Annotated in this window: 95 protein-coding genes, 2 tRNA genes, 3 pseudogenes, 1 CRISPR repeat array and 1 riboswitch; of the genes and pseudogenes, 43 read left to right on the top strand and 57 right to left on the bottom strand. The window is 63.8% G+C overall.

Annotated elements, in window-relative coordinates; translation table 11 throughout:
- Positions 1 to 579: 579 nt before the first annotated feature.
- Positions 580 to 1,227: a hypothetical protein gene (locus tag HMPREF9153_RS04105; protein ID WP_004809675.1), complete on the top strand. Its 648-nt coding sequence runs from the start codon at positions 580 to 582 to the stop codon at positions 1,225 to 1,227.
- Between the two features lie 115 nt (positions 1,228 to 1,342).
- Here HMPREF9153_RS04105 and HMPREF9153_RS04100 read toward each other — a convergent pair.
- A pseudogene (locus HMPREF9153_RS04100) lies at positions 1,343 to 1,587 on the bottom strand (hypothetical protein).
- Positions 1,588 to 1,757: 170 nt separating this feature from the next.
- Between HMPREF9153_RS04100 and HMPREF9153_RS04095 the strand changes: the two are divergent.
- Positions 1,758 to 2,159 carry a hypothetical protein gene (locus tag HMPREF9153_RS04095; RefSeq protein ID WP_004809673.1) on the top strand — a complete coding sequence of 134 codons (402 nt, stop codon included), beginning with the start codon at positions 1,758 to 1,760 and terminating at the stop codon, positions 2,157 to 2,159.
- A gap of 42 nt (positions 2,160 to 2,201) precedes the next feature.
- On the opposite strand, the gene HMPREF9153_RS04090 is transcribed toward HMPREF9153_RS04095, so the two are convergent.
- From HMPREF9153_RS04090 to rpmB, 19 genes are all read right to left on the bottom strand, one after another.
- Entirely contained in the window at positions 2,202 to 2,549 is a 348-nt protein-coding gene (locus HMPREF9153_RS04090; RefSeq protein ID WP_004809672.1) for a hypothetical protein, read from the bottom strand.
- A gap of 281 nt (positions 2,550 to 2,830) precedes the next feature.
- Positions 2,831 to 4,445: direct repeats of the CRISPR family, unit length 28 nt; unit sequence GGCTCACCCCCGCGTAGGCGGGGAAGAC.
- 54 nt (positions 4,446 to 4,499) lie between these two features.
- Positions 4,500 to 4,844, bottom strand: coding sequence for a type I-E CRISPR-associated endoribonuclease Cas2e (cas2e, locus tag HMPREF9153_RS04085; RefSeq protein WP_036902094.1), 345 nt, complete (start codon positions 4,842 to 4,844; stop codon positions 4,500 to 4,502).
- A gap of 2 nt (positions 4,845 to 4,846) precedes the next feature.
- A complete protein-coding gene (gene cas1e, locus HMPREF9153_RS04080; RefSeq protein WP_231097139.1) occupies positions 4,847 to 5,704 on the bottom strand; it encodes a type I-E CRISPR-associated endonuclease Cas1e in 858 nt (285 codons plus the stop codon).
- Positions 5,705 to 5,788: 84 nt separating this feature from the next.
- Positions 5,789 to 6,454, bottom strand: coding sequence for a type I-E CRISPR-associated protein Cas6/Cse3/CasE (cas6e, locus tag HMPREF9153_RS04075; protein WP_004809669.1), 666 nt, complete (start codon positions 6,452 to 6,454; stop codon positions 5,789 to 5,791).
- Entirely contained in the window at positions 6,454 to 7,161 is a 708-nt protein-coding gene (gene cas5e, locus HMPREF9153_RS04070; RefSeq protein WP_004809668.1) for a type I-E CRISPR-associated protein Cas5/CasD, read from the bottom strand. The genes cas6e and cas5e overlap by 1 nt, the downstream gene beginning before the upstream one ends.
- Positions 7,158 to 8,282 carry a type I-E CRISPR-associated protein Cas7/Cse4/CasC gene (cas7e, locus tag HMPREF9153_RS04065; RefSeq protein WP_004809667.1) on the bottom strand — a complete coding sequence of 375 codons (1,125 nt, stop codon included), beginning with the start codon at positions 8,280 to 8,282 and terminating at the stop codon, positions 7,158 to 7,160. The genes cas5e and cas7e overlap by 4 nt, the downstream gene beginning before the upstream one ends.
- Positions 8,279 to 8,908 carry a type I-E CRISPR-associated protein Cse2/CasB gene (casB, locus tag HMPREF9153_RS04060; RefSeq protein WP_004809666.1) on the bottom strand — a complete coding sequence of 210 codons (630 nt, stop codon included), beginning with the start codon at positions 8,906 to 8,908 and terminating at the stop codon, positions 8,279 to 8,281. Before casB ends, cas7e begins: the two co-directional genes overlap by 4 nt.
- Positions 8,908 to 10,566: a type I-E CRISPR-associated protein Cse1/CasA gene (gene casA, locus HMPREF9153_RS04055; RefSeq protein WP_004809665.1), complete on the bottom strand. Its 1,659-nt coding sequence runs from the start codon at positions 10,564 to 10,566 to the stop codon at positions 8,908 to 8,910. Before casA ends, casB begins: the two co-directional genes overlap by 1 nt.
- Positions 10,563 to 13,385 (bottom strand): CRISPR-associated helicase Cas3', encoded by a 2,823-nt coding sequence (gene cas3 / locus HMPREF9153_RS04050; protein WP_238993143.1) that lies wholly within the window; start codon positions 13,383 to 13,385, stop codon positions 10,563 to 10,565. Before cas3 ends, casA begins: the two co-directional genes overlap by 4 nt.
- 194 nt (positions 13,386 to 13,579) lie before the next feature.
- On the bottom strand, positions 13,580 to 15,115 hold the full coding sequence (gene hutH / locus HMPREF9153_RS04045) for a histidine ammonia-lyase (protein ID WP_004809663.1): 1,536 nt from the start codon (positions 15,113 to 15,115) through the stop codon (positions 13,580 to 13,582).
- Between the two features lie 134 nt (positions 15,116 to 15,249).
- Positions 15,250 to 16,440: an imidazolonepropionase gene (hutI, locus tag HMPREF9153_RS04040; RefSeq protein ID WP_004809662.1), complete on the bottom strand. Its 1,191-nt coding sequence runs from the start codon at positions 16,438 to 16,440 to the stop codon at positions 15,250 to 15,252.
- Complete coding sequence (locus HMPREF9153_RS04035; RefSeq protein WP_004809661.1) at positions 16,437 to 17,777, bottom strand: formimidoylglutamate deiminase; 1,341 nt, start codon at positions 17,775 to 17,777, stop codon at positions 16,437 to 16,439. The genes hutI and HMPREF9153_RS04035 overlap by 4 nt, the downstream gene beginning before the upstream one ends.
- Positions 17,774 to 18,976, bottom strand: coding sequence for an allantoate amidohydrolase (locus HMPREF9153_RS04030; protein WP_004809660.1), 1,203 nt, complete (start codon positions 18,974 to 18,976; stop codon positions 17,774 to 17,776). Before HMPREF9153_RS04030 ends, HMPREF9153_RS04035 begins: the two co-directional genes overlap by 4 nt.
- Entirely contained in the window at positions 18,976 to 20,982 is a 2,007-nt protein-coding gene (hutU, locus tag HMPREF9153_RS04025) for a urocanate hydratase (RefSeq protein ID WP_004809659.1), read from the bottom strand. The genes HMPREF9153_RS04030 and hutU overlap by 1 nt, the downstream gene beginning before the upstream one ends.
- Before the next feature lie 187 nt (positions 20,983 to 21,169).
- The gene (locus tag HMPREF9153_RS04020) at positions 21,170 to 21,784 is read right to left on the bottom strand and encodes a nucleoside/nucleotide kinase family protein (protein WP_023032040.1); all 615 of its coding nucleotides are present in this window, start codon (positions 21,782 to 21,784) and stop codon (positions 21,170 to 21,172) included.
- A 27-nt stretch (positions 21,785 to 21,811) separates the two neighbouring features.
- The gene (locus HMPREF9153_RS04015) at positions 21,812 to 22,177 is read right to left on the bottom strand and encodes an FKBP-type peptidyl-prolyl cis-trans isomerase (protein WP_004809657.1); all 366 of its coding nucleotides are present in this window, start codon (positions 22,175 to 22,177) and stop codon (positions 21,812 to 21,814) included.
- 82 nt (positions 22,178 to 22,259) lie between these two features.
- Complete coding sequence (gene rpmF / locus HMPREF9153_RS04010; RefSeq protein WP_004809656.1) at positions 22,260 to 22,430, bottom strand: 50S ribosomal protein L32; 171 nt, start codon at positions 22,428 to 22,430, stop codon at positions 22,260 to 22,262.
- A gap of 4 nt (positions 22,431 to 22,434) precedes the next feature.
- Positions 22,435 to 22,740 (bottom strand): 30S ribosomal protein S14, encoded by a 306-nt coding sequence (gene rpsN / locus HMPREF9153_RS04005; RefSeq protein ID WP_004809655.1) that lies wholly within the window; start codon positions 22,738 to 22,740, stop codon positions 22,435 to 22,437.
- Positions 22,740 to 22,976 (bottom strand): 50S ribosomal protein L28, encoded by a 237-nt coding sequence (rpmB, locus tag HMPREF9153_RS04000; protein WP_004809654.1) that lies wholly within the window; start codon positions 22,974 to 22,976, stop codon positions 22,740 to 22,742. The genes rpsN and rpmB overlap by 1 nt, the downstream gene beginning before the upstream one ends.
- Positions 22,977 to 23,085: 109 nt before the next feature.
- Between rpmB and HMPREF9153_RS03995 the strand changes: the two genes are divergently transcribed.
- Complete coding sequence (locus HMPREF9153_RS03995; protein WP_004809653.1) at positions 23,086 to 23,331, top strand: type B 50S ribosomal protein L31; 246 nt, start codon at positions 23,086 to 23,088, stop codon at positions 23,329 to 23,331.
- A gap of 266 nt (positions 23,332 to 23,597) precedes the next feature.
- Here the strand turns inward: HMPREF9153_RS03995 and HMPREF9153_RS03990 are convergent, their stop codons facing one another.
- The 10 genes from HMPREF9153_RS03990 to HMPREF9153_RS03945 all read right to left on the bottom strand — a co-directional run bounded on the left by HMPREF9153_RS03990 (position 23,598) and on the right by HMPREF9153_RS03945 (position 35,235).
- Positions 23,598 to 24,362: a YaaA family protein gene (locus HMPREF9153_RS03990; RefSeq protein ID WP_004809652.1), complete on the bottom strand. Its 765-nt coding sequence runs from the start codon at positions 24,360 to 24,362 to the stop codon at positions 23,598 to 23,600.
- A gap of 384 nt (positions 24,363 to 24,746) precedes the next feature.
- Positions 24,747 to 25,826, bottom strand: a complete 1,080-nt coding sequence (locus HMPREF9153_RS03985) for an ABC transporter ATP-binding protein (RefSeq protein WP_004809650.1) — start codon at positions 25,824 to 25,826, stop codon at positions 24,747 to 24,749.
- The gene (locus tag HMPREF9153_RS03980) at positions 25,816 to 26,817 is read right to left on the bottom strand and encodes an ABC transporter ATP-binding protein (protein ID WP_050796911.1); all 1,002 of its coding nucleotides are present in this window, start codon (positions 26,815 to 26,817) and stop codon (positions 25,816 to 25,818) included. The genes HMPREF9153_RS03985 and HMPREF9153_RS03980 overlap by 11 nt, the downstream gene beginning before the upstream one ends.
- 45 nt (positions 26,818 to 26,862) lie before the next feature.
- Positions 26,863 to 27,846 carry an ABC transporter permease gene (locus tag HMPREF9153_RS03975; RefSeq protein WP_004809648.1) on the bottom strand — a complete coding sequence of 328 codons (984 nt, stop codon included), beginning with the start codon at positions 27,844 to 27,846 and terminating at the stop codon, positions 26,863 to 26,865.
- Positions 27,839 to 28,762 carry an ABC transporter permease gene (locus HMPREF9153_RS03970; RefSeq protein WP_004809647.1) on the bottom strand — a complete coding sequence of 308 codons (924 nt, stop codon included), beginning with the start codon at positions 28,760 to 28,762 and terminating at the stop codon, positions 27,839 to 27,841. Before HMPREF9153_RS03970 ends, HMPREF9153_RS03975 begins: the two co-directional genes overlap by 8 nt.
- Before the next feature lie 71 nt (positions 28,763 to 28,833).
- Complete coding sequence (locus HMPREF9153_RS03965) at positions 28,834 to 30,501, bottom strand: peptide ABC transporter substrate-binding protein (RefSeq protein WP_004809646.1); 1,668 nt, start codon at positions 30,499 to 30,501, stop codon at positions 28,834 to 28,836.
- 297 nt (positions 30,502 to 30,798) lie between these two features.
- Positions 30,799 to 31,338: a type 1 glutamine amidotransferase domain-containing protein gene (locus HMPREF9153_RS03960; protein WP_004809645.1), complete on the bottom strand. Its 540-nt coding sequence runs from the start codon at positions 31,336 to 31,338 to the stop codon at positions 30,799 to 30,801.
- A gap of 325 nt (positions 31,339 to 31,663) precedes the next feature.
- A tRNA-Pro gene (locus tag HMPREF9153_RS03955) sits at positions 31,664 to 31,740 on the bottom strand.
- A gap of 80 nt (positions 31,741 to 31,820) precedes the next feature.
- Complete coding sequence (locus HMPREF9153_RS03950) at positions 31,821 to 32,771, bottom strand: metallophosphoesterase (protein WP_036980004.1); 951 nt, start codon at positions 32,769 to 32,771, stop codon at positions 31,821 to 31,823.
- On the bottom strand, positions 32,725 to 35,235 hold the full coding sequence (locus tag HMPREF9153_RS03945; RefSeq protein WP_171023545.1) for a transglycosylase domain-containing protein: 2,511 nt from the start codon (positions 35,233 to 35,235) through the stop codon (positions 32,725 to 32,727). The genes HMPREF9153_RS03950 and HMPREF9153_RS03945 overlap by 47 nt, the downstream gene beginning before the upstream one ends.
- A 295-nt stretch (positions 35,236 to 35,530) precedes the next feature.
- On the opposite strand from HMPREF9153_RS03945, the gene HMPREF9153_RS03940 reads away from it, so the two are divergent.
- Together HMPREF9153_RS03940 and murJ are read left to right on the top strand one after the other, a co-directional pair.
- Entirely contained in the window at positions 35,531 to 36,805 is a 1,275-nt protein-coding gene (locus HMPREF9153_RS03940) for an aspartate kinase (RefSeq protein WP_004809642.1), read from the top strand.
- 7 nt (positions 36,806 to 36,812) lie between these two features.
- Positions 36,813 to 38,633 (top strand): murein biosynthesis integral membrane protein MurJ, encoded by a 1,821-nt coding sequence (murJ, locus tag HMPREF9153_RS03935; RefSeq protein WP_171023546.1) that lies wholly within the window; start codon positions 36,813 to 36,815, stop codon positions 38,631 to 38,633.
- 85 nt (positions 38,634 to 38,718) lie between these two features.
- Here murJ and HMPREF9153_RS03930 read toward each other — a convergent pair whose 3' ends face one another.
- The 8 genes from HMPREF9153_RS03930 to arsD all read right to left on the bottom strand — a co-directional run bounded on the left by HMPREF9153_RS03930 (position 38,719) and on the right by arsD (position 48,303).
- Positions 38,719 to 40,278, bottom strand: coding sequence for a polysaccharide deacetylase family protein (locus HMPREF9153_RS03930; protein WP_370882824.1), 1,560 nt, complete (start codon positions 40,276 to 40,278; stop codon positions 38,719 to 38,721).
- Between the two features lie 155 nt (positions 40,279 to 40,433).
- Positions 40,434 to 41,366, bottom strand: a complete 933-nt coding sequence (locus tag HMPREF9153_RS03920) for a permease (protein ID WP_004809638.1) — start codon at positions 41,364 to 41,366, stop codon at positions 40,434 to 40,436.
- The gene (locus HMPREF9153_RS03915; protein ID WP_004809637.1) at positions 41,363 to 42,229 is read right to left on the bottom strand and encodes a TIGR03943 family putative permease subunit; all 867 of its coding nucleotides are present in this window, start codon (positions 42,227 to 42,229) and stop codon (positions 41,363 to 41,365) included. Before HMPREF9153_RS03915 ends, HMPREF9153_RS03920 begins: the two co-directional genes overlap by 4 nt.
- Entirely contained in the window at positions 42,226 to 43,719 is a 1,494-nt protein-coding gene (locus HMPREF9153_RS03910) for a polysaccharide deacetylase family protein (RefSeq protein WP_004809636.1), read from the bottom strand. Before HMPREF9153_RS03910 ends, HMPREF9153_RS03915 begins: the two co-directional genes overlap by 4 nt.
- Before the next feature lie 189 nt (positions 43,720 to 43,908).
- The gene (locus HMPREF9153_RS03905) at positions 43,909 to 45,033 is read right to left on the bottom strand and encodes an alpha/beta hydrolase (protein ID WP_004809635.1); all 1,125 of its coding nucleotides are present in this window, start codon (positions 45,031 to 45,033) and stop codon (positions 43,909 to 43,911) included.
- 327 nt (positions 45,034 to 45,360) lie between these two features.
- Complete coding sequence (locus HMPREF9153_RS03900) at positions 45,361 to 45,915, bottom strand: hypothetical protein (RefSeq protein ID WP_004809634.1); 555 nt, start codon at positions 45,913 to 45,915, stop codon at positions 45,361 to 45,363.
- Between the two features lie 181 nt (positions 45,916 to 46,096).
- Complete coding sequence (gene arsA / locus HMPREF9153_RS03895) at positions 46,097 to 47,866, bottom strand: arsenical pump-driving ATPase (RefSeq protein ID WP_004809633.1); 1,770 nt, start codon at positions 47,864 to 47,866, stop codon at positions 46,097 to 46,099.
- A 26-nt stretch (positions 47,867 to 47,892) separates the two neighbouring features.
- On the bottom strand, positions 47,893 to 48,303 hold the full coding sequence (gene arsD, locus HMPREF9153_RS03890; protein WP_004809632.1) for an arsenite efflux transporter metallochaperone ArsD: 411 nt from the start codon (positions 48,301 to 48,303) through the stop codon (positions 47,893 to 47,895).
- Positions 48,304 to 48,398: 95 nt separating this feature from the next.
- Here arsD and HMPREF9153_RS03885 point away from each other — a divergent pair, with 95 nt between their 5' ends.
- The 8 genes and pseudogenes from HMPREF9153_RS03885 to HMPREF9153_RS03860 all read left to right on the top strand — a co-directional run bounded on the left by HMPREF9153_RS03885 (position 48,399) and on the right by HMPREF9153_RS03860 (position 53,110).
- Positions 48,399 to 48,743, top strand: coding sequence for an ArsR/SmtB family transcription factor (locus HMPREF9153_RS03885; protein WP_023032027.1), 345 nt, complete (start codon positions 48,399 to 48,401; stop codon positions 48,741 to 48,743).
- A gap of 965 nt (positions 48,744 to 49,708) precedes the next feature.
- Positions 49,709 to 50,328 (top strand): annotated as a pseudogene (locus HMPREF9153_RS12880) (ABC transporter ATP-binding protein).
- On the top strand, positions 50,325 to 50,609 hold the full coding sequence (locus tag HMPREF9153_RS03880; protein WP_004809628.1) for a hypothetical protein: 285 nt from the start codon (positions 50,325 to 50,327) through the stop codon (positions 50,607 to 50,609). The pseudogene HMPREF9153_RS12880 and the gene HMPREF9153_RS03880 overlap by 4 nt, the downstream one beginning before the upstream one ends.
- The gene (locus tag HMPREF9153_RS03875; RefSeq protein ID WP_080564857.1) at positions 50,587 to 51,534 is read left to right on the top strand and encodes an IS3 family transposase; all 948 of its coding nucleotides are present in this window, start codon (positions 50,587 to 50,589) and stop codon (positions 51,532 to 51,534) included. Before HMPREF9153_RS03880 ends, HMPREF9153_RS03875 begins: the two co-directional genes overlap by 23 nt.
- A 234-nt stretch (positions 51,535 to 51,768) precedes the next feature.
- Positions 51,769 to 51,921 (top strand): hypothetical protein, encoded by a 153-nt coding sequence (locus HMPREF9153_RS03870; protein WP_154647469.1) that lies wholly within the window; start codon positions 51,769 to 51,771, stop codon positions 51,919 to 51,921.
- Between the two features lie 55 nt (positions 51,922 to 51,976).
- Entirely contained in the window at positions 51,977 to 52,228 is a 252-nt protein-coding gene (locus HMPREF9153_RS03865; RefSeq protein ID WP_004809625.1) for a hypothetical protein, read from the top strand.
- A gap of 263 nt (positions 52,229 to 52,491) precedes the next feature.
- Positions 52,492 to 52,575, top strand: a complete 84-nt coding sequence (locus HMPREF9153_RS12635; RefSeq protein ID WP_237726254.1) for a ribbon-helix-helix protein, CopG family — start codon at positions 52,492 to 52,494, stop codon at positions 52,573 to 52,575.
- A 220-nt stretch (positions 52,576 to 52,795) separates the two neighbouring features.
- On the top strand, positions 52,796 to 53,110 hold the full coding sequence (locus tag HMPREF9153_RS03860; RefSeq protein ID WP_004809623.1) for a hypothetical protein: 315 nt from the start codon (positions 52,796 to 52,798) through the stop codon (positions 53,108 to 53,110).
- A gap of 119 nt (positions 53,111 to 53,229) precedes the next feature.
- Here HMPREF9153_RS03860 and HMPREF9153_RS03855 read toward each other — a convergent pair whose 3' ends face one another.
- Positions 53,230 to 54,579: an ISL3 family transposase gene (locus tag HMPREF9153_RS03855; protein WP_203335085.1), complete on the bottom strand. Its 1,350-nt coding sequence runs from the start codon at positions 54,577 to 54,579 to the stop codon at positions 53,230 to 53,232.
- A 1,061-nt stretch (positions 54,580 to 55,640) separates the two neighbouring features.
- Between HMPREF9153_RS03855 and HMPREF9153_RS03850 the strand changes: the two genes are divergently transcribed.
- From HMPREF9153_RS03850 to HMPREF9153_RS03820, 8 genes are all read left to right on the top strand, one after another.
- A complete protein-coding gene (locus HMPREF9153_RS03850) occupies positions 55,641 to 56,006 on the top strand; it encodes a hypothetical protein (RefSeq protein WP_144295886.1) in 366 nt (121 codons plus the stop codon).
- A 546-nt stretch (positions 56,007 to 56,552) separates the two neighbouring features.
- Complete coding sequence (locus tag HMPREF9153_RS03845; protein WP_004809617.1) at positions 56,553 to 56,933, top strand: hypothetical protein; 381 nt, start codon at positions 56,553 to 56,555, stop codon at positions 56,931 to 56,933.
- 136 nt (positions 56,934 to 57,069) lie between these two features.
- Positions 57,070 to 57,384, top strand: a complete 315-nt coding sequence (locus HMPREF9153_RS03840; RefSeq protein ID WP_004809616.1) for a hypothetical protein — start codon at positions 57,070 to 57,072, stop codon at positions 57,382 to 57,384.
- A 120-nt stretch (positions 57,385 to 57,504) separates the two neighbouring features.
- Complete coding sequence (locus HMPREF9153_RS03835; protein WP_004809615.1) at positions 57,505 to 58,026, top strand: ImmA/IrrE family metallo-endopeptidase; 522 nt, start codon at positions 57,505 to 57,507, stop codon at positions 58,024 to 58,026.
- Between the two features lie 75 nt (positions 58,027 to 58,101).
- Entirely contained in the window at positions 58,102 to 58,647 is a 546-nt protein-coding gene (locus HMPREF9153_RS03830) for a Panacea domain-containing protein (protein WP_004809614.1), read from the top strand.
- Positions 58,648 to 58,669: 22 nt separating this feature from the next.
- Complete coding sequence (locus HMPREF9153_RS03825) at positions 58,670 to 59,023, top strand: type II toxin-antitoxin system death-on-curing family toxin (RefSeq protein WP_306425501.1); 354 nt, start codon at positions 58,670 to 58,672, stop codon at positions 59,021 to 59,023.
- Positions 59,024 to 59,571: 548 nt separating this feature from the next.
- Positions 59,572 to 60,243 (top strand): hypothetical protein, encoded by a 672-nt coding sequence (locus HMPREF9153_RS12185; RefSeq protein ID WP_154647468.1) that lies wholly within the window; start codon positions 59,572 to 59,574, stop codon positions 60,241 to 60,243.
- Positions 60,240 to 60,842, top strand: a complete 603-nt coding sequence (locus HMPREF9153_RS03820; protein WP_004809612.1) for a hypothetical protein — start codon at positions 60,240 to 60,242, stop codon at positions 60,840 to 60,842. The genes HMPREF9153_RS12185 and HMPREF9153_RS03820 overlap by 4 nt, the downstream gene beginning before the upstream one ends.
- Before the next feature lie 109 nt (positions 60,843 to 60,951).
- Here HMPREF9153_RS03820 and HMPREF9153_RS03815 read toward each other — a convergent pair whose 3' ends face one another.
- A complete protein-coding gene (locus tag HMPREF9153_RS03815; protein ID WP_004809611.1) occupies positions 60,952 to 61,218 on the bottom strand; it encodes a hypothetical protein in 267 nt (88 codons plus the stop codon).
- 424 nt (positions 61,219 to 61,642) lie between these two features.
- Here HMPREF9153_RS03815 and HMPREF9153_RS03810 point away from each other — a divergent pair, with 424 nt between their 5' ends.
- The 4 genes from HMPREF9153_RS03810 to HMPREF9153_RS03795 all read left to right on the top strand — a co-directional run bounded on the left by HMPREF9153_RS03810 (position 61,643) and on the right by HMPREF9153_RS03795 (position 65,543).
- Positions 61,643 to 62,977, top strand: a complete 1,335-nt coding sequence (locus HMPREF9153_RS03810) for a hypothetical protein (protein ID WP_004809607.1) — start codon at positions 61,643 to 61,645, stop codon at positions 62,975 to 62,977.
- 169 nt (positions 62,978 to 63,146) lie between these two features.
- On the top strand, positions 63,147 to 63,416 hold the full coding sequence (locus HMPREF9153_RS03805; protein WP_004809605.1) for a hypothetical protein: 270 nt from the start codon (positions 63,147 to 63,149) through the stop codon (positions 63,414 to 63,416).
- Positions 63,386 to 63,856 carry a DNA-processing protein DprA gene (locus tag HMPREF9153_RS03800; RefSeq protein ID WP_080564855.1) on the top strand — a complete coding sequence of 157 codons (471 nt, stop codon included), beginning with the start codon at positions 63,386 to 63,388 and terminating at the stop codon, positions 63,854 to 63,856. The genes HMPREF9153_RS03805 and HMPREF9153_RS03800 overlap by 31 nt, the downstream gene beginning before the upstream one ends.
- 64 nt (positions 63,857 to 63,920) lie before the next feature.
- A complete protein-coding gene (locus tag HMPREF9153_RS03795) occupies positions 63,921 to 65,543 on the top strand; it encodes a xylulokinase (RefSeq protein ID WP_004809601.1) in 1,623 nt (540 codons plus the stop codon).
- A gap of 89 nt (positions 65,544 to 65,632) precedes the next feature.
- On the opposite strand, the gene arfA is transcribed toward HMPREF9153_RS03795, so the two are convergent.
- Positions 65,633 to 67,171: an arabinosylfuranosidase ArfA gene (gene arfA, locus HMPREF9153_RS03790; protein ID WP_036979589.1), complete on the bottom strand. Its 1,539-nt coding sequence runs from the start codon at positions 67,169 to 67,171 to the stop codon at positions 65,633 to 65,635.
- Positions 67,172 to 67,493: 322 nt separating this feature from the next.
- Between arfA and HMPREF9153_RS03785 the strand changes: the two genes are divergently transcribed.
- The 3 genes from HMPREF9153_RS03785 to HMPREF9153_RS03775 are packed head-to-tail and all read left to right on the top strand — an operon-like array spanning position 67,494 to position 70,725.
- Positions 67,494 to 68,831 (top strand): extracellular solute-binding protein, encoded by a 1,338-nt coding sequence (locus HMPREF9153_RS03785; protein ID WP_050796887.1) that lies wholly within the window; start codon positions 67,494 to 67,496, stop codon positions 68,829 to 68,831.
- A gap of 24 nt (positions 68,832 to 68,855) precedes the next feature.
- Complete coding sequence (locus HMPREF9153_RS03780; RefSeq protein WP_004809594.1) at positions 68,856 to 69,821, top strand: carbohydrate ABC transporter permease; 966 nt, start codon at positions 68,856 to 68,858, stop codon at positions 69,819 to 69,821.
- 1 nt (position 69,822) lies between these two features.
- A complete protein-coding gene (locus tag HMPREF9153_RS03775; RefSeq protein ID WP_004809592.1) occupies positions 69,823 to 70,725 on the top strand; it encodes a carbohydrate ABC transporter permease in 903 nt (300 codons plus the stop codon).
- A 13-nt stretch (positions 70,726 to 70,738) separates the two neighbouring features.
- Here HMPREF9153_RS03775 and HMPREF9153_RS03770 read toward each other — a convergent pair whose 3' ends face one another.
- Positions 70,739 to 71,794: a LacI family DNA-binding transcriptional regulator gene (locus HMPREF9153_RS03770; protein WP_015581982.1), complete on the bottom strand. Its 1,056-nt coding sequence runs from the start codon at positions 71,792 to 71,794 to the stop codon at positions 70,739 to 70,741.
- A gap of 21 nt (positions 71,795 to 71,815) precedes the next feature.
- On the opposite strand from HMPREF9153_RS03770, the pseudogene HMPREF9153_RS12935 reads away from it, so the two are divergent.
- Positions 71,816 to 72,204 (top strand): annotated as a pseudogene (locus HMPREF9153_RS12935) (substrate-binding domain-containing protein).
- A gap of 105 nt (positions 72,205 to 72,309) precedes the next feature.
- Here HMPREF9153_RS12935 and HMPREF9153_RS03760 read toward each other — a convergent pair.
- Complete coding sequence (locus HMPREF9153_RS03760) at positions 72,310 to 73,707, bottom strand: sugar porter family MFS transporter (protein WP_015581983.1); 1,398 nt, start codon at positions 73,705 to 73,707, stop codon at positions 72,310 to 72,312.
- A gap of 341 nt (positions 73,708 to 74,048) precedes the next feature.
- On the opposite strand from HMPREF9153_RS03760, the gene HMPREF9153_RS03755 reads away from it, so the two are divergent.
- The 3 genes from HMPREF9153_RS03755 to HMPREF9153_RS03745 all read left to right on the top strand — a co-directional run bounded on the left by HMPREF9153_RS03755 (position 74,049) and on the right by HMPREF9153_RS03745 (position 77,475).
- Positions 74,049 to 74,765 carry an L-ribulose-5-phosphate 4-epimerase gene (locus tag HMPREF9153_RS03755; protein WP_004809581.1) on the top strand — a complete coding sequence of 239 codons (717 nt, stop codon included), beginning with the start codon at positions 74,049 to 74,051 and terminating at the stop codon, positions 74,763 to 74,765.
- Between the two features lie 59 nt (positions 74,766 to 74,824).
- Positions 74,825 to 76,336: an L-arabinose isomerase gene (gene araA / locus HMPREF9153_RS03750; RefSeq protein ID WP_004809579.1), complete on the top strand. Its 1,512-nt coding sequence runs from the start codon at positions 74,825 to 74,827 to the stop codon at positions 76,334 to 76,336.
- 125 nt (positions 76,337 to 76,461) lie between these two features.
- On the top strand, positions 76,462 to 77,475 hold the full coding sequence (locus tag HMPREF9153_RS03745) for a LacI family DNA-binding transcriptional regulator (RefSeq protein ID WP_004809576.1): 1,014 nt from the start codon (positions 76,462 to 76,464) through the stop codon (positions 77,473 to 77,475).
- Here the strand turns inward: HMPREF9153_RS03745 and HMPREF9153_RS12400 are convergent.
- From HMPREF9153_RS12400 to HMPREF9153_RS03720, 5 genes are all read right to left on the bottom strand, one after another.
- Positions 77,418 to 77,861 (bottom strand): hypothetical protein, encoded by a 444-nt coding sequence (locus tag HMPREF9153_RS12400; RefSeq protein WP_174266632.1) that lies wholly within the window; start codon positions 77,859 to 77,861, stop codon positions 77,418 to 77,420. The genes HMPREF9153_RS03745 and HMPREF9153_RS12400 overlap by 58 nt on opposite strands.
- A 280-nt stretch (positions 77,862 to 78,141) precedes the next feature.
- The gene (locus HMPREF9153_RS03735) at positions 78,142 to 78,624 is read right to left on the bottom strand and encodes a DUF4928 family protein (RefSeq protein WP_004809573.1); all 483 of its coding nucleotides are present in this window, start codon (positions 78,622 to 78,624) and stop codon (positions 78,142 to 78,144) included.
- A 12-nt stretch (positions 78,625 to 78,636) separates the two neighbouring features.
- Positions 78,637 to 79,880, bottom strand: a protein-coding gene (locus HMPREF9153_RS03730) for an IS3 family transposase (protein ID WP_138237727.1) whose coding sequence is annotated in 2 segments (ribosomal slippage) — positions 78,637 to 79,556 and positions 79,556 to 79,880 — 1,245 coding nt in all. Because the reading frame shifts where the segments join, the coding sequence is not laid out codon by codon here.
- A gap of 60 nt (positions 79,881 to 79,940) precedes the next feature.
- Positions 79,941 to 80,039, bottom strand: coding sequence for a hypothetical protein (locus HMPREF9153_RS13020; RefSeq protein WP_465249495.1), 99 nt, complete (start codon positions 80,037 to 80,039; stop codon positions 79,941 to 79,943).
- Positions 80,040 to 80,198: 159 nt separating this feature from the next.
- Positions 80,199 to 80,281 (bottom strand) — tRNA-Leu (locus HMPREF9153_RS03720).
- 131 nt (positions 80,282 to 80,412) lie between these two features.
- On the opposite strand from HMPREF9153_RS03720, the gene HMPREF9153_RS03715 reads away from it, so the two are divergent.
- Entirely contained in the window at positions 80,413 to 81,111 is a 699-nt protein-coding gene (locus HMPREF9153_RS03715; RefSeq protein ID WP_004809566.1) for a hypothetical protein, read from the top strand.
- A gap of 4 nt (positions 81,112 to 81,115) precedes the next feature.
- Here the strand turns inward: HMPREF9153_RS03715 and HMPREF9153_RS03710 are convergent, their stop codons facing one another.
- Both HMPREF9153_RS03710 and HMPREF9153_RS03705 read right to left on the bottom strand, forming a co-directional pair.
- Complete coding sequence (locus HMPREF9153_RS03710; RefSeq protein ID WP_036902085.1) at positions 81,116 to 82,180, bottom strand: cutinase family protein; 1,065 nt, start codon at positions 82,178 to 82,180, stop codon at positions 81,116 to 81,118.
- A 226-nt stretch (positions 82,181 to 82,406) separates the two neighbouring features.
- On the bottom strand, positions 82,407 to 82,868 hold the full coding sequence (locus tag HMPREF9153_RS03705) for a YbhB/YbcL family Raf kinase inhibitor-like protein (protein ID WP_004809562.1): 462 nt from the start codon (positions 82,866 to 82,868) through the stop codon (positions 82,407 to 82,409).
- Between the two features lie 174 nt (positions 82,869 to 83,042).
- A riboswitch (cobalamin riboswitch) is annotated at positions 83,043 to 83,253 on the top strand.
- 75 nt (positions 83,254 to 83,328) lie between these two features.
- On the opposite strand from HMPREF9153_RS03705, the gene HMPREF9153_RS03700 reads away from it, so the two are divergent.
- Together HMPREF9153_RS03700 and nrdG are read left to right on the top strand one after the other, a co-directional pair.
- Positions 83,329 to 85,683 (top strand): anaerobic ribonucleoside triphosphate reductase, encoded by a 2,355-nt coding sequence (locus tag HMPREF9153_RS03700; protein ID WP_004809560.1) that lies wholly within the window; start codon positions 83,329 to 83,331, stop codon positions 85,681 to 85,683.
- A 13-nt stretch (positions 85,684 to 85,696) separates the two neighbouring features.
- Complete coding sequence (gene nrdG / locus HMPREF9153_RS03695; protein WP_004809558.1) at positions 85,697 to 86,209, top strand: anaerobic ribonucleoside-triphosphate reductase activating protein; 513 nt, start codon at positions 85,697 to 85,699, stop codon at positions 86,207 to 86,209.
- Here the strand turns inward: nrdG and HMPREF9153_RS03690 are convergent.
- Positions 86,193 to 88,784 (bottom strand): DEAD/DEAH box helicase, encoded by a 2,592-nt coding sequence (locus tag HMPREF9153_RS03690; RefSeq protein WP_036979585.1) that lies wholly within the window; start codon positions 88,782 to 88,784, stop codon positions 86,193 to 86,195. The two genes, nrdG and HMPREF9153_RS03690, sit on opposite strands and share 17 nt — an antisense overlap.
- Before the next feature lie 257 nt (positions 88,785 to 89,041).
- Positions 89,042 to 89,572 carry a Dps family protein gene (locus HMPREF9153_RS03685; protein WP_004809555.1) on the bottom strand — a complete coding sequence of 177 codons (531 nt, stop codon included), beginning with the start codon at positions 89,570 to 89,572 and terminating at the stop codon, positions 89,042 to 89,044.
- Positions 89,573 to 89,749: 177 nt separating this feature from the next.
- On the opposite strand from HMPREF9153_RS03685, the gene HMPREF9153_RS03680 reads away from it, so the two are divergent.
- Positions 89,750 to 90,427, top strand: coding sequence for a bifunctional 4-hydroxy-2-oxoglutarate aldolase/2-dehydro-3-deoxy-phosphogluconate aldolase (locus HMPREF9153_RS03680; protein ID WP_004809552.1), 678 nt, complete (start codon positions 89,750 to 89,752; stop codon positions 90,425 to 90,427).
- Between the two features lie 34 nt (positions 90,428 to 90,461).
- On the opposite strand, the gene HMPREF9153_RS03675 is transcribed toward HMPREF9153_RS03680, so the two are convergent.
- A complete protein-coding gene (locus HMPREF9153_RS03675; protein WP_004809551.1) occupies positions 90,462 to 91,547 on the bottom strand; it encodes a hypothetical protein in 1,086 nt (361 codons plus the stop codon).
- Positions 91,548 to 91,643: 96 nt separating this feature from the next.
- On the opposite strand from HMPREF9153_RS03675, the gene pgi reads away from it, so the two are divergent.
- A complete protein-coding gene (pgi, locus tag HMPREF9153_RS03670) occupies positions 91,644 to 93,326 on the top strand; it encodes a glucose-6-phosphate isomerase (protein ID WP_004809549.1) in 1,683 nt (560 codons plus the stop codon).
- Between the two features lie 488 nt (positions 93,327 to 93,814).
- Entirely contained in the window at positions 93,815 to 94,444 is a 630-nt protein-coding gene (locus tag HMPREF9153_RS03665) for a SanA/YdcF family protein (RefSeq protein WP_004809548.1), read from the top strand.
- 103 nt (positions 94,445 to 94,547) lie between these two features.
- Here the strand turns inward: HMPREF9153_RS03665 and HMPREF9153_RS03660 are convergent, their stop codons facing one another.
- Positions 94,548 to 95,369, bottom strand: a complete 822-nt coding sequence (locus HMPREF9153_RS03660; RefSeq protein WP_004809545.1) for an aldo/keto reductase — start codon at positions 95,367 to 95,369, stop codon at positions 94,548 to 94,550.
- A 156-nt stretch (positions 95,370 to 95,525) separates the two neighbouring features.
- On the opposite strand from HMPREF9153_RS03660, the gene argS reads away from it, so the two are divergent.
- Entirely contained in the window at positions 95,526 to 97,196 is a 1,671-nt protein-coding gene (argS, locus tag HMPREF9153_RS03655) for an arginine--tRNA ligase (protein WP_004809543.1), read from the top strand.
- Between the two features lie 147 nt (positions 97,197 to 97,343).
- On the opposite strand, the gene HMPREF9153_RS03650 is transcribed toward argS, so the two are convergent.
- The 3 genes from HMPREF9153_RS03650 to HMPREF9153_RS03640 form a co-directional block, all read right to left on the bottom strand.
- The gene (locus tag HMPREF9153_RS03650) at positions 97,344 to 97,868 is read right to left on the bottom strand and encodes a hypothetical protein (protein WP_004809541.1); all 525 of its coding nucleotides are present in this window, start codon (positions 97,866 to 97,868) and stop codon (positions 97,344 to 97,346) included.
- A gap of 480 nt (positions 97,869 to 98,348) precedes the next feature.
- Entirely contained in the window at positions 98,349 to 98,630 is a 282-nt protein-coding gene (locus HMPREF9153_RS03645) for a hypothetical protein (RefSeq protein ID WP_004809539.1), read from the bottom strand.
- A gap of 151 nt (positions 98,631 to 98,781) precedes the next feature.
- Positions 98,782 to 100,743: a serine/threonine-protein kinase gene (locus HMPREF9153_RS03640; protein WP_023032016.1), complete on the bottom strand. Its 1,962-nt coding sequence runs from the start codon at positions 100,741 to 100,743 to the stop codon at positions 98,782 to 98,784.
- Between the two features lie 275 nt (positions 100,744 to 101,018).
- Between HMPREF9153_RS03640 and HMPREF9153_RS03635 the strand changes: the two genes are divergently transcribed.
- From HMPREF9153_RS03635 to HMPREF9153_RS12315, 4 genes are all read left to right on the top strand, one after another.
- On the top strand, positions 101,019 to 103,781 hold the full coding sequence (locus HMPREF9153_RS03635; protein WP_036979581.1) for a hypothetical protein: 2,763 nt from the start codon (positions 101,019 to 101,021) through the stop codon (positions 103,779 to 103,781).
- Positions 103,778 to 105,052 (top strand): hypothetical protein, encoded by a 1,275-nt coding sequence (locus HMPREF9153_RS03630; protein ID WP_004809534.1) that lies wholly within the window; start codon positions 103,778 to 103,780, stop codon positions 105,050 to 105,052. The genes HMPREF9153_RS03635 and HMPREF9153_RS03630 overlap by 4 nt, the downstream gene beginning before the upstream one ends.
- Positions 105,053 to 105,116: 64 nt before the next feature.
- Entirely contained in the window at positions 105,117 to 109,418 is a 4,302-nt protein-coding gene (locus tag HMPREF9153_RS03625) for a type VII secretion EssC family protein (RefSeq protein WP_004809532.1), read from the top strand.
- Between the two features lie 104 nt (positions 109,419 to 109,522).
- A partial coding sequence (locus HMPREF9153_RS12315) for a polymorphic toxin-type HINT domain-containing protein (RefSeq protein ID WP_004809529.1) occupies positions 109,523 to 115,343 on the top strand: 5,821 nt, incomplete at its 3' end.

Genomic DNA, 115,343 nt, shown 5'->3' with positions numbered 1-115,343 from the left:
GACCGCCGATCGTGGCCCTCGAAGCAGTTCCTCACGTCGGTCATGCTCGAGTGGAAGGACGAACCATCAATGGAACCAGGCATAACCACCGCCTTCCTTCCCTGCGTTGTCCGGTGGCATCGGGGGCGGCGCGGCGTCGGCAGGGTACTCGAACCACCCCGGCCGGTACTTTCGGGGTGGTTTCGGCTTTTGGTGTGGGTAATCCGGGTACCAAGTTGAGCTACCGCACGATTGGCTCGTGTTCGTGGTGGATTGAGGATCCTAGCCAGCGTGATTACAACCGGTGGCGTGAGGATTGTTCGCACTTGTCGACGTCTGACAATGAGCGTCTGGCTGATTATGCTGGTTCGTTGTATCGACAGGCTGCGGTGCTGTCGTACAACTATGCTTCTCCGACTCGTCATGGCGCGGGTTCGGGTGCGGGTATCTTCATGCATTACGCGACTCGTTACACCGGTGGTTGTGTGGCGGTCAATTCCCATATCTGGGCATCGACATCAACGCCGACTACCATGACGCGGCCGCGCCCATTCTCGCAGCTTATCTGCCCCCGTGCGAGCGTCATTAGGAGACCATCTCATGCTGGACAAAGTTCTTCCTTGGCTTCGTGACGGAGTCTTTGATCGTCTCTACTCGCTTTTGGGCTCTTTCGTCGGGGTGCTCTCTGTGTTCGCCATCGTCGACCACGTTCGGCCACTTGACATTCTGCGGGGTTGGTTGGGGGCTCTCGTGGTCCCTGTTGGTTGGTTGGGTCGGGTGGATGCTGTTCTTGCTGGCGGTACTCCGTGGGGTCGGGTTGGTGTTGTCGTCGCGGTCGTTGGTGTGTTGGGCGTGGCGACTCATGATGTGTGTCGGGGTCGTTCCGGGCCGACCTTTTGGTGTGGTGCGGGTCTCATGGTTACGGCTGGTATGAGCTGGTTGTGGCTGATCTTGCTCCTCGCTGTCGGATTCGTCGTCTCTATGACGGACTTGATTACGGCCTCCTGGAAGGAGGAGTTCTCCTTCGGGGATTCCTTGATCAGGGAGGCCTTGGGGGAGGCTCTGTGGCGGCTCTGGGGGACTCTTTTTGTGACGCTGTTCTACAGTCCGCTTGAGGTCGTAGAATGGCTCACCGGTGAGCCGTCTGGTGGCACCAGGCGGCAGATCATCAACCCGGCTGGTCGTCCGCTCAAGGTCGAACTTGTCGAGCCCAAGCCGGAAGCAACCAAGGCCCACCGCAATATCTAGCCCGAAAAGTCCCCCGGCTTTACGTTGAAGAGACGAACAGATACGGCTGAGAGCCGCCCGTCGAGTGGCCCAGCGTGAGCGACTTCCTCGCCCCCTGGTCCCGCCTCGTGAATCCTTAGCTGGCTTTGAGGGTCTGGGCGACCTCGCGGGTGAGCGCTTGACGGGTCCACGCGGATACGGTCATGCCTTGCCGGGCCGCGTCTCGTTCGATCGGCCTCCACACGCTGGGCTGGCACTCACCCGGATCGTGCGAGGCTCCAGGGGCTCAGTCTCCGCTTCCTCCCAAGCTCGACCCTCGAACGGCTCGACCTGCAACCCCTCAAAACCCGACTCAGCCTCACTCGCCCACTGGCGAACCATCTCGTCGGTCACTCGGACACCATTGTCGGCAACAAACTCACTCATCTCGCCCTCCTCATCTGAGTGAGAAACCCCGGCTTACCCCCGCGTAGGCGGGGAAGACCGGCTGGCGGGGTTGCCTCCACAGAATGTGTCAGGTTGATTATCCTGGCTGGTAGGATCGGAAGGGGATGGCGATGTCGGCGCTAATACTCACTCTTTTACTCACTCTTTTCAACTTTATTGGCTTTGTTCTACAGCAGGTATGGAACTTTATCGCTGGGTTCTTCCATGCCCTCTTCCTCTTGGTCGTGTCGCCGCGTGAGGGGGCGATGCACCTGGGAATGTGGTTCTGCCGCTACGGGGGGTTGGTCTGCATCGGCTATGGGGTCTGGGTGATTGGCCGTCACGCGCACCTGTCCGAGATTGCTACACGAGAGTGGGTCTTGGCCGGTGTGCTGGTCGGCGGTGGCTTGCTGCTGTGGTTCATTGCAGCTGGTATTGACGGTGAGCTGGAGAACCGGGCCGAAGAAGAGGCTTTGGAGAGGCAAGCGCGCAAGCTGAAAGAAGTCATGCTCAGAGATGATCTGTGAAGTGCTGTGGCGGCGGGCTTTGTTAGCGCGCCGCCGCAGTGCTTATGCAGATTTGAGCCCGTAGAGGTTCAGGTGCCCTTGGTCGTCGTCGCTGATGACGATCAGGTGGTTTTGGGCGAGGCCGAGGGGGCGTGCCGGGGTTGCGGTGACGGGGCTGGTGGTGGTGGTTCCGGTGCCAAGGTCGATCATGGTGGATGTGTGGGCTTGGGGGTCGTGAGTCCATGCCCAGTGGTCGATGACGGCATCAAGGTTTCCGTCGATGGGGACCAGTGATCGGTTTTGCCAGTCGATGATGACGCTTCCGGCTGCGGTCCATCGGCCGCGCTGGGGGTCTGTGAGGCGGTGATGCCGGCTCACCCCCGCGTAGGCGGGGAAGACGACCTCAATCAACGGCCCTTGTGGTGAGACCTAAGCGCTTCATCGGCGTACCGGCGACCCCTTCTCCTGGCCCGCGCAGACAGGTATACTTCGTGGAAGGAGGGGACCCGGCCCCTCTGTGGAACCGGGTCCCCGTTGTTTACCGGCGTTTGCCACCTCGCCGCCTCCGAGTTGCACCTCGGGGGCGGCTTTCTTTGCGGAGCTTGCGCACCGCAATCACGGCGGCTGCGAGGTTGACGACCGCTGTCGCCAACTGCAACGCCTGGATAACAAGGTCAGCCATGCTGACCTCCGGCTCACCCCCGCGTAGGCGGGGAAGACTGACCCAGCATTACCGCAGCCTTTTCACGGGTAGGCTCACCCCCGCGTAGGCGGGGAAGACGTTGGTGGGCTTGCTGGTGCTGGTATGGCGGCCGGCTCACCCCCGCGTAGGCGGGGAAGACGCCTTCCTTGAATAGGGAGGTGTGTGGTTCAGCGGCTCACCCCCGCGTAGGCGGGGAAGACCGTGAATTGTTGGGGATGCCATGTCATCAGTCCGGCTCACCCCCGCGTAGGCGGGGAAGACAGCCCAGCCTGGCCCAGCGCAGGTTGGCCCCGCGGCTCACCCCCGCGTAGGCGGGGAAGACCCGACGGTGTCGATGACGCGGGCGGCGGTGGCCGGCTCACCCCCGCGTAGGCGGGGAAGACGTCCTAGCCAGCGGCACATACCCAGATATCACCGGCTCACCCCCGCGTAGGCGGGGAAGACATTGGGGACAAAGCAGTGGCTCACGATGGGCAAGGCTCACCCCCGCGTAGGCGGGGAAGACGGGTTATCGACATCCCGATCAACAAGGGTTTGAGGCTCACCCCCGCGTAGGCGGGGAAGACGTGGATCGTCATACCCCATGCGCCCTCTAGTCGGGGCTCACCCCCGCGTAGGCGGGGAAGACATCTCCTCATCAGGCATATACCGGATAGCGCCCGGCTCACCCCCGCGTAGGCGGGGAAGACTCCCGCATCTGGGCAGACACCCACCGGGGAGGAGGCTCACCCCCGCGTAGGCGGGGAAGACCCTCTGCTGCTCACGCCCGCATGGTCGGGGCGAGGCTCACCCCCGCGTAGGCGGGGAAGACACGGGTTCGTTCAGCGATGAGGTCACGCTCGAAGGCTCACCCCCGCGTAGGCGGGGAAGACCGCACACCTCCCTGTTCAAGGAAGGCCGCGACCGGCTCACCCCCGCGTAGGCGGGGAAGACAGGGGTGGTGCTCATGCTCGCTCTCCATTCAGCGGCTCACCCCCGCGTAGGCGGGGAAGACAGGGAGTCGACCGGGCCAATGACCTCGGCGTTCGGCTCACCCCCGCGTAGGCGGGGAAGACACTCGACCAGGGCCTCGGGGATCGCGGCGTGAAGGCTCACCCCCGCGTAGGCGGGGAAGACGAATCCGGCGAGGATGGTGAACAGGAGAGCGCCGGCTCACCCCCGCGTAGGCGGGGAAGACCGGGTTTGCGCCGTGGTTGAGTGCGGCTCGGACGGCTCACCCCCGCGTAGGCGGGGAAGACCGAGTCGTCGGGACTCGAGGACTGCGCCGAACAGGCTCACCCCCGCGTAGGCGGGGAAGACGTTATGCCTAGTCAAGTGGCCCTTTTTCATGTCGGCTCACCCCCGCGTAGGCGGGGAAGACGTTATGCCTAGTCAAGTGGCCCTTTTTCATGTCGGCTCACCCCCGCGTAGGCGGGGAAGACATTTCACTTATTGGCGGCTTAAGGAATGCAACCGGCTCACCCCCGCGTAGGCGGGGAAGACACGAATCAGAACTGTTGCTGGCACTATCATCAAGGCTCACCCCCGCGTAGGCGGGGAAGACTGGCTCAGCAACGTGACGAGGGAATGGAGAGTCGGCTCACCCCCGCGTAGGCGGGGAAGACACCAGCCGACTACGGTTGATGCAGGAGCTTTGCCCAGATACAAGTGTACTCGATCTAGCGCTTGGCCGTCCTACGTCGCCGCGCAGCCGAGCTCCATCCCGGCCGCAGTGTCGAGTTGTGTGCCCTATTGTTTGGCCTCTGCATGAGTTTCAGCCCGTCGAAGTCGACGACGTCCCAGTCATGTCGATGCACGCGGAACTCGAAATGCTGCTCGCCGCGCATCGAGTACACGAGGATCGCCCGCCCGTCGTGGCACATTTCAACGACTCGGCTCCACAGGGCATCCCTGATCCGTGCAGGCAGATGCCCGACGAACACCCCAGGGCTGATCTCGAGCAACCACCTCGTGAGGTGGCCACGCAGTCCCGCGGGACAGGCGGTGAGGACGAGCACGACCATGGCTATGCCCACGATCTTCCGCCGGCGACCGTGCCAGTGCGGTCGTCCCACAGGTCGACAACATCCCACCCGTATCCGTCATCGGGATCTCCGGGGGCGTCGAGAAGTGTGTGGATGTCCTTCACACACGTGCTCAGCAATGTCGACTCATGAATGGCGTCGCGCATGGCTCGTCGTGTCGCGCCAGGGATGTCGTCAACGTCCCCGTTCGCTGCACATTCGAACGCGACTGGTACCGCCAGCGACGTCTTGTACAGATCTGCGACGTCGTAGACGAAGGATCGGTCCTTGCCCGTGTGCACGAATCCCAATCCGGCCGACAGTCCGAGTGCCGCGATGACGGAGTGCACGACTCCGTAGAGGCAGGTCGTCGCGGCAGTGAGCGCCTGGTTCGTCGGGTCGGACGACTCGAAGTCCTCGACTTTGTAGCTGCGCTTGTCCCAGGCGACGCCGAACCTGACGGCCGTGTCCCGATACGCCTGCCGAACTCGGGCCCCTTCATGTCCGCGCAGTTGTTGCAGGGTCAGGCCCGTCGCGACGTCGTCGGGAAACCGCATCTCGTACATGCGCCGAGCGACCGCCAGCCGCTTCGTGTGGTCGGTGACGGCTTCGGCCTGCAGGTCGAGCAGTCGGGTCGTCCGGGCCAGTGGTCGGCCATGGGCGTAATACCGCACACCGTGTTCGCCCACCCATAGCGTCGTCGCGCCGGACTCGGCCAGCAGCACCATCGCCTGGTGGGTGACGTTCGTTCCCGGGCCCAACAACAGCGCTCCGATCATGGACGCCGGAACATGCACGGTGCCCTGCTGATTCGACGCCGTGATGGCATTCGAGTCGCGGTTGACGATGCAATGCTCCATGTAGATGAAGCTGAGCCGATCCTGGGCGCGCGCCAACTCCTGGACCTCGGCAGGTCTCGCGCCCGGGATCGATTTGCCCATCGCTCAACTCACGACCGGTGCCAGAGTCATGAGGCCACAGCCGTATCCCTTGGCCGGACCAATCCCGCAGGTCAGTGCCACACGGGCGGCATCGGCGTCAGCCACATGGATGACGCCGTCCACCTGTGTCACCGCCAGTGTCACCATGGACCCCCGACGACGGAATCTCAGGACCTCCCGACGGGTCACGCGCGCGGACGGCGTCCCGTCGGGTGTGACGGGCACGGACAGTCCGTGGCCTTCGGCACGGCCGAGGAACCAGGCCAGTTGCTGCTCGGCCGTCACCTCTGCAACTCGCTGGCCGCGTGACCCGGCCGTCCTGCGCACTGCGGTCGTCGGGTTGACAGCGCACCTGAATCGCCAGGTTGAGCCGGATCGGAGGCCCTGCAGGAAGGGGTCGTAGTCAGCCGACCGACCCGAGACCCCCGTCGACCATCCAGCCTGCTCGTTGAGCACGGTGAGGTCAGGTCTCAGCGGGCTGACGATCATGAGTTTCGCCTCATGGGGAGTCGGCCCGCGATCCAGTCGCCACAGGGTTCGGCCGTCATCGGAAGCGGACTGACCAGGGGGAAACGAGCTCAGCACCGCGGCGTGGAGTCGCTCCGGAGATGCCAACAGACGCACGGCGTCGCGGCGGGCGACGTTGACGTCGAACTGGGTGAGAAACATCACGCTCCTTCCAGGCCCGCGAACCAGTCGGGCTCGTCGTTGCCGTCGGGGTTGTCGACGACAACAGCCGTCGAGGCGACGTCGCGCCACCCGTACTCGCGCCGCTCCGGGTTGAAGCTCAGCGGAAGGTCTCGGACGGTGTCGCCGAGCTGGCCGGGGGCGGCGTCGTAGGTGATGGGCAGGTACACCGAGCGGCCCAGGCGACGTCGATGCCAGGGCTTGGCATGCCACGGTTCGGTCTCCAAGGCAGCCAGCATCTCGTCGTCATGGATGCCCAAGGACACCTGTCCCTCCGTGGGACATGCGCGGCGGCCTAGGTACAGGGGGAACGCCGGTTCTCCAATGGCCTCGTCGAGTGCCTCGAGCAACGACCGATCTCCTTCGACTGCGGCGACGAAGACGGCGTCGGCCAGGTAGTAGCGGTTCGACAGAGGCATCGCGTGGATGCTGCCGTCCTTCTTGGGGTGCGCCCAGTCCATGGCCGTCTGGAAGTCACGGACGACCGAGCCGGACTGGTCGGTGCGTACGCCGAACCGAAGCGTGAGAAGGTCCTCGATGCTATCGGTACGACGTCGCCCCTGCGCCGCCGCCAGCAGCCCGATGACACCGGATTTCGTCGGTTCGCGGCGCGTCGCACGAGTCGTGAATCGGCTCGAGTCTCCCCAGGACTGCAAGGGCCCGGCGAGCCGCAACAGCAGGACGGTCACGATTGCGCTCGCAGGACGGTAGCGACCTGGTCTCGCACCGATGAGACGAGCTCGTCGATGGGCATGGCAGTGCCCATGTCGCTGACGGCCTCGGTACGCGTGCCGACCCGGGTGACGAAGGAGGCCACTGGTGCCCCGAGGAAGGCCTCCTCGCAGTCGTGCGCATAGCTGGCCAGCGCCTTGCACGATGCCTCGACGAAACCACCTGTGGTCGAGGTGATGGCGTCCTCGAACGCGCCGACGAAGCTGGCCGACCTGCCCTTGCGGATCTGGACGACGACGGCGTCGGGCAGGGTGTTGTTGGCGAAGGTGTTCTGCTTGCCGGTGGGCATCGACACGACGAACCCACGGACGAACGCGGCGGCGGCGTCGGCGGTGAGATCAACGTCTCCCAGGTTGTCCTCGAGGGTCGAAACAGCCACCGTGGCGAACCGGTAGAGGGTTTCGGAGGTGAACTCGACGGTTCCGATCATGCCGGCTCCGGCGTCGTCCTCATCGAGCTTGTAGTCGTCGACGGCGGTGAAGTAATCGGACTCGATCTCGACGGCATGGGTGCTCAGCGCGTGGGCGACCTGCACGGCCGAGTCGACGTTGAGGCACTTGGAATCGGCGACCATGCGACCGAACAACGCGACCTCGACCCCATGATCGGAATCGGCGGCCTTCTTGGCGTCGGAACTGGAGATCTTGCCCTCCGAGGTCGCCGCGAGCTGCGCCAGGCGATCGAGCTGCTGGTTGGAGTAGAAGACGAGGTACTGGGTGCGCTCGACGCCCTCGGGGCCCGAGCCTTCCTTCACTCGAGGTTTGTCGGCCTTGAGACCGAGCGCCTTGACGACCGCGAGGGCCTTCTGTCGAGCATCCTCCTGCGCCAGTCGGTAGGGATCGGCGGTGAGGCGGTTCATGAGCAGTTCGACGGCGCGCAGTGTCCGCGCGCCGGTCTGGGAAGCGGGCAGGAAGTCCTTGAAGGACGTTCGCACGGCCTTCTTCCATGCCTGTGAGCTGACCCGCGCCCGACGGACCCCGCCGTACAGAGCTGATTTCGGCGACCCGGTGTCGTCGCGGTTGACGTTGGACGGCGGGACGCTCTGAAGGACGTGGATGTCGACGTAGTACGAACTCATCGGGATTCTCCTTGGTCTGTGCTCTCGGTGGTGGTGGTTGGGGCGTCGGATGGGAGGTGGTGGAGCTGGCGTCCCCAGGACAGGAGGACGCGGTCGGATGCCGAGGTCTGCAATCGCCACAGGTCGGCGGCGAGTCGGCCGTAGTCGAGCGGGACGTCCTCGGATCGCATGAGAGTGACGAGCTCTCGGAGGTTTTCGAGGCGGATGGCCCACTGCTGGGCGCGGCACAGGTGCTGGAACCGGGAGACCGTGCCGGGGTCCCACTCGGTGCTCGTCGAGCGTCGCGCCGAGAGCATCCGAGCCGCCTGGCCCAATCCGATGCCGGTGGCGTGCATCGGCCCGGGCCGGGACTGCTGATGGATGGCGTAGAGGACGACGGCGGCGTGGACGGCTCGTTCGGCGTACGTCGCCGGCGATGCCCCGTGGCCCACCAGATCGTCCGGAAGGTGGCCCAGGGTCACCTCCCAGAGATTCGGGTCGGTTCCCGGGCGGGTCGCATCGGCATGGCGCAGGGCTGCCAGAGTCCGTACCGCCCACGGATCGCGCGGTGTGGCGAGATAGCCCCGCTGCAGGTGGTTGACGGCGCCAAGCGTCGCCGCGCTGACGTCATTCCATGGTTCTGGCATCACTGCTCCTTCGAGGATGACTTGGTGTCGCGTTGAGGATCGTCAGGTAGGGGGGCGCTGGCGCGCATCCGGGAGAGGAATCGCTGCCAGGCGCGGGCGAGGTCCATGAGGTCGTCTCGCTCGGTGTTGGGCACCGGGACCATGCGTCCGGTGAGGGCTGCCGACCCGGCGTCGCGGCAGAGCTGGAGGCCGACCTCGCACATGATCCGCCGAGCCGTGCGGCGCCATGCCAGAGTTGCGGCATCGACGTCGGTGGTACTCGTGAGGCGACTGAACCACTCTCGGTAGGCGGGATCGAGGGCGGAGAAACCGGCTTCGGCGGCTCGGGGGCGGACCCCCTCCGACTCATCGCCGGTCGCGGCAGCCAGATCGGAAGCGAGGTTCTGCAAGGCGAACACCAGGGACTCGGCGGTGTGCGCGCAATCGACGGCGAGCCGTCCCAGTTGCTCGTTGGCGATGACTGCCAAGGACGTCGGCAGGGAGTCGTCGATCGTCGTCGACACCACTGCGCTTTGCGATCCATATTCCATGCCGATGGTCCGCATGCGAATGAGATGATCGTCAGGCAGGGCGCCATCGCTGGTGAGGATTGCGAGTTGCTCGAGAATCTCTGGCCGTAGCCACGCCCTGTCGGGCTCTCCGGCCTTCTTCCTGCGCCTGTCTTCGGGTGATGGTTCGCGGGCCAGTAAAGGCTCCAGTCCTCGCCACATGGCCCTGGAGGAGTCGTGGCTGCGGGGCATGTAGACGATCTCCCCGGCCGCCTTCGTCTGGGGTGCGCTGAAGCGCCACGCGGTCGACGGGTCCTTGTGCAGCAAGTACTTCCATTCGACCTTGTCGCCGTTGCACAGCAGGACGTCGACGACGTGGTCCGCCTCGGCGATGAGACGCACCCGGCGGCTCTGCCAGGTGAAGAGATCGGCGCAGCCGGTGGGCACCGGGTGCTCGGCGTCGGGGGCTGCCGTCTGCGGTGGACGCTCCCAGACCGGGACATCGGTCTGCGGATCGTCCTCGAGGAAGAGATTGAGCAGGATCGTCTCGGCCAGACTGGTGCCTTCGATGACGACGATACCCATGGGACCACTGATGCCCGTCCCGATGGGGTACCCCTTGCCACCGTTGACACGCGGATCGCCGACGGCCCCGGATTTGATGCCCGAGATGTCGAAGGCCTGGGCGTGGACGAGCCACCGGGCGGCCTCCGCGTAACTCAATGACGCAATACCAGGCCCGTCCCTTGTCGTGAAGAACTTGTCGTTCGGGGGGACTTCGCTGATGATCTTGATCAGGCCTGAATACCCTCCTTTGCTGGTGTGCAGACCGGCGACTTGCATGAACGGAGCTTTGTCGTCAAAGAGGTTGAATCGATCGTGACAGCGGCCCAGGTAGTCGTCAATCTGCTGCAGCGGTAGTCCGGACTCCCACCACTGCGCCCAGTCGTCCACCTTTTCGTCGTCACTGCGGTACTCGGCGGTGGCCCGGATGGCGATGGCGAGGAGGAGGCGCAGGACGGCGGCCTCCTGGGTGGGGATTTCCCCGGCCAAGCCGCGAAGACTGCTCGCTTGATGGAAGGCGTCGTGGATCGACACCTCGATGACGACGTTGTCCGGACGTCGCACCGCGATCCATGGCTCGTCGATGAGGTTGAAGGCGCTCGTCATACCGGTGCTCCGTTCTGGGGAAGGGGCTCGACGATGAGCCCCTGATCGTGATCGTAGTGGAGTGGATGTCCCAACAATGTGGAATTGCCATGGGCATCGAGGACGAGGACGAGTTGTCCCCGAAGCCACGGGGATGTCTGCCATGAGCTGAGGTCGATCGGCGCGGCCTCCAGCTCGGCGATGGTCCTGTCGATGTCCCAAGGGTTCGACAGCGATCGGGGAAGGGTGACGGTGCACGATGCGACGGCCCGGGCCAGATCGCCGTCAGGGGCACCGAACAGCGGCAGCTCTGTTCCGGAGTATTCCCCGATGTCGTCGAGCAGCCGATGTCCGGAGTCGGATTGTTGGACGACAATGACCTCGATGGAATCCTCGGAGTCGCGCACCGACGCGTGGCCGCGGGTGTTCTCGGGATCGGAGGAAGCCATGTCGGTGAGCCCTTTCATGAGGCTCGATGCGCCGAATGGATCGGTCAGACGGAAGGCCATGGCGCGAGTCGCTGCCAACTGACGATTCGACCTGGCACCGAGTGCGGCTTTTTCTCCCCTGTCCGTCCAGGTGTGGGGCCAGGGGAAGGGCTCCTGATAGGCCTGTCGGACGAGTCGAGGGATGTCCCGCGGGATCGAGATCTCACCGGACGGCAGATCCTCGAGGATGGCCGCGGTGCGCATGAGGGCGTCCGGTTCGTAGACAAGGTCGATTCCACGGCCGAACCTCGGACCGTCGTCGTCCCAGCTGTCGACTCCGGTGACCAGACAGACGGCGTCACGAAGTCGGGGCGGACGCTCGCGGTCGTGTCGATGCAACCGGCCGATGCGCTGGAGGAGGAGGTCCATGGGCGCGATGTCGCTGACGAGCAGATCGAAGTCGACGTCGAGGGACTGCTCGAGCACCTGGGTGCCGACGACGACGATGCGATGAGGACGGGCCTGGCCAGAGCGTCCAAGACGCCTGACGAGGTCGGACTCCCGACGGGCACGCTGTGGCGCGACGAACCTGGAATGGACGAGGACGACCTCGCAGTCGAGACGCTGCCGGAGTACGTCGAAGGTCTCCTGGGCCCGTGCGACGGTGTCGCGGATGACCCCGACACAACCGCCCTCGGACATCTGCTCCTTGAGCCGAGCCGCGAGATCGTCAAGGGAGTCGGTCATCGTCTCGATGGTGATGCCGCGCGCCGGGGCCGTGACCGATGTGCCGCGTTGGATGACGTCGTCGGTGACGCAGGTCATGAGCGGGTACTCGTCCGAGGTGGGCAGCGCCATGGTGGCACGCTTTCCATGGCGTCCTCTGGCGTAGGCCAGAGCAAGTTCCTCGCGCTGGGCGGGCGGTAGGGTCGCGGACATGAGGATGACGGGCGTGCGGTAGGCGCCGAGCCACTCGAGGACGACTTTGAGGTACTCGCGCATGTAGACGTCAGCGGCGTGGACCTCGTCGATGATGACGACCTTGCTCGCCAGACCGAGGTGGCGCAGGACGACGTGCTTGGCCTTGAGTCCGGTGAACAACGCCTGGTCGATGGTGCCGATGACGTGATCGGCCAGGATCGCGCGTTTTCGGCCGAGGAACCACTCGTGGACGATCGCCGAGGCTTCGCGCTGTGAGGTGCCCTCGTCATAGACAGCCATCGACGCATTCCAGGGCATGAGCTGCTGGTAGTCCTCGTTGAGCCCGGCCTTCGAGTGGGCCAGTGTGATGCTCGATGGGTTGGTGGCCGGGACGGCGTCGAGCCACTCGCGCACGCGTCCGAACATGGGGTTGGACGTCGCCATCGTGGGTAGTCCGAAGAAGATGCCGCCCTGCCCGAACCTGCGGGCCAGCACCTGGGCGCACATGAGCGCGGCCTCGGTCTTGCCCTGACCCATGGGGGCCTCGATGACGAGCAACCCGGGGCTGGTCATGCTCGCCGCTGCCTCCACGGCCGCGCGCTGCATGGCATTGGGGGAGCCATGGGCCAGTGCGGGAAAGCTCCTCGCGAAGAGGTCGTCGGCAGTGTCCGGGCCGGTATCTGGCCGCCAGGGCCGAGGCAGACGGAGTCGAGCGATGGCTCTGCGGACGCGGTCCGGCGTCGGATCGGTGAGGTCGTAGGGGAAGAGGGATTCCGAGCTGGCGATCCAGTCGGCCATGATGACGAGGCCCTCGGAGAGAACCTGCACCTCGATCGGGATGGGAGAGCTCATCCAGTCGCCAAGAAACTGATCGGCTCCCGTGTGTGCGGCCATGGTGTCGATGACCTCGTCGCGGGTGGTCCTCCAGAGGTCGTCCTCCCTGGCCAATCCACTTCTCAACTCCTCGATGTCGCCCTCCGTCGGGTTCGTCCCGTGATGGCCCCCGATGATGGATGCAATGTTGCGGGCGCACCGACGTGCCCGTGGTGACTGGTGGCGGTAGCGGTCGAGCAACCAGGACTCGATGTGGATCTGGCCCACCGTGCCGTGAGGAATCGGGCGCTCGGGCGTCGGTATGACGAATCCCTGATGTTCCATCCGGTCGCACAGGTAGCTCGTCGACGTCCCGTTGCGGCGGGGAAATCGTGCCATGTGTGCGAAGTCGGCGCTGATCTTGCCGACGTCGTGTACGCCCGCCAGGAAGCATTCGAACGCCTGGGCGGCTTCCGCGCCGCCAAGACTGTCCGACAGCAGTGATCTGATGGATCTCGGTTGGAGTCTCCACACCTCGGGCATGACGCCGGCGGCGTCCTCCAGATGTTGGACGACGGGGAGCCAGTCGGCTTCCTCGTTCGTCTTCCCCCAGCAGGACCGTGCTGGGGGAAGACCACGTGTTGAGCATTGTCGCTTCCTCGCGTTTGGTGTTGGCATGCATAGTATCAGAAAAAATGAAGCTAACCTAACAAGTTAGGAATTAGATTTCAGTCACTTCAACCATGTCGATGTCAACCCCCGCAGCGGCGGGGAAGATGCCCCCGGTAGGGACGTCACGTAACCGAACAATGGCTCACCTCTGCATGGGCAGAGCACATCTCACGCTACCGGGGCCACAAACGCGGGAAAAGTCAGCCCATCTCCACCTTCTGTCGCACGACCTCGAGGAGCTCACCAGAAGCCACCAAGCGATGGGCCTCGTCGATTTCGGGGGAGAGGAAGCGGTCCGGTCCGGGGCCAGGGATCGTCTGACGCATCCGAGCAATGACGTCGGCTACCGGCTTCGACGGCTCCACACCCCGCATCTGAATAGCCTTGGCGGCGGTCAGGATCTCGATGCCAATGACGGCTCCCAGGCCGTCAATCCCGCGGCGCAGCTTGCGGGCCGCCGACCATCCCATCGAGACGTGGTCTTCCTGCATGGCCGACGTCGGGATGGAGTCCACCGACGCCGGGACGGCCAGCCGCTTCATCTCCGAGACGATGCCGGCCTGGGTGTATTGAGCAATCATGTGACCGGAGTCGACACCGGGATCCTCGGCTAGGAAGGGATGAAGGTCGCGGTTGCGTGCCGGATCGAGCATACGGTCAGTGCGGCGCTCGCTCATCGACGCGAGGTCGGCTGCGGCAATTGCCAGGAAATCGAGCACATATGCCACCGGTGCACCGTGGAAGTTACCGTTGGACTCCACGCGCATGTCGTCAGTGATGACCGGGTTGTCGACGGCCGAGGCCAACTCGACCGTCGCCACCTGAAGGGCGTGGGCCATGGTGTCGCGCACGGCTCCGTGAACCTGCGGGGCGCACCGCAGCGAATAGGCATCCTGGACGCGCTTGACGGCACCCTCCCGACCGGCCTGGATGAGGTCGGACCCCTCCAGCAGGGCGAGGATGTTGGCAGCTGAAACCCCCTGTCCGGGGTGGGGACGCAAGCTCTGCAGATCGGGGGCGAAAACTCGGTCGATGCCGCAGAGAGCCTGGACGGTCATGGCGGTGGCCAGGTCAGCCGTCGGGACGAGGACGTCGAGGTCGGCGAGGGCCATGATCAGCTGGCCGAGCATACCGTCGGTCCCGTTGATGAGGGCCAGCCCCTCCTTCTCACGCAGCGCGATCGGGGTCAGCCCGGCCTGGGCAAGACCGGTGGCGGCGTCGACCTCACCACCGTCGGGGGTCAGGACAGTCCCTTCCCCGGTGAGGACGAGGGCACAGTGGGCCAACGGGGCGAGGTCGCCCGAACACCCAAGGGACCCGTATTCCCCGACGATCGGCACCAGCCCAGAGTTGAGCAGGTCAGCGTAGGCAGTGACGACCTCCGGGCGCACTCCGGTGTGGCCAGATGCCATGGTCTTGAGACGCAGAGTCATCATGGCGCGGATGACTTCGGTCTCCACCCGTGGCCCGGTCGAGGCGGCGTGGGAACGGATAAGGGAGTGTTGCAGGGCCACGCGATGGTCACGGGGCACTCGGGTAGAGGCTAGCGCGCCGAAGCCCGTGGAGATCCCGTAATGAGGGGCAGGGTCGTCGGCCAGACTCTCAACGAGGTCGGAGGCTCGCTTCACCCGCTCCATCGCGTCGTCTCCGACCGTCACCTGGGCCCCTGACCGGGCGATGGCGATGATGTCGTGGGGAGTGAGTGGGGCACCGACGTCAATGGTGGCTGGATTCATGGTCGTCACTTCCTTGTCGTGAGTGCCACGGTGTCGTGGCGATCGCGTGTATTTGGGTATGTCTTCTGGGCCGTCGCCATGACTGACCCCGTGTCGAGCACGAAGGGGATCAGGAGCGACGGTGGTCGTGCCGGTCAACCGTCGAGTCTCAGCCGTGGTTGGGTCAACGTGAGCAGTCGTCCGCCCCGGCAGACCTTGTCGATGAGAGGGACTCCTGGGCGGTACATAAGGTGCAGCCACGACGGGGCCGCCAAACCCACCAGATCCGCACGGGCTCCCGGCTTGATGACGCCGACGTCGTCGCGTTGCAGGGCTGCCGCACCTCCTGCCGTCGCCGCCCAGAGAGCCTGCTCGGGCGTCATGCCCATCTCCCGCACCGCGATGGCAAGGCAGAACGGCATGGACGAGGTGAAGGCGGTTCCGGGGTTGCAGTCAGTGGCCAGAGCCACCGTCACCCCGGCGTCGAGAAGACGTCTGGCGTCGGGGTAGGGCTGTTTGGTGCTGAACTCGGCGGCCGGGAGCAGGGTAGCCACAGTGTCGGTGGCCTTCATGGCGTCGATGTCCTCATCGCTCAAAAACGTGCAGTGGTCTACTGAAGCCAGACCCAGCTCGCAGGCCTGCGGAATGACCTCGGAGGGCCCCAACTGAGCGGCATGGAGACGAAGCCCCAACCCGGCATCCTTGCCTGCGTGCAGGATCTCCATGGTTTGGTCGGGGTCGAAGGCGCCGGTCTCGCAGAAGGCGTCTATCCAGCGCACATAGGGACGTACGGCTTGCAGCATCTCCCCGCACACCAGACGGACGTACTCGTCCGGCTCGTACTCGGGTCCGACGACGTGGGCGCCCAGGAAGGTCACCTCGTCGGTGTGAGAACTGGCCACTCGCGCCAGCTTGACCTCCGTCTCGACGTCGAGCCCGTACCCCGTCTTGGCCTCAACAGTCGTCGTTCCACCGAGCGCCATTTCGTCGAGGATCCCGGTCATGACAGCATCGAGCAGCCCGACGGACGCCTCCCGGGTGCGTCGAACGGTGCGCAGGATCCCGCCGGCCTCGTATTTCTGACCGTTCATCCGCGCGTCGAACTCGTCACTACGATCCCCCGCGAAGACCGGATGGCTGTGGGAATCGACGAAACCGGGGATGATGCAGGCTCCCGTCATGTCGGCCTGGTAATCGGCTGCGGGAGCCTCGGCACAGCGCCCCACCCAGACGATTCGATCTCCGTCGATGACGACGGCTGCGTCACGGATCTGTCCGAGGCCATCACCGCTGACGGATGGATCGTTGGTGACCAGCAGACCGATGTTGTTGATGACGACGCTCACGAGTCACGACCTCTCAGCTCGTCCAGTACATGGCGCAGATCCTCGGCGGTGGCGTCGTCGCGTCGGATCCACTCGCCCGCGATGATGGTGGCGGTGACGTCCTCGGCGGTTGCCGCCAGCGGCCAGCGTGTCGGGTCCACCCCGGCCAAGCGAGCCGACGACGGATCGACGACGACGACGTCAGCAGGATCACCCACGCTCAGCCCGGCGAGGTCGGGAGCGGGTGTGGAAACCCGGTGCGGGCGTGGTCCCGCTGTCGGGCGCAGGCTCTCCACCCCGTATCGAAAACCGACCTTCCACAGGGAGTCGCAGCCGACGACCCCTCGGGTCCCGGTGGCCAGCCGAGCGGTGGACTCGAGCAGGCGCAACTCGGCGAAGGGGTCGGTGACGACGTCCTCGTCGGTGCCGATCGTCAGACGCACCTCGGCGTCGAGCAGATCCTTGACCGGCGCGATGCCGTCACCCAGATCGGCCTCGGTGGTCGGGCACAGCGAGACGATGGTGTCCGTGCGAGCAATCATGGCGATGTCGTCGTCGCTCAGGTGCGTGGCATGGACGACGGTGGTGCGATCGGAGAGCACTCCGGCACGTTCCAGGACGGCGGTGGGCGTCAGCCCGTGGGCGGCCAGACACTCCTCGTTCTCACGGGGCTGCTCGGAGACATGGACGTGGATCGGGGTGCGGTCCGGCAAGCCCGAGACAGCTGTGGCCATCTCGTCAGGGCTGACGGCTCGCACCGAGTGCAGGGCCGCTCCCGGCGTCACCAGGGGGGAATCCGGCAGGGCGTCAGTGAGAGCATGCCAGCGCTCCAACCATCCCTTGACGCTGCCGTCACCAAACCTCGTCTGGTCCTCACCGAGTGGAGCTCCCGGTCCGGCGTGCAGGTAGCAGGTGTCGAGCAGGGTGATCCGGATACCCACGTCGATGGCGGCGTTGACCAGGGCCAATTCCATGTCGTGGTGCGGGTAGGGAGTGCCGTCGGGCCGGTGGTGGACGTAGTGGAACTCGCCCACGCTGGTGTACCCGGCAGCCACCATCTCGGCGAAGGCCGCTCGTGCCAGGCGGTGGTAGGAGTCCGGGTCGAGGCGGTTGGCCAGCCGGTACATCTCGGTCCGCCAGGACCAGAAGTCCTCCCCCTCCCCGGCTCCTCGCAGCCCGCGGTGGAAGACGTGGGAGTGCGTATTGGCGAATCCCGGGACAGCGACGCCGCTGAAGCTGTGGCGATCTTGCTGGGCGTCAACCGTGACTTCGGTGATGACGCCGGCATCACTCGAAACGCGCACATTGTGCGCAACCCGCCCCTCGACGAGAGCCTTCGGGAAGAACCACTCACTCACTTGACCAGCTCCTCCAACACGGCCCGCAGAGCCTCCGCTCCCGCCTCGCAGTCCTCGTCGCTGGCTGATTCGGCCGGGCAGTGGGACGCTCCGGTGGGATTGCGGACGAAGAGCATCCCGGTGGGCATCGTCGCGGCCAAGGTGGCAGCGTCGTGACCCGCTCCCGTCGACAGTTGCGGGGTCTCCTCACCGAGGACCTGCAGCATCCGATGACGCAGGTCGTCGTCGAAGGCGGTGCGGTCGGTCCATGACTCACGGGCCCAGACGACCTGGCACCCCTGCTTGTCAGCAGCCTCTGCTGAGATCTTCTGGATCTCCTCGACGACTTTGGTGACGGTGTCGGGATCCTCGGCTCGGCAGTCCAGCCACATCGTCGTGGTCGAGGCGATGACATTCGTCCCGCCTGGCTCGACGTTGATCCGCCCAACCGTCGTCACGCAGCCCTCCCGCTCAGCGGCCTCGCGGGACGCCAGAATGGTTTCGGCCACTGGGATGACGGGGTCGTGGCGATCGGGGATGAGGGTGGTCCCGGCATGGTTCCCCTGCCCGGTGAATTCGGCACGCCAGCGACCGTGCGGCCGCACCGCCGTGGCAATCGCGACCGGGTGGCCGAGGTCAGCCAGCCCGCGCCCTTGCTCGACGTGCAACTCGATGAAGCAGGAGGCATCGAGCAGGACATCGTCAGGCTCGATGAGATCAGGATCCAGGCCGGCCTCCCGCCAGGCGTCCGGCAGACTCTGTCCGTCCCGGGCGACGAGCCTGCGGGCGTCGTCCTTGCTGAGCTTGCCCGAGGCCAAGCGTGACCCCAGACAGGGCATGCCGAATCGTGCGCCCTCCTCGTCAGCCATGGCGACGACGGCAAAGGGTTTCGACGGCTCGACCCCGGCTTCCTTCATCTTCGCCACGGCCACGAGGGAGGAGACGACGCCGAGCGGCCCGTCATAGGCGCCGCCGCCAGGAACTGAGTCCAGGTGGGACCCCGTCAGGACGGCCTCCGGGCCCGGCATTCCCCACCAAGCCCAGATGTTGGCATTCATGTCCGTGACGATCGTCAGAGCCAACTCGGTGGCCTTCGCGACGAACCATTCCCGCAAGGCCACCTCGTCAGGGCGAAAGCAGAACCGCGAGTAGGACCCGTCTTCGTTGCGTCCGATCCCGGCGATCTCGTCGAGCAGGGCTGCCGCTGTCCAGGTCGTCATCACTTCACCAATCCGTCGATGAGGGCGTCATCGACCAGGTAGGGCAGGGTGATCTGGGCGTCGTCGTGTTCCTGGTTGAACTCGGTGGCCGTCTCGATGGAGTGGTCGTTGCGGGCCCAGCCGCGTCGGGCCACACCGCACATGACGTCCCACAGCAAGGAGCTGCGGATGACGGCGTCGACCCGCTCGGAACCATCCAGGACCAGCCCGAACCCGCCGTTGATGGCATTGCCGATGCCGGTTCCTCCGCCGTTGTGCAAGGTCACCAGGCTCATGCCGCGAGCGGCATTGCCAGCGAAGCACTGGGTGGCCATGTCCGCCATGACGTTGGACCCGTCCTTGATGTTCGCGGTCTCGCGGAAGGGGGAGTCGGTGCCCGAGACGTCATGGTGATCCCGCCCGAGCATGACCGGTCCGATCTCGCCGTTGCGCACCATCTCGTTGAATCGCAACGCGATGTCCCTACGGCCCTTGGCGTCCTGGTAGAGGATGCGCGCCTGGGTGCCGACGACGAGGTCGTTGGCCTCGGCGTCCCGGATCCAGATGTAGTTGTCGCGATCCTGGCCGCGGCGATTCGGGTCGATGCAGTCCATGGCGGCATGGTCGGTGGCGATGAGGTCCTCGTGCTTGCCGGAAAGACAGACCCAGCGGAAGGGGCCGTAACCGTAGTCGAAGAGCTCGGGTCCCATGATGTCCTCGACGTAGGAGGGCCAGATGAACCCATTTCGGGAGTCCCCGTCCTTGGCGATCTCGGTCACCCCGGACTCGAAGACGGTCGCCATGAAGGCATTGCCGTAGTCGAAGAAGTAGGTGCCACGCTCGGTGAGGGTGCGGATGAGTTCGAAATGCTTGCGCAGGGTCTTGTCGACGCGGCGGGCGTACTCGTCACGGTCACGGGCCAGCAGCTCGGTGCGCTCCTCGAAGGTCAGGCCCTGCGGGCAGTAGCCGCCGTCATAGGCGGCATGGCAGGAGGTCTGGTCGGACAGCAGCGGGATGTCGATGTCGTTGTCAACGGCGTACTGCAGCAGATCGACGATGTTGCCGTGGTAGGCGATCGAGATCGGGGTGCGCTCGTCGATGTGCTTTTTGGCCAGGGCGAACACCTCGTCGAGATCCTCGGAGACGTGACCCACCCAGCCCTGGTCGAGACGGGTCTGGATGCGCGACATGTCGACCTCGGCGATGATTCCGACGGCGTGGGCGATCTCGGCAGCCTTGGGTTGGGCCCCGGACATTCCGCCCAGTCCCGACGACACGAAGAGCACTCCTGAGAGGTCACCGTCAGCGGGGATCCCGAGACGGATGCGCCCGGCGTTGAGGATGGTGTTGAAGGTGCCGTGGACGATGCCCTGCGGGCCGATGTACATCCAGCCGCCGGCAGTCATCTGGCCGTAGTTGGCGACTCCCATCTCCTCACAGATCTCCCAGTCCCTCTGGTTGTCGAAGTGGCCGACCATGAGGGAATTGGTGATGATGACGCGGGGTGACTCCGGGCGGGAAGGAAACAGTCCAAGCGGGTGGCCGCTCATGACGACCAAGGTGGTGTCCTCGGTGAGCTGGGCGAGGTATTTCTTGATGAGTCGGTACTGCAGCCAGTTCTGGCAGACGCTGCCGGTTTCGCCATAGGTGACGAGCTCGTAGGGGTAGAGGGCGACGTCGAAGTCGAGGTTGTTGTCGATCTGCACTTGGAAGGCCTTGCCCTCGGTGCAGCGGCCCTCGTACTCGTCGATCGGACGGCCCTTGAGGTGACCAGCCGGACGCCAGCGGTAGGCGTAGATGCGGCCGAAGGTGCGAAGTTCCTCGAGGAACTCGGGTGCGGCCTTCTCGTGCAGTTCCGGGGGAAGGTAACGCAGGGCATTGCGCAGCGCGATCTTGGTCTGATCAGGGGTGAGGTGGAATCCACGTGAGGGTGCTCGTCGTATGCCGGGCCGGAAGACCGGGTCGGGTGGGAACTCGGCGTCGAGCTTGATCGTCATGGCTGCGGCAGTGCTGCTGTTGTCGTACATCGGTGGTGCTCCCAGATGCGTACTCATGCGGATGTGGTGTCGCCATGGCGCGATGACGCCTGCGAGGGAGCACGCGCAATTGCCAGGGCTGGGGCGAATCGCGTCGGTGTGATCGCCGTGGGTCGTCTCGCCAAGGAGACATACCGACGGTATCACCACGGGTGGTGCGCAGGGTGAGACGTCGTCGTCAGTTCATCAGGACGACATCATCGGCACGGGTCCTCGTCGTACGGATGAGCGCAGCATTGCGTTCGTCGGGGCCATTGGCCCACGTCAGGGCGTATTCCGGGGGTTTTCCTGCGGCGACGTGTCGTCGGACGAGTCGTTCCATCCGTAGTTGAGGATCGACGTCGACGTACCAGGTCTGGGTGAACATCGGCGCCAGCAGGGACCACGGCTCCTCGTCGAGGAGGAGGTAGTTCCCCTCGATGATGACGAGCGGCACCTCCCGTGCCACTGGGATCTCTCCGGCGATGGGTTCGCCGAACCCGTGTTGGTACATCGGTGCGTAGACCACCGGTTCGTCGGCGGTGGCCAAGCGACGCACCAAAGACAGGAATCCCCACCCGTCGAAGGTGTCGGGAGCTCCCTTGCGGTCGGCGCGGCCGAGTCGTTCGATCTCGGCTTGGGCGAGGTGGAACCCGTCCATGGGGACGACGGCGCATGTCTCGCCCAATTCTTCGCCCAGAAGGTGGGACAGGGTCGTCTTGCCAGCGCCCGGTTCACCACAGAGTCCGAGCACGCAACGATGCCCGGACCCTACGAGGGCCCGGGCACGAGCGACTGCTTGATCCGGGGTCACGTCAGATGGCGCTGTCGAATGACGCCGTCAGATGACGTTGACGAGGTCGCAGACGAAGACCAGCGTCTCACCGCCAGCGATCACGCCGGGAATACCCTGCGGACCGTAGGCGAGGTGGTGGGGAATGACGAGCTTGCGTCGTCCACCGACCCTCATGCCCTGAACGCCTTCATCCCATCCGGGGATCACCTGGCCGGCTCCCAACTGGAAGGTCAGCGGTTCTCCGCGGTTCCACGAGGAATCGAACTCGCGACCATTACTCAGGGCCACTCCGACGTAATGCACCTCGACGAGGTTTCCGGCGGAGGCCTCGGGGCCGTCGCCCACCGTGATGTCCTCGATGGTGAGGTCGTCGGGGGCGGAATCGGGCAGGGGCACTTCGGGCTTGCTCATGACGACAACCCTACGGGATCAACGCTTCTCGGGTGATCAACTGACCCGAGCGGCCACATTGGACCGCTCAGGCTGCGAGGATTCAGTCCTCGGCGTCGATCAACCCAGAGTGGTAGGCCTTGACCAGATTTCGAGGGACCCGCAGGACCTTGCCCTCAACGCGGATCTCAACCAACTGTGTTGGCGTGGTCTTCCACTGGGCCCGCCTATGACGCGTGGTCGAACGGGACTTCTTACGCTTCGGTACTGCCATGGTCTCACCAGCTTGACTTCGTGATTCCGGGGAGTTCGCCGCGGTGGGCCATCTCACGGAAACGGATACGGGACACACCGGCCTTGCCGACATAGCCACGAGGACGTCCGTCGACTTGGTCACGGTTACGCAGCCGCACGGGGGATGAATCGCGCGGCAGGGTAGACAGTTTACGCGATGCCTCCATGCGTTCGTCCAATGAGGCGGTCGGAGACTTGATGATGGCCTTGAGCTCGGCGCGCCGTTCGGCGTGCTGAGCGACCAACTTCTCGCGCTTCTTTTGGGCAGCGATCTTGGACTTCTTGGCCATCAGATCTTCTCTCCTCGAGCGAGCATTTCGGCGATGACGACGTCGACGCCACGGCGATCGATTTCCTTCATCGCCTTCGGGGTCAGGGTCAGGGTGACTTGCCTACCCAACGACGGCACCCAGTAGCGCTTCTTCTGGATGTTCGGATTCCAGCGGCGCTTCGTGTGGCGTTGGGAGTGCGAGACGTTGTTACCGAATCCCGGCTTGGTGCCGCGGACCTGGCAGCGTCGTGACATTGGTATCTCCTGTCATGGTTTGCACGTGAGAATCATTATCATATACTGATGCTGACGAGATGCGAACTCGTCGTTTGGACAGGCACGCGCCAAGGCCGGAAGGAAACCGATGAAACAAGGCATCCACCCCGACTACCACCCCGTGGTCTTCAGGGACATCTCGGCGAACATGACCTTTTTGACGAGGTCCACCGCCACCAGTTCCAAGGAGATTGAGTGGGAGGACGGGAACACCTACCCGGTCATCGACGTCGACATCACGTCGGCCAGTCATCCCTTCTACACGGGCAAGGCCAAGATCGTCGACACCGCTGGGCGCGTCGAGAAGTTCAATCGCCGCTACGGCAAGAAGTGAGACCGCGGGGTCGCGCACAGTGCGTATCCCGGAATGAACGACGAACAACGAGTTGGAACTGGGGGTGATTCATTGACTCGCTGATGACGCAGGTCGACCTGGACCCGATCGGCAGTGACGAGTGTGCCGTTGCTGATCGATGTGCCGACTGATCCCTGGCATCCGTCCGGTCCCTGAACGCGGCACCCGTCACCCTGGTGATCTTCGGGGTGGCGGGTGCCGCGCGTTGTCAGCAGGTTGGTGGATCAGGCTGCCAGGGTCCAGGATCAGTCGAACTTGCGGAAGACGGGGATGTCTGAGGAGGACACCTCGTCGCAGTACTCCCAGCCGTCATGGAAGTCAGTGAGTGCCTTGACCGTGCGCACACGGTTACGGATCATCCATCCGGCCATGAGGCCGCGGGCCGTCTTGGCGGTGAAGGAGATGACCTTCCAACGTCCTTGACGGTCCCGGGACTCGAAGCGCGGGGAGATGATCTTCGCGTCGATCCCCGCGACGGCCTGGAAATACTCGGCCGAGGCCAGATTGACGATGGCCTTCGGGCCGGGGGACTCCTGGAGGTCGGCGGAGACGAGATCACGGAGCTGGTCTCCCCACCAACTCACCAAGGTGTTGCCGCGGTGGGTACGCAGGGCGGTACCCATCTCGAGGCGGTAGGGCTGGATGCGGTCGAGGGGACGGAGGACACCGTAGAGACCGGACAGGATACGTAGTGATTTCTGGGCCTCGGTCCAGTCGCGGGTGTCGAAGGACTGCGGGTCCATGCCTCGGTAGACGGCCCCGTCGAAGGTGACGCCGGCGGGACGCGCGGTGTCGGGGATGCCGGTTTGGAAGTCGCGGTAGCGCTCGACGTTGAGGGTGGCGATGTCCTCCGAAACCCCCATGAGTTTGCGCAGGTCAGCAACCGATTTGCCGGCCATGATCTCGGCGAGCCTGGCCGTCTCGTCGAGCAGGCGAGGCTCGGTGGACTGGCTCCTGGGAACAGGACTCTCGAGGTCCAGAGACTTGGCGGGAGAGATGAGGGTCAGCACCCAGACAGCCTAGCCGGGCGGTGATATCCGGAGGCGTCGACGAGCTCTGTCAAGGAATCGGCGTCGTGACGGTGCCGTTGGGATTCGGAGGCCAGGCCTTGGCAGAACTCGCTGGATTTTTGGGGGTGGGGGATCCTCGGCGTTCCGAGGCGTCTCGGGGTGTCGCGGGGCGTCGTGGGGGAGCTGGCGCAACTGCATAAAACCGGCGCAGCTGTACCGAACAGGCGCAGCTGGCAGATAGCGGCGCGATACCCGTCCCCGTCTCTGCGGCAGGCGTCCTCCGGCCGCCAGGAAAAGCCCATGGCGACGAGGACATCGCCACGTCCAGGCAGTTCTTGGCAACTGCGTGTCGTAGCCCGGATGGCTGACCCAGTCAACGGACAACTAGGCGGTCAGGTCACCGGGTTTGACGTCGTCCGAGGCCTTCTCGAAGATCTCCGCGAAATGGCATCGGCAGGCATGCTCCCCTTGTCCATCGGCGTGCATGTTCAAGGAGGTCTCTTTCTCCGAACACAGCGGCTGAGCCCGCCAGCACCGCGTGTGGAAGCGGCAGCCGGTCGGCGGATTGGCGGGGGAGGGCACATCTCCGTGCAACAGGATCTGATGCCGCTGCCCGCGCAAGGACGGGTCGGGTACCGGAACTGCCGACAGCAAGGCCTGGGTATACGGATGGGTGGAGCGCTCGTAAATCTGCTCCTCGTCACCCATCTCCATGATCCGCCCGAGGTACATCACGGCCACCCGGTCGGAGATGTGACGCACCACCGACAGGTCGTGGGCGATGAAGATGTAGGCCATTCCCAACTCCCGCTGCAGCTTCTGCAACAGGTTGACGACCTGGGCCTGCACCGAGACGTCCAGAGCCGACACTGGCTCGTCACACACCAGTACCTTGGGCTGCAGCGCGATGCCGCGGGCAATACCGATGCGTTGACGCTGGCCCCCGGAGAACTCGTGCGGATAGCGGTTGATGTGCTCGGGGTTGAGGCCGACGAGGTCCAGCAGTTCCTTGACCCTCTCGGTCCTCTTGCCGCGCGGAACGGCGTCAGGGTGGATGCGGAAGGGCTCGCTGACGATGTCTCCGACCGTCATACGCGGATCCAACGAGGTGTACGGATCCTGGAAGACGATCTGGATGTCACGGCGCAGCTTGCGCATCTCCGATCCCCTGAGGTGGGTGACGTCACGCCCCTCGAAGGTGATCGTCCCGGAGGTCGGTGGCTCGAGGGCCACCAACAGCCGCCCCAGGGTGGACTTTCCGCAGCCGGACTCCCCGACAACACCGAGGGTCTCGCCGGGGTAGAGATCGAAACTCACGCCGTCGACGGCCTTGACATGGCCGACGGTGTGACGCACCACCCCGGACTTCAGCGGGTAATGCTTGGTGAGGTCGCGAACTGACAGGATGGGTTCTGGGCTCGTCGCAGCGGTTGCGCTGGTCGAGGTCGTCGTCTCAGCGGTCACGGTGGAGCACCTCCTCGGTGTGGTGGCAGGCAGCCCAACGTCCGGGCTCGACCTCGACGAACTTCGGTGCACCGCCTGCGCGGCATTCGTCGGTGGCCCAGCGGCAACGTGGGTGGAAGGAACACCCCGACGGCAGATTCGTCAGGGATGGCGGCAGGCCGCCGATGGCATACAACTCGCTGCCCCTCTGGTCCAGACGCGGAATCGAGTCCAGCAAACCCACGGTGTACGGGTGAGCCGGGTTGTCATAGAGACGGTGGACGTCAGCATGCTCGACGAACCGGCCGCAGTACATCACCGCGATGTCGTCAGCCACGTCCGCCACGACGCCGAGGTCGTGAGTGATGAGGATCAGACCCATCCCGGACTCGTCCTGGAGCTCCTTGAGCAGGGTCATGATTTGTGCCTGGACGGTGACGTCGAGGGCAGTCGTCGGTTCATCGGCGATGAGCACCCACGGGTTGAGCGCGATGGCCATCGCGATCATGATGCGCTGACGCATACCGCCGGAGAATTGGTGCGGGTAGTTGTCGGCGCGCTCCTTGGCCGCCGGAATGTGCACCCTCTCCATGAGGCGGATGGCCTCGGACATCGAGTCGGAGCGGTTCATACCGCGGTGAATACGGAACATCTCGGCGATCTGCCACCCGACCGGGAAAACCGGATTCAGTGACGACAAGGCGTCCTGGAAGATCATCGAGATGTGCTCGCCGCGGATCTGACGACGCTTCTTTTCGGGCATCGTCAGCAGGTCAACCCCGCAGTACTCGATCTTTCCGCCGGTGACCTTGGCCGGAGGGGAGTCGAGGATTCCCATGATCGCCTGGGCCGTCACGGACTTGCCCGACCCGGACTCGCCGAGAATCGCGAGGGTTTCCCGTTCGGACAGGGTGAAGCTCGTGCCGTTGATGGCCTTGGCGACACCGTCTCGGGTGCGGAATTCCACGTGTAAGTCGTCGACGTTGAGAAGCAGCCCGTCGACCGGCTCCAGGTGAAGACGGGCGCTGGTGAGTGTCTTTCGTGCCATGTCGAAACCTCAGTGCTGTTTGGGGTCGAAGGCGTCCTGTGCCGCCTCGCCGAGGAAGATGAATGCCAGCACCGCCAGAGACAGGAACAGCGACGGGAACAGCAGCATGAAGGGCGCCGATCGGACGTAGCCCAGACCCGAGGCGTCGGAAATCGACACACCCCACGAGATGGCCGGTTCCTGCAGACCGATGCCCAGATAGCTCAGCGTCGCCTCGATGGCGATGTAGGCGCCCAGGTTGATGGTGGCCACCACGATGACCGGGGCAATGGCATTGGGCAGGATGTGCTGACGGATGATCCGCCACGACGAGGCACCCAACGCCCGAGCGGCCTGGATGTAATCGTGGGGCAGAACCTGCAAGACCGACGACCTCATGAGTCGAGCCAAGGACGGCCAACCCAGGATCACGATGGCTCCCACCACTTTGAGCACCATGACGAGATACGGAGTGCCCGGCTCATTGGGGAAGGTGTACAGAATGATGATGCCGCCGAGCAACAGTGGGATGGCGTAGAAGACGTCACCAGTCCGGCTCAGCAGAGTGTCGAGCCAGCCGCCCCGGAATCCGGCGATCAAGCCGATGAAGGCACCAAGGAGGGTCGTCCCCAAGGTGGCGAGCACGCCGACGAGGATCGACGATCTGGCTCCGTAGACAGTCCGGGCGTAGACGTCACACCCCTGGATGTCAGTGCCGAACCAGTGCACACCGGAGGGGATGTGACGAGCGGCTGACAAGTTGCAGTCGGTGGGATTCTTCGAGGTGAAGATTGCCGGGACGGCCGCCATCAACAAGAAGATGACGATGAGGGTCACCGAGATCCAGAACAGCGGATTGCTCTTGAGGGAGTCCCAGGCGTCATTCCACACCGAGCGTGGCTTGGAGTTGCCGAGGACGTCGTTCTCGCGGGGGGCGGCAATCGGCTCGGCCAGGGCCTCTGGGCCGTCGGCCCCCAGCGGGGAATCGGGAAGGTTCGTGCGTGGTTCAGTCATGGCTGATCCTCGGGTCGAGCACCCCGTACAGCAGGTCGACGAGGAGGTTTGCGAACAAATACACCAACACCAGGCAGGTCACCGACCCGACCACCGAGACGCCGTCGCGCTGGTTGATCGATCGATACACGTAGTTGCCGATTCCATTGATGTTGAAGATCCGCTCGGTGACGATCGCACCACCCATGAGGGCGCCGAAGTCGTATCCGATGAACGTGATGACGGGGATGAGTGAGTTGCGCAAGGTGTGCACGTTGACGATGCGGCCCGGTGACATGCCCTTGGCCTTCGCGGTGCGCACGTAGTCGGCTCGCTGATTCTCCAGCAGGTTCGACCTCGTCAGACGCGCCACATAGGCCACCGACAACGCTCCCAGCACCAGGCCCGGCAAGATGAGTTCACTCCACGATCCGTCGCCGGCCGTCACCGGGAACCATCCGAGTCGCAGGCCGAAGATGAGCTGGGCCAGCGAACCGATGACGAAGATCGGGATGGAGATGACGATCAGGGAGGACACGAGGACGAAGTAGTCGACGAACTTGCCGCGTCGCACACCGGCCCACACACCGGCCAGGATGCCGACGATGATCTCGATGAGCACGGCGATGAGAGCCAGCTTGATCGTCACGGGGTAGCGAGCACCGAGCTCGGAGACGACGGTGTTGCCGTAATAGTCAACGCCGAGATCGCCGTGCAACAGCTTCGACAAGTACAGGCCGTACTGGACGAGGAGTGGCTTGTCGAGGTTGTACTCGGCTCGGAAGGCCGCGACATAGGCGGGCGGACAAGGACGTTCACCACATCGACCGGCCGTCGGGTCGCCCGGCAAGGCGAAGACCAGACAGAAGATGATGAACGTCGTCCCGATAAGCACCGGGATCATCTGAAGTGTGCGTCTGACGATATATCTGAACATGGTGTTCCTCACGACACCGTCGGTCCGCTGGGCAACTTCAGCGGACCGACGGATGCGTCATCAGGGATGGATCACTTCACGCTGACCGACTGAAGGTCAATCGAGCCGAACGGAGTGAGCTTGACGTTGGCGACCTTGTCCGACCACGCGAACGGGATCGAGGTCGTCCACAGCGGGACGGTCGGCGGGGTGTCCGCCAGCATCTTCTCGGCCTCCTGGTAGAGCTTGTTGGCCTGCTGGGAGTCCGTAGCGGCAGCGGCTTCCTTGAGCTTGGCGTCGAAGGCCTTGTTCGAGTAGTCGTTGTCATTGCTGGAGGCGCCGGTGGCGTACATCGGCGTCAGGAAGTTCTCGATGGACGGGTAGTCCATCTGCCATCCGGTACGGAAGAAGCCGTCGACGGACCGCTTGTTGACCATGTCGCGCAGGGTCTTGAAATCCGGGGTGACCTTGAGCTGGCACTTCAGACCGAGGTCGTTCTTCCACCCGTTGCAGATGGCTTGCGACCAGGCCTTGTGGTCGCCGTCACCGTTGACCGCAATGGTCAGGACGCCCTTGTACCCGCCGGACTTCTTGTAGAGCTCGAGAGCCTTGTCCTTGTCGTACTTGCACATCTCGCCGCACTGGTCCTTCTTGTACCCATCAACCACGGGGGAGACCCAGCCGTCGGCGGGGGTGCGGGAGCTGGCGAAAATCTGCTTGGTGATCGTTTCGCGGTCGATGTCCATGGCAAGGGCCTTGACGAGGTCCTTGTTGTCGGCCAGCTGCTTGTCCTTGCCGGAGTAGGTCAGGGTTTGGGTGACACCGGACTGACGGATGCCCCAACGGTTGGCCAGGTCGTTCTTCCACTGGTCGTTGGTGAGCTGGTCGGTCGGGATGAGGTCGTTGACGTCGAGGTGGTTGGCGACGGTGTCGTTGTAGGCCGGGCTGGCGTCGTTGTAGATCTTGAAGGTGACCTTGTCGACGTGGCCCTTGTACTTGCCGGCGTAGTGGTCGTTCTTCGAGACGGTGATGGCCGTGGCCGTGTTCTCGGTGACCTTGTACGGTCCGGCGCCGATCGGCATCTTCTCCCACTTCTTGGCGGTCGGATCCTTGAGGAAGGCATCCGGCAGCGGGGCGAAGGCGGTGTAGCCCAGACGCACCTCGAGGTTCGAGACCCTCTCGGTGGTCTTGATGGTGAAGGTGTGGTCGTCGACGACCTTGAGGCCGCTCATCGTCGTGGACTTCGGCTTGGTCTTGCAGGCTTCATCGTCACACTGCTCGTCGGCGTAGCCCTCGATCGGCTCGAAGAAGTAGCCGGACTGCTGGGCGTTCGGGCCGTAGGCAGCCCAGTTCCAGCCGTCGACGAAGTTCTTGGCCTTGACCTCGGTGCCGTCGGAGAACTTGTATCCAGGCTTGATCTTGACGGTGAAGTTCTGGTTGTCCTTGGTCTCGATGGACTCGGCGATGTCCATCTCCGGCTTGGCGGTGTCGGAGTTGTAGTGGATGAGACGAGCGGTGACGGCGTCGAGGACGTTTCCGCCGCAGGTCTCGTTGGTGTTGGACGGAATGAGCGGATTCTGCGGGGTGCAGCCGCGAACGGTGATCGAACCCCCATCCTTGGCGGGGGCGCTGTTGTTGCTGCCTCCCGTCGCCGACGAACCAGCGGCCGAGTCATCCTTGGCCGCAACGTCCTCGCCACAAGCTGACAATGCCATCAAGCCTGCGAGGGACAGCGCAATGAGTGGGCTCATTCGACGCATGGTGCCTCCTTCTCACGTCTCGTCGGCAGTTACCCGACGATCCCAGGTTGTTCGGGACACCATGCCACCCGTGAGACCCATTCAGCGCTCGTCTCATGACGGTGAGACGACATCGTGACCAAATTGAAACATAGGCAGAGTCGTCCTCATAAGTGGACGCGAGTCTCACGATGCGGCGAGAGTGGGGCCTGTGGACCGCTGTCTGACGCGGTTTCCTCCCTCGCCGTGCCGCCAGAATGGACGCAGCAAGGGCCCCACCCGAGGGTGAGGGCCCTTGCCACGAAGCTGATGTGAGGATCAGGCGACCTCGTCAACCAGCGCCTTGGTGAAGGTCGGGAGATCGTTGGGGTTGCGCGAGGTGATGAGCACCCAGTCGTTGCCCGGGCAGCGGACGAGCTCCTCGTCCACCCAGTTGGCCCCGGCATTCTCGAGATCCGGACGGATGGAGATGTAGGAGGTCATCTTCTTGCCCTTGGCCACGCCGGCGTCGATGAGAACCCACGGCCCGTGACAGATCGCTCCGACCGGCTTGCCTGCGGATGAGAACTCCTTGACCAAGCGACGACCGTCCTCGTCGACACGCAGGGTGTCCGCATTGACGGTGCCACCAGGGATGACGAGCAGGTCGTAGTCGGCTGCCTTGGCGTCAGCCAGCTTGGAATCGGCGTCAACCTTGGACGCCCAGTCCTTGTCGCCGGTGACGGCCTGAATGGTTTCGCCGCTGTTGGAGGCGACGGTCACCTCGATACCAGCCTTCTTGAGGGCGTTGAGGGGCTCGACGATCTCGGCCTCCTCAACTCCGAAGTCGGTGACGGCAATGAGTGCGCGTGCAGCCATGTTTGTCCTCCTTCAGTTGCGTCCAGTGGTGGAACAACTCCGGGGGCCGAAGTATTCCGAGGGGTTGGAAAACAAACGTGCCACCCTGGGGCGGTTCGGTGACCTGGAGCGTGGGGACGGTCACGGGCAGGTGTTCAGCGCTGGGCATCTGTCCATGCGAGACCGGAAGCCGTGCAACCCAAAACTGTTGTGCAAAATCCACGGATTGCGGCATGTGAAAGGATGTTCTGGGGGGAACCCGTCTGGGCTACGGTGAAAAGTGACCCACGATCAGAGGATGGGAGAGGATACGTACTGACGATCATTGTCAGGGGAAGAAACCGGATGGTCGGGGTGACAGGATTTGAACCTGCGACCTCTTCGTCCCGAACGAAGCGCGCTACCAAGCTGCGCCACACCCCGCGACCACGGTCATCCTCCTCAACAGGAGGACCGACGGATACTCTAACGCAGCTTGATCGAAAGCGCCAAGCCGATCCCCGTCAGGACCGGGGGACAAGCGTCAACAGCGTCACTTCCGGCTGGCAGAATGTCCGGTACGGGGCGAAAGGGGAGGACCCTACTCCGGCCGAGACATGAAGCCATCCGGTGCGCCCACCGCTGCTGTGCCGTGACAGCCCCTTGACGCGGTCCGTGTCGAGGTCACAGTTGGTGATGATGGCGCCCTTAACGGGAAGGCACACCTGGCCACCATGGGTGTGGCCTGCGAACACGATGTCCATGCCATCGCTGACCATGGCGTCGAGGATCTTGAGGTAGGGCGCATGGGTGACGCCGATGTTGAGGTCTGCGTCATCATCTGCAGGTCCAGCGACCTCCTCGTAATGGTCACGGTCGTGGTGGGCGTCGTCAGTTCCGCGGAAGACCAGCCGATGACCAGTCACCTCCAACGTTCCCGACTTGTCGTTGAGGTCCAGCCACCCTGCCGAGATGAACGCCTGCCTCAACTCCTCGTGGGGAAGCTCCGGAACGGGCCCCTCCGAAGCGTGTGAACGTCCCAGCAGCAGATACGAGAACGGGTTCGTGAAAGCCGGCATCAAGTAGTCATTCGACCCGAAGACGAAGGCTCCCGGACGTTCCAGCAGCCCTGCCATGTCGTCGAGGAGGGGTTGCAGGGAGTCAGCCGAACAGAAATTGTCACCGGTGTCGATGACGAGATCCGGCTCGAGGTCAGCCAGTCCACGGATGAACTCCCGCTTGGCCTTCTGGTGAGCCAGCATGTGGAAGTCCGAGAGGTGTAACACCCTCAGCGGCGAGCTGCCGGGCTTGAGCACCGGTACCTCGACGTGGCGTACCGTGAACCGACGGGCCTCAATGACGCCATAGGTCAGTCCGGCGACGCCGACTCCAAGGACCCCAACAGCTGCCTTCATGAAGGTTTTCATGTCAGCGAGGCCTCGTCGTACCAGGTGGGTTCTGCTGACCGCCGCCATGTCCCCGCCCATTGCTGCCACCGGTGTTGTCTCCGGGCTGGTTCTGATCGCGCGGCGGATTCGGGTTCTGTCGATTTCCGGGCTGGTTGTCGCCCGGGTTGTTCGGCTGATTCTGTTGCGGTGGCGGCGGAGCATAGGTTGGCTCAGGTGCGGGCTCGGGACCCTTCGACACCTTCAGCGCGACGGCTTCTCCGGAATGGGCCTTGCCCTCAGGATCCGAGCCGAGATAGGTCCCCGGCTCCGAGTCGTCCCAGACACGCCACATCTTGGTACGGAATCCAGCCTTGCGAATGGCAGCCTTGGCCTGGGAATAGGTCATGCCGTCGGTGTTCGGGATCTGGATGAGCTTGCCATAACGGATCTCGTCCGTCGGTGAGACGAAGTCCGTCGGAGGCTTGTCCTTGAGGGCGCCTGCCATAGCGGCGCGATAGATCTTGCCGGCGTCGCTACCACCGGAACCATTGAGGTACACCCCGGTGGAGGTCCGGATTCCCTTGATGGAACGAGACTTGTCGCCGCGGAAGTAGGGGTTGCTGCCGTCAGCGGCGATCATCGCCACACCAGCGGCCTGTGGGGTGTAACCGTCGAACCAAGCAGCCTCGTGGGCGTCGGTCGTACCGGTCTTACCGGCCTGCGGGTAGCCCCCGGGAATGGTGGCAGGCATGCCGGTGGCGTCCATCACCCCGGACAGCACTGAGTTGACGCCGTCGGCGACCTTCTGCGGCATGACCCGCTTGCAGTTGCCGGTCGGCACCTTGATGGCAGAGCCGTTACGGTTCTTGATCGATTTGAGGATGATCGGATCGCACCGGACACCTCGAGACGCGAAGGTTGCGTAGGCCGAGGCCATCGACAGCGGGGAGACGTACGCAGTACCGAGGGTGAACGACGGAACGTGCTGGAAGGCGGTCACGATGTCCTTGCTGCTGGAGAGCTTGACTCCTGCGTTTTGGGTCATCTTGGTGACCTCACACATGCCGACGTCCTGCTCCAGCTGGACGAAGTAGGTGTTCACCGACCATGCCGCGGCCTCACGCAAACCGATGTTCCACGAGTGACCGGTGGAGTTGCGTACCCGGAAGGGGCCTGACTTGAAGGCGCCCTTGCAGTTGGTGAACCTCTCTCCCGTGAAGTCCATGGGGGACGACGCGGTGTAGTGCTTGTTGATGGCAATGCCCTTCTCGAGGGCTGCGGCTGTCGTGAAGGCCTTGAAGATCGAACCTGCCTGGAAACCAGTGGCACCACCCATCGAGGCGGGCGCCATGTAGTTGTAATAGGTCTGGCCGGACTTGTCGCCCATGACAGGACGCGACTGCGCCATCGCCAGGAGCAAGCCGGTGCCAGGCTGGACGATCGCGGTTCCGGCGAGAACTGGATCCTTCGGGCCGACGACGTCGGAAACAGCCTTCTGAGCAGCGTCTTGGACCTTTGGGTCGATATTCGTCTGAATCGTCAGTCCGCCACGCTTGACCATCTTGGCCCGTTCGGACGGGTTCTTGCCCAGGCTCGGCATTTGGAGCAGGCTCCGGTAGGCGTAGTCGCAGATGAACGGGTACTTCGAGGAGATGCAGCCATTCTTCGGGTAGACGACCTTCGACTTGTCGAAGACGACCGCCTCCGCCTTCCGGGCCTCGTCAGCGCTGATGAGGTTGAGCTGAGCCATCCGGCCAAGCACGATGTTCCGGCGGTTCATGGCGGCCTCAGGATGGTTCACCGGGTCATAGGCGACTGGGTTCTGCACCAGGCCAGCGAGCATCGCCGACTGTGCGAGATCGAGGTTGGCGGCCGTCGTCCCGAAGTAGTGACGGGCCGCGGACTCGACGCCGTATGCGCCGTCACCGTAATAGGCGATGTTGAGGTACCGCTCCAGGATTTGCTTCTTGGAGAGCTTCTTCTCCATCGCCACCGCGTAGCGCAGTTCCTGTACCTTTCGGGTGATCGTCGGCTCCTGGGCAGCCTGCGCGCCCGCCTCGTTGCCAGCTGCGACGGCGGCCTCGATGCGGATCTGCTTGACGTACTGCTGGGTCAGGGTCGAACCGCCCTGACGAGCTGATCCGGAGACATTGCCCACCAGGGCTCGCGCGGTGCCCTTGAGGTCGATCGCGCCATGGGAGAAGAAGCGGTTGTCCTCAATGGCCACCTGGGCGGTCTGCATCTCCTTGGAGATTTTCGACAACGGGACGTACTCGCGGTTCTCGTCGTAGAAGGTGGCCAGTACCGACCCATCTGCCATGAGGATGTGGGACTTCTGGGCCTGCGGGGTACTCATCAATTCCGCAGGCAGGTCCTCCATGCTGTCAGCCACCATCGTCGCGGTGCCACCAGCCAGAGCAGTGACGGGCACGACGAATCCGGCTACCAGCAATCCGGCCAGGATGCTGACGATTCCGAACATGGCTAAGGGGTAGAGCTTGCCGTGCCTGTCTGAGCGCATGGCCCCAAGGATACGTGAGGGTCCGGACATACCCGAGCGGCACAGGCCGTTGCGGTGGTGTTGACGATGTGGTGAGGCTGTGAATTGTGACGTTGCGGACTGCATTGGAGGGGGCTTGGGATGCGATGCCGCCTCGATGCCGCTCCACAGGCCGGTCCTTCGCTGGTTTACCCCTGTGCTCCTACTATCGTGGCAGTCGCGCCTGACGGTCCCGGTCTCGTCACGGTGGTCCAGCAGCAGGCCGGGGCGCTCCCGTCCTGACCACGGAGGGGTCGCTATCTGACGCCGGTTAGACTTTGGTCTGCCGAGCCTGGCAGGAGGGTTGATGACGCGAGTCGTCCAGAAATTCGGTGGGTCCTCGGTGGCCGACGCAGCATCGATCAAGCGCGTGGCGCGCCGGATTGCCGCAACCAAGCAGGCTGGTAATGACGTCGTCGTCGTCATCTCCGCCATGGGTGACACCACTGACGATCTCATGGATCTAGCCCTTGAGGTTTCCCCCCAGCCGGCTCCGCGAGAGCTCGACATGCTCCTGACGACCGGTGAGCGTCAGTCCGCTGCGTTGCTGGCCATGGCCCTGTCCGACCTGGGCATCCCGGCCCGCTCGTACACCGGCTCCCAGGCTGGTGTCATCACGACCGCCGCCCATGGCAATGCCCGCATTATCGACATCACTCCTGGACGCATCGAGAAGTCCTTGGAAGCCGGTGACGTCGTCATCGTCGCGGGATTTCAGGGTGTTTCGCAGACGACGAAGGACGTCACCACCCTCGGGCGTGGAGCCTCCGACACCACCGCGGTCGCGCTCGCGAGCTCGCTGGGTGCCGATTTCTGCGAGATCTACTCCGACGTCGACGGGGTGTTCACCGCCGACCCGCGCATCATCACGGGGGCTCGTCGCATCCCCGAGATCTCCTACGAGGAGATGCTCGAGATGGCCGCCTGTGGCGCGAAGATTCTCCACCTGCGTTGCGTCGAGTACGCCCGCCGTGAGGACGTACCGGTTCACGTGCGCTCCTCGTTCTCCGACAAACCCGGCACCTGGGTCAAGGACCTTGCCGACATCACGAAGGGATCTGACATGGAAGAGGCCATCATCTCGGGTGTGTCCCACGACCGATCGGAGGCCAAGATCACCGTCGCCGGGATCCCTGACGCGGTGGGTCGGGCTGCCCAGATCTTCGACATCGTCGCGCGCGCCGACATCAACATCGACATGATCGTCCAGAACGCCTCGCGAGTGATGAACGGTCGCACCGACCTGTCCTTCACCCTGCCGATGAGTGATGGCCCGACCGCCGTCCATGCGCTGACGGCTGCCAAGGACGAGATCGGGTACGAGCAGATCCTCTACAACGACCAGATCGGCAAGGTGTCCGTGGTCGGCGTGGGCATGAGGTCCCACCCCGGCGTCACCTCGACCTTCTTCCGTGCCTTGGCCGACTCCGGCATCAACCTGCAGATGATCTCGACCTCCGAGATTCGGATCTCGGTGGTCGTCGATGCCGATCAGGTCGACGAGGCCGTTCGCGTTGCCCACACTGCTTTCGGACTGGACGCTGAGGGTGAAGCCGTCGTCTATGCCGGGACCGGCCGCTGAGGCGACGATGCCCCAACCCCACGACGACGTTTACGATCTTCTCCACCTTCCGGAGGCAGCCCCGCCGGTCGACGTCTACGACAGTCTCGACATCGACGCCGTCACCTTCGGCGCCGATGTTTCGACCCGCGCACTGACCCATCTGGACGCCGATGAGGACGTCGATCGCACTCGAGCTATTCCTCGGATCGACGCCCAGGTTCGACCTTCCACCGGCAATGTCCCCGCCGAGGGGTCGCTGCGTCGCGTCAGCATGGTGATGGCGGCCGGGACGATGGTCTCGCGAGTCCTCGGATTCGTGCGTACCTACCTGCTCACCGTCATCGCCGCTGGCACCTCACTGGCTCTTGACGCCTTCCAGGCCGCCAACACACTGCCGAATGTGGTGTTCATTCTGCTCAGCGCAGGAGTTCTCAACGCCATCCTCATTCCGCAGATCACCAAGGCCATGAAGCAGCCTGACGGTGGCCAGGAATTCGTCGACCGATTGCTGACGGTGTCATTCGCGTCGGTCCTCGTCGTCACGGTGTTGGCAACCGTGGCCTCGCCGTGGCTGCTGGATCTCTACTTCTCCTCCAGCGGGGCGACTCGCCACCTGACGGTCTTCTTCGGCTTCATCTGTATGCCGCAGATCTTCTTCTACGGCCTTTACGCGATCCTCGGGCAGGTCCTCAACGCGCGAAACCAGTTCGCCGCGTTCATGTGGAGCCCGGTGCTGGCGAATGTGGTACAGATCGCTGGTCTGGTGTGGTTCCTGGTGCAGTTTGGTGCTCACCCGGATCCGGCCACCTGGACGTCGGAGATGGTCTGGGTGCTGGCTGGTACGACGACCCTGGGCATCGTCATTCAAGGGTTGTTCCTCATCATCCCGTTGCACCGCGGTGGTTTCCGCTGGCGGCCTCGCTGGGGTGTTCGTGGCTACGGGCTGGGAGCGGCCGCTCGTATCACGGTGTGGACCTTCACAGCACTGGTGATCGCCCAGCTTGCCGGCATCATCATGAAGAAGATGCTGTCCCATGTGCGCCTGGTGCACCCCGAAGTGTCGTCGTCGATCAGTGCCTACGACAACGCCTTCCTCATCTTCATGCTGCCGCAGAGCTTCATCACGACGTCGATTCTCACCGCTCTGTTCCCGCGGATGAGCCGGGCCAATGCCGATGGCAATGACACCGCTATGAAGAAGCTGCTGCGACAGGGATTGGAGATGCCGGCCCTGGCGATCATTCCGTGTTCCCTGGCGATGGTCGTGCTGGCTCGCCCCGGTATCCAGACGGTCTTCTCCCTGGAACCCAGCCAGATCGATGCGCTCGCCTGGGCCGTGGCGATCATGGGTATCGGCCTGTTGCCCTTTGGTATCACGACCCTGCAGCAGCGCTACTGCTTCGCCCGTGAGGACGGCAAGCTCAACCTCATCATGCAGACAGTCACCACCGTCACCCAGCTCGTCATCCTGGTGACGATGTTCATCTTCCCGCCGCAGGGAGCCCTGCTCGTCGTGGCAGCGGCCCAGACCATCGCCAACCTCGTGGGAGCGACGGCGTGGATCGTCGTCGCCTCTCGTCAGCTTGGCGGGATTGGCATGGGAGAGGTTCACCGACTGTGGCTCAGGCTGTCCCTGGCCTCCATCATTGCCGCCATCCCGACCTACTTCGTCGCCCATGGCATCGACGCTGCCGGACACGGCGCCTGGATTGGCCATGCCGGTGGAACTTTCGTTGGTGGGGTGCTCTTCGTCGCCATCGTTCTCGGGATGGCAAAGGTGCTGCACATTGACGAGGTCATGGACCTGCTCAGGCCTATCGTGCACAAGGTTCTCCGCAAGGCCTGAGCGGATCAGAGGGGTGCGAGGGAATCCGAAAACTCGCGCCTCAGAGATTCATGGCCTCAACCAGCGGTTGATGGTGGTTTGTGCCTCAAGAGGCTGCGCAGCCGAAACCGCTCTGGTTGACGGCAGTGCCTCGGCAGTAGGTCTTGCCGGCCTCCAGGCCACCGGTGTTGACCGTCAGCTCGGAGACGGTGACGAGGGTCATGCCCTTCTTGCGCAGGGCGTCGATGAGGCCGCTGGTGGCGTCAGCCGTCGAGGGATACGTGTCGTGAAGCACGATGATCGGCTGGGTGTACGTGGTCGCATATTCGGTCACGGTCTTGGTGATCCTGGTCGCGTCGCGGTCCTTCCAGTCGTTGGAGTCCGCCGTCCAGTTGACCATTGCGAGGTTCTGCTCGGCCATGGTCGCATCGACCCGCTCGTTGTGCGCGCCGTACGGAGGACGAAAGAGCATCGTCGGACGGCCGGTGAGCTTGCCGAGGGAGGTTGCCGCGTCAGTGATCTCGGAGGCTCGTCCCTTGGGACCGAGCTTCGTCAGGGTCTGGTTGCTCGTCGAGTGGCTGCCGACCTCAAAACCTGAACCGGCAAGGAGTTTGGTGGTGTCCGGGTGCGCGTCGACGTTGGTTCCCAGTTGGAAGAAGGTGGCTGTCGCCTTCGCTGACGACAAGCTGTTCGCGACCTTGTCCGTGGTGTCGGCGGGGCCGTCGTCGTAGGTCAGTGCGACGCACTTCTCGACGATGCAGTCGACGCCGATCGCCGTCGAAGGATGCGTGGGCGTACCGGTCGACTTGGTGCCCGGGCCGCCCGGAAGGGGTTTGGTGTTGGGGGAATCAGCCGGCTTCGGGCTGGTCTTGAGCTTGGCGAACCAGGTCACGTCCGCGGACGCCGTGCCGGTGAAGGGAGTCGGGTGCAGGGATGCTCCCAACGCCTTCTGGCCGAGCCCGCTGAGCATCGGGGAGATCGTCTTGGAGTCGATCATGACGGTGCGCTGCACCGCGTCAAGGGCTCCGGCGGGGAAGCGGACGAGCATGTCTCCCCTGCTGTCGAAGGACAGGGCGGGTCCAGTCCCGTAGGGAGCCTGTGGCTGCTGAAGGGCGACCTCTGCCTTCTTTGCGTCGAGCCCGTCAGCCTTGGCTACCTTGACGACCTGCTGACTGAACTTTGGCCAATCGGGCCAGGAGATGAGAGCGCTGGCCGACAGGGTTTGCTTCATCGTGGCGTCGTACCACAGAGTCGTTGTTGCCTTGGAGGTCTTGTTGTCCTTGGTGATCTCAGCTTGGAGTTCCACTCCGAGCAGATCAGTCGTCGACGAGATAAAATGACCGGTCATGGTCACCTTGGAGGCTGACTGCCAGGCGGATCCGCGCAGGGTGCGCTCCCGGACGACCTCGATGGCCTGGCTGAGATTGCGTGCCTTGGTGATGGTGGGCACCTTGACGGAAATCTCGGACGGCTTCTCCAAGGACGTCGTCGTCATTGACGCCCCCGACACGTTGCCGGTGGCGATTGAGGTGGACCTCAAGCTGGAACGGACGTCCGAGGGCGAGGACTCGGGTGTCCCGTCATCGTGAGAGCAGGCTCCAAGAGGGAACAGGGCCACCAAGGCGATGGCCAGGGCTCGAATCGAGCGGCGCGGGGAGGCACTCACGCTCTTAGATTAGGGCGGACTTCATGCGGGAAAGAAACACAACGCCGGGCGTGCCTGACATTCTAGGTGAGTTCTTCGGATTCTCAGCTGATCTCGCCTCCTTGTGCACAGTGTCCCGTTCGGAAGAGGCTGCGGTGAGCATCAGCGCAAGGCCCTCAGGAGGGGAAAAGCACTGTGCCGATGAGGAGAGCCGAGAGGAAGCAGCAGCACGCTGCGAGGGGGACGAACCGCCTCAGGAACCCGGCTCCGAAGGCTCCACCCTCCATCGCCATGAGTTTGACGTCGACGACCGGCCCGATGGCCAGGAAGGCTAGCTGAGCGGTGGGGGAGAAGCTCGTCAGGGAGACGGCCATGAAGGCGTCGGCCTCCGAACACAGTGCGACGATGACGGCCAACAGGCTCAGCACAGCAGCCTCGAGCAGGACATTGCTCGTCAGGGCCTGCATCCAGGCAGTCGGGACGAAGACCTTGACGGTGGCGGCGATGGCGGCGCCGATGACGAGGAATCCGCACGACTGGATGAAGTCATGGGCCAACTCGCTGCGGAAGGTTTCGGTCATCGTCGACAGTGTGCGACGTCCCGGGGCATGGCCATGGATTCCGCAGGAGGCTTCCTCCACAGCTGATCCTGCTGACCCGTCGTCGACTCCGCGTAGTGGACGTCCCAACCAGATCCATCCCAGGCCGATGAGGACGGCAGCCAGCAGCCCGGCCATGAATCGAGCCAGGGCCATCTTGGGGTTGACGGTGTAGGCAATCGCGGTTGCGGTGATGACGACTGGGTTGATGGCGGGGGAGGCCACCATGAAGGTCAGCGCGGCGGCGGTCGGGACCCCTGCCCTCACCAGGGACCTGGTCGTGGGTACGGAAGCGCACTCACAGGCAGGAAGAGCAGTACCGGCGAGACCAGCGACCGGAACGGCCATGGCGGTGCGGCGTGGCAGGAAGCGGGCCAGGGTGTGTGGTTTGAGGAAGGCCGTCAGCGTCGACGAGATGACCGTCCCGAGCAGCAGGAAGGGCAGCGCCTGCAGCCAGATGCCGACGAAGATGACGAGCCAGGCATTGGCCTGGGGTGGCAGCTCGCTCATATGTAGGGGTTCTCCGGGACGGGGATCTTCTCGAAGCGATCCACCTTGAAACGGGTGTCACCGTTGGCAGAACTGGGCAGATAGGTGCCGGTGACGCGGATCCACGAGCCGCCAGCAGGACGCGACGGGGCATCGACCATCGTCGTCATGAAGGGCAGGGCGTCGGCGACGCAGCACCACATCTTGAGCCGGGCGAGGACCCAGGCGTGGTCGGGGTCCTCAGGTGCGGCGCTGACGAAGCCGATCATCGTCAGCTTGCGGCCCTTGAGAGTGGCGATGCCGCGAGAATCGTCAGCTCGTTGCACGTAGTCATAGATGGTGAGCTCGGCCGGATTGCCCTTGAGAGCAGGCCAATGCTGTGGCGGTGGGCCCATCGGGCCGTTACGGTCCGAGCCGATGTTGTCGCCGCCGTTGTCGTATCCGCCGACGGTTTTTCCGGTCTTGGGATCGATGGCCACCGGGGACACCGACTTGGGTGCCTTGGGCGGTCCGTCGTTCCACGAGTCCGAGAAATCTTGGTCCGGGGATGGGCTGGCACTGCGGACTGCCGGACGGTAACTGGCGGCCCCCAGCAAGGACAGCGGCTGCAGCGGGACGAACATCCCCAGCGCGACGGGGGCGACGATGAGCATGCCGATCCGATTTCTGTGGTGCCCGGCAGTGTTCGGGTGGCGCACTGCCCGGACGAGGGTCCACAAACCCATGATCGTCAGGATGGGGCATGCGATCCACAGCAACGTGGTGATGATGGTGCCCACGAAGAGGTGCACCCGGCCACTGATGAGCAGCTGGAATCCGAGCGCGGCACAGGCCAGCAGGGCGAGGCCCTCCCAAGCCGTGCGCGCTCCCGGTTGGATTCTCATCCCTTGCAGTTGTAGCCGCTCTGTTCCTTGACCGTGCCGTTGCAGTAGGCATGGCCAGCCTGGTAGCCGCCGGTGTTGAGGGAGATCTCGCTGACGCTGACGATCGTCTTGCCCTTGGCCTCCAGATCCTTGTAGATCCGCGGGGCGGCGTCAATCGATGCCTTCTGGATGTCGTGCTCGAGGACGATGGGTGCGGTGTAGGGCAGAGCCGTCATGACATTCTTGTACGTCATGCCAGGGTTACGGTTCTTCCAGTCCTCGCTGTCGATCTGCCACTGCATGATCGCCATGCCGTTCTCCTTGGCGACCTCGTCAACGGTGTCGTTGTGGGCGCCGTAAGGCGGACGGAAGAGCAGCGGGGTGGCACCCGTGAACTCCTTGATGAGCCGGGAGTTGTGCTCCAACTCGCGACGAATACGGTCCGGGGTCTTCGCCGGAAGATTCGGGTGGGTTACTGTGTGGTTGCCGATCTCCATGCCTGCGGCGGCCACCTTTTGTGCAGTTTCCGGGAAGGCCTTGATGCTGTTGCCCATCTGGAAGAAGGTGATCGAGAGCTTGAACTTCTTGATGGTGTCGAGGAGTTCCGGGGTCATCGCGCTGGGCCCGTCGTCGTAGGTGACGGCGACGCAGTGCAGTACCCGACAATCCGGACCGACGGCCGTAGAGGGGCGAGTCGAGGTGTCGGTGGACTTGAGGGACTCGTCGACTGGCTGCGACGTCGTCCCAGTGAACTTGCCGGGATTCGTCGATGCCTTCTGGGCCTGGGTGCCGAAGCTGCTGAGCATTCCCCTGGCCTTGTCAGACGATACGACGAGGGTGATGGGATGGTCGCTGAGGACGCCTGAGGCGAAGGTGGCCAGGAGGTCACCGTCATGGTCGAAGCCGAGGGCGGGGCCGTTGCCGTACGGGGCGGACTTGGCCTTGGCGGCCGCGGCGATCTTGCCGCCGTCGAGGGACTGGTCCTTGCCAGCTTCCTGCAGGGCCGTTGTCAGGTTGGCCCACTGGTCAGCCTTGACGAGTGCCGGGGAGGAGTACGACTGCTTGGCCCCAGTCGAGTACCAGACGCTTGCCGGGATCGTCTGCTTCTTTCCCTTGACGGTCGTCGTGTTGGTCACCAGAACCCCCAGGACGGCGTCGCTGGAGGCGATGATCTGGGAGGTGACGTTGACGTCAGAGGCGTCCTGCTGCCAGGAATCGCGCAGCATACGGCCCTTGATGACCTCGACCGCCATGCTGAGGTTCCGTGCCTTCGCGAAGCGGGGGTAGGTGGCCCTGACCTTCTCCGGGGCGGCCTTGAAGGTGATGTCAGTTGCGCCGGCCCGTGCTGCGGGGATCTTCGTCAAGGTGGCGTCGACCGAGCCGGAGCTCGGGGATCCTCCTGACTGGGCAGAATCCTTGGGCCCATCGTTCGAGGAGCAGGCACTCAGGGTCAGGCATGCCGTGAGTGCGACGACAGCGACTCTCCGAGTAAGGGAAGGCTTCAGCAACATGAGGGAGACCTTACAGCGTATGTTCGGATCCCCGAAAATGGGCTTGCCGTGTCGCGAGGGAAAAGGACCAGACTGCGCTGTGACGCCACTGTGAGGGTAATCCGTCACTGGCTTATGGGCTGCACAGACACAGCGGTTGGGTCGGTCTTGTTCCGGCCCAACCGCTGTCAGGAAATCACAGGATGAAGGTCACTTGTTGTGGGCGTCGATCCAGTTGATGATCGTGTCGTCGACCTGATCCTTGACGGGCTCGTTGATGGTCTCGTGCATCAGGCCCTTCCACTGGATGACCTTCTTGTCGGTGGATCCAATGGCGTTGTACCAGTTGGTGTCGAAGTAGGCCGGGACGATGCCGTCGTTTGCGCCGTGCATGATGAGGGTCGGCTCGGTGAAGGACGGGGCGTTGAAGGCGTTGTAGGTCTGGGCCACGCCCATCTGCTTGACCATGCCGAGGCTCATGTACTTGTTGTTGTACGGATCCTTCTTGTAGTCCTCGACAACGGCCGGGTCGGTGCAGACGCCGCTCGACAGCGGGTTCGTGAACTGGATGAAGGCCTCAGCGACGGTCGAGGGCAAGTGAATCGCCTTCGGGTTGCGCACGGCCTGGGTCAGCAGGATGCCGTTGAAGCTGGTGAGCTTCTCCATGGGCAGCTTCTGACTGATGGTCGGATCGGCGTTCTTCTCAGCCTCGGTGAGGTCGTGAGCCGTGATGATCTCGGGCTCCTCGGTGTCATGGCCCCACGGGTTGACGGCGATGCCGCCACCGTTGCTGACGATGCCGTCAACGGTTCCCGGGTACTTGGCACCGTAGGACTGAACGGCGAAACCACCCATCGAGTGGCCGAAGAGGAAGACCTTCTTGCCCTGGTTCTCCTGGTGGGCAGTGCTGACGAACTGGTGGACGTCATTGACGAGGTTGTGCCAGTCGTCGATGTTGCCGCGCGGGATGGTGTTGTCGACGTAGGGACGAGCGCTGCGTCCGTGTCCGCGGTGGTCGAAGCGGTAGGTCGAGTACCCGGCGTCATTGAGGCGTTTGGCCAGGTAGTCGTAACGGCCGGAGTGCTCAGCGGCGCCATGGACGATGACGACTGCTCCCTTGGCGTTCGGGACGATGTTCTTGCGGAAGAAGAGCTTGGTACCCCAGTGATCGGTGCTGGTGACGTAGCCGGTGATGAGCTTCGGCTGGGCGGAGACCGCGGCCACCGGAGTCGAGGCATTGTCGGCAGCGAGGGCGGGAGACGCCGTCATGGAGACCCCGGTGATGGCCATGGTGCCGGCGATGGCCAATGCGCTCATTTTCTTCATAAAGATCATGTCCAAGCTCCTTTGCTCTGAAATGGCTAGCCGTACGGCTCGTGTCGTGAGACTAGGGGGCGCGGGTTCATTCGGCAGACCTGTGAACGTGTGCACGTCTGGAATTGGTCAGATGGTCGCGGAGTAAATGTGATTCGTGCACAGCCGTGCGGACGCTGGACGGTTGAGCCCTTGGCGGGCGGGGATGGTGGATCGGCGCGACGATATCGTCGATGGCAACGGGTGGTGATGCGACCAGATGGGGCTGCAGGATGATCCTGCAGCCCCATTAATGCCAGGCGACATGAGTCACACGGTTGCCTGGCTCAAGTTATTCACAGTTTGGATTCAGCGCACCTGGTTGGCGGGAACCCAGGCAGCGGTCTGGATGTCACCGAGATGGCCGACGTGCTTGGTCTTGCCGGGCAGGTTGATGGTGAAGCAGACCTTGGCCTTCTTGAGGTTGGCGACGATCTCCTGAGCCAGCGGCTTCAGGTCGCCAAGGTCGGAGGTGTCGCCGAAGGCCTTGCGCGCATTGTCGGCGACGATCTTGACGACCTTCTTGACAAGGGCGGTCTTGTCGGTCAGCAGAGCCGGGTTCTTCAGAACGGTGCTGACGATCTCCTTGGCGGAGTCGACGGCCACGGCCTTGGTCTTGGCGGTGCCATTCTCGATGAGGATCTTGGCGATCTTGATCTCGGTCTGGTGACGCTCGTGGGCGTTGTTCTTGAGGCAGTCGAAGTCGATCTGGACTGGCAGCTTCGAGGTGTCGATGGCGGTGGCGGACGGAGCAGGGGTCGGGGCGGGGGTGGCGTCGGCCGCGTGGGCCGGGGCGGCCATGAGAGCGGTTCCGGTGGCGAGGGCGGCAGCTGCGCTAGCGGCGACGAGTCGATTCTTGATCATGGGTGTCCTCCTTGCGTTGGTCGGCACCTGGTGGGGGTGCATGTGCCGGCTGAGTCCGGCTGACAACAAAAAGGTAAGAAGTCACGCCTCAGTCGGTCCACCGCGCGGCGAGGTTGTTGCACTTTCGTCTGATGAAAGGAAACGAATGGTCACTGTGATGGGGAACCTGGACAAGTGGCCGTCAGGAAGGATCCTCCGTCCCTGAAGCGAGAGCCGCGAGGTGTGCCTGGCCAATGGGTTCGTTGGCGAGGGCTGGTACGACAGCCCAGCGGGTGGCCTGTGCGGTCACGTTCTCAATCTGGGTCACTTCGTCGCGGGCCCGACGTCCCAGGAGGGCGCTCGTGGGGTGGGCGGCTGCCAGCGAGTTGTTGACGACCCATGCCCAGGGGTGGATGTCGGCGCGAGCAAGATCCGTCACGAGAGATGTCGCCTCGAGGACAGGTGTGGTGTCCGGCAGGGTGACGATAATGATCTTGGTGTGCTCTGGATCCTGCAGGCACATGAGTGGGGTCGTCGTATGGAGACGCTGCGCGGAATCCATGTGACGCAGGACGTCCCGGTGATACGAGCCGGTGGCGTCCATGAGGAGAAGGGTGTGGCCGGTTGGGGCGGTGTCCATGATGACGAACTGATGACGGGCCGTGTTGACAGCGTGGCTGAACTCCTGGAAGACCGCGATTTCCTCGGTGCAGGGGCTGCGTAGGTCCTCGGCAAGTGCGGCTCGTCCCTCCTCGTCGAGGCTGCTTCCTCGGGTTGCCATGACGCGCTCGCGATAGGCCTGGGTCGCCCTTTCGGGGTCAATGGAGTCAACCGTCAAGCCAGCCATCTCTCCATCCAGTGTCGCGGCAAGATGAGTTGCTGGGTCACTCGTCGTGAGAAGGACCTTCTTCCCACGACGAGCCAGTTCCGTCGCGATGGCGGCAGCGATCGTCGTCTTTCCGACACCGCCCTTGCCCATCGTCATGACGAGGCCGTGATCCTGGCTGGCGAGGTCGTCGACGAGTTCGTCGAGACCAGGCTGCTCGGGCAGGTCGACGATGACGTCGTCGGGGGAGCGATGGGCCTCGTCGCTGGTGAACATGCGGGAAAGAGCGTCGACGCCGATCATGGTCGTCGCCTTGAGGGGTATGTCGTCGCGTCGAAGGGCAGCGAGACCGGCTGGCATGGCCTCCAGGGCCGCGTGTTCGCGTTCCTCAATGGCGTGGCGGAGGGGATCGGCGTCGTCGGCATGGGGGAGAAGGCCGTTGATGACGAGATGGGAAGCCTGGATACCGATCTCAGCGAGCTCTGCGAGAGTGCGGTTCGTTTCGCGCAGGCTTGACGGCTGGGCGCGTGCCACGAGGACAAGTCGGGTGACGTTTGAGTCCGTGAGGGCCTCGACTGCAGCTCGGTAGGTGTTTTTGCTCTTGTCCAGACCAGACATCGGGCCCAGGCAGGAGGCATCGCCCTTGCCGGCATCAAGGTAGGCGGTCCAGTCGCCGGGTAGCTGGAGGAGGCGAATGGTGTGGCCGGTGGGTGCGGTGTCGAAGATGACGTGGTCGTAGCCGGCGGTACGAGACGGATCAACCAGCAGGTTGGTGAACTCGTTGAACGACGCGATCTCGACGGTGCATGACCCGGAGAGTTGTTCGGTGATCGTGGCGATCTCGCTGGCGGGAAGAATGGCGCGCACCGGGTCGATGATCCGATTGCGGTAGGCCTCGACCGCCTGCTCCGGATCAATCTCAAGGGCGTCCAGTCGGGCGACGGCGTCGATGGGGGTCATGCGGTTGCCGATCGTCTGGCCAAAGACGTGGCCGACATTGCTGGCAGGGTCCGTGCTGACGAGGAGGACTCGTTTGCCGCGGCGCGTCAGCTCGACGGCGGTGGCACACGCGACGCTCGTCTTCCCCACTCCGCCCTTCCCGGTGAAGAAGATGTGACGAGGGGCATCGTCGAGGAACTGGACCATCGTGACCTCCTGACGTTCTGGTGTGGTCAGCAGCAACCGGAGGACCGCTGAGAGTCCCCGCAGCAGGACGTGGATGTGCCTTGATCTGAGCAGCAGTCCTCGATGACGGGAAGCTCGATACGCGGCGAGGCGTCGGTGCGACCGGCCCATCGAAGCATCTCGTCGCGGCTGGGGTGACGACCGGTGAGGACGGTGACGTCGTCGACGAGGGTGAGGGGGAGGGCCTCGGAACCTGCGGTCTGGAGGAAAGTGACGACGACTGGGTTCTCGGTGAACCGAGTTGAGTCGGTGGCGAGGTTGGCTCGCTGCACGTCGATTCCCTGTGCCTGGAGGGCGTTGACATCGGCGGTGAAGGTCACGAGTTCCTGGTCGACATCGGCGCCGCATACCCCGGTGTTGCAACACAGTGCGGGCTCGTAGACACGGATGGTGGGCATCTGGACCTCCTGCGATCACATTGATGAACGTCTATATGTTGATAGTAGGAGGTCGTATTGATGGGTGTCAATATGGCGACGGTAGGATTATCGGCATGAAGACGACGCTTCCAGTTGTGTCGGCCGACGATGTGTGTGAGCCCGACTCGTCACCTCTGCCGGTTTCGCGTGCCGAGGAGCTCTCCGTCGTGGCAAAGGCGTTGTCGGATCCAGTGCGGTTGCGCGTCTTCCACCACATCGCGGCGAACAGTGGCGCCAGTGTGTGCGCCTGCCATCTCGATGGCCTGTTCGGGGTGAGTCAGCCGACGCTGTCCCATCACCTCAAAAAACTCGTGGAAGCGGGGCTCGTCGACAAGGAAATGCGGGGACGATGGGCTCATTTCACGGTGCGGCCAGAGGGGTTGGAGGCCTTTCGTGCCTTTCTGGCCGATCTTCCCTGATCCCGTTTGAAGAACCCTCATGGCAAAGAGTGTTGTGGGTAGGCCACGGAGGATGTAGCTCATATTTCCCTCAGCGCACCGTTGCCGGATGGACCTGATTGGTGCCCTGGGGCTGGCGGTCGTTGTGACTGGAAGTGGGACGTACGTATACGGGGGCGCCCATGACGGGACAGAGGTCACCCTTCCTGCCAAGTATCAAAGGGGAATGGATCGTTTCGAATCGTTGGCTGCGTGCAAAAAACCACTCAAGAATGTCGATGGATCATCTGATCTCGCAGCATCGGTTGAATGTGATGTCGCCACCGGGCGACTTCGTCTTGTTTTGTCGAGCGACTCTAACTATTTGTCCTCGCTGCAGGAGTATCTATGTGCGCTCGCGGATGGAGATCAAAATCACCCAGTAGCCCTACCGGGGATCATTCACATGCTATATCCGGGTCGGCAACTATCTGCTCGTCTCGCTCGCTCCAAGTGGCAGTGGCGGAAAGATGGATTCTTCCGATATTCCGTGTCTACCGAAAAAATTGTAGAAACAAGAGATCATGAAACTGGAATGATGTGTCCTGGCCGTACGTCAGGATGTGTTTTGTCGTGCTCAGTAGTAGCTAAGCATGCTCTGTTCTGTACTTTCGGACGCATATCGTTGTATTTTCGGATATATATCAAAATCTCTCACTTTCAGGGTGAGGGTGTTCTATTAAGCTCTGCGTATGGGAGAAGGCCATTCTCATCAATGGGATTCCCTAGAAAGAGAGAATTGTGAAGGTGGATAAGGTCGTCCTCCATGGCGTTGGGGCTGGCTGCTATATTTCTGAGCCACGAACGGTTCCTGCTGAACAGGTTTCGAAGGGACGAGAATGATTGCTGCGGTTGGAGTGTCCAAATCCTTCGGTGTTGGTGCGGGTCGGGTTGAAGCGCTTCGAAGCGTAGATATTGAGTTTTCGTCGTCGGGTCTACACGCCCTCATGGGGGAGAGCGGATCGGGGAAGAGCACGCTGATCAATCTGCTCGCCGGTCTGGACGTCCCCGATGCCGGGGAAATTGAGGTGAACCGTAAACGTGTCTCCGAATTGGATGAGGCGGCACGGGCTCGGCACCGGCTTGAACATGTGTCGGTCATTTTCCAAGACAACAATCTCATCGCGGAGATGACAAACATCGAAAATGTGGCCTTACCACTGTGGGCACGTGGCCAAAACCGTGCCCAAGGTCGCAGGGCTGCTGAGGACGCCTTGGCCCGCCTTGGGATTGACCAACTGGGTGACCGTCGGCCGTCAGAGGTGTCGGGGGGTCAGCGCCAGCGCGTGGGTGTCGCCCGTGCGTTGGCTGGGGGCAACGGGCGCGGATTTCCTCTCGCCGTTCGAGTTGTGCGTGTCGCCCGTGCGTTGGCTGGGGGCAACGAGTTCTGTTGGCCGACGAACCAACCGGGGCGCTGGACTCGGCTAACTCGCAGGAGCTCTTCAAGCTCTTCGCCGCTCTGGCGCACGAACGGTCAATGTGTGTGGTGGTTGCCACCCATGACCCGATCGCGGGCCGATTCTGCGACTCAATGACAGTGCTGCGCGATGGGCAGATCATCAAGTGAGTCACAGTCTGAACATCGCACTGTTGAGGATTTGGAGTCGCAACCGCAGCCGCTTCACCGCGGCAGTGCCGTTGCTGGCTGTGATGGCAGCGGTCGTGGCGTTGTACATCGCTGTGTCGTCTTTCGCGCTCAGTGGTGCTCAGGTTGCGGATCGCGAGCTTGGCCCAAGTGGCGCCTCCGTCGTCATCAATCAACCGCGGTCCACCCGCTACCCGGATCCTGCTGTCTTGAAGGCGATGACGGGGGCGGGCGCCAAGAATGTGCGCCTCGCCGCGTACTGATCAGATTTCCAGATTGACGGCCTTCGCACCACGGGGTTGTCGACCGGTCTGCAGGGTCCTGACCAGCTCAGGCCTGCACGTCGCCCCGTCCGGCTACTACGCCGCCCGCAACCGCCCGCCCTCGCACAGGGCCGTGTCGGACGCGGTGGTCGAGAAGCGCCTGCAGGCGCTGCGCGAGCAGCCCTTCAACGCCACCCTGGGGTCGCGCAAGACCTGGCGCCTCCTCAACACCACCGAGCCGACTCTCCCAGTGGCTCGCTGCACCGTCGAGCGGCGCATGCGGGCCCTCGGGATGGTCGGCATCGGGCCGGGACGCTCGATCCGTACCACTCGGCCCGCGGCCTGCTCACGCCAGCCTGCGGACCTGGTCCGCAGGGACTTCACCGCCGAGCATCCCAACCTGCGGTGGGTCGTGGACTTCACCTACGTCCGCACCTGGTCGGGGTTCTGCTACACAGCCTTCGTGATGGACCTCTACTCCCGCCGGATCGTGGGGTGGTCGACCTCCAGCCGGATGGACACCGACTTCGTCCTCTCAGCTCTCGAGCACGCCGTGTGGCAGCGCAAGGACCGTGACGGGCGCAGCCTGGCCGGGCTGGTGCACCACTCGGACCACGGATCGCAATATCTATCGATTCGCTACACCGGCCGCCTCCTGAGTGAAGGCATCGAGGCGTCCACCGGCGCTGTGGGGTCCTCCTACGACAACGCGGCCGCCGAGGCACTGAACAAGTCCTACAAGCGTGAGCTCGTCTGGACCCGATCATGGAAGGGCCGAGACGATCTCGAGGCCGCCACCGCCTCGTGGGTCGAGTGGTACAACCACACCCGACCTCACCGCACCAACCCCGACGAGCTACCACCAGCCACCGTTGAGGACCGCTACTACGATCACACCACCACGCCGGCGAGCGCCGCCGCGTGACTACTCACCCTCCACAAAACCCGGGACGATCCACTCGTCATGCCTTGTGCGGTGCGGTTCAATGACATTTTTCTGTCATCACTGTGACGGCTGTCTGCCACGTCGGTGCTGACGTCGGGCGGGGCACAGCGGGGGATCGGGGGAGCCCGATCCGGGAGAACGACTGGATCAGCGCTCATCCGAGCCCGTTCTGTGTTGTTCCACTCTGTTCTGTCATCCCAGGAGATCACCATCATGGACACCCGCACGACCAGCTCCACTGCACCGTCCGCATCGACCACCTCTGAACTCGACGCGCTCATCGTGGCCACCGACATCCTGCTCGACGACGCTCTGCCGACAGGTGTCCAGGGCCTGCTCGTCGCAGGAGTCCTCACGCGCGTCTGAGATCGTGCGGTATACCGACAGCCGTGCCTGTGGGGTCCCAGGAGCACCGATCGTCATGACTGTCCTTACTGGCGCTGCTGGCCACACCACCCTCACCGCTGCCAGCTGGGACCAGGTCCGTCGCGACCCGGAGCTGGAGGCCGTTGACCTCACCCTGCACATCCTCGGCGGGAGAATCCCTCAGCACGTCGTCCGCGCCGAGCTGTCCCCGACCGTCTGGCTGGCAGTCCTGGCCCAGACCGATGCCGGCATCGCCACCATCGAGCGCGCCGTCATCGGCGGGCGCTCGGTCCCGGTGGCCCGCTGAGACCCGTCCCGACCATCATCATCAAGGAGCACACCATGGCATTCATCGGATCGTCACTGCTGGAAACGCGACCGATCCCACCGCCCCCGACTGGGACCAGATGGCCGACTGGGCTGAGTCGCGGGCTCCACTGACCGACGACTCGAGCCCCACGCTGACCGGGGAACCAGCCCGGCAGGCCCAATGTGGGGGCCGACCACGCCACCGGCGCCGGCCAGTCCTGTGAACGCGCCACCTGACTCGACGAGCAGACCGACGTCGCACTGGTCGCCCGGGCCCGCCGCGAGCACAAGAGCGTCTCAGCAGTCATCCGCGACGTCCTGCGCACCGAGCTCGCCAAGTCCTGAACCTCAGAAGTCCCAGCAGGGACCTCCGGGATCGGCCGGCGAATCGGGACCGCGGGGATGGTCGATGTCGCCTTCGCCGGCCAACTCGTCAGCGGCATGTCACATCGCCTTCATGACCTCCTCCAGTGGTCCCCGTTGCAGCAGGGGAGAGTCACCCCACTGAACCTGCCAGTGCCCACATCTAGTGTTTGTGCCCCAGGGACAAGGACAGAAGTGCGGCATGGTGATGCTGTTCAACGATGAGGAGACGGTGGCACTGCCCGAGGGCGTGCACCTGGAGCACATTTCGGTGATGACGGTGCGCGCCAGGGGATCGAAGGCGTCATGGAAGGTCTTGGCCGGCGACCAGATCATCGGCCGCCTGGACCGCTGGATCACCGCCAGGGGTATGCGGTTCTACTCGGCGATCGCTTGCCATCCGACCACCGGGACGCCCATCCGACTGGAGGCCTCGTCGGACATGTCTGAGCGGATCGAGCTCATCCTGCGAGCGTGGCACGACCCAGAGAGCTGTACCCCGCACTCGCCCTGGTGAACATGTCTGATCCACTTTCCCCTTGACACGCTGAAGCGGAGCGCTCTAGTCAATTTCGCATTGACGGACAAGGGTTGTCCACGGAGGCTAAGATTCAGCTTGATTAAAGGGGCTCTTCGTCATTCAGCGTGGTTTGGTTGTCCTTGCTTGACGAGTTTCGGGGGTTGGCGGTAAGGGCGTTGTCCGGAGGCTGAGGCGAGGATCCGCAGGCGGTAGTTGTCGAAGTTGCGGAAGCCGCGGGCGATGCGTCGGGTGGTCTCGATGACGTTGTTGATCGCCTCGGTGGGGCCCGCGTTCGAGCGGTCGGTGTGCCAATAGGCCAGGATCTCCCTCTTCCAGGCTTTCAAGGTGCGCCCCAGCCTGGCGACCTCAGGAATCGGACAGTCCTTGAGAGCATCGATGAGGGTGACCATGTCATGGGAGTCGCTCTGCTGGTAGGCATCGATCAGCTTCTGGTAGACGGTCCAAGTGATGGTCACCTCCCAGTTCGGGTCGCCTTCTTGGAGGAGGGCATCCAGCTTGGTCGCCATCTTCTCGGTGAGGTGGTTGGCGCCGGTGAGGAGGAGTCTCCGAGCCCGATACAAGGGGTCTTTGGCGTGTCCCCTGCGCCCCAGGGTGTCCTGCTGGACTCGGCGACGCACCTCGTCCAGGGCCTGACTGGCCAGCTTTGTCACGTGGAAGATGTCGACGACCATGTCCGCCTCTTTCAGGGTCGCTGAGATGGCGTTGGCGTAGCCCCTGTAGGGGTCGATGGCAGCGATGCGGATCTTGCTCGCGAACTCCTTGCCTTGGGAGGCCAACCAGTCCTCAGCGACCGCTCCCGAGCGCCCGACCTGGACATCCAGGAGCCTCGCGAACGGCTTCGTCTTCCCGTCCTTGCCTCTCTTCGGTCTGGTGTGGTCCACGACGCCGGTGATCATCCGATTCTTGTGGGGCCCGGAATGACGCCACACGTGCTCGTCGAGGCCCGGGGCTTCCACGCTGGCCTGGTCGCTGATCTCCTTGAGGCGCTCCTGGAGGGGTCCCTCGATTGCCTTCCACAAGGTGCGCCACCCCACCCGGAGGTCCCGGGCCAGGGCGGAGATGACAACGTCTCGGGTGAGAAGCTGGTTCACAGCCCAGGTGATGGCTCGGGTCGTGAAGTGCTTGCGGGGTGGAGCCAACTGCGTCTCTTCCCCCCACGAGACCTGGGGGCAGGAGTGTTGCCTGCACCGCCAGGTGCGCCTGGACCACACGAGGAGGACAGGGACACCGAAGACACCGATGTCGTGGAGAAGACGTTGTTGGCGACCATCCGCCACAGCCTGGACCCCACAGGCGGGGCAGAGCACTCCCCCAGGGTCGGTCTCGACGTTCAGACGCAGGCCCGCAGGTGAGCGGTCCACACGCGTGACGTGGAAGCCGGGGAGGTCAGCGATGGCATCAGCGAGCGTGCAGTAGCCGGGATGAGTGCAGGTAGTGTGGAACACGGTCGGGGTCTTCTTCGAACGGGTCGTTTGAGCACTTCCCATTCAAGAAGGCCCCGACCCTTCTCACCAGCACCGACACACCCCTCTCACCACCCCACGACACTCAGGCCAGCCTCACCAAACCACGCGGAATGACGAAGAGCCGTCAAACCCAGCCCACGCCCTCGATTGTGATGAGCTCCGAGATCAGCCAGTGAGGACAGTGGTGCAGTGGATGTACGGGACTTGACGATAGCCACACCTCCGATGGAGGATGACATGGTGAACAACGCAAGTAAACTCTCGGTCATGGCGATCGGATCTCTTGTTGCCATATCGATCTATTCCACTCCCGCATAAGCCGCGCCCGCAACTACTCACAACGCGTCCCCCGTGGCAGAGTCCTCCACGATATCGGCGGTTGCCGCGAAACCATTACCAGAGAGTGTCTCTCCGGCTGAAATCAATCGTCTCAATAGTACGCTCAATCCCTCGACCCCTAAAACCATGTCAGCATCTGGCGTCCCAGGAGGGTACCATCGCCCACCTGGGCAGCGGCTCAATAATTATCGATTCAAGTCTTCCAACATTTACTTCGGCAACTATCATTGCGTGAACAAAAACTGCACGCTTAGTTCGGAAGTTCAGGCAGTGTGGCAAGAGAACATACAGGGAGGCTCGTCAAAGCGATGGACTCTGACCACGGTCGCCACGACATTCAAGGCCGGAGGTCCTCGATGGTCATTGCGGTACGGGTATTCTTGTGGTGTGAATGTCTCCCTTTCCACTGATCATACGTGTCGTTACGGTGCGTCAGCGTCGGGAGTGTCGGGCGCACTGACATCTAGGAAAAATTACTCCTGGAATTTCGAGAATCGGAGTTCTGGAGTGAATTATCCAATGTTCGCGCTTACGGTCAAGTGGACTGACGGCGTCACTCAAACGAACCGTATTCGTGGGTGGGATGTCTGCAACGGAAAGTCGGTGACGCTGTGCTCCAGCTCTGGAACCTGAACAAGGGTCGGATCTTCTGGTTCAGAGGGATTGATGGACCGGTCGAGTTGTCCGACAGTGATCCAGCCATGACCGCTGTGGCGCGCAACGCCTCGGGCCGGTGGGCCATCGCAGCGCTAGGGCCCATCAGTGATCTGGCCGCGCCGGCCTATGAGCATCAGGATCGGGACGAGTTCATGGGCACCATTGAGGGCCTGCTCGAGTGGCTTGATCTCGAATGCGATGATGCGGTCATCGCCGAAGTGGCGCGCTATTTCCACCGGGACAACGTCTCCTGTGCCGAGCAGTGGAATCGCACTCCGCCACATGCGACGACTGTCGTCTCCATGGACGGGGAACCCATTCAAGCCCATGTGTGGCGATTCCCGGGTGCCTCGGTGCTCGCCATGGACTATCACACCCTCGTCGTCGCTCTCCTCGTCGAGCACGAGTAGAGATCCCCGATAGTTTATCACAATCGAGGGTATGAATGGGGTGTGAGCTCAGCCGGCGCGTCGGTTCTTACGTAGGAGTCGAGGCCCTCCGAGGATGAAGATTCCTCCACCGCTGATCGGGAATGCCTCAACGTGTATAACCCTGCCTTCGCGGCCCCTGATCTGATGAGCTTTGCCGTCGTGATGAACTCTGGATTGTGGCTGTCGGGCAGCGCCTCAAACCGCGAATGGTGGTGATTGAGTGTCGTATCGAAACGCTGGACCAATGGGTGCGTGAAGGGCGTGACGCGGGACTCGGTGGTGAGTCGGCTAGCACGAGCCGTTTGGACATCGGCGCACGACGCTGCTGATCCGTGTGCGGCACAACAAGTACTCCGGGTGCGACAGCAGGACACCACGGCTATCGCACCAATGGAAGCCGGTGCTGACACAGTGGCTCGCCGCCCGTCCCAGGTCGTGGTCGAAGCGGATTGAGGTGGTCGCCACCGCCGGTTTCGCAGGATTCAAGACCGGTGCGGTCGAAGGGCTCCCCAACGCGTCCCGGTCATGAACCCGCTCGACCGCATCGCCACGATAGTGCGGCGCATCACGGCCTTTATCGCCTCCGTCGGCCCCGTGGTCGCCGACGGGTTCCACTTCGATCCCGACGGTTACACCGAGACCGTCTCCCAGGGCGACGGGGACCTGCCCACCGCCGACACCCTGTGGGACATCAAGGTCTCCAAGAACCCGCCGACGAAGGAGAACACCCTGCAGCTGCTCATGTACTACCTCATGGGCCACCACTCGGGTCAGGACATCTTCGGCATCGTCACCTGCATGGGCATCTTCAACCCTCGGCTCAACACCATCTACCGGCTGCCGGCCGCCGACATCGATGCGGACACGATCGCGGCGGTCAGCCACGACGTCATCGGCTACCGGTGAGGTCGGCGGCATCGGGCATCACCGGCTCCTGACGAGCCCCTGGCCCCGCCGGGGGAGAGGCATCCGCACCGAACCTGTCAGTGCCCGCATCTAGTGTTCGTGCCCCAGGGACAAGGTGAGGCGAGGACTGGTCAACATGGTGATGCTGTTCGACGACGAGGAGACGGTGGCGCTGCCCGAGAGTGTGCACCTGGAGCACATGTCGGTGATGACGGTGCGCGCCAGGGGGTCGAAGGCGTCATGGAAGGTCCTGGCCGGCGACCAGATCATCGGCCGGCTGGACCGCTGGATCACCAGAGGGGGCATCCGGTTCTATGCCGCGACCGCCTACCACCCGACCACCGGGACGCCGATCCGGTTGGAGGCCTCCTCAGACATGACTGAGCGGATCGAGCTCATCCTGCGGGCCTGGCACGACCCCGAGAGCTACACCCCGCACTCGCCCTGGTGAGACCGGGCCGGACCCGAAGACTGCGGTATGTCGGTGTACCGGCACAGCCGGTCCGGGTGATCGGGGGACTGCGCCTGCTGGCGCACCATCGTCCACCAGGAAGGGGGACCGCCCCATGACATGACCGGACTGACCACCGACGACCCCGACAGGGTCGCCCGCCAGATCCTGGAGACCACCATCGCTACCGGAGGGGCGGTCCGGGTGCCCGTCGACGTGACCCGCGTCGCCTGCCGCCTGGGTCTGGCGGTGGAGCGCAGGCTCCTGGAGCCCGGCGTCGACGGGCTGCTCGTCAAGCTCGAGGGTCAGACCCGGTTCCGGGCCGTCGTCAGCTCGCGCTGCGACCTCGATCGTCGCCGGTTCGTCCTGGCCCACGAGATCGGTCACCACGTCCGCGAGCACCAGGGCCCCTGGACCGGCGAAGCCGTGCTCGGCCGCGTGGAACGCCACCGGGAGCTGTCGATGATGCCGGTGACCACGACGGATCCCGATGAGAGATGGGCCGACGACTTCGCCACGGCGCTGCTCATGCCGGCCGGGGTGGTGGCCACCCTGTGGTCGACCGGCATGGACCTCGACGTCCTGGCCCGCAGGCTCGGTGTGACGCCCGCGGCACTGACCCTGCGCCTGACGCGCCGATGAGTACGCGTCCGTGAGACAGGGGTCCGTCATACAATTGGTATTGAGAAACGAGTCCGACGCTCGAGAGGGGGGATCATGGTCACACCACGAGACGTTGCCGACTACATTGCCGGGACGGGATTCACCCTCACCGGTGAAATGCAGCTGCAGAAGCTGCTCTACTACGTCCAGGCATGGTCCCTGGCCTGGGACGGATCACCAGTCTTCGACGAATCGATCGAGGCATGGACCGACGGCCCCGTACTCCGGTCGATCCGCCACGTGGATCTCACATCGCTCGGTCACCACGTCCCGACCGATCTCACGCAGTCGCAGCGGGCCACCGTCGACGCCGTGCTGCGCCACTACGGCAATCACGGTGGGAAGTACCTCAGTGGAGTCACCCACGGTGAGAAGCCGTGGAGACAGGCCCGCCAGGGACTCGCCGCTGATGAGCCAGGAAGCACACCGATCGATCCGGCGACGATGATGCGCGAGTACAGCACCCAGGCCGCACAGGGCAGGGGACCCACACGCCGGGCCACCTTCACGGCGGCCGATCATGACCGTGCCGATCTTCTCCACCGTGGTGCTCGGATCAGCAGGCAGTGGTCGCGAGCCATGGCGCTGCTCGCCCGGTGACCGAACAACTGACGTATGAGGACTGCTGCGACCTGTACGAGCAGGACATTCTGCAGGAGCACTGCTGAGACCCGATGTCCTCTCGTCGGCGGTGGCTGCTCCATTTGCAGTGTTCGATGGCCACGAGGCGTTCCCCACGTTGGCGGCGAAGGCCGCTCGTCTGGCGTTCGGTGTCGCGGAGGCCCAGACATTCGAGGACGGCAACAAGCGGTTGGCTCTGGAGTCAGCCCTGCTGTTCCTGGAGATCAGCGGAGCAGTGCTCGACATGAGTCAGGACCATGCCGCACACCTCATATGGTCGGTGGCGACAAAAGACGTCAGTCTGGATCAACTGATCATCGAGTTCAGTTCCTGCATCACGATCAGCACTGTATGACCCACATGACATCAGCCCACCAGCACATGTGCTGGTGGGCTGATGCGTCTGTGCCGGTATCCAGTCGCCGGTACGGGCCGCCACCAGATTGTTCTTCCTCGACAAGCGCCTCCGGAGGGTGGTCGCATGCCGATGGAGACCAATCAAAAGAGGGGGACATAGCTCCGATGACCAGAGAACTCGACACCGAGGAGACCACGGAGCTGTAGGGCGGTGCGGGTCTGGCACAATCAGCGGCGACCCGGGAACACGCTCGTGAGCCACGGGCATCGTGGACAGTGCTGCTAGACGGGGGTCGGAATCGGGAACGTGGACCGCGCTGGACGACAGACTACGCTCTGAGATTCTGCCCGGAGATGGCCGAGTACATCGCACTCGTTGTGACGGGGACATCAGGATCCTGACAGGTACACGCCGCACTCGCCCTGGTGAACATGTCTGATTCACTTTCCCCTTGACACGTTGACGCGGAGCGCTCTAGTCATTTCGAATTGACGGACAAGGGTTGTCCGCTGAGGCTAAGATTCAGCTTGATCAAGGGGGAGTTTATGAAAACAAAGGCCCTGTTTGTACCAGTACTATCTCTGTCAATTGCCTCGCTGTTTGCATTCACGGCAGCGCCGACATCGACAGCAGCACCCGCGAAGTCAAGTGACTCATCTGCTAGCACTAGGGGTATAGAATCTGCTCCGGCCGCACTCGTTTTGGCGGCTCGTGGTGCTGGTGTGGACGTTGATAATGCTCGTGCGGAGTCCCATGATGGCTACATGATGATCTGGGACAATCACTCATGGGTCATCGGATCAGATGACAGTTCCTCGTCTTCTGGGGCGTCCACGCGTAGTGCAGACTTTGATGCCGGTATTTGCACAGGAAAGTTCCACAATCCGCAGATTATCAAGAATCGTCTGGAATGGGGCGATCAGTCCAGCTGTAAATCTACAGCCACCCCAAACGACCTCTATAGGCATTCTATTCATGTTGACATTCGGCAAGGCAATCCGAAGATTACATCATTTGGTATCATGCACAAAGTCAGTGAGTACACATCACTGAACGGTCCATATTCGCGGGTCGCCACTGCGGTAGCGACGAATCCCTGCAAGAAGAACACAAAAGCCAACTATGACGTGGTCGCGAGAGTCACCGTGCACAGCGTTCAGTTCCGAGCCGTGGTCTCGAAGACCATGACCAACCTGAGCTGTAACGTGGCACCATGACCCTACGAGCCAGGCTGTTCATATCGGCTGCGACCACCCTTCAGGCCTCCGAGGACTCTCTTGTCGCCACTCTGGATCTCCTGCGAGTCGAGCTGACGGAGCAGGGAGTGAGCGCCAACGACGTGGCGCTTGAGCTGGGGGTGTCCCTCGACTTCGCCACCCGTCTGCTCGAGGGCACCGCGGTGCCCGAGGAACTGGCGGCCTGGCGGGCCACCGAGGTGACTCGGCTCGTCCAGGACATCTATCAGGACCTCGACTCATATCGCAACGGACTGCTGTGCTGCCGCGCGCAGGACCCGGTCACGCTCATGATCTCGGCGACCCATCCCTGCGATGAGTACCGCAGAAAGTACGAGACGCGGGCCGAGGCCCTGGGGCTGACGGTGTCCTGGCCAGAGGCTGCATTCAGCCTGCTCGAGATGAAAGAGCATCTTGCCGAACTTGATCGTCAGGCCGCGGCGACCCATGTGGACCCGCAGGCCGGGAGGATTGACGACACAGACCTGGCTGTTACGGCAGAGTCCGTGGCTATGCAGGACTGGATCGGAGATCACCTTGGCCAGTGGATACATACAGATCGGAGAGGCGAGGATTCGTGAATTTCCGGATCGGCGCTGAGTTCCCAAGACGACCCACCGGCGGATGCCGGTGGGTCGTCATCGTCTGACTGGTCCGGTCAGAGCTCTCAGCGCCCTGGATGTGATGGGGTCACACCACCACCGAGTCGTTCCTCCGCGATGAGCTCTTCTTGGTGGTGGCCGCCCGCTGCAGGGCCGAAGCCATGAGGTACAACCCCTCCCGGTTGAGATGGCGGGAGTACCGCGAGTCCAGGCAGAGCACCGGGATGTCGCCGGCCACGGTCAGTGGTGCGGGGTGAAGCTGTTCCTTGATGGATCCGGCACCCCCGCCGGTGCCCCAGCGGTCCAGCCGACCGATGACCTGATCTGCCGAGTGAGTGGCATTGGCGAGAATCATCCGTGGATCCTGCTGGTCTGGTATGCCGACAGTGCCATGCCGCTGGTCGCCTTCGCGGTGCTCGTCGTGGCGGCCGTGACCACTCAGAGGACATGTGGTGCACGCCGTCGGGGGCAGCAGACCATGGTGGCGGAGAGTTCCCGGGCGCCCCTGGCGCGGATCTGATGGGCCTGTCTGGAGGATGGTTACCAGATCCACCGCAGTCGGTACAGACAATCCCCCACACCGGGATCTCGCTGGCCTCCTCACTCTAACCTGGGGTCCGGGCGGTGTGGTGCCTCTACGTGCAGAACCGCAGGTGCTACCAAATACACTGGGTTCATGGTGAACCCGGCAGCGGACCACAGGGTCAAGTTCTACGGTCCGCTGGACCTCGCGAGCACCTCGACCGCAGGGCGAGCCGTCGCGGTTATCCGGGGGGCAGTTGGAGCAGCCCACTGGCGACTCCCTGAATGATGTTCTTGAGCTTCACAACGCGCTCGCCTTCGCAGAGCACGGCATTCTTCCGATCGATCTCACACAGGGCGAGCAAGACAATCTCAAAGTGGCAGCTTGCACGCTGCGGGGAATGATCGCGAGCTACTTCTCAGGACTCGATGCGTCGAATCTCGACGACTGTTTGACTGGGTTCGACTACTTGTACGCCGAGGATCTCCTCATGCTCCTTGGCCGGCACAGCGTCGCGGAGAAGGTGGGCGGGCAGACGCTGTTCGACGCTCTTCTCGGAGCAGGCATGCCGCTTCAGGTCATGCTCTCCAACAAGCAGTTCGTGAGCCAGCATGACCGACGGCTTCGTGACGCGCTGCTCGCCGACCCGCGCAACGGTGAGCTCCTGGTCGCCAGCCAGTTGGTCAGAACACCGTCCACCGCCTGCTTTTTCCCCACCAGCTTCGGCGAGGCGGAGCGGCAGCAGCTCCTGGGCGCATACATCGACAGCGAATCGCCCCACCCCAATTGTGTAGAGGCCATTGCGCAGGCGCGCGACAACGAGGCCCTTGGTATCACGCCGAAAATCCGTCTACAGGCGAGCAAGCGATGCAAAGCTCTGGCGCAGGAGCTCCTCGCCGACCGGAAAAACATGTTGGCGCACAACGGCTATGGCGTCAAGATCGATCCCGAGCAGCGCGAAACGGTGTCGGATCGATGGGGGAAGACGGACGGCGAAATCACCCTCGTGCGGACGTTTGGTGAGAAATACCTCCTGTCGTCGATGGAGCCGATGCAGGTGCTGGCGAACTACGCGTCGCTGGTCGGCTACTTGGACTGGGCCGGCCTGCTCAGGATGCCGTCCTTCCCGGGGCAGATCAGAGCGATCGAGCGCGTCTTCATTTCGGGGGCAGACACCTACCCGAGGGGCCACATGTTCAATCGGCTCGACGCCATGACGTTTCTCGGCACACAGACGTACACGGAGTTCCTGCAGCGACACGGGGTCGAGGTGGAGAAGGCCATCGCCTGGTTCTTCGACGAGCACCTCACCAACGAGTTCGGCGCAAAGAGCTTCTACTACACACCGTCCAGTTCAACCAGTTCGTTCCTCGAGCGCTGTCGTCACATCGGTGCGGAGATGGCAAGCGTTGCCAGGCAGTTCACGCTCTACTGTGACGAGGGAGAGCTCGATCTCGACCTCCTGCATATGACGTCTGCTCCCAAGCCATGGGGTCGGATACCCAGCCTCGTTGATCGGAAGTACCTGAACTGCGCCGAGAACAGCGACTGCGATCGAGCGCTCTCACTCACCCCATCCGACCACCCATGACCCCAGGAGGGCCGATGGCCACACACACCACCTCGTCCCTGGCCCCACAGGCCGCAGCCGAGTCTCCTACCGGGGCCGCGGCGGCTCCCGCCGAGCCCACCGCGATCACTGCGGCCACCTCGGGGTTCTGGTTCTATGACATCGAGTCGCTGTCCAACGCGTTCACCCTGTGTGGGCTGACCGCGGTGCCGGGGCACACCCCCGTCTGGACGTCTTTGCCCAGATCGATGACGCTGACCTGCGGGGCCGGCTGGTTCCCGCCGAGCTCGCCCTGGCCATCCGCCGGGGCAACCCGGTCCTGCCGTCCCAGGCGAGGATCGCCGTCCACGATCTCGGTGATCCCGGCCAGGTGGCCTACCTGGCCGGGATCCTGGGTGTCTCGGATGCCGCCCCACCAGGCCGGGTTTCCTGGCCCGCAACCGGGTCATCGCCGGTCTGACCGGCGGCGTGGTGATCGTCGAGGCCGCCGCCAGATCGGGGGCGCTCAGCACCGCCAACTGGGCCGGCGACATGTACCGGGAGGTGCTGGCCGTGCCGGGCCCGGTGACCTCGAGCCGCTCGGTCGGCCCGCACGACCTCATCCGGAATCGGCGCGCCGAACTCGTCCGCGACGCCGACGACGTCCGGGAGGCTCTGGGGCCCATCCAGCCCGAGCTGCCCAGGGAACCCGTCCCGGAGCATCCGACCGATGCACTGGGGCCCGAGACCCTGCGGGTGCACGAGGAGCTCCCGGCCCGCGGCGCGCTGGGCGTCGATGAGCTGGCACGGGCCGCCCTGGTGAGTCTCACGGACTGCCTGCTGGCCCTCCAAGAGCTCGAGGACCGGGGCATGGCGAGCTACGGGGCGGACGGCCGATGGTCGGTTCGCCTACGTAGGTGATGCGCCCGGGGGAGTCGATGGTATCGTTCGATGTGAACGTTAACGAGCCGCAAGGAGGCAGCCCATGACCACAGCTGACATCGATCCGGGACGTGCCCGGGATGTCATCGAGACCGGACGCGCCAGTCTGGGAATCGAGTTCGGATCGACCAACATCAAGGCCTGTCTCATCGGGCCGGACTACACCCCGCTGGCCAGCGGGAGTCACGCATGGGAGAACGAATTCGTCGATGGGCGGTGGACCTACTCCCTCGAGGCGGTGTGGGCGGGTCTGCAGGCCTGCTACGCCGATCTGGTCACCGACGTCCAGCGTCTCTACGACGTCACCCCGACGTCCTTCCGTGCCATCGGCATCTCGGCGATGATGCACGGATACCTGGCCTTCGACGAGGCGGGCGACCTCCTGGTGCCGTTCCGGACCTGGCGCAACACCTCGACCGGCCCGGCCGCGGTCGAGCTGACTGAGGCGCTCGGGTTCAACATCCCGCAGCGCTGGTCGATCGCCCACCTCTACCAGGCGGTACTCGACGAGGAGCCGCACATCGGGCGGATCGCGGCGCTCAACACGCTGGCCGGCTACGTCCACCAGAAGCTCACCGGCAAGACGGTTCTCGGTGTCGGCGACGCCTCGGGAGTGTTCCCGATCGATCCGGCGACCGGCGGCTACGACCAGCGGATGCTCGCCATCGTCGATCCGCTCATCGACGCCCGGGTGCCCGGCCTCAAGCTGGAGAAGCTGCTCCCCGAGGTGCTGCCGGCCGGCGCGGCGGCGGGCGACCTGACCGCCGAGGGTGCCGCACTGCTCGATCCGACCGGGGCCCTGAAGGCCGGAGTGCCGTTCTGCCCGCCGGAGGGCGACGCCGGCACCGGGATGGTGGCCACCAACTCGGTCGCCAGGCGGACCGGCAACGTGTCGGTCGGCACCAGCGCCTTCGCGATGGTCGTCCTGGAGCACCCGCTGGAGCAGGTCCACGAGGAGATCGACGTCGTGACGACCCCCGCCGGGGACGCCGTGGCGATGGTGCACTGCAACAACGGGGCCAACGAACTGTCGGCATGGGCCGGCCTCTTCGGGCGCTTCGCCCAGGCCATCGGATCCGGGGTCGACCAGGACGGCATCTTCGCCGCCCTGCTCAATGAGGCGCTGGCCGGCAAGGCCGACGGCGGCGGGCTGCTGTCCTTCAACAACCTCGCCGGCGAGCCCGTGGCGGGCCTGCCCGACGGGCGCCCGATGGTGGTGCGCGCACCGGACAGCTCGTTCACCCTGGCCAACTTCATGCGTACGCAGGTCTATGCGGTGTTCTCCACCCTGAGCCTGGGGATGCGGATCCTGGACGCCGAGAAGGTGCAGGTCGACAGGCTGCTCGCCCACGGCGGGCTCTTCCGCACCGCGGGCCCCGCCCAGCGGATCCTGGCCGCGGCGCTGGGAGCCCCGGTCGCCGTCGGCGAGACCGCGGGGGAGGGCGGCCCCTGGGGGATGGCGCTCCTGGCGGCCTACCTCGATGAGGCCGGTTCCAAGAGCCTGGCGCAGTTCCTCGACGAGGAGGTGTTCGCCACCACCAGTACCAGCGTCATGGAGCCGGCACGCGCTGACGTCGACGGCTTCTCGGTCTATCTGGACCGCTACCGCCGAGCTCTGGAGCTGCAGCGGGTCGCACCCGAGGCCGTGCTGCCGGTCAACAGCTGAGGAATCCTCACATCTGAGACCCACTGACACAGCGTGGCCGGGCCCGATCGGGCCCGGCCACCCTGTCGTCTCCTCGGGATCGTGGGGACTCAGGCTCGCGAGACGTCCAGTTCCACGGTCGCCCAGGACAGCGGGGGCAGCCTCAGCCGGGTGGTGTCACCGTCGACCACGACCCCGTCCAGAGGCTCCGGGTGGACGCGGTCTGGGTGCTGCTCGTCGTTGACGGCGAAGCGGTCGGTGCCGTCGGGGACCGTGAGCACCTCGGCCCGCGCGACCCGGGAGGTGTCCAGGCCTCGCAGCGTCACCGACACCTCGGCGCACTCCTCCAGACCGCGATTGGCCAGGAAGAGGGCGAGGCGACCGGTCTCCTCGTCCCAGGTGGCGGTCGCGTCGACCAGGTCGGCGTCCCCGAACTTCTCGGTCGCGTAGCGGTCCCCGGAGGTGGCCAGCTGGAGGATCTGCCCCTTGGCGCGGTTGGCCATCTGGGCGAAGGGCCAGAAGATCGACTGGCGCCAGGCCGGCCCGCCCTCCTCGGAGCGGATCGGTGCGATGACGTTGACGAGCTGGGCCAGGTTGGCGATCCTCACCCGGTCGCCGTGGCGCAGCAGGGAGTTGAGCAGGGTCCCCACCACCACGGCGTCGGTGACGGAGTAGGCGTCCTCGATGATCCGGGGGTGCTCGTGCCATCCGCCGCGCTCGGTGATGGCGTCCGGCATGTCCTGCCCGGGCCGTCTGGTGTACCAGACGTTCCACTCGTCGAAGGACAGGTTGATCCGCTTGCGGTGCTTGCCGGCCGCGCGGGTCGCGTCGGCCGTCGCGACGACCGACTCGATGAAGTGATCCATGTCCAGGGCGGTGGCCAGGAAGCTGGCGACATCCCCGTCGGCCTCCTCGTAGTAGGCGTGCAGGGAGATGTTGTCGACGACGTCGTAGGCGTGGCCGAGCACGGTGCTCTCCCAGGTCCCGAAGGTCGGCATCCCCGAGTTGGAGGACCCGCACGCGACCAGCTCGATCGAGGGATCGACGAGCTTCATCGCCTTGCCGGCCTCGGCGGCCAGTCGGCCGTACTCATCGGCGGTCTTGTGGCCGATCTGCCAGGGGCCGTCCATCTCGTTGCCCAGGCACCACAGCTTGATCCCGAAGGGTTCGGGCGCTCCGTTGCGGCGGCGCAGGTCCGACAGGTAGGTGCCCCCCGGGTGGTTCGCGTACTCGACCAGGGCCCGCGCGGCCTCCACCCCCCGGGTGCCGAGGTTGACCGCCTCCATGATCTCCACGTCGGCCTGCCGGGCCCAGTCGACGAACTCGTGCAGCCCGAAGGCGTTCGTCTCGATGCTGTGCCATGCCCCGTCGATACGACGGGGACGCTCGCCGACCGGCCCGACGCCGTCCTCCCACCGGTATCCGGATACGAAGTTGCCGCCGGGATAGCGCACGACCGACACGCCGAGTTCGCGCACCAGCTCCAGCACGTCACGGCGGAAGCCGTTCCGGTCGGCGGCAGGGTGGCCGGGCTCGTAGATGCCGGAGTAGACGCACCGGCCCATGTGCTCGACGAAGGATCCGAACAGGCGGCGGGGAACCGGCCCGACCGTGAAGTCGCGGTCGGCAGTGATCGTGGCCCTGGACATGGAAGAACTCCTCTGGAGGATCGGTGACGCCCCGGTGGTCAGCGCGGACCGGATGCGCGGGCCCTTCGGGTGGGCCCAGGCCAGTATTACATCGTTATAGTCATTTTGGCGCTTCATGGGCGGACCGGAGTACCGAGCCTGAAGCGAACAGCTCAAAAATGTGATAAATATCACGACGCGACCCTCTTGACCGGCTCATCAACCGTGTGTCAGGATCAGTTCACACAGAACAGCGCCGCTCTGTCTGCCACTGCATTACCACGATAGAATGATCTGCCGTGCAGGGCGGCACGGCGTGCTGACGACGAGGAGGTCGTACCAGATGCACTTCACAGGCCGGGGCATGACTCGGCGAGGATCTCTCGGGGGAGGGTTGGCGGTGGCCGCGACGGCCCTCGCCGGCTGCTCCAGCCCGGTGGCGGCCGGCCTGTTCGGCTCGCAACTCGATCCGTCGACCCTGGTGTTCTGGAACCTGTTCAGCGGGGGAGACGGAACGAGGATGCAGGCCATGGAGGCCGGCTATCAGAAGGCGTACGGGCGCGGCTCCCTTCAGGCGACGACCTTCGCCTGGGGCAACCCCTACTACACGAAGGTCACCCTGGCGACCGTCGGCAACAAGCCGCCGGATGTCGCGGTGTCCCACCTGACTCGCGCCAAGCCGCTGAGGGAGGGCGACATCATCGAGGACATCACTGATGCCGACCTGGCCTCGGTGGGGCTGTCCTCCTCGGACTTCGCGGCGAAGCCGTGGAAGGCGCAGATCACCGGCGGCCACACCATCGCGATCCCGCTGGACACCCATCCCTTCGTGCTCTTCTTCAACTCCGACGTCTGCCGGAAGGCCGGGATCCTGGGCACTGACGGCGACCTCACGCAGCTCCAGGGGCTCGAGGACTTCGAGGCCGCACTGCAGGCGATCAGCAGGGTGACCGGCGGCGCGGCGATCACCTCCGCCAACGTGGGCGGGGAGACCGCGACCCCGTGGCGGCTGTTCTGGACGCTGTACAACCAGCGCAGCGGAGCCACGCCGTTCCTGTCGGGTGGCGGCACGAGGCTCACGGTGAACGAGGACCTCTTCCTCGACACGGTGGCGCGGATCCAGAGCTGGGTCAGGAAGGGCTGGCTCAACAAGGGCCTCGACTACGCCACGGCACAGACCTACATGTTCACCGGAAAGGCCGGCATGTACGTCCAGGGGGAGTGGGAGATCACGACCGCGCAGTCCATCAAGGGCCTGACATTCGGTATGACCAAGATCCCCACCGTCTACGACAGGCCCGCCGCCCAGGCGGACTCCCACTGCTTCATCATCCCGCGCAAGGAGCGGACCGATCAGCAGCGCCATCAGGTGATGCTGTTCATCAAGAAGATGCTCGAGCAGAGCATGACCTGGGCCGAGGGCGGGCACATCCCCGCCTACCAGCCCATCGCGACCAGCAGCGCCTACAAAGCGTTGAGGCCGCAGGCCAACTACGCCTCGGCGGCCGACATCGCCGTCTACGACGATCCGACCTGGTACGGCGGTTCGGGCTCCACCTTCGAGAACATCGTGGGGGCGCAGCTCGCCCTGGCCCAGCAACTCGCCGTGACTCCTCAAGGGGCACTCAACGTCATCAAGCAGCAACTCCGGGTCTACCTCGATACCGAGAGCCCCCTCTGATCAGGAATTTGAAGGTATCTCATCGTGTCCGCAGTTTCGATCAATTCACAGCACACCCGGGCGCAGCGCTCGGGGCCGGGCGCCGGGCGCAGGAGTACCGCCGCCCCCATCGAGAAGAAGGACGGGAGAGCGGCGTGGCTCTTCCTCGCACCTTTCGGGATCTTCTACCTGGCCTTCCTGCTCGGGCCCACGATCTACATGTTCGTCATGAGCTTCTTCAACACCTCCGCGGTGAGAACCGGCCTGGGGAAATTCGTGGGATTCAAGAACTACGCCGAGATGTTCAGCAGGGCAGACTTCTGGGATGCCATGTGGCATACCGTGCTCTTCACCATCTACACGACCCCGCCGTTGGTCATCCTGGCATTCGTCTTCGCCGTGCTGTCCAACAGGATGAGACGGGGACAGTGGTTCTACCGGCTGGCGTTCTTCCTCCCCTACATCCTTCCGTCGGCGACGATCTCCCTCATCTGGGTGTTCATCTTCACTCCCGCGACCGGCCTGTGGGCGTGGGTCCAGGAGCTGCTGGGCATGGTGCCCGGCACGGGCATCCTGTCGGGCGAGCACACAGCGATGATCGGCATCGCGATCGCCACGGTCTGGTGGACGCTGGGATTCAACTTCGTGCTGTACCTGGCCGGTCTTCAGGAGATCCCTCGTGAGCTCTACGAGGCGGCCGCGGTCGACGGTGCAGGCGAGTGGTCTCAGATCCGCCGGATCACGATCCCTCTGCTGGGCAGGACGACGGGCCTGGTGCTGCTTCTCCAGATCATCGCGAGTCTCAAGATCTTCGATCAGGTCTACCTCATGACGAACGGCGGGCCGGGCACCTCGACACAGGTCGCGCTGCAGCTCGTGACCGGGGTGGCCTTCACCGACAACAGGACGGGTGCCGCATCCGCGGCCAGTGTCCTGGTCTTCATCCTCATCATGATCGTCGCCGCGGTGCGGCAGCTGGCGGGCCGGTTCTCGGCCAGGAACGAGGTGTGAGTTGTCCACTGCGACCATCCCCAGGAAATCACCTGTCACGAGCGCCGCACCGGCACGGGCGACGACGGCCAAGGCCTCGATGGGCACCCGCACCTTCAACGCGATCGCGCTGGTCGTCCTCATCGTCTTCGCCGTCATCTGGCTGATTCCCAGCCTTTTCGCCCTCAAGACCTCGCTGACCGACAACGGTGTGGCCGCCCTCGGGGCCAGGGAGATCCTCAAGACCTGGAATCCGACGCTCCACTCCTTCTCGACCCTGTTGGGCGGATCGGATATCTGGAACTGTTACCTGGCGAGCGCCATCACCTCGGTCCTGACGACGGTCCTCACCGTCGTGTTCGCCTCGATGGCGGGGTTCTCGCTGTCGAGGCTGAACTTCCGAGGATCGAGGGCGGTTCTCACGATGATCCTGCTCGGTATCATGATCCCGGCCCAGGTGCTCATCGTGCCGATCTTCCAGGAATTGAACGCCATCGGCCTGCTGAACACCTACTGGTCGGTGATCTTCCCGCAGGTTCCGGCGGTGATCGCGGTGTTCATCTTCAAGCAGTTCTTCGACGGCATCCCGAAGGATTTCGAGGAGGCCGCCCGCATCGACGGGGCGAGCGTCTGGAAGGTGTACACGCGTGTCGTGATGCCCCTGTCGCGCCCGGTCATCGCGGCCGTCACGGTGCTCACCTTCGTCGGAGTGTGGAACAACCTGCTGCTGCCGCTGTATGTGCTGTCCAACCCGGGGCTGATGACCATTCCCGTGGGTCTGGCCACCACTCAGGGCAGCTACGGGCTGAGGTACGCCGACATCCAGGCCGGGGCGCTGCTGGCCGCGCTGCCACTGATCATCATCTACCTCATCTTCCAGCGGCAGATCGTCGAGGGGGTCGCCGGAAGCGGCCTCAAGGGCTGAGACCGATCCCGTGTCATCGGGTCGTCGCGCGGGCAGCGGTGCTCTGGCGGGCGACGATCCGATGAGGCACGCGTATCGTCCGCACGGGCATGGAGGCCCTGGTGATCCGTTCGGCGAGACGGTCGAGCGCCCGTGCGGCGAACTCGTCCTTGTCGAAGCTCACCGTGGTGAGGGGCGGTGCGGCGAACTCGCCGTCGGCGATGTCGTCGAAGCCTGCGACCGAGATCCCCCTTGGCACCCGGATGCCGCGGCGCCACAGCGCGCTGATGACCCCCAGCGCCAGGGAGTCGGTGAGGCAGAAGATGGCGTCCGGCAGGGGGGAGCCGTCGATGAACGAGTCGACGGCCCCGGCGCCTCCTCGTGGCGTCCAGTCGTCGCAGGCGATCTCCAGGCGGGGATCGGTCCGCAGCCCCGCGTCCACCAGGGCCCTGCGATACCCCTGGGTCCTCAGCGTCGCGGTGAACGCCGTGGACCTGTCCGGGGAGCCGAGCAGGGCGATGCGTCGATGGCCCAGCCCGATGAGATGGCTCGTCATGTCGTAGGCCGCCGTCTCCGGGTCCACCCGCACCTGGTCGAAGGGCAGATCGAGCACCTCCCCGATGAGCACGGTGGGCGGCAGGAGGGCGTCGGCGGACAGACTCAACTCGTCGGGGAAAACGGGGTTGAGGATGAGCCCGTCGACGAGCCGGGACAGTGCCCGGGACACCAGTTGCTGTTCGCGGTCGGGGCGTCCACGGGTCTCCTCGATCTGAACCCCCCAGCCTCGGGAGTGGGCCGCCTCGACGAAGTGGTGGGCCACCTCCGCCGAGTACGGCGTCGCCAGATCGGGAAGGGCCAGGGCGATGACCCCGGACCTGCCGTTGCGCAGGCCCCTGGCGCTCAGATTCGGCACATAGTCGAGCTCTGCGAGGGCGGCGTCGACCCGGCGCCGGGTCTCGGGGCGCACATAGACCTTCCCCGTGATGACATTCGAGACGGTTTTCGGGGAGACCCCGGCCCGGGCGGCGACGTCCCTCACCGTTGCTCTGCCTGAGCCCGGCGTACCGGTGGCGGGAGGGAGTTCGTTCATCGCGGAGGGGCTCATCCTTGTCTGGAGGTCTGGGCCAATCCTACGGCAGGGTCGGCACCCACACCCGCATCGTGCTGGGGCCGAGGCGCGGCACGGGCACTGCTGGACCAGCATCCCGACGTGGACGGCGTCATCTGCGGCTCGGACCAGATCGCGCGCGGGGCCGTGGACGCGCTGCGGGAGGAGGGCAGGAGCATCCCGGGGATGTCGCTGTGGTGGGCCATGACAACTGGGAGATCCTCTCCACCGGCTCGCGGCCTCCGTTGACCACGATCGACATGAACCTTCAGGGGCTCGGCCGCCGCGCCGCGAATCTGCTCTTCGACGCCATCGGAGGGAACCCGTCGCACGGCGTGGAGAAGGTCCCCTGCCGTCTGGTGGTGCGCGGCTCGACCCTCTCGACGGTGTGAGCTCGACCACGCGATGAGGGGACCGCAGACGACCGAGGCGCCCGGACCGTGAGAGGTCCGGACGCCTCGTGGCGCATGGTCAGGCCGATGGGGTCGGGATCGGAGTCAGACCGCGGCCTTCTCGCCGCGGTTGGTGCCCTGGGCCTCGATCTCCTCGAGGGTGTGGCCCCGGGTCTCGGGGACCCTGAAGCGCACGAAGAGGACGCCGAGGATGCAGATCACGCCGAAGATGGCGAAGACCGCGGCCTGGGGCATCGCCTTCGCCATGACCGGGAAGAGGAGCCCGACGGCGAAGGAGCCGATCCAGTTGAAGGAGGACGCCAGGCCGGAGGCCCTGCCACGGATGGCCAGGGGGAAGACCTCTCCCACCAGCACCCACGTCAGGGGCGCCCAGGTGAAGGAGTAGAAGGCCACGTAGATGCACAGGAAGACGACGATGAGCATTCCGGGCGCGGTGGGCATGACGGCATGGATCACCGAGGGCAGCAGGAAGGAGAGCCCCATCACGGTGCCTCCGACGGTCAGCAGGGTCCGGCGGTTGAACTTCTCGGCGATGGCGATGTACACCAGCGATCCCACCACCAGGATGATCCCGTTGATGATGGGCCAGAACAGGGCATCGGTGGCTGCGGAGTTACCGGCCTTCCCGACGATCTGGGGGATGTAGTAGAAGATGGCGTTAGCGCCCTGGAACTGCTGGAAGGCGGCCACGCCGACCCCCGCGATCACCAGGTAGCGGTACTTCGAGTTGAACAGGGTGGACCACGACGTCTTCTCGGCGGCCTGTTCCTCGATCTCGGCCGTCTTCTGGATGTCGGCGATCTCGGAGTCGATGTCCTCGGGCCTGCGGATGTAGCCGAGCACCTTGCGCGCCTGGGGGATGAGCCCCCGGCGGACCAGGTAGCGGGGCGACTCGGGAAGGTTCAGCACGCCGAGGAAGAGGATGAGCGCCGGCACCGCGGCCAGGGCGAGCATCAGGCGCCAGCCCCACTGCTGAGGCAGGTCCTTGAGCAGGAAGTCGACGACGTAGGAGATGAGCATCCCGGAGACGATCATGGTCTGGTTGATGCCCGACAGGCTGCCGCGCAGCCGGGCCGGCGCCATCTCCGACATGTAGGCGGGTACCAGTGCGGAGGCGGCGCCCACCGCGAGTCCGAGGATGATGCGGGCGCCGATGAGGAAGGCGAGCCCGTTGTGGGGCGAGACTCCCGACAGGAGCGAGCCGACCACGAAGACCAGTGCGGAGATGAGGATCATCCGGCGCCGCCCGAGTCGATCGGCCAGTTGGCCGGCCAGGGCTCCGCCGAAGATGGCGCCGAACATCACCGAGGAGGTCGCCGCACCGGATGCGAAGCTGTCCGGCGGCACGCTCGGCCAGTCGACCTGGAGGAAGGGAAGTGCCCCGGTCATGACGCCGATGTCGTAACCGAAGAGGATCCCGCCGAAGGACCCGAAGAAGTAGATGAATTTGCTGGAGATCTTCTTGTCAGAAGTGGAAGTCATAAGCACTCCCGGGGTCGCCAACCCCACTGATCGCTGCGGGCCGGATGGCCTGAGTGGCCCACCATGATGTGTATGCCGGCCGAACACGTCTGATTCCACATCGTCGTGGATCGGTCGGGTCAACCGCGTCCATCGGGTTGACAGTCACTATGTTAGCGTTCACAATTGTTGAAGGCAACCGCCCCGACGATGTGAGCGAGGAGTTGGACGAAGATGAACAACCGGCCGGTGAGACAGACGGATCAGTCTGATCTGGCGCACGTGAACGTGTCCAGAGGCGTCCTCACCGTAATCTCGGTGGGCAGAAGCCATGACGTAACGATCCCTCAAGGAGTGGAATCATGACCATCCATCTGTCCGAGCTCGACGCCGGAACGCGAGCACTGGTGGCCCAGACCCGCCAGGCCGTCAGCGACCTGCATGCCGAGCTGCCCCGCAACAACCTGGTCGTGTGGACGGCCGGCAACGTGTCGCAGCGGATCCCCGGAACCGAACTCTTCGTCATCAAGCCCTCGGGCGTCTCCTATGACGAGCTCACCGCCGATGCGATGGTGGTCTGCACCCTCGACGGCAAGAAGATCGACGACGGCACCCCGGAGCATCTGCAGCCCTCCTCCGACACCGCGGCCCACGCCTACGTGTACCGCCACATGCCGGAGGTCGGCGGGGTGGTCCACACCCACTCGCCCTACGCGACGGCCTGGGCCGCGCGCCGCGAGCCGGTGCCGTGCGTGCTGACCATGATGGGCGACGAGTTCGGCGGGGAGATCCCGGTCGGGCCCTTCGCGCTCATCGGGGACGACTCGATCGGGCGGGGGATCGTCGAGACCCTCTCCCACTCGAACTCGCGGGCCGTCCTGATGGCCAATCACGGCCCCTTCACCATCGGCAAGGACGGCCGTGACGCCGTCAAGGCCGCGGTGATGTGCGAGGAGGTTGCCAAGACCGTGCACTTCGCCCGCCAGCTCGGCGAGCCGGTGCCGATCCCGGCCGACGACGTCGCGCACCTGTTCGACAGGTACCAGAACGTCTACGGCCAGCATGACGAGAACGCCTGAACCTCAGGCGATCTCAATGCGGAACGTGACAATTCAGAACATGACAACAAAGGAGTGACATGATCAACAATCCGTTCGAGGGCAAGGAGATCTGGTTCTTCACCGGCTCGCAGGACCTGTACGGTCCCGAGGTGCTGGACCAGGTGGCGGCGCAGTCCAAGGAGATCGCCGCCCAGATCGACGGAGCGTCAACGGTCCCGGTCAAGATCGTCTGGAAGCCCGTGCTCAAGGACCGCGAGGCGATCCGCACCGCTGCCCTCGAGGCCAATGCCGATGACGCCTGTGTCGGCGTCATCGCCTGGATGCACACCTTCTCCCCGGCGAAGATGTGGATCCTGGGCATGGACGCCCTCACCAAGCCGCTGCTGCAGCTGCACACCCAGTACGCCGAGAAGCTGCCCTACGCGACTCTCGACATGGACTACATGAACCTGAACCAGTCGGCCCACGGCGACCGCGAGTTCGGCTACCTGCTCACCCGGCTCGGCAAGAACCGCCGGATCGTGGTGGGCCATGCGTCCCACCCCGACACCGCCTCCCGGATCGGCACCTGGGCCCGCGCGGCCACCGCGTGGAACGCCCTGCACCACATGAAGCTCGCCCGCTTCGGCGACAACATGCGCAACGTGGCCGTCACCGAGGGCGACAAGACCGAGGCCGAACTGCGGCTCGGGGTCTCCGTCAACACCTGGTCGGTCAACGACCTGGTCGAGGTGGTGGACGCCGTCGAGGAGTCCGCGATCGACGAGCTCGTCGCCACCTACGACGCGCAGTACGAGGTGGCCGAGGAGCTGCGTCCCGGTGGCGCCGCCCGTGAGTCGCTGCGCTACGGCGCCCGCATCGAGCTGGGGCTGCGCAAGTTCCTGGACGACGGCGGCTTCGAGGCCTTCTCGACGAACTTCGAGGATCTCGGTGGGCTGCGTCAGCTGCCCGGTCTGGCCGTCCAGCGGCTGATGGCCGACGGCTACGGGTTCGGCGCCGAGGGCGACTGGAAGACCGCCGTCCTGGTGCGGATCGCCAAGATCATGGGATACGGCCTGGAGGGCGGCGCCTCCCTCATGGAGGACTACTGCTACGAGTTCACTCCGGGTAAGGAGAAGATCCTCGGCGCCCACATGCTCGAGATCTGCCCCTCCCTGACCGGCAAGAAGCCCTCCCTGGAGATCCATCCCCTCGACATCGGCGACCGCGAGGACCCGGTGCGCCTGGTCTTCGACGCCGATCCCGCCGACGGGCTGGTGGTGGCCCTGTCCGACATGCGCGAGAGGTTCCGCCTCACCGCCAACATCGTCAAGATCGTCGGCCCCGACGAGCCGCTGCCCAACCTGCCGGTGGCCCGTGCCGTGTGGGAGCCCGCCCCCTCCTTCCAGGCCTCCACCGAGTGCTGGTTGACCTCGGGCGGCGCCCATCACACGGTGATGACCACCAACACCAACCGCGAGATGTGGGAGGACCTCGCCGATATCGCCGATATCGAGCTGGCTCTCATCGACGAGGACACCACCGTCCGCGGGTTCGCGAAGGAGCGTCTGCTGGAGACGGCGATCCACCGTCTCAACGGCGGTCGCTGAGCCCGGCACCCGGTCCGCCACACGGCGGGTCGGGAGGCGATCAGCACTGATCAAGACTGATCAATAGAATATGTGGGCCGACGGGCACAGTCCCGTCGGCCCACTCTCACCCAGTCAGGAGCCTGATGTCCGAGACGAGTCGCCCCCCCGGCATGATGGATGTCGCCCGTCTCGCCGGGGTGTCCCACCAGACCGTGTCGAGAGTTCTCAACAATGCCGATTCGGTGCGCCCCGCCACCCGGGAGAAGGTGCGTCGCGCCATCGACGAGCTCGGGTACCGACGCAACCTGTCGGCGAGGGCCCTGGTCACCAACCGGACGCGGGTGATCGGCGTCGTGGTGGCCAGAGGGGGCTACTACGGGCCGGGGAGCACCTCCTCGGCGATCCAGACCGCGGCCAGAGGACGCGGCTACGCCACCATCGTGGCATCGCTGCGGGACGGCAGCCCGGGCGAGCTCGCCGCGGTGGTGGGCATGCTCACCGACCACGGCGTCGAGGGGATCACGGCCATCGCGCCCCAACTGGGATTCGTGGAAGGGCTGCGCAAGGTGGCGCGCAGCGTCCCGATCGTCGTCGTGGCCGACGGCTTCGAGGTGAGCCAGGGAATGCACGCGGTCTCGGTCGATCAGCGCCACGGCGCCCGGCTGGCGACCCAGCACCTCATCGGGCTGGGGCACCGCCAGATCGCCCACATCAGCGGTCCCGATGACTGGTTCGACGCCAGGGAGCGGGTCATCGGGTGGCGCGAGGCCCTGGAGGACGCCGGTCTGGAGGTGCCCGAGGTGATGGTCGGCGACTGGAGCGCCGAGTCGGGCTATGCCATGGGGGGCAGGCTGCTGGACGAGGGCCTCCCCGATGCGGTCTTCTGCTCCAACGACACGATGGCCCTGGGGCTGCTGGCCTGCCTCGCGGACCTGGGCATCCGGGTCCCCGATGACATCTCCCTGGTGGGTTACGACGACGCCAACGGTGCGGCCTTCTTCCAGCCGCCGCTGACGACGATCCGGCAGCCCTTCGAGGAGCTCGGCGCCCGCTGCGTCGAGGTGCTCCTCGAGGCGATCGAGGGCCACGAACCCGAGCCTCAGCGGATCCGGCCCTCCCTGCGGGTGCGCCGCTCCTGCCGGCGACACCAGAACTGACCGACGGCCCAGCCCCAGAGCACCGAAAAGCCGCTCCCACAAGGATGTTTCACCTTGTGGAAGCGGCTTTCTCTGCGGTGTCCGAGAGAGGACTTGAACCTCTGGCAGACAGCGCCGTGACAAGGTGAAACGCTCGCAACAGACCTTGGCATGCCCAGTACGTGCCCATTCACGCCCTGTTCCTGGTTCTCGATGCCCTGTCGGGTCTCACCCCGGCTGTGGAGCGCCTCGTGCGCGACGATACCGCGCACCTCGCCGATCCCATCGCACAGATCCAGCGCATCGAGCTCGGCCTCGTCGAGAGGCTCGCGCCGGTGCTCGGCCCAGGCCAGCTCGAGGCCGGCGTTGAGGATCGTGGACAGTGGGTCAAGCGGCGGGGTGCTCACGAAGGCCTCCTCGACAGCGGGACGATGCCCCATCGTGACAGTTGGGCACCCGGGATGTCCAGAGTCGACGATCCGTATTCGACTTGCGCTGGGTTGATTGAGACACTCGAGTCATGACCCACAGCCGCGATTGATAGCCATACGACAGATTACGGCACTGTCGACGTCACGCGGAACGACGCAGCGAAGAGGGGAGAACAACGCCAATTGGTTGATCCGGATTAACTCATCAAGTCTAATTGACTGTCATCGCAACGACAGTCCATTCCAGTATTGTGGCTCAGTGGTCATCCAAAAGCGTCTTAACCCACTCCGGCTCGTCTATTCGTAGCGATTGGTCAACTTCGATCTCGGTGATTCGGACATTATAGGTGCGTATCAGAAGAGCCACTCCACGACGAATGTGATTACCTTCGTACTGAGAGATCTCCTCGATATTGGTCCCGACCCAGTCTTCGACGGCCGCGACTTGAACCTGATCGCCAATTTCACCAACCTCAGCGAGTTGGCGAGCCGCCGCGACGCGGTCGGATGAAGTAACGATAACTGGTCGGTACCCGTCCCGGATGTTCTCTCGGCATCGATCAATGAGCTTTTGCATTGGAGATACAGTGACGTGGAACGCGGTCGTCCCTATCTGGAAGTCGCCTTGGCGGTCCGTTTGCTGATCGGCAGCGTTAGCCCTGTCCATTCCGACCTCAAGGTCGGGGAAGCGAAGTTGAAGCTTGGCCCCGACAGGGCCTTCGCCCCGGATCGTGGACACGGTGTTGGTTGATTATGCTGCGGTTGGCAGCGTGGCGGCCCGGTGGGCCTCGTAGGTGGACGGGGACTGGTGGCCGCACCAGGAGTGGCGTCGGCGGGTGTTGTAGCGGGTGGCCCACCGGAACACAGCCCGCCGGCAGCTGGTGGCGTCGGTGAACGTGGCGGCGCCAGCGAGGAGTTCGCGTTTCAGGGTGGCGTTGAATGACTTGGCCAGGGCGTTGTCGGCGCTGGTGCCGACGGCACCCATGGATTGGGTGACGCCGAGTTGGCCGCAGAGTTTGGCGTAGTCAGCCGAGGTGTAGACCGACCCGTGATCGCTGTGGAACACCGCCCCGGCCAGGCTGCCCCGGTCACGGCGGGCAGCCTTGAGTGCGTCTTCGACGAGTTCGGTGCGCATGTGGTCGGCGATCGCCCAGCCGGCGAGTTTGCGGGAGAAACAGTCGATCACGGTGGCCAGGTACAGATTGCGGCCCTCAGGCAGCGGCAGGTAGGTGATGTCGCCGACGTAGATGGTGTTGGGCCGCTCTGCGGTGAAGTCCCGCCTGAGCAGGTCGGGGTACTTCTGGTCGGCTGGCTCGGGCAGCGTGGTCCGGACCCGGCGGCGGAGCCGGATCCCGGCCAGCCCGTGGTGGCGCATCACCCGGGCGACCCGCTTGTGGTTGACCCGGTCCTCGGCCGGCACGCCGTCGTTGAGTTCAGCGGTCACCCTGGGTGCCCCGTAGGCGGGGTCACCACCGGTCTTCGGGTCCTGGACGGTCCGGATCCGTTCGGCGAGCTCGGCATCGGCCACGACCCGTTCGGCCCGGGCCGGTGCGGCGGCGCACCAGGCGTAGAACGATGACCGGGAGACCTCCACAGCCTGACACAACCGCTTCACCTCGAAGGCGTGCTGGTGGTCGGCGACGAACTGGAAGCGGTTCACCAGTTCGTCTCCCCAGCGAAATACTTGGCCGCTTTCCGCAGGATGTCCCGCTCGGTCTCGACCTTGACCTTGTCGGCCCGTAGCCGGGCGTTCTCCGCCTCCAACCGGGCGATCCTCACCGCCGCGGACTCGGTACCGGCCGACTTCGCGTCGCTGGAGGAGTGTTCTGGTGGCGCAGCCGTCGAACCTGTCCCGAACGCCCTCACCCAGTCCGCCAACGTTCCCCGGGACACCCCCAGATCGGCGGCGATGCCCTTCAACGTGGCATCGGGAGTGGACTCGTACAAGTCGACGGCCTGCCGACGGAACTCATCGGAGTAGTTCTTCCTGGCCATAGTCCTGATCATCTCGCTTCCTCCAGCAACTGCTGGATTCCACGTGTCCAAGACCCGGGGTCAAGGCCCGTCAGGACCGATGTAACGGGCCTGCCAGTTCCCACTCGTCAACTTCCTCGTGCTGCCGAACGTCCTCCGGTGACTCTCCCTCTTGCCCATGCTCCGCCCCTCCTCGGTTGGTGCAGTCAGTCCGTGCCCACCACGTGCCCAATGAAACCCGTCTCGTGCCCATTCATGCCCCCCCTGTGCGGACTTCCTCGTAAATGACAAGTAGCCCGTGACCAGGTGTTGAACCTAGTCACGGGCTACTTCTCCGTGTGCGCGAGAGAGGAGTTGAACCTCCACGTCCCAAGGGACACTGGCACCTGAAGCCAGCGCGTCTGCCATTCCGCCACTCGCGCATCGGGTCCGTCTGGCGGACCCAACTCGGAGACGGTAGCACGGATTGGGAATCGAAGTGAAATCGAGACTGTCCCGCTGCGTCATGACGGGGCCGACAGGGCGTCACTTGCGTACCGAGTAGCCTTGCCCCGTGCTGTCCTTCCTCGCCGCGGCCTTCGCCTTGGGCATCGCCGGTTTCGACCCCCTGGGGTCCTTCGTGCTGTTGGCGGCCCTCGGTCTGGGCGTCAGACGTCGCGGCGTCGTCATGGTGTTGCTCACCTCGGTGGGAACCTCCGCCATCTTCGGGGTTGCCGGAGTGCTCGGTCTGGGAGCCTTGCTCACCCGGCTGGGAATTCATGGACTACATGTTCCGCACCTGGTCTGGGTGTGGGTGGTGGCGATCCTTGGCGTGGCCTTCCTGGGTTGGGCGGCATGGCGACTGCGTCCCGGGGTGGCGACGAAGGAACTGGACGAGGACACCTCAGCTGCACCGCGTTCGACGGCGCCCGGGGCTCTGGCCGTCAGCGGTCTCCTGGTGGGCCTGTCCTCGCTCATCGACCCGGCATTCTGGGCGATGCTCGTCCATGCCGCGCACCTTCCGCATGTCAGCTGGGCCGTCACCGAGTCCCTCATCTGGGTTGTCTGCAGTCACAGCCTGCTCATCGTCCTCGTCATCGCCTACCTCATCGGTGGGCCTGACCGCGTCACCCGAATGGTGACGAGCATCCGCGAGGACCACGCCGTCGCTGTTCATCGCGGTATCTCAGCGATGCTCGCTGCGTTTGGAGGCCTTCTGCTGGCCGACGTCATCGGCGTGCTGACTACTGGGCAGTGGTTCTTCGAGCTGTGAGGTCTCAGTGCCAGCGGTGATGACGCTGACGACGTCGTCCGGCTCGTCCCAGGAACCAGCCCAGTGCCAGACCGAGCACTCCAGCACCGACCGCAACGGCGATCTGCAACGGGCCCCATTCGCGAGTCGCGACCGTCACCGTCTGTCCATGAGGGATGGGAGCACCCTTGGCCTCGGCGGCTCCCACGGCATTCGCGCGCTGGGCGATGCGATTCAGGGAAGCCTCCAGGACGCTTCGGGTGTACCCCATGTGGACGGGACGGCCTTGGTTGAGCTCGTCCTGCCAGGTTGACTGCAAGGTGAGGATGCGCGTCAGGGCTGGCGCGGTGTCGCAGACCGGATCACCCTTCAAGCACACCGAATAGGTTTCTGGGTAGGCCTCGGGAGGAATCGCCGCCCCGGCCTTGACCATGTCAGCGTCCAGAGATTTCTGATCAAGGGATTCCTGACTCAGACTGAGGGTGGCCTTGATGATGGCCCGCATCTGGGTGTCACGGTTGGCCCCGGGGGCCGCATGGGCGCGCTCTCGCAAGTAGTAGAGGATGGCAGCCATTCCGATGGCTGACCGGTCGGCATCTCCACTGAGTTCCTGGACGTTCTGCCCTGGGTAGTGGTCTGGATTCCCGGCCAGGATGGCACCTGCCAGGCGCTGAGGGGTGTCGGTCTGGGCGAGGGCCTGGGTGATGGCCTGGGAACCTTGGGAGAATCCGGCGAGGATGACCCACTCCTTGGGGCACTGCTTCTTCTCGGCGTTGAGGAGGGCGGTGAGTTTCTTGGCTCCCAGAGCCGCAGAGTCGAAGTACTCCGTCGACGGCATGGTTGCGTCGAAGAGGAGACTGCTCATCGATGCCTGTTGCAGGGTGTGAGGGTCAGCCGCAGGGTAGTCCAGGTAGACCTGACGGACGGTTCCCTTGCCCTTCCACTTCTGGGCCACAGCGTCACGGATCGACGTGATGGTCTCGCCATAGGGAGGGGTTTCCCCGGAGCCGCGAACGCCGACGAACATCACGGAGGCACACTCCATCTGGGATGCCTGTTCTGAGGACACCGGGTCTGAGCCCCAGCCCATTCCTGCTCCGGGAGTGATGGGCGCGGCAGGTTTGGGGGAGTCCGCGGATTCGCTGGCATAGCTGGTGCTGGTGGTCGTCGGCGTGGGGGTTGCTGACTCAGCACTGGCGGAAAACGGCATCGATACCAGGCCGAGGGCGACGAGGAGGGTGAGCAATGTCTGCCGGAGCTTCACGACGCCAGTCAAGCAGGAACCGCCGACACGTGGTCGGCGGCTCTGATTATCGTCAGGACTGCTGGAAGGTTCCGGTGATCGACGCGGAGTCCAGCTCGCTGGTGTGTATGGCGAAGCGGACCTGGACGTTGGCGGCGTCGTCAGGAATGTCGAGATGCTCGCTCGGCATGGCATGGACGGTGTGGATGTAGCGGTGGGCCGGTCCGGGCGGCGGGCAGGCGCCGGAGTAGCCGTCCTCCTGGTAGTCGTTGGTCCACTCGCGCACGCCGGAGGGCAGCGGGCCGCCTTCGTCGAGGGAGGTGACGTCGGCCGGGATGTCGGCGAGGATCCAGTGCCAGAAGCCGGAACCAGTGGGGGCGTCGGGGTCGTAGATGGTGATCGCGTAGGACTTGGTGCCCTCTGGGCCGGGCGTCCAGCTCAGCTGCGGGCTGACGTTCTTGCCGCCCGCATCGGTGTGGGCGTAGGCCAGGGCGATCGGCTGGCCTTCCTTGATGGACGTGCTGGTGATCTCCATGGGTTGTGTCCTTTCCCTGGGCGTGTGTCCATGATGCCAGCCTGATGTGCGATCCGAAGGGCGTGGCAACTGGCTCTGATCGCGGGGGAGCGCGCCCGCCACGGCGAGACGAGGGGGCGGGTGTGCGGATGCTTCGAGACGCGTATACCCTTCATCTTGTGCTGGTTTCCATCACGGAACACCAGATGTAGGGGTTTCTCGACATCTGGCGGTGATGGGAGGAAAGAGGGAATCCGGTGGGAAACCGGAACTGCCCCGCAGCGGTGACAGGGAACGACGGCGACACACGCACTGGCCATCCGGCTGGGAAGCGTCGCTCGGTAGGAACCCGTCTGGCGACGGAAAGCCCTGAAGTCCGAAGACCTGCCAGTGCCCGGGTCAGCGACCCGGTACGACTACGGGCGCGCGGGACGACCCGGGGCGAACTTGCTCCACTCGTGCGCTGCTTCGAGGAGAGAGCATGTCGACCACCCTTCATCCGGTGTCCATCAGTCATCCGGTGTCCATCAGCCAGCAGCGAGCAGTACCAGCATCCATCCGCAAGAGGGACGGGCGGGTCATCGGATTCGACTCGACGAAGATCGTCGAGGCCGTCCGCAAGGCCTTCGTCGCCTGCGGCATCGACGCCCCCGAACTCCTGGCCTCCGAGGTCGCCCTCGAGGTGCTCTCCCGACTGAGCGAGATGGGTGAGGACACCCCTGATGTCGAGGCCATCCAGGACCTCGTCGAGAAGGCCCTCATGGATCAGGGACATGACGACGTCGCCAAGGCCTACATCCTCTACCGTCAGCGTCGCACCGTTGCTCGCGACCAGCAGTCCGCCCTCATGCGTACCTTGCGTGAGATCACCTTCGCCACCGCCGAGGAAGCCGACGCCAAACGGGAGAACGCCAACGTCGACGGCAACTCCGCGATGGGGTCGATGCTGCGCTACGGAACCGAGTCGGCCAAGCAGTTCAACCTGCTCGAGGTGCTCGACCCCTCCCATGCCGCCGCCCATCGTGACGGGGACATCCACATCCACGACCTCGACTTCCTCACCCTGACGACGACCTGCTGTCAGATCAACCTCACCGACCTCTTCGAGCACGGTTTTTCCACCGGCCACGGCGTCCTGCGATCCCCGCAGTCCATCGGTTCGTACGCCGCCCTGGCCTGCATCGCGATCCAGTCCAACCAGAATGACCAACACGGCGGCCAGGCGGTGCCGAACTTCGACCGGGACATGGCCCCGGGGGTCGCCAAGACCTTCAGCAAGGCTGCCCAAACCGGTTTGACGAGGATTTTCGAAGTTCTCGGTGGCGACGAGGACCGTCTTGACCAAGTGCGCCAGGTGGCGTCGGGATGGGTGCTGGAGCCGGACGCGGCCGCGCTGGTCCATGAGAAGGAGCAGGTGGCGGAACTGTTTGCCGGGCTCGTCGACGACACCGACCGGGTCGCCGACAGAATTCGTCGCCAGGCCGTCGAGGAGACACGTCTTCAGACCTACCAGGCGATGGAGGCCCTCATCGCCAACCTCAACACCATGAATTCGCGAGCCGGGGCGCAGACCCCGTTCTCGTCGATCAATTACGGCACCGACACCAGCCCGGAGGCGCGGATGGTGATGCATTGCCTGCTGGAGGCCACCGAAGCCGGTCTGGGCGGCGGGGAGACCGCGATCTTCCCGATCCAGATCTTCCGGGTGCAGAAGGGTGTCAATCTCGACGACGACGACCCCAACCACGACCTGTTCCGGCTGGCCTGTCGTGTGAGTGCCAAGCGCCTCTTCCCGAACTTCTCCTTCCAGGATGCCCCGTTCAACGCCGAGTACTACGTGCCCGGCCATCCCGAGACCGAGATCGCCTACATGGGCTGCCGCACCCGGGTGATGTCGAACGTCCATGACCCCTCGCAGGCCCAGACCTGGGGACGCGGGAACCTGTCCTTCACCTCGATCAACCTGCCGAGGCTGGCGATCGAGGCCAACCACGACGTCGATGTTTTCTTCACCTCCTTCGACCGGATGATCGACCTCGTCATCGACCAGTTGCTCGACCGGCTCAAGATCCAGTCCCACAAGCTGGTGCGAAACTTCCCCTTCCTCATGGGGCAGGGGGTCTGGATCGGTTCGGAGAACTTGGGGCCTGACGATGCCGTCGCCGAGGTGCTCGAGCACGGGACCCTGTCGGTGGGGTTCATCGGGCTGGCCGAGACCCTGACGGCCTTGGTCGGTGTCCACCACGGTGAGTCGGAGGAGGCCCAGCAACTCGGCCTGCGGATCGTCGGCCACCTGCGAGAGAGGATGGACGAGGCGGCCGAGCGCACCGGGTTGAACTTCTCGGCTCTGGCCACCCCAGCCGAGGGACTGTCGGGACGATTCGTGCGGATGGACCGTCAGCGTTACGGGTCGATCCCGGGAGTCACCGACCGGGAGTACTACACCAACAGCTTCCACGTGCCGGTCTGGTACCACATCGGTGCTGCGGACAAGATCCGCATTGAGGCTCCTTATCACGCCTTCACCAACGGCGGTCACATCTCGTACGTCGAACTGTCGGGCGATCCGGCACGCAACGTCGACGCCTTCGAGGCCCTCGTGCGGTACATGGCTGCCAGCGGCATCGGGTACGGGTCCATCAACCATCCGGTCGACCGGGATCCTCAGTGCGGCTACACCGGGATCATCGACGACGAGTGTCCCAAGTGCGGCCGTCACGAGGATTCCGGGTCCTTTGACCGGATTCGCCGCATCACCGGCTACCTCGTCGGTGGGCTGGACAGATTCAACGACGCCAAGCGGGCCGAGGTCCGCGACCGCGTCAAGCACGGATGAGACCGGAGCGAGGATGAGGGTTGCCGGGATCGAGCCGGAGTCGATCGTCGATGGTCCCGGCATCCGCTTTACGGTCTTCGCGCAGGGATGCCCGCTGAAGTGTCCCGGATGCCAGAACCCTGGTACCTGGGATCCCTGCGGTGGCCAGGAGATCGACGTCGAGGAGATCATCACCGAGATGAGATCGTCGGTGTTGGCGTCCGGATTGACGCTCTCGGGCGGTGAGGCGAGTCGTCAACCTGGAGATTGCGCGACGTTGTCCCGTGCTGCCCACGAAATGGGGTGGGACGTCTGGGCATGGTCCGGATTCACCATGGATGCCCTGCTGCGTCAGGCCCGTCACAACCCAGAGCTGGCCGAGATGCTGGACCAGGTGGACGTCCTGGTCGACGGACCTTTCCAGCTGGCACGACGCACCCTCACCCTGCCATGGCGGGGAAGCGGAAACCAGCGGATCATCGACGTCTCTGCGACCCTGCGCGAGGGGCGAGTGGTGGAGTGGGAATCCGTCAGTCCAGCCGGCTGAAGGCCCTTGTCCGAAGTACCAGGTCCTCGGCCTCGTCACACTCGTCGAGGTCGACGGTCGCGGTGATCGACCAGTCGTGGTTGCCGGCAGGGTCGTCGATGATCTGACGAACCAACCAGATCCGGGCGTCGCGGCGTCCCGACTCCTTCTCGATCATGAACAGACCGGGGGCGCGGGCGTCCGGGCCGTCGTTGATCTCGTCGTGCTCGTCCCAGTAGTCGCCCAGGGTGTCCTCCCAGGCATTGGTCGTCATGGCAGAACTGTCGGGCTCGAGGGCTCCCAGGGCCTCGAAGTCGTCGTCTGCGGCCAGGATCACCTTGCGGAACAAGGCATTGCGCACCATGACGGTGAAGGCCCGCTGGTTGGAGGTGAAGGTCCGTACCGGACGGACCTCTTCGGATTCCTCATCGACGGGATGGGTGAGTTCCTCCCACTCGTCGATGAGGGAGGAGTCGGTGGAGCGGACGACCTCGCCCAGCCAGGAGATGACGTCGGCAAGTTCCTCGGTCCGCTCGGACTCGGGGACTGTCTGACGCAGCGCACGGTAGGCGTCGGTCAGATAGCGCAGCACCAGACCCTCGCTGCGTTGCACCTTGTAATGGGCGCAGAACTCGCCGAAGGTCATGGCGCGTTCGTACATGTCGCGCACGACCGACTTGGGCTGCAGGGCGTCGGAGGGAATCCACGGGTGGCTTGGGGCGAAGATCTCGAACAAGGCGTCGAGGGTCTCCTCGAGCGGGCGTGGCCACTCGATCTCCTCGACGGCGGCCATCCGATCCTCGTAGTCGTAGCCGTCCTCCTTCATGCGTGCGATGGCCTCGCCACGCGCGGCATGCTGCTGGGCTATGAGGACGCTCATCGGATTGTCGAGGGTGGCCTCGATGACGCTGACGACGTCGAGGGCGTGAGTAGGGGACTCCGGGTCGAGGGTCGCGACGGCCTCGCTGGCGAAAGCCGACAGCGGCTGGTTGAGGGCGAAGTCATCCTGCAGGGCCTCGTTCATCGCGAATTTGCGGCCACCGGGGGTGGGCTCGTCGAGACGGTGGACGACCTCGGAGCGCAGCAGGGACAGCCCGATCTGCACGGCGCGACGGTAGAGGCGACGCCGCTCGGCGACGGCCGGGGTGGAGGAGTCGACGAGGTGCTGGACCGCCCGAGCGGTGTCCTCGTCACGCTGCAGCAGGTTGAGCAGCATCGCCTCGGTGATCCTCATCCGGGCGTGGAGGGTCTCCGGGGTGGACTCGATGAGTTTGGTGAAGGTTTCCTCGGAGTAGTTGACGAACCCCTCCGGTGGCTTGTGACGCTGCACCTTGCGACGCTTCTTGGGGTCGTCTCCGGCCTTGGCAAGAGCCTTCTCGTTGGCGATGACGTGCTCGGGTGCTTGGGCGACGACGTAGCCGACGGTGTCGAATCCGGCCCGACCCGCGCGACCGGCGATCTGGTGGAACTCACGGGACTTCAGGACTCGGGTGCGTCGACCGTCGAACTTCGTCAGGGAGGTGAACATGACGGTGCGGATCGGCACGTTGATGCCGACCCCGAGGGTGTCGGTGCCACAAATGACCTTGAGCTTGCCCTGTTGGGCGAGGGTTTCGACGAGGCGTCGGTACTTCGGAAGCATCCCGGCGTGGTGGACCCCGATGCCCGAGGTGATGAACTTGCGCACCGTCGAGCCGAATCCCTTGGAGAAGCGGAAGTCGGCGATCTCGGCGGCGATGCCGTGACGCTCCTCGGTGCTCACCAACTTCATCGACGTCATGGACTGGGCGCGTTCCAGAGCCTGCTTCTGGGACGGATGGACGATGTAGACCGGGGCCTTCTGCTCCTCGACGAGCTCCTCGATGGCCTCGTGGTCGGGTTTCATTGACCAGGAGTACTGCAGCGGGACGGGGCGGACGACTCCGGTGATGACGCTGGTGGGGCGTCCGGTGATGGTGGTGAGGCCCTCGGACAGGTCGGTGACGTCACCGAGGGTTGCGCTCATGACGATCTGCTGGGCCTGCGGGAGTTCGGACAGCGGCACCTGCCAGGCCCAGCCCCGGTCGGGGTCGCCGATGAAGTGGAACTCGTCCATGACAACCTGGTCGACGTTGGCATGGCGACCCTCGCGCAGGGCGATGTTGGCAAGGATCTCGGCGGTGCAGCAGATGATGGGGGCATCGGAGTTGACGGAGGCGTCGCCGGTGACCATGCCGACATTGGTGGCTCCGAAGATCTCGCAGAGGCTGAAGAACTTCTCGCTGACGAGGGCTTTGATGGGGGCGGTGTAGTAGGAGCGTCCTCCCGCAGCCACGCAGGCGAAGTGGGCTGCGGTGGCGATGAGGGATTTCCCGGACCCGGTCGGGGTAGTGACGATGACGTGGTTGCCCGACAGGATCTCGAGGATCGCCTCCTCCTGGTGCTCGTACATGGAGATGCCGTCCCGGGCGACGGCTCGCTCGATGTGGTCCAAGGCCATGTCGGCGTCGAGAGGACGGGCACCGGGGGAGTCCCAGCCCGGTTGGCGCTCCCCGCGGTCGGTGGTGACCGGGGCACGACCGTCGACCATGTCGTCAAGGGCTTCGGCCAGGTGCACGGTGTCTCCTCGTATCGGGGCGGCCAGAACGGTTTCCAATGTAGTGGTGGGCTCGGACGTGACCGGTGTTGGTCGTGTTCGCCCGTGGTTGATTGGCTATTGCTGTCGTCCCAGCTGCGCCAGCTGTGTCTCACCCGCATGGATGGCCAGGACCGCTGATTCACACCCCCACATGACACACATCACCGCGGGCCCCGAGATCATTTCGGGGCCCGCGGTGTGTTGAACGATGGATTGTCTGGAAGAGAACCGACGAATCAGCGCGCGGACGGGGTGCGGGTCTCGGCGCTGATGAACCAGGCCTGCTGCTCGAGCTGTTGGATGAAGCCGTGCAGGATGTCGGCAGAGGTGGGATCCTCCTCGTCAATCTGGTCGTGGACCTCGCGCATGGTGCCGGTCACGGCCTCGATCGAAGCGGTGATGACCTTGATTGCGTCATGGGTCAGGACCTCTCCCTGGGGGGACTCAGGAAGGGTGGTGCTGGCAGCGACCACGGCGGGACGGCCGTCCGGGGAAGCGTGGAGCGCACGCATGCGCTCGGCCACCTCGTCGGCACCCTCGCGGGCGATCCCGACGACTTCGTCAAGGTTCAGGTGGAGGTCACGGAAGTTCGGGCCGACGATGTTCCAGTGGGCATGTTTGCCGACCAACTCCAGCGCGATGAAGTCGACGAGAACCTTCTGGAGGTTCGCGGAGAGGGTCTTGGAGGCCTTGAAGCCGGCCTCGGCGTTCTCGAGCTTGGTGGTGATCTGCCCGGCGGGGGCTGGAACGTTCACGGTGTCAGCCATGCGAAATCTCCTTCGTTCGTGGTGACCGAGTGACGGCCACCGGCGTACATGTGGGGAACAGTCACCGAACTTCAGTTATTCCACAGTGGACGAAAACCTGTCGGTACACCTGGACTCCAGGTGTCCTGTCGGGCGGTGGGCGCCGGGCCGACGCCCACATGCGGCATGATGTGACCCATGAGCGCAGAGACTGACGAGTCTGGTCCCATCGATGCCCCCAGCGATGGTCGGCTGGTGTTCCCGAACGAGGTGCTGTCGTCCAAGGTCATCGCTGTTCTGCCCGACGTTCCGGCATCGGATCTCATGGCCCCGATCGAGGCCATGATTCAGGAGAAGGTTCGCGTCTTCACCCTCCCCGTCGCCGACGCAGACCGCCGTCGCGCCGTGCTCAAGATCTACCGTCGTCGTGCCGTCATTGGTGTTCATGGCGTCATGGCCGTCGACGACGTCCAGGGCCTGGTTAATGACAAGGTTGCCTTCGCCCTCCCGGTGGCCGCCACTCCCGACCTGCTCGACGCCTTGCATCAAGCTGGCATCCCAGCCGCCCCTGACGCCCTGACGCCCACTGAGGTCCGGGCCGCATGGGGTGCCGGAGCCGATGCCGTCCAGGTCGCCCCGGCTGACATGGGTTCTGCCAGTTACGGCGACATCCTCACCCGGATGGCACCCGGGGCTGCCCTCATCCCGCGCGGCGGAATCGGGTCCTATGCGATGCGTCGCTGGCTGGCAGCTGGTGCCCTGGCGGTCTGCCTGGACGACGTCCTCGTCGGGGATGCCTGCGAGGACGGAGTCGTCTCGGCGCTGCGAGAGCGCTGCCGTTCGGTTCTGCAGGTTGTCGCCGACGCGGACGCCTGATTCGTCTGACGCCTTGAGAACCCCGAGACGGCACTCATCCTCGGCGTCGGTCTGACTGATCCCAGTCCTCGAAGAGGGAATCGGCATCGTCATTGGTTTCAGGACGGCCCTTGTCCCGTCTGCCGTGATGGCGAGTGATTGATCCGACGAGAACCCCGAGTACTAGGACGCCGAGAACCGCTGCGAAGATCAGTAGTGGCTTGCGCCCGCCGAAGGAATCCAGAAGGCTGCGCTGGGCGACGGGGACTGGACTGGTGGACATCTGCGGAATCCGGCCGTCCTGCGACTCCCCGCTCTCGTCGGGAGTGGGAGCCGGTGTGAGGGACGGGGTTGGGGAGGCAGATGACGGTGTCGGAGTTGGAGTGGGGCTGGGGGTTGGAGTGGGCGTCGATGCCTTCACCTGAACCGTCAAGGTCTTCTGAGAGGTCCCATAACGGGAGTCGACGAGCTTGACTGTGATCGTGAAAGGCCCATTCGACACATCCAACGGCACCTGGATTGTGGCCTGGAAGTTGCCGTGCGGATCGGTGGGAGTGGTGAGAGCGGCATCGCCGTCATTGCCGAGCCAGATCGCCACCTGGCTGTCGGTGACGGGATGACGATGTGAAAGGGTCACCGTCCCGTTGACGTTGAGCAACACTCCGGGAGCCGCCACCGTCGGTTTCACAGCCGCTGTCAGGACGGTGACCTGCGGGGTGATCGAAAAGGTGCCGCGCGCCGATGCTGCCCCGACCCCTCCAGTACCATCGAACGTCGCGGACAGCTCATGGTCCCCGCCTTGGACCGAGGACGGAAGCCGCAAGGTACTGGACCAGGTGCCGTTGTTGTCCGTCACCGCGACGGCGAGCAGCTTCCCATCCACCGCAAGATTGATGAGAGCACCTGAAACCAGTTGTCCGGTCTGGGTACGCAGGGTTCCCTTGGTCTTCACGGTGTCTGAGCGGTCGAGGGTCGCGCTCATCGACAGGTCGCCGGGTGGGGTGGCTCCCGGAGGAACGGCGTAGGCCGTTGACGTCGACCAGGGTGTTTGTATCGGACATGCCGATGGGGTCAGCATCGACATCATGGAGGCGACGAGAACCGACGTCAGGGCCAGAGCCCGACAATGCTTCGCGGTCACGCGTCCTCCTTCGGTCGATCGCGAACATGATAGGCGAGACCTCCTGATGACAGGCGGCGATGACACGGGTTCCACCCCATCTCCTAGGCTGGGAACATGCAGACTCCCATTGATGCCACGAGGACTCCCGCTTGGGGAAAGCTCACTGATCTGAGGTCCACCTTCGCCGACGGGCCGCACAAGCTGCGCCGGTTGTTCGACGCTGATCCGAAGCGTGCCGAGCGCTACACCCTCGACCTGGCCGACTTGCACGTCGACCTGTCCAAGAATCTCCTCACGGACGAGATTCGTGACGCCCTTCTCGACTTGGCCGACCAGACCAAGGTTGCTGAGCGTCGCGACGCCATGTACTCCGGAGAGCACATCAACGTCACCGAGGACCGCGCCGTCCTCCACACCGCCTTGCGTCGCCCGGAGTCCGACTCCCTCACCGTTGACGGTGGGGACGCCGTCGTCGACGTCCACGAGGTCCTCAAGAAGGTCTACGACTTCGCCGACAAGGTCCGTTCCGGGGAGTGGAAGGGAGTCACGGGCAAGCCGATCCGCACCGTCATCAACGTTGGCATCGGTGGTTCCGATCTCGGCCCCGTGATGGCCTACGAGGCCCTCAAACCCTACGTCCAGGAGGGTCTGGAGTGCCGCTTCATCTCCAACATCGATCCGACGGATGCCGCCGTCAAGACTGCTGGCCTCGACCCCGAGACCACCCTGGTCATCATCGCCTCCAAGACCTTCACCACCCTCGAGACCCTGACCAACGCCCGGTGCGTGCGTGCCTGGCTGCTTGACGGTCTGGTCGCCGCCGGTGCCATCGAGGACACCGAGGAGGCCCGTCGCGTAGCTGTCGCCAAGCATTTCGTTGCTGTCTCGACCGCTCTGGACAAGGTCGAGGAGTTCGGCATCGACCCCGTCAACGCGTTCGGGTTCTGGAGCTGGGTCGGCGGCCGCTACTCGGTCGATTCGGCCGTCGGCACCTCGCTGGCCGTGGCCATCGGCCCGAAGGGATTCGAGGAGTTCCTGGCTGGCTTCCACGCCGTCGATGAGCACTTCGCCGCTGCCGCACCGGAGCGAAACGTCCCGCTGCTCATGGGCATGTTGAACATCTGGTACGTCAACTTCTGGAAGGCCGACTCGCACGCCGTGCTGCCGTACGCCCAGTACCTGCACCGTTTCCCGGCGTACTTGCAGCAGCTGACCATGGAGTCCAACGGCAAGTCGGTGCGTTGGGACGGCTCGGCGGTGACCACAGATACTGGCGAGATCTTCTGGGGTGAGCCGGGAACCAACGGCCAGCACGCCTTCTATCAGCTCATCCACCAGGGCACCCGCCTCATCCCCGCCGACTTCATCGCGGTGGCCAACCCGGCTCACCCGGCCAGGGATGGCGAGACCGATGTCCACGAGCTGTTCCTGAGCAACTTCTTCGCCCAGACCGCTGCGTTGGCGTTCGGTAAGACTGCTGGTGAGGTGCGCGCCGAGGGCACCGACGAGGCCATTGTGCCAGCGCGGGTCTTCCCTGGAGACCGTCCGACGACGTCGATCATGGCCTCCGAGCTGTCCCCGAAGGTCCTCGGAGAGCTCATCGCTTTGTACGAGCACATCACCTTCGTGCAGGGTGTCGTGTGGGGTATCGATTCCTTCGACCAGTGGGGTGTCGAGCTCGGCAAGAAGCTCGCCCTCCAGATCGCCCCGGCCGTTTCCGGTGACGAGAAGGCCCTGGAGTCCCAGGATTCCTCCACGGCCTCCCTGGTGACCTGGTACCGGGATCATCGGCGGTGATCACTGCGGGGTGGTGTTTGGCGGCAGGGATACCGTCAAACACCACCCTAAGAAACGCTGTACCTTCGTATAGGTCGTGAACGTTTCGTTCGATTTCTGGATCTCTCTGTAAAAGACTTTAACGCAACAGCTAAGCTTACATAATAGGGCGAACTAGATCGTCGTATGTTTATGAAAATTACTGCTGGGTTGCTAGCTGAAGAGAAGGTCTAGCGCGTGGATGTATTATTGATGTCGAGTGAGTCTTGGGTTATCTCGATATTGATCGTCGCCGTCGTTATTCTTGTGGTCATTATTGGCCTTCTAGTGGCCATCCTCCGCAAAGGCGATAAGCGGTAGGGATAGCGACAGAGTTTTGGATAGGCGACGTGGTGCTGTGGTGACTTCTTTGTGCTTTCACGCACCATTGCAGTCGCTGGACGCCGCGAGTGAAACACGGGTTATACAGTGGGAGTGTGAGTTCGTACCGCCGACACCCGATTCGCACTGTGATCGTGTCGACATGCATTGCTGCCCTTGTTGCACTGTTGGGACCTTGGGCGCTGGCTGGGGCGCTGTCATACGGCAAGGTTCATGACGTCGCTGACACCGAACCGCGCGACGTCGCCATTGTCCTCGGTGCCCAAGTCCTGCCCTCGGGTACCCCGTCGGCCTATCTGCGAGGACGCCTCGACGTTGCTGCGGATCTCTACCGCAGCGGCAAGGCCAAGGTCATCCTGGTGTCGGGAGACAACCGAGAGACTCACTACAACGAGCCCAAGGTGATGAAGACGTACCTCGTCAGCAAGGGAGTTCCGGCGGCCAGGATCGTCGAGGACTTCGCTGGTCTCGACACCTACGACACCTGTGTTCGGGCTCGACGGATCTTCGGGGTCGACCGGGCCATCATGGTGACGCAGGACTACCACGAGATCCGTACCGTCGCGACGTGCCGGATGACCGGTCTGGATGCCACTGGCACCCCTGACCGCTCCCAGATTCACGACAAGGTGTGGTGGAAGGGATGGGCCCGCGAGTTCGGGGCGCGCGGAAAGATGATCATCGACGTCGTCTCCCACCGCGACCCGGTCCTGGGCAAGCCCGAGGACGGTGTGGAGAAAGCCCTCAAGGCAGCCTGACGCGGAACCGTCACATGCGGAACCGCCGCGCTGATAGGTCTACCAACGACAACGACGCGGGGATGAATCGTTCCCGCGTCGTCATGTTCCGTGTCGTGGCGGATCAGAAATCGGCGGTAGCCGGGTCCCCGCCAATGCGGTTGCCACGATCCAGACCGTCGATCGCGGCGATCTGATCGTCAGACAGCTCGAAGTCGAAGACGTCGAAGTTCTCGACGATGCGCGACGGGGTCACCGACTTCGGGAACACGATGTTGCCGATCTGCAGGTGCCATCGGATGACGACCTGAGCCGGGGACTTACCGGTCGCCCTGGAGATGTCGGCGAGCACCGGGGTGTCGAGGTCCTTCGACTGGCCGAGCGGGCTCCACGCCTCTGGGTTGATGCCGCGGTCAGCTAGCACCTTGCGGAAGCTCGCCTGGTTGAAGGACGGGTGCATCTCGATCTGGTCGACGCTCGGGGTGGCTCCCTCGATGGCGTCCAGGTGCTCGGTCTTGAAGTTGGAGACGCCGATGGAACGGGTCAGTCCCTCGGACTTGAACTCCTGCAGGGCATTCCAGGCCTCCACGTAGGCGTCACCGTACTTGACGTTGGCCGGCCAGTGGATGAGGTACAGATCGACGTGATCGAGGCCGAGCTTGGACAGGCTGGTCTCGATGGCCTTGCGGGCGTCGTCGGCGTGGTGGGCGTCATTCCACAGCTTGGTAGTGACGAAGAGGTCCTTGCGATCCAGGCCAGAGGCGGCGAGAGCACGACCAACCCCCTCCTCGTTGCCGTAGATGGCGGCAGTGTCGATGTGACGGAAACCGGCCTCCAGGGCGGTGCTGACAGCCTTTTCAGCCTCGTCGGCGGGAACCTGCCAGGTGCCGAAGCCGAGCTGGGGGATGGTAATTCCGTCGTTGAGGGTGATGGTGGGAACGCTCATGATCCTCCTTGCGATTCGGTGCTCGCGTGCTTGGTCACCAGGGACAACGTAGGAACCGTCTCATCTGTTCCCCGGCGCCACCGCCCATGCTGACCCCTCTCCAAGCCGCCTCGCGCCGGGTGGAGAAGCTGATCGACGCCGTGGGAGAATAGCGCTATGTCGTCTCTTCCTACTCAGCTCGCTGCCCGGATCCAGGCCGTCACCGGCACTGATCCTCAGTTGCGCCCCGCTACGAAGCCACAGTTCGGGCATTTCCAGTCCAACGTCGCACTGCGGCTGGCCAAGGAGGAAGGACGCCCGCCTCGCGACGTCGCTGCCGATATCGTCGCCAAGCTCGATGTCGAGGACCTGTGCGAGACCCCTGACATTGCCGGCCCGGGGTTCATCAACCTGCGTCTGCGTTCCGACGTGCTGGCCCGCGTCGCATCCGATCTCATCACCGACCCTGACGTCGGTATTGCCCAGGTTGAGCAGCCGCAGCGCGTCGTCATTGATTACTCGGCCCCCAACGTCGCCAAGCAGATGCACGTCGGTCACCTGCGTTCGACCATCATTGGTGACTGCTTCAACCGGGTGCTCAGCTCTCAGGGCCACACCGTCATCCCGCAGAACCACCTGGGTGACTGGGGCACCCAGTTCGGCATGCTCGTCGAGTACATCGTCGAGAACCGGATGGACGTCTCCGAGTTCGACCTGCCCGAGGTCGAGCAGCTCTACAAGGATTCCAAGAAGACGTTCGACGCCGATCCCGAGTTTGCTGATCGTGCCCGTCGTCGCGTCGTCAAGCTGCAGGGTGGCGACGAGGAGACCCTGCGCATCTGGCGCACCCTCATTGACGTTTCTCTAGAAGGGTTCAACGTCAACTACGCCCGCCTGTCGGTGTTGCTAACTGACGAGGACCTCGCCGGTGAATCCACCTACAACGACGACCTGCCGAGGGTTGTCGACGAGCTTGAGGCCGACGGCCTGGCTGTCGAGGACAACGGTGCCCTGTGCGTTTTCGTCGAGGGCCAGGACGCCCCGATGATCGTCCGAAAGAACGACGGCGGTTTTGGTTACGACGCCACCGACCTTGCGGCCATCCGTCGCCGGGTCGGCAAGCTCAAGGCCGATCGCATCATCTACGTCACCGACGTCCGTCAGAGCCACCACTTCGAGGTGCTGTTCAAGGTCGCTCGGATGGCTGAGTTCCTGCCCGACGATGTCGAGGCCCAGCACGTTGGCTACGGGATGGTTCTTGGCCCCGACGGTCGTCCGTTCAAGACTCGCGACGGGGGAACGGTCAGCCTGGCCAGTCTGCTCGACGAGGCTGAGACCCACGCTGCGCCGAATATCGCCTTGGCCGCCATCAAGTACGCCGACTTGTCGACCGGGTTGCAGAAGGACTACGTGTTCGACGCCGAGCGTATGGTGCAGACCACTGGTGATACCGGCCCGTACTTGCAGTACGCCCACGCCCGCGTCTCCCAGATCCTGCGCAAGGCGGCTGCCGAGGCGAACCCGAACGTCGACCCCGAGGCCGACCTGGAGTCCATGGTGTGGGGTCGCATCAGCGTTCTCGACGAGCCGGCCGAGCAGCAGCTGGCCCTGCTGTTGTCGCGCTTTGGTGAGGTTGTCGAGGTCGTCGCCAACGACCTGACCCCGCACAAGTTGTGCACCTACCTCTACGAGCTGGCTGGCGCCTATTCAGTCTTCTACGAGCAGTGTCCGGTGCTTCGTAGTACCGGTGAGGTGCGCGGGTCCCGCCTGGCTCTGTGCGCCGCCACCCGTCGAGTCTTGGGGCGCGGTCTGGACTTGTTGGGTATTGACGCTCCCGACCGAATGTGATCATTGTACGTTCTGACGATGTGAATGCCGCGGCCCATTGTGGCCGCGGCATTCACGTTTGCGGTGCGGTGGGAAAAGGTATGTATTGCGCGGTATATGGGCTTTTCACAGATGAGGGTGTCGAGGCCTTCAATCCGCGAGTACCTGCTAGTCCTCCTCGGGGCGAGCGAAGAACACTCCCTCCGCTGTGGTACGTATGACCCGCGCCGCCCGCACAAAATCTGGATACGAATCATATATGTCTCGACGCGCATAGTTCACCGCTGACACAAGAGCATCGTCGTCAATCATCGGCTCCGCTTTCGCGTTCCCGCAGTTGACATACTCAGGCGAAAAAATGCGACAGGCCATCTCTGTCATCATCATGGCCACATCCTCATCATTCTCGTCCACATTGGCCGGTGATCTCCCCATTGCCACAAGGCGAAACAAATTCTTCTGCTTGGCGTACTCATCCGCGCTGACGTCCACGCGGAGATGACCCTGCGGGGCCCAGATAGAGGCGATACCCCCGTCGGCCACGAGACTTCGGACCAACTCATGCTCGGTAGCCGATTGTGTGGCTAACGCCGCCCGTTTCGAGTCTGCGGTGAATCGCCATTCGCTCAACTCAGGATAAAAACCACCCACCTGGCTACACCACTCAACCACGCGCGCAGCAACATCCTCCATCCCTGGAGAAGATGGCCGCCAAGCACACTCTAGTGACCACATCAAAGATCATCTCCTTTTCACGGAAACGTGATTATCGAATACAAGGATATGACTGATCTTAATCTTCATAGGAACCAACCGACGCGCCGCCTCAGCAGCCGTCAGCCCGGCCTGCGATCTGCAGCTCATAGGCGCGAGAATCCGCGGGTCGATATTGCGAGTGCAATGGTGGATAACGCCCGCAGTATTGGGTGGGCATACTCGATCAAGTCGCGCATAGGAGTTGAGCCCTCACACTGTTCCCAGGGGGTAGTGTGAGGGCTCAGCTACGCAAGGTCCATCTCATCGTCGGGCTTGGAACTCCTTGTACGGCAGAGCACGTGTCCATCCGTGATTGGCGCCAGACGTACAGGCGGTCCAAGGGCCGATGATGGGCAATAACAAAAGGCGTCGACGGTCCAGCGGGCCGCCGACGCCGAGTAGAGTGAGGTGCGTCGCTCAGGCGCCGCCGCCAGCAGTGAAGATGTCGCGAGAGATCTTCTCCAACTGGGCACGCAACTCCTCGAGTTCCTGCTGGGCCTTGTCAAGGGCGGACTTGGTCTGCGGCCACGTCTCTGAGCGGAACTGCTGGGCCAGGGGGCCGTCCCAGACATTCGGCTGGCTCAGGATCTGGCCCTGGACGTCGAGCGCCTGGATCTGGTCGTTGAGACCACCCTGGATGATTCTCTGGATCTGGCTGATGGCCGACTTGGCCTCTTCCGTAGAAAGAACTCGGGACATTCTTTGCTCCTGGGTTAGATGGCCGTGGGGCCGGGGCTAATGATGTACGTCTAGCGGAGGGCCTACCCGGTAGGAAAGCCAACTGCGTGAGACAAGCAGGACGTTATCAGGGAGATGGTTCAACCGGTTCGCCTTCCCCAATAACTACCCGTTAGCCGCCTCGAGGGACGATCGCAAACTCAGGCGACGTGAGGTCAGTGAAGTTACCCACGCTGGCTCGCACCGTACACTTGGGATTCGGGTTGACCGCTGTGACGACGAGGCCATCGGCGGAGACGTTGACAGCCCCGCCACATCCATCCACAAATCGAACAGTGTTCTCGCCGCCCACCGTCTGGAGCATCGTCGAGGCCTCCCCCATTGCGGGACTGCGATAGAGCACGTTCAACTGGTCAGGTCCGCTCGGCCACACAGGCACTAGACTGATGCGGATCGTCTCGCCTCCAACCGCGCGCTTCGGGACGATCAATTGGATATCAGTGAGGCGCTGGACAGGGTAGGCCACCGACTTGGTTTCCGCGTCAGTGATCGCTTTCTGCGTAGCCGTAGCCTGATCATCGAGCCACTTTTGGAGGTCCTGAGCTGAGCCATTCTCCGGTAGGATCACCGCCTTCACGGTGACGCTGGCCCCTTTATGGATGGTGAGATCATCGATACTCCAGCCGCACGTGGCCTGGATGCCAGTAGTTGACGCCTTGTGGGGGGTCGCCTTGACATCTCCCTGCCATGACAGGGTCGGGCAGGGCTTGCCCTGTTCTAAAGGTCCGATGACTTGGAGAATCGGTCCGTGCAGTTCAGCCTTCTGAGCGGAGAAGGTAAAAGTGAGGACGGCCCCACCAGATTCATTGGACTCAGCGGACCGCTGCACGGTCAGGCCGCTGGGTAGCGTGGTATCGACGGAAGCCGCCTTCGCGCTGACCGTGTTGGTCGGCTTGTCGCCATGATTGTTCATGGTCATTGACAGCCACACAAGACCACCTACCACCAGCACAGTCCCGAGAATCACGCTGATGAGTTGCTGTGGCTTCTTGTACCAAGGGGCTTCGTTGTCCTCGAGTACCAGGGCGGGTTCTGGCTGGTCAGCGATGGGCTCCGGCGCTCGGGTTGGGGTCATAGACCGAAGCATCGTTGCACCCTCGGCGCGTCCGACATCGGGTGCCTCTCCCATTGTGATGGGCGCATGCGACTCAGCGGGCCGCTCCGTGACGATGCCACGAACTGCGGTTGCTGGCCGTTCTTCCATCACGAAGTCTTCGGGGCCACTTATCGGCGTTAGCGCAGGTTGGTTCTGGCAGTGGGCCGAAGCGTTCCGCAGCGCCGCCGCAGCCTGACTGGCGGTGGGACGGTTGGCGGGCGCCTTGTCAAGGAGCCCGGTAAGAAGAGACGCCACCTCCTCAGAAACCGGCAAGGGCGGCACGAGGGCACTCACATGCCGGTATGCGACGGCAAAGTCTGTTCCGGGCCCGGCGAATGGGGTGCGACCCCCCAGTAACTCGTAGAGCATGACGCCAGCCGCGTAGACGTCTGCTGCTGCGCCACCTTCGCCCGTCGTTATCATCTCAGGTGCCATGTACTCCGGCGTCCCGAGGAGGCCTGTGGTAGTGCGAACACGAGCAGTCAGGATGCTAGCAATACCAAAGTCGCTGACCTTGATTGCGTCGCCGGGGAGATCTTCCCAGCCCTTCTCCAACAGCACGTTGTCCGGCTTGATGTCGCGATGAATTATGCCTTGAGCGTGAGCTGCTGCCATGGCGTCAAAGACCTGCGACATGACAACCAGAGCGAGTGCCGGGGGAAGGGTTCGACGATGCTGTAGAACATCGCGCAGGGAGCCGCCGTCCATGTAATCCATCACGATGGCCAACTGCTCGCCCTCGACGACAAGGTCGTGGATCGCGACGACGTTCGGGTGATGAAGGTTCATGAGCAGCGAGCGTTCTCGGACAAAGCGCTCAACCAACTTAGGGTCCTGCGCATGTTCGCGGTGTAAGAGTTTCGCCGCCAACACCTCGCCAGTGCGGGCGTCTTGGGCTAGCCGTACCTCACCAGCCGCACCACGGCCCAGTGTGTCCCCGAGGCGGTAGTTGGCCCCCAAAGGGGCAGTGAACTCCATGTTCTTCATCCTCACGATGCCGATGCCGGCCCGAAATCCTGTCGCGCCTCAGACTATCGTGTGGCGGTGAACCTCCAGGGCCTATGCTTTAGCGGGGATTTTGGCATCTGGAAGGGACCGGTATGACTTCACAGGACTCTGGACGATCATCGCTACGCAGCAGACTTGTCGCAGGTGCTGTAGCAATCGCGTTGATGGCCGCAGGTACTGGGTGCGGTGCCAAGGATGTGGGTCAAGGGCCGGTCCACAGAGTCCTGCAGTCAGTTGAGGTGGGAATGGGGCCTGATGCGTCGATCCAGACCATCGGCAGCACCACCGTGTCGGTTGCCGATGATCCTGCCAAGGCCAACACGGTAAAAACGTCCTTCCCTCCACGCGAGGTCGTAGGTGACCTGCCAATACGCGTTCAGACCGCCTATCGAACGAAGGATAGGTCGGGCACCAACCTTGACGAACTCAAGGGCTACAGTGGCCGAGTCGAGATTGATCTGGCCGTAGAGAACCTCACTGTCAAACCCCGCGAGGTCGCCTACGACGTCGCAGGCGTCCGTAAAACCCGTACTGCACTCATTGGCGCTCCAATGACAGTTGTCGCTTCCACTGTCTTGAACAACACTCCTGCGGGTGGCGTTGTCACAGGTGACCTCACCGACGCCAAAGTTACAAACGGGCTTCTTAGCCGCAACTCGCGGGGAATGGCCACCGTGCAGTGGGCGACCATCCTGGCGCCGCCACAGTTGAATGCCAACGCCACTCTGCGCATGGTCGCCGACGTCAAGGACTTTGAGACCCCCACCTTCAACGTTTCGGTCCAGCCTGGCCTAATCACTGATCCTTCTGTCGCCTCTCTGCTCGACTCGTCGTTTAATCAGGACACCGGTTCCGAGATTGAGTTGCAACGCAAGACCATCGAACTCATCGGCCAGGTCAATGAAGTTCTGGCGCGCTCGTCTAAGACCATCGGCGATGTTCGCTCTAATCTTGATGCCTCGTCCAAGACACTGGGCGACAAGTCCATCGCCGAGTTGAACAGGTCGACGACGTCTGTCGCGGCATCGGTCAAGTACCTTGACCAGCAACTCAAGAGCCTCAATCAGCAGTTGTCTACGACTCTCAATAGCAGCCGCTCTATGCTGCTCTCCAAGATGCAGTCGACGGTGGCCATGATGGACGCCATGCTCGGCGATACGACAGCTACGCCGCCCACCCCGAGTGTCGACTCGAAGGGCTGCGCGTCGACCGTGGCAACTCCTCACGCCGCCACGAGCGTCTACGGCAACCTCATGCAGGTTTCTAGCCAGTTGAACGGCTATGCGACCGCAACTGATCAATGCCGGGCGCAGGTGGTCAGACAACTGTTGCTGACCGTCGGTCCGGCTACCCCGACTGTGGAGCAGTGCATGGACCCTCGTGCGTCGGGCTCGGTCACGTGTGACCTGCGCATGACCCAAATGACGATGGACAACTCGCTGCTCAAGATCAACGAGGAGGGGCAGAAACTCGTCGCTAGCCTGGACCCAACGGCCGTAAATGATGCGATAACCGGCTTTCAAGAACTTAACAGTGGTGTGAAGGACTTGGAGAGCCTCGCTGGTCATGGTGGAGTAATGGATGGTCACTACGCTGAAGCGTTGTACGACCTTCGAACCGCGAAAGGCCGCATTGAGGATGGCATGACTACCCTCCACCGCCACGCCGAAGGTCAAAAGTCCGACGTGGATGTGGCATTGGCAAGGCTGCGAGCCCAGAGGACCGAGATCGCCGACCCCGCCACCGGCATGCTGGCTCAAATGGAGGCCATCGCCGACGGCGTCTGCGAGTTGGGGCCCACTGCCAGCCTAACGAGCAGCCCCAGCGCCTCGGCGTCGGCCACCCCGGACCCCTCGGCTAGCCCTGATCCGACCCCAGCTCCGACAACCCCAATCCCGACTCCGACAACCCCAACCCCGGCTCCGGCAGCCCCCTCTGCCCCCTACACGCGCGACCAGTTGCGCGCGATGTCGACAGGGACGACGTGCACTGGCCGGAGGACCCGCGCGTCCCAGCGCCCGGCCAAGTGGAAGGCCACCGATGACATGCGGACGCGCTTGACCGATCAGCTGGCAGGGATTGATGCGGCCATTAGCCTGCTCGAGAAGCAGTCTGCAGCATGGCAAGAGGTCATCAACTGGACTGTGGTAGATGCTCCGGATGACGATCCCACCACTTATCACGCCTTTAACCTCGGCATCAAGTGGATCGACGATGGCATCGCTGCGTTGAAAGAAGGCCATACCTTCAGCGATTCGTATAGTCAGGAACTGAAGGCGGCGGTTGCCAGCCTGGCTGAAGGCCGGGATCACATGGGCCCCCGTCTGACGGCGCTCCAGGCGCAACAGGAAGGTCTGAGCGCCGCAATTACGGAAGGCTTCAGTCGCGCCACGGCAAACGCACGCACGGACCTTGCCAAGTCCATGACCCAGACTCAGCGACGCGTGGTCGAGGACACCTTGGTTGATGCATCAGGCGTCAGCAGCATGTTCGTTGCGTCGGTTAAGGGCCTCAACTCCGCCAGCGTGACTATCTCCCGCAACGGAACAAAGAGTATTAGGGAGGAAGACGCCCAACTGGCTGGATCCAGTGCCAAGTTGGGAGAAGCCATTGACGAGATGGTCGAAACCAATCTGGCTGACATCGCGTCAAGTTTCTCGCGTTCTTCGCGTGACTTGTCTGGCGCTGGTGCTCTACTTCAGGCTGACCTGAACAAGGTGTTGCTGGACCTCGGCGATCGCAAGGTCAAGGGTCGCGGTCTGCTCGGTGCCATGGCTACTAGTTCAGCCAAGGTCGGCTCTGCCGACTACCAGTTAGCCATGGCCTCGGGGGCGGCGACGGAGTATGCCTCGGTGCGAGGCCGCGACATCGATACACTTCTGTTGCGTCAGGCCCAGTTGAAGGCGGCTACGGAGTCTCAGGGCGAGCTTCCCGCATTCCGTGCCAAGGTTCCTGCTGGCGCCGACGCCCAAACGGTTTACAACTTCACGATCGGACCCACCAAGTGAGTAAGCGTCTTTACGCCCTTCTCATCGCAGCAGCAGTTCTTGTTGTCGCCGTAACCGGTTGGGGGGTGTGGAGCATGCAGCACCGGGAAAAGCCGCAACCACCGGCCGCTTCAGTACCTGTTCAGTTGCATGCCGACGTGCCGAAGGACACGAGCATTGCGCTGATCTTGACGCTGTCCTCTGATCCCGGGCAAGGCAGCGAGTGGCGCGATGCTGCCGCTGGCGCCGAAGTTGCCATCCATCGGTTCGCGATGTCGGGGACAAAGATCAGTCTGACGGTTTTCGACGATCACGGGACCGCGTCAGGCTCGGCGGAGGCTGTCGCGAAGGCTCGCAAGGCCCGCGTCAGCGGCATCGTATATGCATCAACCGGCGATCATCTCCTTGCGGGTGTGAAGGCTGCGGCTCACAGCGGCACCCCAGTGCTCTTGCCGTACTACTCCGATGTAGCGTCGTTGCCGACCGGCGCGTGGAGCACCGGGCCGAGTGACGAGGACATCGCTGCGGTGATGGCCAACTTGATCACGCAGCAAAAGTTGGATCCTCTGCTGACTATCAATGCCGGCGGGAAGATCCCGCAGGGGATCGAGGGTGCCCGAATGCTGCCGCTCGACCCGAAGATCGACCGCAGCGTTTCTGCCAAGGTCCTATCAAAGACTCTCGGCCGGAGTAAGCCGCAGGGGATCGTCGCTGCGGGCCCGGCTCTCACGTTGGGCCAGACCGTCGCACTAATCCAGGGCGTCGGCTCCCACGTTCCCGTCGTGCTGACGCCTGAGGCGCTTAGCCCCGGCTTCTACCAGGGGCTTGTGAAGGCCAATGGCACTGCTTCCACCGAGCTCTTCTCCGTCGGAGCGGCGAGCGGTGACGCACAGAGCCTGGGCACCGACGAAGCGGCCCGATCCATGTCAGCTTATCTCGCCGGACTGCGTCTGCTGGCTGCCGACCCCGGTGCCAAGAACCCGGTAGGGGATGACTCCTTCAGCACTGTCGCCGCAGTAGCCGATAGCCGTAGCCACGACGCCGTCGTGGCGTTGGTTCGCGCAGTGGAGAAGGCACAGGTGAAGGACTCTGGGGCAGTGTCGGCCAGTCTTGCCAACATGACCGTTGGATATGACCAGGGAATTACTGGGAGCCCGCTGGACTTCACGCGCCCGGCGGCGTTCCCGAAGGACCGCGTAGTTCCCCTCAGTTCCGGACAAGACACACTTGGGCTACGGCCAGCTCCGGCGTCGGGGGTGGCTCCGCTTGTGTGGTTCCCTGCTCGGCCATAGCGTTCGTAAGCGTCCCTCGGGGTCGAGCTCCACCATCTCTGACAACCATGTAGAAGGAGTAGGCGTGCGCCTTCAGTTCAATCTCGACTCAGTCCAGCGCGACCTAGATGTGGCTCGCTTCTCCGCGAAGGCTACCCTGGCTGACTTGGTCGAGAATGTGACCGGCACACGTCCGGCTGCGGATAGTACTCTGTGGCTTGACGACCGAGAGGTCCGCGCCGACAGTTTGCTTGCTCGGCTGGAGTTGCTCGATGGCATGCGTATCTCTCGCGAACCCTTGCGTCCGGCGCTTCCTCTGAAGGGGTGGAGTATCACCCAGGCTGGAGGCATGGAGGCTGGCAGTGTCTTGCAGCTTCCCGTTGACCGACCGTTGGCCATCGGCCGTTCTCCTCATGCCGACCTCTCGATCGCTTCCGCCAGCGTTTCATGGGATCACGTCCACATCCAGCGTGACGATGTTGGTCTTCGAGTCATCGATCAGGGTTCTACGAACGGCACCTTTGCGTATTCCTCGGAGGCCGACGGACTTAAGGTGGACTCATCCGCAGGGCAGTCTGTCGCCGTCGATACCACGTTGGCCGTGGGCGGCTCGACCCTGCTGTTGCGCGAGAGCCTTCAGGAGAATCCCGCGCCGCGCGCTGGATCGCTGCACAATGTCACCCCAGCAGGTACGGCGCCGTTTAACCGGCCTCCGCGCCCTGGCCAGCCTCCACGGCCGGATCCGATTGTCTGCCCCGAGCCCAAGGAAATCCCTGACGGCGCAAAGTTCAACATCATTGCGGTGGTCGTGCCGCTGGTCATGGCGGTCGCCATGGTCGTGGTGATGAAAAACCCCATGTACGCCATGTTTGCGGTTCTGAGCCCGGTGATGGCCGTCGGCTCGTGGTATGAGCAGAAGTCGCGCCGTAAGCAGGAACGCAAGTCTGAGGACAAGCGCTTTGCGCTCGCCCTCGAGACGCTGCGTCGGGACCTGGCCAAGGCTGCATCCGAAGAAGCCGCGCGGCGGCGCGTCGAGTGCCCAGACCCAGCGACGACACTTCGTGTTGCGGCGATCCCCACCACCCAGTTGTGGCAGCGTCGCTTTGGTGCCCACGACTTCCTTAGTCTCCACGCAGGGATGGGCGCTGTGCCATGGGATCCGCCCGTTGAACGCTCTGGGGCAGGCAGGCCTGATGAGCGAGTTCGCAAGGTCATTGCGGCCAGCATGATTCCGTGCTCGCCTGTCGAGGTCAACCTCAGCGACGCCGGAGTCGTCGGCATCGTCGGCGACCGTGACGGAGCTCTCGCTCTTGCACGCAGCCTCGTGTGCCAAGCCGCGGTTCATTCTGGCCCGGCTGATGTCACGATCGGCGTCTTCTGCGACCAGGGCCGTGAAACCGATTGGGAGTGGACAACATGGCTGCCGCACACGCGGCGCCTCGGCAACGCCTCGGCTGATCGCTGGTTTTCGCACGCTCGCCAGCGTTCCAACGAAATGCTGCGTGGCTTGCGTGACGAGATCCAATCCCATCCGACGATGTCGGTATTGCTTGTCCTCGACTCCGATGTCCTCACGGAGGGCCGCGAGTCTCCCGCCCGATCGCTGCTGGGGTTTGGGCGTCATATGAATAAGCAGGCTTCTTCCGCACGTGAGATGTCCCGGGAGGTTTCGGGGATTGTTATCGCAGCGGCGGAAGATCAACTTCCTGCGGCCTGTACGGTCGTCGTGACTGTGGCTGATGACGCAGCCGCGACAGTGACCCGCCCGGATGATCTCAAGAAGGTCGACGACGTGGTCCTCGCAGGTGTGACCTTGGAACGCGCCCAGCGCTGCGCCCTCGACCTTGCGCGTTTTGAAGACCCTGAACTCAAGACTCCGGGTGCCGCCCTACCCAGCCTGGTGCGACTACCGCCCCTCATCGACCTGGAGGCCCCGACGGCCGGCAAGATCCTCCACGCCTGGGAGACTTCCCGGGGAGTATCCACCCCGGTGGGGGTTGGCGAGAACGGCGTCTACAGCCTCGATATCGTCAAGGACGGCCCGCATGGTCTGGTTGGCGGAACGACGGGTTCCGGCAAGTCGGAGTTCCTTCGATCAATGGTAGCTGGCCTGGCAGCCTGCAACGCGCCGACGAAACTCACCTTCATCTTAATCGACTTCAAGGGCGGTGCGGCCTTCGCTGCCTGTGAGCGCCTGCCGCACACCATCGGAACGATCTCCAACCTCGACGAGCAGTTGGCCAACCGTGCCTTACGGGCCCTTGAAGCTGAAATGGAATATCGCCAGCGACTTTTCGCTGCGGCTGGCGAGGGAGTCGACAACCTCGACGCTTACATCCGGGCTAAGCCTTCAGAGCCGCTTCCGCGCCTTCTGCTCGTCGTCGACGAGTTCGCCATGCTGGCCAAGGATTTTCCGGAAGTACTGAGTTCACTGGTGCGCGTCGCCACGGTCGGGCGAACTCTGGGCGTCCACATGATCCTTGCCACTCAGCGCCCTGCCGGGGTTGTCAACGACGACATCCTCGCTAACACCAACCTTCGCGTAGCACTGCGTGTGCAAAGCCGCGAGGACTCTAACAACGTTATCGGTGTTCCCGACGCTGCCGCTATCGCCAATGCGCAGAAGGGGCGCGCATACGTAAAGCTCGGCCAGGACGACATCACTCCGGTCCAGACCGCCTTGGTTACAGGTGCGGCGCAGAAAGACCAGGACAACGCGATCGAGATCCAAGAGCTACGCGACGGTGTGCCGATCCCCAACCCTCCCAAGCCCACGCGCAAGGACGCTAAGTCCGATCTGGACTTGCTGATCGACGCGATTGTCGAGGCGAACGAGAAAGCTGGCTACGCCCCACCGCGGCCCGTGTGGCCCGAGGCGCTGGGTGAACGAGTCGATCTAGCAGGCTTTGAGACAGGGCCAATTGAGGGACGCCCGCCCCTCCTAACGGCGGGCGAGGTCGTTGGAGAGCAGGTCAACTTCGCGGTCTCCGACGACCCGGACCGCCAGCGCCAGATCCCTGGTGGTTGGGATATGGCCGGTGGAAACCTCATGCTGGTCGGGATCCCGGGGTTTGGCACTACGACGGCCTGCGCGACAGTCGCGCTGACCTTGGCGCAGCATTACGCCCCGAAGGATCTTGACCTGATCGTGCTCGACATGGGTGCCCGCGACCTCGAGCCCCTTGAGAAGTTGCCCCATACGTCGGCCTATGTCGGCTCCGGAGCAGGCGGACGTGAGAAGCAGATGCGCCTCCTGCGCTTCCTCCGGCAGGAGCTTGAGACCCGTCGGGCCACCTCGGGGCCGTACCGGCGCATGGTTGTCATCATCGACGGGTTGGCCGCCCTGCGTGACGAGTACCAAGATTTCGAAGGCATGGCTCTGCTGGAGGGGATGTACCGCGCCTACGCTGACGGCCCAGATCTCAACATGCACTTTGTCATCACGACCAGCCGGGCACGCGCTATCCCTTCCGCCATCGACGAGGTCACCACTCAGAAGTGGATGTTCCGCCTAGCTGACCCCTATGACTACAGCACAGGTGGCCTGAAACCCGCTGAGGCCCCGTCGCCGGTTCCCGGCCGCTGCGTGCCTAGTGTGACCAAGCTGCAGACGCACGTCGCAACCCCTTCTGTTCCGCTGTCTGACGCGGTGGCAGTCATTGCGAACCGCTGGGGCGCACCCAATAAGGAGCAGGTGGTTCGGGAACTGCCCGACCACGTCAGCGTGACTGAACTAGACGCGGTAGCGCACTTGGGCGATGAGCCCTGGCGGATCCCTATCGGTCTCCGGGAAGCAGACATGGCCCCGCAGTATCTCGAGCTCTACGAAGGTGAGCACATGCTCATCGCCGGCCCCGCTCGATCGGGCAAGTCGACATTGCTGATGGGCCTTGCCGAGTCGCTGCGTACGAGCGCGGTGGCAGAAGGGACCGACCTGGCTGTGTGGGGTATCGGCTCCAAGCGTTCCCCCATCGCTTCTTCCGATCTTGACAACGTGGCGGTTGGCCCCGACGAGATTCCGGCGCTGGTGGCGGCCGCGCGTATGCGGACAGCGCCGTTAGTCCTGCTCATCGATGACGCCGAGCGCTTCGACGATGCAGATCAATCCATCACGGACCTGGTGGGATCAAATCTGCCGCACGTCCATGTGATCGCCGCGGGACGTTCAGACGACTTGCGTAGTCTGTACTCGCATTGGACGAAGGTCGTGCGTAAGTCTCGTTGCGGGGTCTTGCTGGTCCCCAATCGTGACTACGATGGTGAACTCTTGGGCATCACGGTCCCACGCTCGGCCCCGGTGCGGATCAGTTCTGGCCGAGGCTACGCATGCATGGGCGGCCAGGGGGCACTTATCCAGGCGATGTCGCCTACCGGCAGCACCTTCTGACATCGATAACCTCAGGGAAAGCCTGCTGGCGTGAGCTTCTGAGGCGTTAGATTGCTTCCTGGTATTTCGTCAACACTCTAGTGTCCCACCCGAGAGGCTGAACCATGGCCAATTCCGACGACTACGATCTCGACAAGTTGTCCGGCATGTCGCCCGTCGCCTATGACTTTGGCGTCGCGTCTGAGACTCGCTCGGTGCTGCGTGCTGCCGCATCGGCGCTCCGCGGCCAGCGGGGGGCACGGGCAGCTGCGCGTAACAAGGGTTCTGAGGGCTTCGAAGGGTATTACGCAGAACTTTTCGAGGCCAACGGGACCCAGCAGTTGAATGACCTCGACGAGATCGCTAGCAACCTCGACGATGCGGCTACTAAAATCGATACCTTAGATCAGGCGGCCCGCGACGAAAACAAGCGCCGTGCCGACGCCGCCGCTTGGGCGCAGCGTCGCAAGGACCGAGGCGACTTTGCCCAGTTCTTCACTGATGTTCTCCACACTGACGACATGCCTGAGCCTAACTTCTCTGAGAAGCTGGACGGTCCAACGGCCTGGGCGCCGGCTACGCCGCCGCCGCCGCGAAAGGCGCTTGAGGGTCAACGTAGTGCATATGGGACATCTGCGGGTAACACCGACAATTTGCAGTCCTTTAGCAGGCAGACTGCCAGCCTGAATGACTCGATGCTTCCCCACCCGGGGAAGGTAGATGCGGCGCTGGCCGCCTTTGCACGATCCTGCTCGTGGGTGACTTTTGATGCTTCTAGTGTCGCCGCCGCTCTTACCGCGTGGAACAAGGCGAACGTTGACGAGATCACGTGGGCCGACAGGGTGCGCGAGCTTTTTGTGAATGCTGGCGGCACGGGCATGGCGGTGCCCAATAGTGCGCTGGATGCGGCTCTGCAGGCTAGCGGCATCTCGTCGTCTCGCGACGACATCGTCGTCGATCCTCCCACCGCTATGGGTGGCCAGCCGACGTCGGGGTTTGCTGATGATCCGGTTAATGCGGCGACGGGGAATTTTGTTGAGCCGCAGGTGGATTTGGGTTTCACTGGTGGGTCGGCGACCCTTGAGTGGGGCCGTGTGTATAACTCTATGTCGCAGGTGTGTGGGGCTTTTGGTCCTGGCTGGTCGAGCCTGGCTGAGTCTCGCTTGGTGGTTACGGACGAGTCGGCGCGTTGGGTCCAGGCTGACGGGCGTCATATCGTGTTTGGTCGCATGGGTGAGGGCTGGGGGCGCGCCCAGTGTGAGAATTTGTGGCTTGAGCAGCCGACTGGCATGGGTGGCGTGGCTTTCCTTATCCGTGACAATGATGGCGGGAGTTTCGCGTTCAGTCAGGCGGGTCGGCCGGTCTTCCAGGATCGGGGTCCTGGCTCGCGTGTTGCCTTCACTTATTCCGAGGATCGCCTCGTTCGCCTGGAGCATGAGTTCGGTCGGGCAGTCGAACTGGTGTGGAGCCAGGATGGTCGCCGCGTTGTCGAGGCATTGGCCAGTGATGGTCGCCGGGTCGGCTATGTCTACGATGAGCAGGAACGGCTGGTTGAGTCCACTGGTGATACCGCTACGCATCGGTACGAGTGGAACGAACAAGGCTTGATGTGCCGTGTCGTTGATGCTGATGGTGTGGTCGAGGTGGACAACACCTATGACGGGCAGGGCCGTGTTGTCACTCAGCGTTCCCCACATGGTCGCCTCTCGCGCTACTCCTATTTGGGGGGCCGGGTGACTGTGGTCTGTGACGAGGACGGTGCGCGCGCTAACACCTATGTCCACGATGGTAAGGGTCGCCTGGTCGGCGTCGTTGACGCTGAGGATCACCGCCAGTCGGCGTCGTGGGATCGCTTTGGTAATCAGGTCATGGTCACTGACCGTGAGGGTCGTACCGTGGTGCGTAGTTTTGACACTCGGGGACATGTCATCGCTGAGCAGACCGTGTCGGGTGCCCGCATCGAACAGGACTTTGACGAGCAGGACCGCCTCATCGAGGTCCGCGTCATCAACGACGATCAGGTTTCGGTGACCGAGATGGTCTATCAGGGCGATAACCGGAACCCGGTGCGTATCGTTGACCCGGTCGGCGGGGTCACGGTGCTGGAATGGGACGGTTCGCTGCTGACCAAGGTTGTTGATCCCACCGGTGTGACCTTGACGATGGGCTACGACGCCCACGGTGACCTGGTCTCTACTACGAATGCTGCGGGTCACACCGCACGGTTGGAGCGCGACGAACAGGGCCGGGTCGTGGCGGCGATCACGCCGCTGGGGCATACCACCCGTTACCGCTACGACGAGCGCGGCATGTGCGTCGAGCGCATCGACCCCGACGGCGCGGTGTGGCGTTTCGAATATTCCGCTGGTGGCCGGCTGTTGGCGACGGTCGATCCGCTGGGTGGGCGTGTGGAGGTTGAGCGTGACGAGGCTGGCGAGGAGTCGGCCACGATCGACGAGCTGGGACGGCGAGTGGAGCGTCGGGTTGACGATCTGGGTAACTTGACCAGGGTCGAGTTGCCGGATGGTTCGGCCTGGCAGTTCTCCTACGACGCGATGTCGCGGATGCAGTCCATGAAGGATGCTTCTGGTGGGGTGTGGCAGTTCTCCTACGACGCTGAGGGCACGTTGAAGGCCACCACCGATGCCACTGGCGGTGTGCGGCGCTATGAAACTAACCAGATGGCCCTGCCGACCGCCTACCTTGATGACGGCAAGCGCGAAGAGGCGGTCTATGATCGTCTCGGGCGCATGGTCTGCCATATCAACGCCGATGCCACGTCCACTAAGACCCGCTACGACCTGGCGGGTCTACCTGTCGAGATCATTGACGAGGCGGGCGGTGTCACCTCGATTGAGCGTGACCTTGCCGGTCGTCCTGTAGCCGTCACCCAGCCGATGGGCCAGACTTTCCGTTACGAGTACGACGAGTGTGGTCGCTGGGCTGCGACGATCTCGACTGGCGGTGACCGCTACGAGATGATCTACGACGCCGACGGTCGTATCGAGGGTGAGGTCTGGCCGACTGGTGAGCGCGTCACGACAACCTTCGACGAGTGTGGTCGTGCGGTGGCGCGTCGGGAGCCAGGGCGCGGCTTGACGCGGTTGAAGTACGACAAGCTGGGCCGGGTCGTGTGGTCGCAGGATTCCTGGTACGGCACGCGTCGCTTCCGCTACGACGCGGCGGGCCAGATGAGTGAGGTTGTTAACGCCGCCGGTGGTGTGACCCACTTCGCCTACGATGAGCTGGGCCGCATCGGCGAGGTCACCGATCCGATGGGCGGGGTGACCCGGCACACCTACGATCCGATGGGTCGTTTGCTGACCAGCACCGATCCGCTGGGGCGGGTCACGCGGTACTCCTACGATGCGGCTGGCCGCGTCACTCGGCGTGTTGATGGTGCGGGGGCGTCGATGTCGTGGGTCTACGATTCGGCTGGTCGCCAGGTCGAGGAGTGGGTCAATGACACGCTGCTGGCTGCCACCACCCGTGATTTCGTCGGTCGTACGACGACGATCGTGGAGGGTGATGCCCGCCACGAGTTGCGCTTCGATGTCCGCGGTAACCTGCTGTGGCGTGGTCGCGGCGACCAGGGGGTGCGCTGGGAGTATGACCAGAATAGTCGTCGTACCTGCATGATCCGCCCGAATGGGCAGTCCACGTCGTACGAGTATGATGCGAACAATCGGGTCAGCGCCTTCATCCAGGAGGGTCTGGGTCGGGTGGTCATCGACCGTGATTCGCTGGGACGCATCGTCAGCGTCTTCGCTGATGGGCTGTATGCCTCATGGGAGTACGCCGACGGTGCCGTGGTGCGCCAGCGGGTCGAGCGCAACGGCTTCATCAGCGAGTCGGTGATCACCCGTGACGAGAACGGTCGGGTCGTGGCAGACAAGACTGACGGCATCACGACTTTCTACTCCTACGACCAGACCGGTCAGCTGGTTCGGGCCCAGACCAGCGAGGGCTTGGTCACCACGTGGGAGTATGACGCTAACGGCCGGATGGTTGTCGAGGATGCGGCTGGGACGGTGTCGCGGTTCACCTATGATGCCGCCTCGCAGCTGGTGTCGGTGACCAATTCTGACGGCACGACCACCTACGCTTATGACGATGCCGGTCGTCGTGTGCGCGAGCAGGGGCCGGCAGGTGAGCGTCGTTTCACGTGGGATCCGCGTGGCTTCCTGGATTCGATCACGCAGATCAACCATGACGGCGACAAGGTCGCCGCGCAGACACAGCGGCTGTGGGTCGACGCGCTGGGTGAGCTTGCTCGCGTCGATCAGGACAGCGTGTGGTGGGACTCGTCGTCGTTCATGCCGACGCTGGTCCAGTACGGGGCGCGCTCGGTGGTTACCGAGGCTGGTGTCACTGGCATGGTCGATGGCCCTGACGCCTCGTGGCTTCCGCCGCAGTGGTCGGCGCGTGACCACGGCGGCAACCCGATGGATCCGTGGGCGGTCGCGACGAACGTGGGGGTGTCTGCTCAGGGGTCGTTGCTGGTCCAGGGCATGGAGTGGATGCAGGCGCGTGTCTATGATCCGGCCACGCGTGGGTTTTTGTCGACTGATCCGTTGCCGGGTGTGGCTGGTGCCGGCTGGTCGGGTAATCCGTATGCGTTTGCCGGTAATGATCCGGTTAATTTTTCTGACCCGTTAGGGCTTCGCCCGCTCACTGATGAAGATCTTAAGGGTTATCGCGATGCGGCCCGGTCTCCGTTGGCCAAGGCTGCGGATGCTGCTGGTGGCTGGTTGAAGAACAACTGGGAATACGTTGCTGGTGGCGCGATGGTTGCTGCCGGTGGTGTGCTCATGGCCACGGGTGTGGGCGGGCCGCTGGGCGGTGTCTTGCTGGGTGCTGGTATCGACACGATCGCGCAGAAAGCTACCACGGGGTCTGTCACGTGGGGCGAGGTTGCGGTCTCGGGTGCTGCCGGCCTGGTCGGTGGCGGGTTGGGGGCTGCAGCTGGCAAGTGGGCCGCCGGTAAGGCGGCGACGTGTCTGGGTAAGAACGTGGTTTCTGGTCTGACGGAAGGTGCTATCGACGGTGGTATCGGCCAGGCTGGGGCCTACTGGGCCGGCCCTGGCCCCCATACCCTGCGTGGCGGCCTCAAGGCTGTGGCGGTCGGTGCTGCTGGTGGGGGCCTGGTGGGTGGTGGCGCGGGTGCCCTGTCCACGGTGACCGATGTGTCCCGGCACGGCTGTTTCGTGGCCGGTACCCAGGTGTTGATGGCTGATGGCACCTCGAAGAACATCGAAGATGTTGTTGCCGGTGACATGGTCGCCGCGTACAACCCGGAAACGGGCCAGGCTGAGCCCGGTGAGGTCACTGACACCTACATTCATGACCAGGTCGCGACCTGGCAGGTGGCGACTGAGTCGGGCACGGTGACCACCACCGCCGTGCACCCGTTCTACGTCGATGGTAAGGGCTGGGTCGAGGCCCAGGATCTACGTGCCGGCGACCAGCTCTACGACGAGACTGGTAGTCTCGTGACGGTCGTGTCGATCCAGGCCACCGGCGAGATCGCCACGGTCTACAACGTCACAGTCAAAGACCTGCACAACTACTACGTAGCCGACGACAGCAGCTGGGTCCTAGCACACAACGGAACCGCTACCGGTTGTGGTCTCGGTGGGCCTGGGGAGTGGGGGCCATCGAAGAATCACGGCAGTGCGAATGCTCGAGCCTATGAGTTGCAGATCACGGGTCGGCCTGAAGGCTACTATGTCAATGGTGTCGAGTTTGACGGTTTCCAGAATGGAGAACTCCTTGATGCCAAGGGGCTCGGATATGCGAACCTAATACCCGCGAAGTGGAGTACGGCTGCTAAACAGCTCAGGGAAACGGCCCGGCGCCAGCTAAAGGCGGCGGGGTCAACGCCCATCCATTGGATATTTGCCGAAGAAGAGGCTGCTCGGGCGGCGCGTAAGATCATTTCTACGA

Source organism: Cutibacterium avidum ATCC 25577 (assembly GCF_000227295.1).
Classification (GTDB): Bacteria; Actinomycetota; Actinomycetes; order Propionibacteriales; family Propionibacteriaceae; genus Cutibacterium; species Cutibacterium avidum.
The sequence above is the reverse complement of the archived record's forward strand: the minus strand, read 5'-3'. Positions and strand labels throughout refer to the sequence as shown.

Excerpts from the sequence above, each read along its gene's own strand:
- HMPREF9153_RS03815 (WP_004809611.1), bottom strand. The coding sequence starts at position 61,218 with ATGATTCTCGCCAATGCCACTCACTCGGCAGATCAGGTCATCGGTCGG.
- arsD (WP_004809632.1), bottom strand. The coding sequence starts at position 48,303 with ATGCCCACCATCCGTGTCTACGAGCCCGCACTGTGTTGCAACACCGGG.
- cas3 (WP_238993143.1), bottom strand. The coding sequence starts at position 13,385 with ATGCCAACACCAAACGCGAGGAAGCGACAATGCTCAACACGTGGTCTT.
- HMPREF9153_RS03650 (WP_004809541.1), bottom strand. The coding sequence starts at position 97,868 with ATGGAGGATGTTGCTGCGCGCGTGGTTGAGTGGTGTAGCCAGGTGGGT.
- HMPREF9153_RS04095 (WP_004809673.1), top strand. The coding sequence starts at position 1,758 with ATGGCGATGTCGGCGCTAATACTCACTCTTTTACTCACTCTTTTCAAC.
- HMPREF9153_RS03755 (WP_004809581.1), top strand. The coding sequence starts at position 74,049 with ATGACCATCCATCTGTCCGAGCTCGACGCCGGAACGCGAGCACTGGTG.
- HMPREF9153_RS03830 (WP_004809614.1), top strand. The coding sequence starts at position 58,102 with ATGGTCACACCACGAGACGTTGCCGACTACATTGCCGGGACGGGATTC.
- HMPREF9153_RS03975 (WP_004809648.1), bottom strand. The coding sequence starts at position 27,846 with ATGACTGAACCACGCACGAACCTTCCCGATTCCCCGCTGGGGGCCGAC.
- HMPREF9153_RS03910 (WP_004809636.1), bottom strand. The coding sequence starts at position 43,719 with ATGTTGCTGAAGCCTTCCCTTACTCGGAGAGTCGCTGTCGTCGCACTC.
- HMPREF9153_RS04105 (WP_004809675.1), top strand. The coding sequence starts at position 580 with ATGCTGGACAAAGTTCTTCCTTGGCTTCGTGACGGAGTCTTTGATCGT.
- cas2e (WP_036902094.1), bottom strand. The coding sequence starts at position 4,844 with ATGGTCGTGCTCGTCCTCACCGCCTGTCCCGCGGGACTGCGTGGCCAC.
- HMPREF9153_RS03865 (WP_004809625.1), top strand. The coding sequence starts at position 51,977 with ATGACTGTCCTTACTGGCGCTGCTGGCCACACCACCCTCACCGCTGCC.
- rpmB (WP_004809654.1), bottom strand. The coding sequence starts at position 22,976 with ATGTCACGACGCTGCCAGGTCCGCGGCACCAAGCCGGGATTCGGTAAC.
- HMPREF9153_RS03685 (WP_004809555.1), bottom strand. The coding sequence starts at position 89,572 with ATGGCTGACACCGTGAACGTTCCAGCCCCCGCCGGGCAGATCACCACC.
- HMPREF9153_RS03645 (WP_004809539.1), bottom strand. The coding sequence starts at position 98,630 with ATGTCCCGAGTTCTTTCTACGGAAGAGGCCAAGTCGGCCATCAGCCAG.
- rpsN (WP_004809655.1), bottom strand. The coding sequence starts at position 22,740 with ATGGCCAAGAAGTCCAAGATCGCTGCCCAAAAGAAGCGCGAGAAGTTG.
- HMPREF9153_RS03770 (WP_015581982.1), bottom strand. The coding sequence starts at position 71,794 with ATGAACGAACTCCCTCCCGCCACCGGTACGCCGGGCTCAGGCAGAGCA.
- arfA (WP_036979589.1), bottom strand. The coding sequence starts at position 67,171 with ATGTCCAGGGCCACGATCACTGCCGACCGCGACTTCACGGTCGGGCCG.
- HMPREF9153_RS03970 (WP_004809647.1), bottom strand. The coding sequence starts at position 28,762 with ATGTTCAGATATATCGTCAGACGCACACTTCAGATGATCCCGGTGCTT.
- HMPREF9153_RS03870 (WP_154647469.1), top strand. The coding sequence starts at position 51,769 with ATGGACACCCGCACGACCAGCTCCACTGCACCGTCCGCATCGACCACC.
- araA (WP_004809579.1), top strand. The coding sequence starts at position 74,825 with ATGATCAACAATCCGTTCGAGGGCAAGGAGATCTGGTTCTTCACCGGC.
- rpmF (WP_004809656.1), bottom strand. The coding sequence starts at position 22,430 with ATGGCAGTACCGAAGCGTAAGAAGTCCCGTTCGACCACGCGTCATAGG.
- cas1e (WP_231097139.1), bottom strand. The coding sequence starts at position 5,704 with ATGGAGCATTGCATCGTCAACCGCGACTCGAATGCCATCACGGCGTCG.
- HMPREF9153_RS03635 (WP_036979581.1), top strand. The coding sequence starts at position 101,019 with ATGGGGCCTGATGCGTCGATCCAGACCATCGGCAGCACCACCGTGTCG.
- HMPREF9153_RS03945 (WP_171023545.1), bottom strand. The coding sequence starts at position 35,235 with ATGTCCGGACCCTCACGTATCCTTGGGGCCATGCGCTCAGACAGGCAC.
- HMPREF9153_RS03885 (WP_023032027.1), top strand. The coding sequence starts at position 48,399 with ATGAAGACGACGCTTCCAGTTGTGTCGGCCGACGATGTGTGTGAGCCC.
- HMPREF9153_RS03915 (WP_004809637.1), bottom strand. The coding sequence starts at position 42,229 with ATGAGAATCCAACCGGGAGCGCGCACGGCTTGGGAGGGCCTCGCCCTG.
- murJ (WP_171023546.1), top strand. The coding sequence starts at position 36,813 with ATGCCCCAACCCCACGACGACGTTTACGATCTTCTCCACCTTCCGGAG.
- HMPREF9153_RS03850 (WP_144295886.1), top strand. The coding sequence starts at position 55,641 with ATGACCGCTGTGGCGCGCAACGCCTCGGGCCGGTGGGCCATCGCAGCG.
- casA (WP_004809665.1), bottom strand. The coding sequence starts at position 10,566 with ATGACGAGCGCCTTCAACCTCATCGACGAGCCATGGATCGCGGTGCGA.
- HMPREF9153_RS03840 (WP_004809616.1), top strand. The coding sequence starts at position 57,070 with ATGGTGATGCTGTTCGACGACGAGGAGACGGTGGCGCTGCCCGAGAGT.
- HMPREF9153_RS03875 (WP_080564857.1), top strand. The coding sequence starts at position 50,587 with ATGTGCGCCTCGCCGCGTACTGATCAGATTTCCAGATTGACGGCCTTC.
- HMPREF9153_RS03940 (WP_004809642.1), top strand. The coding sequence starts at position 35,531 with ATGACGCGAGTCGTCCAGAAATTCGGTGGGTCCTCGGTGGCCGACGCA.
- cas6e (WP_004809669.1), bottom strand. The coding sequence starts at position 6,454 with ATGTTTCTCACCCAGTTCGACGTCAACGTCGCCCGCCGCGACGCCGTG.
- HMPREF9153_RS03965 (WP_004809646.1), bottom strand. The coding sequence starts at position 30,501 with ATGCGTCGAATGAGCCCACTCATTGCGCTGTCCCTCGCAGGCTTGATG.
- HMPREF9153_RS03820 (WP_004809612.1), top strand. The coding sequence starts at position 60,240 with ATGACCCTACGAGCCAGGCTGTTCATATCGGCTGCGACCACCCTTCAG.
- HMPREF9153_RS03920 (WP_004809638.1), bottom strand. The coding sequence starts at position 41,366 with ATGAGCGAGCTGCCACCCCAGGCCAATGCCTGGCTCGTCATCTTCGTC.
- hutU (WP_004809659.1), bottom strand. The coding sequence starts at position 20,982 with ATGTACGACAACAGCAGCACTGCCGCAGCCATGACGATCAAGCTCGAC.
- HMPREF9153_RS03950 (WP_036980004.1), bottom strand. The coding sequence starts at position 32,771 with ATGGCGGCGGTCAGCAGAACCCACCTGGTACGACGAGGCCTCGCTGAC.
- HMPREF9153_RS03845 (WP_004809617.1), top strand. The coding sequence starts at position 56,553 with ATGAACCCGCTCGACCGCATCGCCACGATAGTGCGGCGCATCACGGCC.
- HMPREF9153_RS03745 (WP_004809576.1), top strand. The coding sequence starts at position 76,462 with ATGTCCGAGACGAGTCGCCCCCCCGGCATGATGGATGTCGCCCGTCTC.
- cas7e (WP_004809667.1), bottom strand. The coding sequence starts at position 8,282 with ATGAGTTCGTACTACGTCGACATCCACGTCCTTCAGAGCGTCCCGCCG.
- HMPREF9153_RS03995 (WP_004809653.1), top strand. The coding sequence starts at position 23,086 with ATGAAACAAGGCATCCACCCCGACTACCACCCCGTGGTCTTCAGGGAC.
- HMPREF9153_RS03640 (WP_023032016.1), bottom strand. The coding sequence starts at position 100,743 with ATGGAGTTCACTGCCCCTTTGGGGGCCAACTACCGCCTCGGGGACACA.
- HMPREF9153_RS12185 (WP_154647468.1), top strand. The coding sequence starts at position 59,572 with ATGAAAACAAAGGCCCTGTTTGTACCAGTACTATCTCTGTCAATTGCC.
- HMPREF9153_RS03795 (WP_004809601.1), top strand. The coding sequence starts at position 63,921 with ATGACCACAGCTGACATCGATCCGGGACGTGCCCGGGATGTCATCGAG.
- HMPREF9153_RS13020 (WP_465249495.1), bottom strand. The coding sequence starts at position 80,039 with ATGGGCAAGAGGGAGAGTCACCGGAGGACGTTCGGCAGCACGAGGAAG.
- HMPREF9153_RS03660 (WP_004809545.1), bottom strand. The coding sequence starts at position 95,369 with ATGAGCGTTCCCACCATCACCCTCAACGACGGAATTACCATCCCCCAG.
- HMPREF9153_RS03710 (WP_036902085.1), bottom strand. The coding sequence starts at position 82,180 with ATGGGCTGGGGCTCAGACCCGGTGTCCTCAGAACAGGCATCCCAGATG.
- HMPREF9153_RS04015 (WP_004809657.1), bottom strand. The coding sequence starts at position 22,177 with ATGAGCAAGCCCGAAGTGCCCCTGCCCGATTCCGCCCCCGACGACCTC.
- casB (WP_004809666.1), bottom strand. The coding sequence starts at position 8,908 with ATGCCAGAACCATGGAATGACGTCAGCGCGGCGACGCTTGGCGCCGTC.
- HMPREF9153_RS03900 (WP_004809634.1), bottom strand. The coding sequence starts at position 45,915 with ATGATCAAGAATCGACTCGTCGCCGCTAGCGCAGCTGCCGCCCTCGCC.
- hutH (WP_004809663.1), bottom strand. The coding sequence starts at position 15,115 with ATGAATCCAGCCACCATTGACGTCGGTGCCCCACTCACTCCCCACGAC.
- HMPREF9153_RS03680 (WP_004809552.1), top strand. The coding sequence starts at position 89,750 with ATGAGCGCAGAGACTGACGAGTCTGGTCCCATCGATGCCCCCAGCGAT.
- HMPREF9153_RS03835 (WP_004809615.1), top strand. The coding sequence starts at position 57,505 with ATGACCGGACTGACCACCGACGACCCCGACAGGGTCGCCCGCCAGATC.
- pgi (WP_004809549.1), top strand. The coding sequence starts at position 91,644 with ATGCAGACTCCCATTGATGCCACGAGGACTCCCGCTTGGGGAAAGCTC.
- HMPREF9153_RS03785 (WP_050796887.1), top strand. The coding sequence starts at position 67,494 with ATGCACTTCACAGGCCGGGGCATGACTCGGCGAGGATCTCTCGGGGGA.
- HMPREF9153_RS03760 (WP_015581983.1), bottom strand. The coding sequence starts at position 73,707 with ATGACTTCCACTTCTGACAAGAAGATCTCCAGCAAATTCATCTACTTC.
- HMPREF9153_RS03960 (WP_004809645.1), bottom strand. The coding sequence starts at position 31,338 with ATGGCTGCACGCGCACTCATTGCCGTCACCGACTTCGGAGTTGAGGAG.
- nrdG (WP_004809558.1), top strand. The coding sequence starts at position 85,697 with ATGAGGGTTGCCGGGATCGAGCCGGAGTCGATCGTCGATGGTCCCGGC.
- argS (WP_004809543.1), top strand. The coding sequence starts at position 95,526 with ATGTCGTCTCTTCCTACTCAGCTCGCTGCCCGGATCCAGGCCGTCACC.
- HMPREF9153_RS03700 (WP_004809560.1), top strand. The coding sequence starts at position 83,329 with ATGTCGACCACCCTTCATCCGGTGTCCATCAGTCATCCGGTGTCCATC.
- HMPREF9153_RS03705 (WP_004809562.1), bottom strand. The coding sequence starts at position 82,868 with ATGGAGATCACCAGCACGTCCATCAAGGAAGGCCAGCCGATCGCCCTG.
- HMPREF9153_RS04030 (WP_004809660.1), bottom strand. The coding sequence starts at position 18,976 with ATGACGACCTGGACAGCGGCAGCCCTGCTCGACGAGATCGCCGGGATC.
- HMPREF9153_RS03860 (WP_004809623.1), top strand. The coding sequence starts at position 52,796 with ATGGTGATGCTGTTCAACGATGAGGAGACGGTGGCACTGCCCGAGGGC.
- arsA (WP_004809633.1), bottom strand. The coding sequence starts at position 47,866 with ATGGTCCAGTTCCTCGACGATGCCCCTCGTCACATCTTCTTCACCGGG.
- HMPREF9153_RS03905 (WP_004809635.1), bottom strand. The coding sequence starts at position 45,033 with ATGATCTTTATGAAGAAAATGAGCGCATTGGCCATCGCCGGCACCATG.